Raw genomic sequence first — 115343 nt, 5'->3', positions numbered from 1 at the left:
TTCCTTGGTCCCCCCAGCTTCGTATTCCTTGGACAGGATCCGGTCACACTTTTCCCAGATTACGAGGGTTCCCGTTTCTCCGCAGAGCTCTTCGAACATTTCTTCTTCGTCGGTCGATACCGGCTCGCGCAGCATTTCCCACCTGCCGCGCTCCTTCACATGGTCGAGATCCCACGCAAGTTTTGCCAGGGGCTGCTCCGTGGCAGCCCGCGAAACGATGGTGAATTTTAGGCAGACTGAACTTGAAGCCGTCTTGAGCCCGAGCCCGAATTTCCCCAGGCTTTCAGGGTTTTCGCGTACAGGCGCGCCATAACGCATAGCGCGATGGATGGTTTCTTCATCCATCCCGATACCGTTGTCGCCAAAATAGACCAGTTTTCTACCGTCTTCGTGAAGGACAATCTCGACATTGATATGGTCGGCTTTGGCAGCAATCGAATTGTCAATAATGTCGGCAGCGGCGGTCTTTACATTGTAACCAGTGTCGCGCAGCCCGAATATCAGGCGCGGGGCATCCGGTTCATTTATCAGATCATCCATCCCGCTCTTCCTCTCTCTAGCGTGGTTCCCGCAATCCGGGTTTATCAATCAAACAATTTCTCGCCTATTTGGCATCTCGCCGGAAATCTCTTGTCCGCGCAACCATCCGGCGATCTCGCTTAAGAGATCTTCCAGGGAAAAGCGCTTTGTCGCACATTCCCAAACTGTCAGTACTCGCCACTCTGATGCGATGAGCGCCTGTGCAGTCTTCTGGTCGCGTTCGACGTTTTTTGCCAACTTCTCCCGCCAGAATTCAGTCCGAGTTTTTGGCAATCTGAAATAGGAACAACCTTTGTGGGCGTGCCAGAAGCAACCGTTAACGAAAATTGCTGCCCGGTATTTCGGCAACACGAGATCGGGCTTGCCTACAAGTTGGCCGCTGTGGAGACGGAACCTGAACCCGAGACTATGCAATCCCTTGCGGACAATCATCTCGGGTTTTGTATCTTTTGGTCCAATCCCAGCCATCATTTCCGATCGGGACATCGGTGATCGTTTCTCAGGCACTCTGGTTTCTCCGCGGCCTCAGTGCGACAGTATTCTCAATCCACGGGGCCATGGCTTCGGCGATCGCTATCGCGACCGGCGCTGCAACTGCATTGCCGAATTGACGGTAAGCCTGTGCGTCGGAAACCGGGATGATCCATGGACGGTTGGAGCCGGGACGGTCGAAACCCATGAGACGGGCGCATTCGCGTGGCGTCAGTCGCCGAGGGTTCTTTCCTGGTTGCGCGATCAGAATTTCTGACCCGTCCTTGTAATACCTTGCGCTGAGTGTCCGGGCGACGCTCTCGGGAGTGCATAGGCCGAAGCCGAAACCGTTACCGGCTGCTTTATGTTTTGCGGCGTAATTCTGGAGGTAGGCCCAAAGCTTGTCAGACAGTGTGTACTTGTCTGCAACCCGCGCTAGCTGACCTTCCGTATAGGGAGGCTCGGCGATCTCGGACCCGTCCTCGGGATGAAGGATGTCCGAAAGCCGCGGGTTCGGTCCTGAAGGGATTATCACATCGTCGAGGCAGAAACGCGTGGGAACATCGCGCCGGAAACCCGAGATGAAGATGCGCTCACGGTGTTGTGGCACCCAAGAGCGTGCGTCGATCACCTTGTGATCGACATCGTAACCGAGTTCGTCAAGCGCATGCAGGATGACCCTCATGGTGTTGCCCTTGTCGTGGGACAGGAGGTTCTTGACATTTTCGAGGAGGAAGGCGCGCGGGCGATGGTGGGCGATGATTCTCACCACATCAAAAAACAGCGTTCCTTGGGTCTCATCCAGAAAGCCGTGTGCACGGCCCAGTGAGTTCTTCTTGCTCACCCCAGCGATGCTGAAAGGCTGACATGGGAAGCCAGCAAGCAGGACATCGTGAGCTGGAATATTTGTTTCCCGAATCTCCGTGATGTCGCCAGTGAGTGGATGGTGGTCGCCGAAATTCGCGGAGTAGGTTTCTTGCGAAAAGCGGTTCCACTCGCTGGTGAACACACAGGTTCCACCAGCCGCTTCAAAACCAACGCGTAAACCTCCGATACCGGCGAAAAGATCGATGAAGCTGAAACTTCTTGGTGTTTTATGCATGTGTGAACCCCTTATTATGGCACCATATCTAGCTTTCGATCTAGATGGAATAACAAGAATCTCGGAATAAAGCATGAACATCTGAGGTGAGCCAAGAGTCCGTTGCGCCACCGATAGGTTCGAAGGTCGGGCTGTCTTGGCAGCTGCCTTGCGGATGACGGTGAACGGGCGGATTGTCTTGGAGTTGTGCTGAAATGCAGCTGCACTTGCGCTTGGAATAACTCAGCGCGGCACGAACTCAACCGTGGCCGTCAGATTGGGCTGCTAGCTCAAGTGTTCCGACTGTTTTTGCCAGTCCACCGGAAATGGCTCAAGCAGCCGACTCAACGCCAATTCGGGCACCTGCGCCCCATCCAGAATCGCCTCGACGACGTCCGGAGCCAGCAGGGTCAGGCGCAGAACACGGGTCATGTAGGATGGCGCGATCCCCTCGCGCTCGGCCAGTTCAGCGATGGTTGTGAACTCGGCCGATTCCAGCATTCGCTTCCAACGGAACGCGCGGGCCAGAGCCTTCACCAGCGTATTGTCAGTTCGACGCGGTTGCTTGACGCCCTCGGGCAGCTGCATCTCCTTCCGCCCGCCGCGCTTCACGACGCGGAATGGTACGTGCAGCGTCACGGTGTCAGGTACCGGCGCCCCTCGGATCATGCAACTTCCCCGATGCCGCCTGCAAGCATCTCGCGCGCAAGGCCGCGTAGGCCGTCGACGCGTAGGCGCACGTTCAGACCCTCCGCGCCGATGTCCACGCGCTCGATCAGAAGCGCCACGATGCGTGCCTGCTCGGCGGGGAAGAGTTCATCCCACAGCGGGTCGAGCTGCTGCAGAGCCGCGCGGGCATCGGCCTCGGTGATATCGTCGGCATTGGCGCGTGCCGCCTTCCATGTCCCGGCCACGATCTCGGGTTGGCGGAACACTGCGCGAAGCTGAGCAATGACGGCGGTTTCGATCTCACCAGCCGAGACACGGCCCACGGGACACGATCCGGCGCCGTGCTTCAAAACCGTCTGGCTGACATAGTAGCGGTAGAGCTTTCCGCCTTTCCGGGTGTGCGTAGGCGAAAACGCGGCACCATCCGGGCCGTAGAGCAAGCCTTTGAGCAGCGCGGGCGTATCGGCGCGGGTGCGGGCAGCGCGCTTGCGGGGGCTCTCCTTCAGGATCGCGTGGACTTTGTCCCAAATGGCGCGGTCGATGATGGCATCATGCTCGCCGGGATAGCTATCGCCCTTGTGGACCGCCTCGCCAATATAGGCGCGGTTGTTGAGCATGCGGTAGATAAACTTCTTGTCCATCGGGTTGCCCTTGGGGGTCAGTATGCCCTTGGCAGCGGTTTCGCGGGCCAGTTCGGTGCCAGATCCGATTTTGATAAACCGCTCGAATGCCCAACGGACATGGGCTGCGCGCTCCTCGTCGATGATCAGTTTACGACTTTCAACGCGATAACCGTAGGGCGGAACCCCGCCCATCCACATGCCCTTCTTACGGCTGGCGGCGACCTTGTCGCGAATGCGCTCGGCCGTCACCTCGCGTTCGAATTGGGCGAAGCTGAGCAGGATGTTCAGCGTCAGCCGCCCCATTGATGTGGTGGTATTGAACGACTGCGTGACCGAAACAAAGGTCACGTCATTGCGGTCGAACACCTCCACTAGCTTGGCGAAATCGGCCAGCGAGCGGCTAAGGCGGTCGATTTTGTAAACGACCACCACGTCGACGAGGCCGTCCTCGATGTCCGTCGTTAGTCGCTGCAGTCCGGGGCGGTCCAGAGTGCCGCCGGAAACACCACCGTCGTCAAATTGATCGCGGACCGGTACCCAGCCCTCGGAGCGCTGGCTGGCGATATAGGCTTCGCAGGCCTCGCGTTGCGCATGCAGGCTGTTGAATTCCTGCTCGAGCCCTTCCTCGGAGGATTTACGCGTGTAGATCGCGCAGCGGAGCTTCCGGACAATCGGCTTGGTCATGCGCCCCTCCGGTGGTTTTTCAGGCCAAAGAAGACCCAGCCGTTCCAGCGTGTGCCGGTGATGGCGCGGGCAATGGCAGAGAGTGATTTGTAGGGGCGGCCCTGCCATTCAAAACCGTCGGTAGTGACGGTGACAACATGCTCAACGCCCTTCCATTCACGGATCAGCCGCGTACCGACAATGGGCGTCAAGTCAGCGCGGATGCGGCTCTTCTTGCGGTCACCCCCATCGAGTTGCTCGCCAAGGGCTTCTAGCCGCTTTACCGTTTCCGGCTTCAGGCCGCCATAAGCCAGCTCCTGGATGCGGTACGCGAGGCGACTTTCGAGGTAACGGCGATTGAACGGCGGCGGTTCGCTGTCGAACAACTCCCGCCATTGCGCCTTTAGGTCCGGCGTCGATGTGGTCTTGAGCGCGGCCAGGCGCGCGGGGATCGGATCGTGGGTCGTCATACATTTCTCCGATGAGTTGGAGTTGCATGACGCCATTCGTCGGCCGGATAGTGTAGGCTACTTTTTCCAATTTTGTCAGATACTTCCGCCCGATCACGCATCCGTAAACGAACCAGCCCGAGAGCCAGCAGGGCGCATAGCTCGGCGCGGCGCTCGGTGGGCGTCATCTGGTCGGGCGGGAACGGGTTAGGTCGCTTCATTTCGGGTAGCCGTGATTGGTGGTGTCGTTACCAATCAAAAGCCACCGCGAAGGCCTGGGCGGGACATGCGCTCTCGCCAAGCGCTGATGAGAAAGCGAACAGGTGACGAACATCTGCTCTTGTGGACCTGACTTTCGTCAACGATTATCGGAGGTTGAATCAAATTGAGAGACAACATGCATTGAGGTGATTTCATGGCGCGAAAAGCAAGTCCGATTGGCCCGAATATCCTTGCGTTGATCGAGGACGCGCGGATCGACCTTGCACGCGCGGTGCTTGCTATTCGGGAAGGCGAGAACGAACCAGAATTCAATTTGCCCAAGGATGCTCCAAATCCTTCAGATGAAGAGTCGGTCAGCGAATTTCGGCAGGAAATCATTGGAGTTTTGTCAGATTTTGATCTGGACGAATTGCGGCCAGCCGAGCAGCGCTGTCGCAGGATCCGTGCACTCGCAGAAAGCAAGGGCATTTCATCCCTCACGACAATTGTCGACAAGCAGTTCACGGAAGAGCAGGCGCGGGAAATCGAGGCGCAGCCTGATCCGCTCTGCAGGAGCATCTGGGCGTTTCTCAACACACGCCAGACTTTCGAGGATGCGGAGAGTTTTCATTTCGCACGCCAATTCCGCGACCACGGTAAGATGTACGATGCGTTCGAGGTCGAATTGGAAAAGGCGATCAACCTTGACGCAAACGCAATCGATGAAACCGCGCTGGCGTCGAAGATCACGGAGGTCCTCGAACTCAAGACAATCTGTACGGTGAAGGCGCTCGACCTGCCTTCTACTGAAGCGCATCCGACATCAATCATGCTGATTGTCCGTCACGGCGGCCCATTGTCGAGCGTGCACGACCATCGCGACGACGGGCGGCGGGGAACGATCTATTTCCGACCGCCAAACGAAGCGACCTTGATCTACACCCCATCAAAAAGGCAGATCGAAATTTGCGCCGAGAGTCCGGTCGTTCGGCAGAAGGTGGGCGATGCCTTCGCCGAGGTTACGCTGGAACACGACATTTCTCAAAAACCGCTGACCTGGAAGCGTTACAACCTCAGCCGTTTCCGCACATCTCTGGCACTTTCAATCCCGAAGATCGAAGGTGTGGAAATCCAGGTGGCACGGGTGCTGGAAGTGGAAATCCGTCTGGGCCATTGGAGCCGGAAACTGGCTCTCAAGGTCGCCATTGATGATGACATCCAGGAAATCGCGACGAGATATCTCGGCCGGGGCAACATTTTCCGGCGGGCTGCCAGCTTCAGCCGTATTGGCATTGCAGTGAAGTACAATCGTGCAGGCGACGCCAAGGAACGCTCCCTCAATATCACTGTGTCAGGCGCCAAGAGCTGCAATCTGCAGAGCAACAAGGACCCCGACGAACGCAGTCTCGGATTTGCGTTGCTGCACGAATGGGGGATCCTGAGCGCCTTCCGTCAGATCGACAACGGCGATTTGCGTGCCATGTTCGCCCAACTGGTGGACCTCTACGATCTCGAGGAAGACGAGGTCACGGGTGGATACTTGCGTGAGATCGGGCTTGATCCTGATCGTCTGATTGAGGGTGGGCTGCTCGAGCGGCGTGACCGGCAGGATGTCGTGCTGATTGACGAGGACGACATCAACGGTGAGGTCGAGATCAAGCCCTCATCGACCCCAGGAATGGTCTCGGCGACAGGTCCGTTCGGAGAAAACGCGGGCGAACATCCTACGGTCGATCTGGAACGCTATCAACTCAATCGCGAATGGCTTCAGGAAACTGTCCTGAAATTCATCCGCCCATTGCTGACAAGCAAGGGAGCGCAGGTCGTTGATCAGGATCTGGTCCTGATCGGTGACATGGGGACGGATGGCGATCGCAAACCGGTCTATTTTGCACGGCGATTGTGTGATCCTCAGGTCATCAACAAGCTCGATCAGCTCCTGCGGGCGCGGAATCCGTCTGGGATCGGGATAGTCCTGACATCCAGCACCAATACACTCACCTGCCTCGGGCCGAATGTCGTCATTCCGGTGCTCACGCATCTGTCCGATGAGGGCGAAGACTTGGTGTTGTCGCGCGATGCGTTGGCGCAGACCTTCAGTTCTGGACGGAATGTTGCCGCGGGGGGCAGTTCAGTCGCAGTGCTCAAGTCAGGCAACCAATCCGCTTCATTGTGCATCCCCGGAAAAGCACCGCTTGCCATTCTTGGTGCAAATCAGATCCGGATCTTCGAAAAGCTTGTCGCGGCGCATCTTGCCGGCAGTCCAGATGTCAAGACGGCTGACCTCATCGAGGATACTGGCGTCAAGAGCCCACAGCAGGCGTTCAAAAAACCGATGTGGGAGAGCATTCTTGACGTCTACATCGCCAAGGGTTCGACCCGTGGATATTGGCGACTTGTCGTCTGATCTGGCCGATCTCGGCGGGCCGGTCTGACGACGGTCTAAAATATTGCGGGCGACGGTCTAAAAAACCGCTGTCTATTGGAAAGGCTCACTCAGTCAGAGGAGCACTTCCATGCCGACTCCCGATACTTCCCCCCGGGCAACCCAGATCAGCTGGACCGGTGGCGCAAAATCAAAACCCACCCCTTTGAATTATGAATGGCGCTGCACGCGCTGTGACAAGCTGCTCGGCGTTTGCCGGGACGGCCGAATGCACCTGCGTTTCGCGCGGGGCCACGAGTATTTCGTGGGCTTTCCGGTTCAGGCTACATGCCGCGGCTGCGGCACGCTGAACCAGGCGCAATCACCCGCGCGCTGAGGCGCGCATCTCACCAATTCCCTGAAATCGCAGAGACGCACGACGTCCTGACCTGGCCACGACAAGGCGCTGGACGCCTGGCCGCAAGGCAGGCGTCCAATGTCCATCGCGTGGCACGAGATCCGTGATCACCTCATGTTGTCTTCTTCAACTCTTAATTTTCAAAGGAACTTCGAAGCCCTTCGGCGCAACAGCGAAGCGCTCGCGCGTTTCGCTGATCCGGCTGCATTGCTGGACACGCTGCACGTTGGTAGCTGCGGCCCGAATGAGAAAAACCGGTTTCTGGTAGCACTGGTCGGGGCCGCACAGTCTGGCGACGCGACCTCCGATTGTGCCCTGACGCTGATGCTGCTGGCGCTCTGGCCGGGGCTGGATGCCGTTCGGCGCAGATCGATCTGGCGCAGGGTTGGCACTGGCGACGAGGTTGCATCCGAAATCCTTGCACGAGCTTCCGAGGCCATTCGGGGTCTGGATCAGCAGCGGGTCAACTGGATCGCGGCAACCATCCTGCGGAACATCGAGCGAGACCTGATCAGAACGCGTCAACGCGAGGACAGGCACCAGTGCCTGCGCAGCGAGACCGATCCCGACGAAATCCCGACTGACGGTCAGGCGTCAGCCAACGCCAGCAATGCACTGCTTCATGGCGATCTCAACCGCATCATCGGTACGGATGCGGATCTTGTCATCCGCGTGGCCGTGGACGGGTTCTCGCAGGCTGAGGTCGCATTGGAGTTGGGGCTGTCTGAGGCGGCGACGCGCAAACGCTATCAGCGGGCGACCCGGCGTCTGCGCGACGTCCTGCAAGAATTTCGCTGATCGGGTGTCCCGATCCCTGCGGTGCGGTGGCTTTTCCCATTCAGACGCCACCGCGCGCCCCCATTCAAACCGAAAGTCGATCCGCATGATCCGCAAAGCCGACCTCCTGTCCGTAGACCTCAAGCGCATCCCCGGCCTCTACCGCCGCTGGGAGCTGCCGGAAATCCTGAAGAACCAGCGTGCATACCGCCTCGAGAATGCCGGTGCCCACCAGGATGGGACGCCTCTCGTGGCGGTCTATGCCGACGCCGACGCGAGCCTGCCGGACGATCAGCACAACGCCGCAACAAAGGACGTTGAAGCGGCCTCGGTCCCGTCTGGGACGATGCGGCAGCGGCCTGAGTAGATGCGAAAGGAGGAGATCATGTTCATGGAAACCACACCCTTCATCACGGTCCGCGCCAGCCGACCGCTGTCGGAGATCGAGTTCTGTGCCTGGGTGGCGCAGGCCGTTCCCGGCGACCGGTTCGAATACCATCGCGGCTTTCTGGTGCTCGACATCTTCCCTGTGTTTTCAGGGCTGTCGGATGCGGCGCGGGCCGAATTGAGCAGGCTTGGATCGCGGGCCTTCTGGGCCGCCGAGCAAGGCCTCGTGCATCTCGTGCAGGAGCGCGTGGGCCCGGATCAGTTCGCCTACATCGCCGTCGCCCGGCCCAAGCCAAAAGCCGCCGCTGTCTCGCTGTCCGAGCTGTTGCTCGCCGAACAGGAGGCCGCGTGATGCCCGCCTTCCAATCCCTATTCACCGATCATGGAGACCATTTCATGCCATTCCCCGAGAACACCCCCACGCCGGATGATCTGCCGTCCCTCAGCGCGGCCGAGATCGCGGCCTTGCCGGTCGAGTTGCTGGCAATCCTGCAGCGCGAGATCGACGAGCGTATGAAGCGCGACAAGGCGGCCAAGGCCCGCTTCGATGCCGGACTGGCCGTCCGCTATGCCACCCGGGCCGCCGAAGAACGGAAGGTTTCGGGCAAAGACACCGGCACAGTCCGCTTTGATGATGGCGATTTCACCGTGGTCGCTGATCTGCCGAAGCGGGTGGATTGGGATCAGGACCGACTGGCCGACATGGTCGCGCGGATCCGTGATGCCGGCGACGACCCCGCCGAATATGTCGATCTCGCCTACAAGGTGCCCGAGCGCAAATACGCCGCCTGGCCCGAGGCGATCCGGCAAGGCTTCGAACCGGCGCGCACGGTCCGGCCCGGCACGCTGAAGGTCGAGATCCTCGCGCAGGGGGCTGACCAGTGAGCCTCCCCATCATCAGCGCCGACCAGCGGTTGGCCGAGCCGCGCGGAATCAAGGGCTGCATCTTCGGGAAATCCGGAATCGGGAAAACCTCGCTGCTCTGGACCCTCGACGCTGAGCGCACGCTGTTCATGGATCTCGAAGCGGGCGATCTCGCCATCGAGGGCTGGGCAGGTGACAGCATCCGGCCGCGCACCTGGACGGAATGCCGGGATTTCGCGGTGTTCATCGGCGGACCCAACCCGGCGCTGCGCGACGAGCAACCCTACAGCCCGGCGCATTATGACGCCGTGTGCGAGCGCTTTGGCGATCCGGCAGCGCTTGACCGCTACGAAACGATCTTCGTGGATTCGATCACTGTCGCTGGGCGGCTGTGTTTCGGCTGGTGCAAGGGCCAGCCCGAGGCGCTGTCGGAGAAGACCGGCAAGCCGGATGTGCGCGGGGCGTATGGTCTGCACGGCCGCGAGATGATCGGCTGGCTCACCCATCTGCAGCACACGCGCGCAAAGAATGTCTGGTTTGTCGGGATCCTCGACGAGAAGCTCGACGACTTCAATCGCAAGGTGTTCCAGCCGCAGATCGACGGCTCAAAGACAGGCCTCGAACTGCCGGGGATCGTCGATGAGGTGATCACCATGGCGGAACTGAAGGCCGATGGCGGTGATCCGTACCGGGCCTTTGTCTGCCAGACGATCAACCCCTGGGGTTTCCCGGCCAAGGACCGCTCCGGGCGGCTTACCCAAGTCGAAGAGCCACATCTCGGCCGCCTGATGGCGAAAATCCGGACGCCCGCTAGCCCGGCGCCCGACAGGCTGACCTACACCCCGCCACCCGCCGATCCGGCGGCCACCGACGAATCCCAATCGCAATCCTGAACAAAGAAGGAGGTTCCCCATGGGTTCCTGGAACGATTTCAACGACGCACAGAGCAATACCAACCTCATTCCCAAGGGCACGCTGGCCAAGGTGCGGCTGACCATCCGTCCCGGCGGATTCGACGATGCCTCGCAGGGCTGGACTGGCGGCTATGCCACGCGCGGCTCTACAGGCGCGGTGTATCTGAACGGCGAGTTCACCGTCACCGAAGGGCAATATGCCCGCCGCAAGATTTTCACGCTGATCGGGCTCTACAGTCCCAAGGGTCCGGACTGGACCAACATGGGCCGCAGCCTGGTGCGCGGCATGTTGAACTCGGCACGCGGGATTTCCGACAAGGACATGTCGCCCGAGGCGCAGGCAGCACGGCGCATCAGCGGCTTTTCCGATCTCGACGGCATCGAGTTCGTCGCCCGCATCGACATCGGCACAGATGCCAGCGGTGACGACAAGAACGAGATCCGTAGCGCGGTGACGCCAGATCATCGCGACTATGCGCAGATCATGGGCACGGCGCCGCTCCAGTTCAGCGGCAATGCCCCGCAGCAGAATGCTGCCGCCCAGACGTCCTCGTCAAATCCACCAGCAGTCAGCCCCGGTGCCCCCGGGCGGCCGAGCTGGGCGCAGTAAGGGGGATCGGTCATGCGCCTTCGCCCCCGTCAGAAAACCTTCGTCGAGCGCAGTGTTGCTGCGCTCGAACAACACGGCAACACGCTCGGCGTGGCTCCTACCGGCGCGGGCAAGACCATCATGCTTTCGGCGGTTACCGGCGAGATGATCGATGATGGTGCCAAGGCCTGTGTTCTGGCCCACCGCGACGAGCTGACGGCACAGAACCGCGCCAAGTTCCAGCGCGTGGTGCCGGAGGCGTCGACATCCGTGGTCGACGCCGCCGAGAAATCCTGGGGCGGTGACGTCACCTTTGCCATGGTGCCGACGCTGGCGCGGGCATCGAACCTGGCCGACATGCCGCGGCTTGATCTTCTGGTGATCGATGAGGCGCATCACGCGGTGGCGGACAGCTACCGCCGCATCATTGACCGGGTGTGCGATGCAAATCCCGACGCGAGGGTGTTCGGGGTGACGGCAACGCCGGCCCGGGGCGACAAGAAAGGTTTGCGCGAGGTCTTCGACAATGTCGCTGACCAGGTCCGTTTGGGTGAGTTGATCACTTCTGGCCACCTCGTGCCGCCCCGCACCTTTGTCATCGATGTGGGCGTGCAGGAGGAATTGAAGTCGGTCCGCAAGACCAGCGCGGATTTCGACATGACCGAGGTGGCCGACATCATGGACCGCGCGCCTGTCACCGACGAGGTGATCCGCCATTGGCGTGAGAAGGCAGGCGACCGTCAGACGGTCGTCTTCTGTTCAACCGTCGCCCACGCGGACCATGTGACCGAGGCCTTCCGCGCTGCGGGGATCACGGCTGCGCTGATCCATGGCGATCTGGCTTCCGAGACACGCAAGGCCATCCTGGCTGATTACGCGTCGGGCAAGACCCGCGTGGTCGTTAACGTGGCCGTGCTCACTGAAGGCTGGGACCATCCGCCCACCTCCTGTGTGGTGCTGCTGCGGCCCAGTTCCTACAAATCCACCATGATCCAAATGGTCGGGCGCGGGCTGCGCACGGTCGATCCGGAAGAACACCCCGGCATCGTCAAGACCGACTGCGTGGTGCTGGATTTCGGGACGTCGAGCCTGATCCACGGCACGCTGGAGCAGGATGTCGATTTGGATGGCAAGATCGGCACCGGGGAAGCCCCGACCAAATCCTGCCCGGCCTGCGAGGCGGAAATTCCGCTTGCCGCCACCGAATGTCCGCTCTGTGGCGAAGTGTTGCTTCAGGATGAAGGCGAAACCGGCGCGGATGCCGCTCTGCTCTCAGGCTTTGTCATGACCGAGATCGACCTGCTGAAACGCTCCAGTTTCGCATGGGTCGATCTCTTCGGGACGGATGATGCTCTGATGGCCACGGGTTTTTCGGCCTGGGGCGGCATCTTCTGGATGGACGGCGTCTGGTACGCCATCGGCGGGGCCAAGGGCGAGCGGCCACGCTTGTTGGGCGTCGGCGAACGCACCGTCTGCCTCGCACAGGCGGATGACTGGCTGAACACCCACGAGAGCGATGAAAGCGCCTTCAAGACCAGGTCGTGGCTGCGTCAGCCACCGACCGACAAGCAGCTGAAATACCTGCCGCCCGAGTGCCGGCACGACTTCGGCCTGACGCGCTACCGCGCCTCGGCGCTGATGACCTTCAGCTTCAACAAATGCGCCATCCAGGCTGCCGTGAACGCCGTGGCCGGATCCGAACGGAGGGCGGCATGACCCATGACATCTTCAACCCCCATAACGGCCGAGGAGCGGCGGCGTCTCTGGCATCCGCGTGGAACGCTCTGTGCCGTTTGCCGACAACCCACGCGTGGTTTTGGCTGGCGCGATCCGGCCCGGTCGAAACGACCCCGGCCGTCGGTCTGGTTCTGCTCGATGCCCTGCCAAGGCTTCTGGACGCGTTTGGCGCGGGAGCGTTTTGCCATGGTTGATCTGTCCGAAGAAGAACGCGCCGCCGTCACCGCCACAATGAAACGTGTCGCGCTGCTGATGGATGAGATCGGCTGGCAGACCGCATTTGCCGATCTGACGGAGGCACAGGTGCGCGCCCTTATCGAAGAGGCCGTCGAGGGCTTCCGCGAGGCCATGGCCGACATCGCCAAATCAAACACGCCGGAGATCCCGTTTTGACATTGGATTTCAATCACCGCCCTTCCATGGCCGAGCGGATCAACGCGCTGGTCGACGCCGCGCTCATCGCCGAGCGGGAAGCCACGCCGTCCCGGACCTATCTCGGGGCATCCCGTCTCGGGCATGCCTGCGAACGCGCGCTGCAGTTCGAGTTTGCCGGTGCGCCCAAGGATGAGGGTGCCGACTTCGGCGGGCAGACGCTGCGGATCTTCGCGATTGGTCATCAACTCGAGGATCTGGCGATCCGCTGGCTGCGCGCGGCCGGGATCGATCTGGTGACCCAAAAACGCGATGGCGGCCAGTTCGGCTTCTCCGTCGCGGGCGGTCGCATCCGGGGCCATGTCGACGGGATCATCGCCGATGCCCCGACAGCACTTGGTCTGCGCGCCCCGGCGCTCTGGGAGTGCAAGACCATGAACGCGAAGAACTGGCGCGCTTGCATCAAGGAGGGCGTCACGATTTCCAAGCCCGTCTATGCAGCCCAGATCGCCATCTATCAGGCCTATATGGAGCCCTCGGTGCCGGGAATTTCGTCCGTACCGGCGCTGTTCACGGCAATCAACAAGGACACGGCCGAGCTGCATCACGAGCTCGTCCCCTTCGATGCCGATTTGGCGCAGCGCATGTCCGACCGCGCCGTGCGGATTCTGCAGGCGACCGACGCGGGTGAGCTGCTGCCCCGCATCGCCTCCAGTCGCGACTTTTTCGAGTGCCGGTTCTGCGCCCATACCGAGCGGTGCTGGGGGCTGGCCACATGACCGATGAGCCCACCGATCCATCAGATCCCAACCAGGACACCCCCATGCGCGACGACACGGTGCCTGATGAGGTCAAAGAAAACATCCTCCACTTCAATCCATGGCGCGATTTCAACGACGCGGCCCCGCAGACAGACGTGTTTGGCGACGAGCCTGACCCTGCACAGATCGCCCAGTTCATGCAGGTCGTCTTCGGCTATTGCGACGGGCTGATCCCGGTCCGCAGTTTCATCGACAAGGGCCAGGGCATCGATGGCCGCCCGCACAATATCTGGCTGGAGGCGGATCAGGCCGCCCCGGAGAAGATGGCCACCTTCGCGACATGGGCGTCGCGCGAGGGCGCGGCAGTCTATGTGATCCCCGGCACTGTGGCCGCGTCCGGCCAGGCCAAGGCCGCTGAGATCCTGCAGATGCAGACCGTGGTCGTTGATCTGGACACCGGCGATATCGACGCCAAGCGGGCCCATCTGGAGCGCCATCTCGGCGCACCGACCATGGTGGTTGAGAGCGGTGGCGTGACGACCGAGGGCCAACGCAAGTGCCACGTTTGGTGGGCACTGACCGAGCCTGCCGAGGGGGAAGACATAGCGCGCGTCTGCCGTCTGCGCGGCGACATTGCCGCCAAGGTCGGCGGCGACATGCATTTCCGCTCGGCCCACCAGCCGATCCGGGTCGCGGGCAGCGATTATTACAAGAACAGCCTGAAAACGCAGGTGCGTATTGTCGAGTTGAACGCCGCCCACGAGCGCGATCTGGCCGAGTTCATCGAGGCCGTGACCGACATGCCGCCCGCGCCAGGCGTGTCCCTGCAGCCCGAATTCAGCCATCCCGACAAGCCCGCCATGGACGATGTGCTGGTCACCCCGGTGCGCGAGGGCGCGCAAGACGACTGGTCCCGCTTCGAGGGCGCGTCTGCCGCGATCGGCCATTTCATTCGCATGGTCCATGAGGGTCGGATGACCAAAGATGAAGGCTGGGAAGGCATCTGCGGCTACAACGCCGCGATGCTGCGGCCCCAGTGGCCGGTCGAACGGCTCAAGCGCGAGTCCGAGCGGCTCTGGAACCGGCATGTCGAGAAATACGGCCCGCCGCTGATCCGATTGGATTCCGGCGCACCGGGACCGGCCGAGATGCCCGCATTCACGCTCGGTGCGTTGCTGGACGACCAGAGCCCGATGCCTGAGGACATCATCGGGCCGCGCGTGCTGACGCCGGGCGGTCTGCTGGTGCTGGGCGGCGCGCCCAAGGTGGGCAAGAGCGACCTGCTGATTTCATGGCTGGTTCACATGGCCGCTGGCGTGCCGTTCCTCGGCTTCACCCCGCCACGGCCCTTGCGGATCTTCTATCTGCAGGCCGAGATCCAGTATCATTATCTGCGGGAACGGCTGAAGCAGATCGCCCTGCCACCGGAAGTGCTGGCCGCCGCGCGCGACACCTTCGTTGCCACACCGAAGCTGAAAATGCTGCTCGACAACGAAGGCAGCGTGCGGGTGGCCCGCGCCGTGCAAACAGCGTTTCCGGAGGCACCGCCCGACATCCTCTGCGTCGACCCGATCCGGAACCTGTTCGACGGCGGGCCGGATGGCGGCGGCGAGAACGACAACACCGCGATGATGTTCTTCCTCAAGGAACGCATCGAGGTCTTGCGCGACCACATCGACCACGACTGCGGGGTGATCCTGATCCACCACACCAAGAAGCTGAGCAAGCAGCAGGTAAAGGATGATCCCTTCCTCGCGCTCTCCGGCGCCAGCGCGCTACGCGGCTTCTACACCTCTGGTCTGATCCTGCACCGGCCGGACGAGGAGGCATCGGAACGGAAGCTGGAGATCGAGCTTCGGAACGGACCCGCGCTGCCACCCAAATTGATCGATAAGGTCGGCGGTCAATGGGTCGAGATCAACCCGATGAACGAACGGCTGGTGCGCCAGGACGTCGGCGCGAAGCATGATGCCGAACGGGATCGCAAGCGCGATGTGATCTTGTCGATCCTGATCGACGAGGCGGCCGAAGGCAAACTCTACACCTCGACCCAGTTCCGCGAGGCGTTTGAGAACCAGCGTGGCCTTGGCAGCCAGTTCACAATTCGCGACCGCATCAATGTGTTGGCCACCAAAGGCCACATCCGCTTCCTGCGCGACGGCACAAAATTCGGCCACTCCGTCGTTCGGTCCCGCTTCGGTTACCTCTGCACGGAAGGCATGGTGTTCGGCCGTGAGGGTCGCATAGATCCGGAGACCGGGGAGGTCCTGGACAGTGTCATTCCGGTCGTTCCGAGCCACTACAAATCGCCCTCAAACGGGCAGTGCATGGATCTGGAAGACCCTTCCGATTGGTCGATCCGGGAGGATGAAAATGCCTGATTTTGGCTTGTACGTCCTCTGTTCGACCTCAGGACAAACATGTTCGTCCTCCGCCGTTGTTCGTCCTCAATCCAATGAAAACAATCACTTAGGTCCAAAAGAGGTCGAACATGTTCGTCCTCTTGTACGACCTCTGTTCGTCCTCGAAACCCGAATAAATTCAGTGTCTTACGATGATTGGAGGACGAACAATGAAAGCCCCCATACTACGTATGGGGGGCCAACCAGCAGGTTTGGCCCCATCCCATACGTCGTGGGGTATCCGCGCGCGGGCCAGATCGTCGCGCACCCTTCACCTTTCGAGCAGCAATGGAGATGACCATGTCGAACAGGCAAATTGAACCCGTGTGCGAACACCAGACGGTAGCTTTGCCGGGGACTATCCTGGCCCTGGATCTCGGGACCACAACGGGCTGGGCGCTACGGTCCTCGGGCGGCCTCATCACCAGCGGCACGGCATCGTTCCGCAACGGCCGGTTCGATGGTGGTGGGATGCGATACCTGCGCTTCACGAACTGGCTGGGAGAGTTGGAGCGGTTGTCCGGTCCTATCGCCGCCATCTGGTTTGAAGAGGTCCGTCGCCACGCGGGCACGGATGCGGCCCACGTCTATGGCGGTCTGATGGCCACCCTGACCGCATGGGCCGAGCTGCGCGGCGTGCCTTACGAGGGCGTTCCAGTCGGTACAATCAAGCGCCACGCCACCGGCAAGGGCAACGCCAACAAGGACGCCATGATCGCCGCCGCCCGGGCGCGCGGGTTCAGCCCAGTTGATGACAATGAGGCCGATGCCATCGCGATCCTGCTTTGGGCCATGGAAACCCACGGAGGTGCGCAATGACCGGAATGCGCTTCACACCCAAGGGCTATGGCGGCAATCGTCGCCAGCCCGACGAGGTCAAACGGGACGGCTGGAAGGAACAGGGGTTGCTGGCCGTCGCCATCGACGACGAACGCCTGACCTGGCCCGAACGCGAATTGGTGCGGCAGCTTGGCGAGCGTCTCTACGGCAAACTGGAACGGGAAGCACGTCATGGGTGAGTGGACAACCACACGGGTGGAGGACCGGCTGGAGAGCGCCGCCGACGTTTTCCGCACCTTGCCCGGCATCATGCCGCAGGGCTTCTTCAACGCCTGGCCCGAGTATTTCCACAGCTTCGCGGACAAGGTCGGTCAGGAGCCGCGAATGCGACGTCCCCGGCCGGGACCGCGCCAGATCACCGAAGCCGAGGAGGCGTTGCTCTGGCTGCGCTGGCTGGAACGGGATGATGCCCGGATCGTCTGGCTGCGCGCCGAACGCACGCCGTGGAAACCGATATGCTGGGAGATGGGGATCAGCCGGGCGACCGCGAACCGCAGGTGGCAGTACGGAATTGCGGTGATTGTCTGGCGGTTGAACGGAAAAAGCGTTCATGAAAAGCTATCACGCCAACATGTCATTTCTAAAGCTTGAAGTGATGTCAGCTCGCCTCAAAACGGTTTTCTGCGTGCCATCGCAGGAAATCCTTGTCTGGAAAATCGGTGGGATTGTCGGGCAAACGAAGCTTCTGCCCATTCAGGCGGCGATATTCGTTTCCGTTGTTGAAAACCGTTCTAACCCTGTCGCTGACCACAAAGCGGAAGTCGTCATCAATCATTGCGTAACCGGCATCAAACACGCTGTGAATATCTCGCCTTAAAAGAATACCGTTCGATCGAGTGTGCTGCCCTCCTTCGGCATAGGGCTTGATATGCGCGGCCTCCAGAGCAGGTAAAACTCGGCCATCTGTCAGCGCGCACTGGTGCTTGTAGGCTTCTATGACAGAGATTCGGAACGATCCCTGTCCCAGGCGCGGCAAGACTAGATGGGGGCCACCGAAACGTTCGGCTGCCTCAGCCATACCGCTTGCAACCTGATGAGAAGACAAAAGCTGATCCAGTTTGTTCCAGAGGGCCGCGCCCTCTGGCTCCCCTGTCGAGAACGTCTTTCCGCCAACGATGTTTTTCGACCAGGATGAAGGAAGCTCTGACCAGTTCCGTTCGTCGAGGAACACGGGTTGCGTTAGAACCCTGCATCCGATCAGGCTTTGCGGGCTGACGCGTTCATCTTTTCGATAGTTTTGAATGAACGCGACGAAATCGCTCAGGCTTGCAACGCCGTTTGCCTGCCCGAACGCGTCCCAAGCAATCTTGATTGGCAAAATGGTTGCCGTCGATAGGACGCCGAAGCCCCCAATAACATTTCGCGGTGATTTCAATCGAAAAACAAAGAATTCGCCGGGGGTAATTGCTCGAAAATTTGTAGCGCTTGGCTGCCAGAAGTTCACTTCGGAATGTGGAGAGCTTCGATACAGAAAATCGAACCATCGGTTATCTGTGTTGGAAATGAAGAGATTGACCATGTTTCCCGAAATACCTCATGAACCCAAGGCTAAGGCTACGAGCAAGATGCCGATCTGACAAACAGGATTGTTGTCCGTCGGGCCTTGCCACCGCGCATTTGTCAACCCGTTCTGACTCCGTGAGACATTTTTCGGTGAGACATCGCGAGGCGAGACAAATCCGGCGCTGAGCGGTAAAAGTTCGATATACTCGCGAGAGAAGTGGGTGGCAGGGCGATTGTACGGGTCCTTCCTAGCCCCAAATGTATACGGGGGGGCGAAGCGCGCAATATCGCCAGCGACAGGGCCGCTTTTTTGGGAAGCCACCCCTAGCAGGCATCCATCCGAGATCCGCTGAAAACCACAATAAAACAAACCTTTGGCACCGGATACGCCCGATGGCCGCTGGACCCCTCGTGGAGTCCAGGCTGGCTGCTGGTGTCCGGAGTCCACCCGATTGAGGCGAACCGACATCATGACGCTGAGCTTTGCCCCGGACGCGATCGAGATGTGGCCGCTGGCCAGGCTCCAACCCTACGCGAAGAACGCGAAGGCGCATGGCGCGGACCAGGTCGCGAAGATCGCTGCCAGCATGGCGGAGTTCGGCTGGACCGTGCCATGCTTGGTCGCCGACGACGGCGAGTTGATCGCGGGCCACGGCCGGGTGCTGGCCGCCACGCAGCTCGGGCTGACCGAGGCGCCTGTAATCGTTCTGGGCCATCTGACCGAGGCACAACGCCGGGCCTATCGCATCGCTGACAACAAGCTGACGGAACTCGGGACCTGGGATGAGGCGCTGCTGTCGGCCGAGCTGAACGACCTTATGGCCGAGGATTACGATCTGTCGCTGATTGGTTTCGATGACGCGGAGCTTGAGGCGCTGTTGGCTGGTGAGGTCGATCCAGATGCCGCGTCCCGAGAGGGCGAGGACGATGTTCCAGAGGCCCCCGAAACCCCGATCAGCCGTCCCGGCGATCTCTGGGTGCTGGGCAAGCATCGGTTGCTCTGCGGAGACGCGACGGTGGCAACGGACGTCGAGCGTCTACTCGGCGATGTGACACCACTGCTGATGGTGACCGATCCGCCATACGGCGTCGAATACGATCCCGGCTGGCGCAACAAGGCAGGAGCGGCCGCGACCAAACGCACCGGCAAGGTGCTGAATGATGACTGCGCTGATTGGCGCGAGGCCTGGGCGCTGTTCCCGGGCGATGTGGCCTATGTCTGGCACGGCGCGCTGCATGCGACGACGGTTGCGGAGAGCCTCGAGGCCTCCGGCTTCAACATCCGGTCCCAGATCATCTGGGCCAAGGATCGTCTGGTGCTCAGCCGCGGCGATTATCATTGGCAGCACGAGCCGTGCCTCTATGCCGTGAAAAAGACCGGCAAGGGTCACTGGGCTGGCGATCGAAAACAAACGACGCTGTGGCAGATCGCCAACAAGGATCAGGACGCTGAAACCGTCCACGGGACCCAGAAGCCCGTCGAATGCATGCGTCGGCCAATCCTGAACAATTCCAGCCCCGGACAGGCGGTCTATGAGCCCTTCATGGGGTCCGGCACCACGCTGATTGCGGCCGAGACCACGGGCCGCGTCTGCTTCGGGATCGAACTGAACCCGGCCTATGTCGATGTCGCTGTCCAGCGCTGGCAGCAGTTCACCGGCCAAGAGGCCGTGCTGGACGGGCCCGGCCAGACCTTCGCCGATCTGACGGCGAACCCACGCTGAGGCGATGCATGACCTGGCTTTACCTTCCTCCGGAGGCGCTTGCGGAGCCGGAGACCTGTTCGGCCTCTCGCTCTGTTCCGGTGCAGGCGGGCTGGACCTCGGGCTCACCATCGCCTTGCCCGGATATCGAACTGTGGGCCATGTCGAACGGGAAACCTACGCCGCGGCCATTCTCGTGGCGCGGATGGAAGAGGCGGCCCTGGATCCGGCACCTGTCTGGGACGACGTTGGAACCTTCGACGGCCGCCCATGGCGCGGCGCTGTGGACATCGTCACTGCGGGCTATCCGTGCCAGCCGTTCTCCGTCGCGGGTAAACGCCGGGGCGCGGACGACCCGCGCCACCTCTGGCCGCATGTCGAGCGGATCATCGGAGAGGTCGAGCCGCCCTTCGTGTTCCTCGAAAACGTCGCCCATCATCTCCGCCTCGGCTTCCCCGAAGTCGCCGCAGGACTGGTCGGCATGGGCTACCGCCTTGCGGCAGGCCTCTTTACGGCGGCGGAAGTCGGTGCGCCCCACAAGCGCGAGCGGCTCTTCATCCTCGCGCACCGCGAGCACGACCAACTGGCCGACCCCGCGCGCCTGCTCCGGGACTCGCTCGAGCGGTGGGAACCGGACCGAGATGCTGCGGCTCTGGCCGACGCCGAGGGCAAGTGCGAACGAGAACCGGCAGACGAAACCGACACCCTCACAGGAAGCGGGCAAGCACGGGATGAACCTGGCGACCTCGGCTGCGATGTGGCCGACGCCGCAGACCGACAGCTTTCGCAGCCGGGGCGGTGCCCGGAAACACGAGAAAGGCTTGGACGGGATGGCCCGGGACTGGCCGACGCCGATGGCGACCGACGGCAACAAACCGAGCGCGGGCAACCGCAAATCGGCCGACCTGACCAGCGCCAGCCAGATGTGGATGACGCCGACGGCGCGGGATCACAAGGACGGCGCGACGACATTGGCGAACACGCCGGTGAACGGCCTGCTTGGCCGCCAGGTCCTGGTGACGCCGATGGCTGGGAGCGATACCTCCGAGCCACGCCGGACGCTGAACCCAGCATTCGTCGAGGCGCTGATGGGCTGGCCCACCGGGTGGACCGCCTTCGGCTCTGCGGCAACGGCGTGGTCCCACTGGTTGCCGCGCATGCGCTGCGAACTCTCGCAGCTGAACTGCTGGCCGATGGATGAGGTGGTGGCATGAAGCAGTCGCGCCTCATGTCGCTGGTCGAGTCCGTTGCCAACGTATTTGTCGGCTACGGCGTCGCGGTCGTAACCCAGATCCTGATCTTTCCGATCTTCGGGCTGCACACGACGCTGGCGCAGAACCTGAAGATGGGCGCGATCTTCACTGTGGTGAGCATCGCGCGATCCTTCGCCCTGCGGCGGGTGTTCGAAGCGATCCGAATGCGAAGTGCCAAATGACGAACCGCCGCCCAAGAAGGACGGCGGCATGGTTTGATAGGACTGATGCTTCAGGCGGCGGGCAGTTTGTAGACGCGCCCCCGATCCTTGACCTTCTCTGAAGTCACCTCGAGCCCGAGCTTTTTCTTGAGCGCGCCGGACATCGCGCCGCGCACGGTATGTGACTGCCATCCGGTTGCTTCCATGATTTCCGCGATGGTTGTGCCGTCTGGCGCGCGCAACATCGCGATGAGGGTAGCCTGCTTGGTGCCTTCACGCGGCATGCGGACCTTGAGTGCCGCGTCCTTGGTCGGTTTGACCTCCGAGCTGTCAGGCTCAATGCCGATGGCGGCAAGGCCTGCGTCGGTGGCGATCAGCGTGATGCCGTGACCGTCGCCGGTCTCGCGCCAGACGGGCTCGCCGTTGCGCATATCGGCCTCGACCTCTTCGAGGAAGCCCTTCGCGAGCATGGCGCCGACCACCTTGGCGGCGGCCCCGCCGCGCAGGCTGTCGGGTAGCGGCAAAGCGATATGGCCGTCGCGTTGGGCTGCGACGCTGAGAATGATGGCTTGGGTGTCGGTGAGTTTGGTCATGTTTGCCTCCGGGTCTAAGCCGCGCGGGATGCGGGACTCTTCTACCGAGGCGAGCCCGCCGGTTGGCGGGCCGTAGGCGGCGGGTGGCGGCTCAGTCGTTGCGCGTGGTCAGGGCGAGCAGGACGGCCGCCATGCCGCCGAGATATTCGCTGCGGCGGAAGACGATCTCGTCGATCTCGCTCGCGGTGTTGATGGTCGGGTCGACCTGAAGGTCGCCTGCCATGTGCGGCATAAGGCGGTTGGCCTCGCGGTTGTAACGCTCTGCAAGGGTGCTGTTCATCGGGCTCACTCCGCGTGTTCGCCTTCGCCGAAGGCGCTGTCGGTGATGCGCTTCAGGAGGCTCGCGTAGTGCTCGAGGCTGCCAACGGTAGCCCAGCCGATTTCGTCGGGATGGCATTTGAAATGCTCGTCGCTGAGCGCCTGCAGGCGGGTGAGCATCGTGTCGATCTCGGCCTTCTTGCCGATGAAGGCGTTGAGCGCTGCTTCCTTGTTCCGCGCAGCCTTCTCGGCGCGAAGTTGGTGGCGGGGTGTGGTGATCGGGTTCAGGCGGGTCATCGTGGCGGCTCCGTTGTGAGTTGCATCGTTTTCGTGGAACCACGTTCGCTCTGGTACGGAGGCTTATCAACTACATAAGCACATGATTTTGAATGATAATCGGAGGGCGCAATGGAGGGTATGAGCGAGCGCCAATACGCCACTCGCGTCGGTCTGTCGCGCGGGGCAATCCAGAAGGCCAAGGCGACAGGGCGGCTGGTTCTGTACGGCGATGGCAGCATTGACGCGTTGGCCAGCGATGCCCTGCGCGCCGAGGCGACCGATCCGTCGAAGACCCGGAAAGCGCCGCAGCCAAAACTCAAACCTGTCCCGGAGGCGGCAGTGTCCGCAGTCGGCGAGACGCTCCGTGAACAGGGGTTAGCGGCGCCACAAATCGGCAGCGGCACCACGTTCCTGCAGGCCAAGACGGCGAACGAAGTGCTAAAGGCGCAGGAACGCCGCATCCGGCTGCAAAAGCTGAAGGGCGAGCTGATCGACCGCGCCCGCGCGCTGTCGCTGGTCTTTCGGCTGGCGCGGCAGGAGCGCGACGTCTGGGTCAACTGGCCGTCGCGAGCGGCGGCGCTGATGGCGGCCGATCTGGGCGTCGAGCCAGCAGCAATGCAGAAGGTTCTGGAGAAACATGTCCGTGCCCAACTCGACGATCTTGCCGAGGTCAAACCCGATCTCCGGTGACGCCGACGATATGCTGGATTTTGACGGCGCTGCGGAAATCCTGCGCGCCTGGGGTGCTGGCCTCACGCCGGATGCGGACCTGACCGTTTCCGAATGGGCGGACCGGCACCGAATGCTTTCGGGGCGCGCTTCGGCAGAACCCGGGCGGTATCGAACGGCGCGCACGCCCTACATGGGCGAAATCATGGATCGACTTTCACCCGGCGATCCGACGCAGCGGATCGTGTTCATGAAGGCGGCGCAGGTCGGCGCGACCGAGGCTGGCAACAACTGGATCGGCTTTGCGATCCACCAGGCGCCGGGACCGATGCTTGCGGTCCAGCCGACGGTGGAACTGGCGAAAAGGAACTCGCGCCAGCGGATCGATCCGCTGATCGACGAGAGCCCGGAACTGCGAGAACGGGTCAAACCGGCGCGCTCCCGCGACGCCGGGAACACCATGCTGTCGAAGGAATTCGCGGGCGGCATCCTGATCATGACGGGCGCGAACTCGGCGGTAGGCCTGCGCTCGACGCCCGCTCGCTACATCTTCCTCGACGAGGTCGACGCCTATCCGGCCTCGGCCGACGAGGAAGGTGATCCCGTCACGCTGGCCGAAGCCCGGTCGCTGACCTTCGCCCATCGGCGCAAGGTGTTCCTGGTCTCGACACCCACAATCCGGGGGCTGAGCCGGATCGAGCGGGAGTTCGAGGCAAGCGATCAGCGGCGGTTTTTCGTGCCGTGTCCGCATTGCGGCGCGATGCAGTGGCTGAAGTTCGAGCGGTTGCGCTGGCAAAAGGGTCGACCGGAAACGGCCGAATATCATTGCGAGGGCTGCGAACAGCCCATCGCCGAGCATAACAAGACGGCCATGCTGGAAGCGGGTGAATGGCGCGCGACGGCCGTGGCCGCCGACCCTAATACCGTCGGCTATCACCTCTCTGCGCTCTATTCGCCGATCGGCTGGCTCAGCTGGGAGCGGATCGTACGGGCATGGGACGCGGCGCAAGGATCGGATGAGGCGATAAAGGCCTTCCGCAATACGATCCTCGGTGAGACGTGGGTCGAAACTGGCGAAGCGCCGGACTGGCAGCGCTTGGCGGACCGGCGCGAGACTTGGGACGGAGGGACTGTTCCAGAGCGCGGCTTGTTCCTGACAGCCGGGGCCGATGTTCAGAAGGATCGCATCGAGGTTGATGTCTGGGCCTGGGGCCGCGGCCTGGAAAGCTGGCTGATCGATCACTTGGTCATTGAGGGCGGTCCCGGCGATCCGGCGTGCTGGCAGCAACTGGCCAATTTGCTCGGTCAGACATGGGAGCATACTTCCGGTCAGAAGATGACGTTGGCACGTCTGGCGATCGACACGGGCTACGAGACCAGTGCCGTGTATGCTTGGTCGCGACAGGTCGGCTTCGCGCAGGTGGCTCCGGTCAAAGGCGTCGAGGGGTTCAACCGCTCGAGCCCGGTCACTGGCCCGACTTATGTGGACGCGACCATCGCAGGTAAAAGGTTGCGGCGCGGTGCACGGCTTTGGACGGTCGCCACGTCCACCTTCAAGACCGAGACCTACCGGTTCCTGCGGCAGGACCGCCCGACGCGGGAGGAAATCGAGGCTGGGCATCTTTGCCCGCCCGGAACGATCCATCTGCCAAACTGGGCAGACGGCGAGTGGTTGAAGCAATTCACGGCCGAACAACTGATCACGGTGCGCACCAAACGCGGCTTTGCCCGGCTCGAATGGCAGAAGCTGCGCGAACGCAATGAAGCTCTGGATTGTCGGGTCTATGCCCGAGCAGCCGCTTGGATATTGGGCGCAGACCGTTGGTCCGATGCGCGGTGGACTGATCTGGAAGCACAGGTCGGGATCACGGCGGAGGACATGGCTGAGGACGGGGCGGGAAACACCACGCCCGCTTCTCGGCGCGCGGGACCACAGCGGCGAACCGTGCGCTCAAGTTACATGAGGTGAATTGATGCCTACGACTGCCGAGCTCCGTGCCCGCCGCGAGACCCTGGCTGTTCAACGCTCCTCTGGCGTGGCGCGCGTCAGTTACGACGGAAAGACGGTGGACTATCGCAATGTGGTGGAAATCGACCGGGCCATCGAGGCGCTCGACCGCGAGATTGCGACTGCAGAGGGACGACGGATCGTTCGGCAGGTGCGTGCAACGACGACGAAGGGGCTCTGATCCATGGGGCTGTTCGATCACTTTCGCCGCCGGGTCCCCGGCGGTCCCGCCGCCGTGTCCGCGCGTCTGGAAGGCGCTCTGGCCAAGCGACGCTTGCGGGGCTGGCAACCGCCGCTTGAAAACATCAATTCGCTGGTCGCCTCGGGTGGGCCTCGTCTCCTGGCGCGGTCGCGGGAACTGGTCGTCACCAACGGCTATGCCGCCAATGCCTGCGAGGCGTTTGCGTCAAACCTGGTGGGCGATGGGATCAAGCCGTCATCGCTGATCGCAGATGCGGCGTTGCGTGACAGCGTTCAGCAGCTGTGGCTCGCATGGACCGACGAGGCCGACGTGGACGGACTGACCGACTTCTACGGCCTGCAGGCCATGGTCGCGCGTGAGATGTTCGTGGCGGGCGAATGCTTCGTGCGTATGCGGCCACGCCGCGCCGAGGACAGTCTTCTCGTACCGCTGCAACTGCAGCTGCTGCAGTCAGAGATGCTGCCGTTCGAGAAGACCGAGATGGCGGGAAACGGCAATCGCATCCGCTGCGGCATCGAGTTCGACCGCATCGGTCGCCGGGTGGCCTATCACTTCCGTCGTCGCCATCCGGGCGACAGCACCGATCAGGGGGCTGTGATCCCGGAAACGGTCCGCGTGCCAGCCGACGACGTGCTGCACATCTACCGACCCATCGATGCAGGGCAGATCCGGGGCCTGCCGCATGTGGCGCCGGCCATGGTGCGGCTGTTTCTGCTGGACCAGTACGACGACGCCGAACTCGACCGGAAGAAGACCGCGGCGATGTTCGCTGGGTTCATCACGAAGACCGCGCCGGAAGACCCGATGATGGGCGAGGCCGAGGCCGATCTCGATGGCACCGCCATTGCGAGCCTCGAGCCGGGCACGATGCAGGTGCTGCTGCCGGGCGAGGATGTGAAGTTCTCGAGTCCTGCAGATGTTGGGGGCGGCTATGAGGCGTTTCAATACCGGACGCTCTTGTCGGTATCAGCCTCACTGGGGCTGCCGTACCACCTCGTAACAGGGGATGTGCGCCAGGCAAACTATTCGAGCCTGCGGGCAGAGCTGGTCGAGTTCCGGCGACGCATCGGCCAGCTGCAGCATGGGGTGATGGCGCACCAGCTGTGTCGGCCGATCTGGCGGCGCTGGCTTGAGACGGCCGTGTTGTCGGGGGCGCTGGATATCGGCAATCCCGCCGTCGCGCGGCCGGTGCAATGGATCCCGCCACGCTGGGACTGGGTCGATCCGCTGAAGGACATCCAGGCGCAAGTGCTGGCGATGGAAGCGGGCATCACCTCGCGTCGCAAGGTGGTCGAGGCCACCGGCTATGACGTCGAAGAAGTCGACCGAGAGAATGCGGCAGATGCCAAACGCGTTGCTGATCTGGGGCTGAGCTACCGCGCGAGCCCCGGCGAAACGCAGGGCGCACGAGCAACGCCCGCCGCGCGGCCTGACCCCGGAGATGGCACAGGCGAAGACACAGGCGACGGATCCGCGTCCACCGATCCCGCCACCGAACAGGAGTGACAATATGACAAGCTGGTATGCGATCCGCGCCCGGGGAACGGGCGCGGAAGTGGCGATCTATGACGAGATCGGCGCCTATGGGGTCTCGGCGAAAGGGTTCCTTGCCGAACTCGGCGCACTGCCCGAGGGGATGCCGGTCGATCTGCGGCTGAACAGCCCCGGTGGGTCAGTCTTCGATGCGGTGGCCATCTACAATGCGCTGAAGCGGCACGAGGGAACGGTCACGGTCTGGATCGACGGCATTGCCGCCTCGGCCGCGTCCTATGTCGCCATGGCGGGTGACGAGATCGTCATGCCGGAAAACGCGTTCCTGATGATCCACGACCCGTCGGGTCTGGCAATGGGCACGGCGGGCGACATGCGCGCCATGGCCGAGGCGCTGGACAAAATCGCCGGCAGCCTCGTCCGGGGATATGCCGCCAAATCCGGCAAGCCCGACGACGAGATCGCAGCGCTGATGGCGGCTGAGACGTGGTTCGATGCAGCCGATGCGGTGGCGGCGGGCTTTGCTGACCGGCTGGCGGACCCTGTCAGGATGGCCGCGCGGTTCGACATCGGCCGGTTCCGCAATGCGCCGCCGGACCTCGTCGAGGCAGTGGAAGCCACTGGCCAGGAGGGTGTTCCGACCAAAGCGGAGGGCGTTCTTGCCGAAGGCAATCCAGACACTGTTATAAACACGCACCCAGAGATCGACAGTATCGTGGACGGCGATGTCGAACCTGCCGTCAGCACCGGCGAGGGGAACAACGGCAATAGGACCGTTGAGCCCGAGAGACCTGTTGTCGGCGACGAAATGCCCAGCTCTTCGGATCCGGTCCCGGCTCCGGATGGCGCACCGCCCGATCCCGCCGCGATCCGCGCCGAGGCGATCACCCATGCCTGCGCGGTCGTCGATCTCTGCCGCCTTGCAGGCCAGCCACAGATGGCTGGGCGCTTCCTCGAACAGGACGCCAGCCTCGACGACGTCCGCATGGCCCTTCTTGATTTGAGGTCAGAGGCCGAACCCGAGATCGTCGCCCATCACCCGCAACCCGGCCGGACGACGACGGCCCGCCCATGGGGCGAGATCGTCGCCCGTACCTTCAAACTGAAAGGATAACCACGTGACTACGCTCACCGAGAACACGCATCCCGGAGGCTTCCTCGTTTGGGAAGCCTTCCGCGACTTCACCCGCGAAACCATCACCGTCGCCACAGGAACAGCGTTTGCCACGCTCGATCCGGGCACGGTGCTGGGCAAGATCACCGCGTCTGGCAAATACGCCGCCCATGATCCCGCCGCCGTCGATGGCACGGAAACCGCGGTGGCGGTGCTCTGGGGCAAGGCCGATGCCACGGGCGGCGACGTGCCAGCCGTCGCACTCGTTCGCGGTTCCGCCATCGTCAATCGCCACGATCTCGTCTTTGTCGGTACCCCCAGCGAGGGCGAGATTGCCGCCGCCCATGCCGCGCTGCTGGCGGTCGGCATCCTCGTTCGCTGATCAAACTCTCAACGGAGGCATTCCCATGACCACCATGGATATCTTCGAAGGCGATGCCTTCACCATCATCGAACTCACCCGCGCTCTGGAAAACATTCCCTTCAAGCCCGCGATCCTGTCGGGTGCCAGCCTGTTCTCGCCGCGCGGCGTGCGCTCGCGCACCGTCGTGATCGAGAGCCGGGACGGTACGCTGTCGCTGATCCCGTTCTCCGAACGTGGCTCGGCTGCCGAGCAACAGGTCCCCGAGCGTCGCGACATGCGCGCCTTTGTGTGCCGCCAGTTCAAGAAGCAGGACGTGCTCTGGGCCTCGGAAATCCAGGGCATTCGTGACTTCGGCTCGGAAAGCGCCACCCAGCAGGTGCAAAGCGAGGTCGCCCGAAAGCTTGGCCGTCTGCGCCAGGATGCGGAGGCGACGTTCGAATATCACCTGCTGAATGGCATTCAGGGCATCGTGAAGGATCCCAAGGACAGCGCCACGGTGATCAACTACTTCACCGAGTTCGGCATCACTCCCGCCACTGAGATCGATTTCGATCTCGACAATGCGACACCCGGCTCCGGGGTGCTGCGCAAACGCTGCCAGGCGCTGATCGAAAGCGTGGAAGACAGCATGGGCGGGCTCGCCGCCGGGGCCGTGCAGGTCCGCGCTGAATGCGGGTCGGCCTTTTTTGCTGATCTCATCGCCCACAAGGAGGTGCGCGAGACCTATCTCAACACCGCCGCTGCTGCCGATCTGCGCGGCAGGGTCGCCGATGAGGTCAGCTTTGGTGGCATTACTTTCCGCCGTTACCGGGGTGGGGCGGGCTTTGGCGTGCCAACCGACAAGGCCTTCTTCTATCCCGAAGGAGTGGAGGGCCTCTTCGAGATCTACCATGCCCCTGCGGACACCTTCGAGACGGTCAACACCCTCGGCCTGCCGCTCTACGCACGCACGATCCCCGACAGGGACCGTGACGAATGGGTGCGGCTCGAAATCGAGAGCAACCCGCTGCCGATCTGCACCCGTCCGCAGGTTCTGCGGACGGCGAAGCGGACCTGATGACCGCCTTTGCCGCCGCGGTCGGCATGCTGTTTGTCGATCCCAATATATCGGTCGAAATCTGGCATCGGGATATGGAGGGACGGTTTACGCAGGCGCGCGGGATTCTCCGCCGTCCCGACGAGATCACGGAGTTCGGGACGGCGCGGCTCATGTCGGAAACAACGCGGATCGACGTGCTTGCCGGTGACATCCCTGATCCGCGGCCGCAGGAGCAGATACTCATCGGCGAAGAAACCTTCCTGATACAGGGTGAGCCGCGCCGTGACCGGGAGCGGCTCATCTGGACCTTGGACCTGGCTCCCGCATGAAACTCGGCTTCGACATCACACCTGATCTGGTTGCCGTGATGGCGGCCGAGATCAAAGCCGGTGAAAAGGCCGTGACCACGGCGATGCGGGAAGCTGGCACCGGGCTCAAGACGTCTTGGCGCGGGCAGATTGCACAAGCCGGACTCGGTCGGCGGCTCGCCAACTCGATCCGGAGCCAGACTTATCCGAAGACGGGCGAAAGCCTGAACGCTGCGGCACTTGTCTGGTCGAAGGCGCCGGTGATCGTCGGCGCGCATGACACGGGGCCGCTGATCCGGTCGAAAGATGGGTTCTGGCTGGCAATCCCGACGCAGGCCGCTGGACGCGGGTTGCGGGGTGGAAGGATCACGCCTGGCGAATGGGAACGGCGACGGGGCTTGCGGCTGCGCTTTGTTTACCGCCGTCGAGGGCCAAGCCTGCTCGTCGCCGATGGGCGGTTGAACAACCGCGGGCTCGGCGTGGTATCGCGCTCGAAGACCGGGCGCGGACGGGCCACGGTGCCGATCTTCCTTCTGGTGCCGCAGGTGAAGCTGGCGAAACGGCTCGATTTGGCGCGCGACGCAGAGCGCGCGCATGACAGCTTGCCGGGGCTGATCGTGGCGGACTGGCTGGGGGGAAGGTTGTGACATCGGCTATGCGGACAAACCTGCCCTTGGCTCCCAATGGTCCAAGGAGCGCTCTCCCAACACAGCCTCGCAGGACCTTAATGGTGTTGCGAAATTGGTTCTCCTTCCTAAGATACACGAGGGAGGAATACTTATGTTGCCAGAACAGTTCACCGGTGGCTGCGCGTGCGGAGCAATCCGATACAGGTCCGAAGGTATTGCCCGATACATGGGGAATTGCCATTGCCGTGATTGCCAGCAGGCTACTGGAAGTGCATATCTTCCGGCTGTCCTGGTGAAACAGGCAGATTTCAAGCTCGAAAAAGGGGACCCAAAGTGGTTCGAGCGCCGAGCAGATCGCGGCCATGCGATGCTTCGCGGCTTCTGTTCTGACTGTGGGTCACCGCTGTTCCTGATCAACAAGGCAAGTGAGGGGGCTATGATCCTGTTCGCAGGGAGCCTGGATGATCCGAGCTGGTACGCGCCAAGTCGTGACATTTACGTTAACAGCGCACAGCCGTGGGATAAGATGGACCCCAATCTCCCGAAAGCAGATGGAATGCCTGCCTGATTTTGCCAATGTCGCTGTTTTTGTCGACATCAGTCGTCAGCTGACATTCGCGCAGGGCGCAGCATCCAGAGCTTGGTTTCGAAATGGACCTTCTCCGCACCTGCACGATAGCAAACACCCATGCCCACCTTTCGCGAAACCATCCTCATCGCGCTGCATGCGCGGCTTTCGGCACTGCCCGCCACCTCTCTGCGCGGTGAAGTGCTGCCCGAACGCATTCCGGTAGCAGGCCTGCTGATCCTGCGCGACGGTGATCCGGGGGAACCGGAGGTCACGCTGTCGCCGCTCGCCTACCATTACCAGCATCGCGCCGAGATCGAGGCGGTCGTGCAGGGCACCGACCGCGACGCGGCCTTAGACAGGCTGTCCGCCGGTATTGGGACAGCGCTCGCTGACGACCGAACGCTCGGTGGCCTTTGCGATTGGATTGAGGCGGAAGCGCCGCAGCCTGTCGATCTACCGGTCGAAGGCGCGACCAGCCTGAAAGCCGCCGTGATCCCGGTGGTGCTGCACTATTCAACGGCTGACCCGCTCAGCTGACCCCAAACATCTGAGGAGTTGAAACATGGCACGAGCCCAAGGGGCGCGGGCGCAAATGGCGCTTGCGTTCGAGACAACCTATGGCACGCCGCCTGCGAGCGGTTTTTTGAGGCTGCCATTCGCAAGCACGACGTTGGGGGCCGAGCAACCGCTGCAGACATCGGAACTCCTGGGCTACGGCCGGGATCCGCAGGCACCGATCAAGGATGCAGTGACGGCGGATGGTGATGTCGTCGTGCCGATTGATGCCGAGGCCTTCGGCTTTTGGCTAAAGGCGGGTTTTGGAACGCCCATGACCACCGGCGCTGAAGCCCCCTATACCCACGAATTCCGCTCGGGGAACTGGTCGTTGCCGTCCTTCTCGATCGAGACGGGCATGCCCGAGGTACCGCGCTACGCGATGTATTCGGGTTGCATGGTCGACAGTCTGAGCTGGCAGGTGGCGCGGTCGGGGCTTCTGACCGCCACAGCCAACATCGTGGCGCAGGGCGAGAACATTGGTACGACCACGGCAGCGGGAACGCTTGCTAACATCACGCTGAATCGCTTCGGCCACTTCAACGGGGCGGTAACACGCAACGGCGCCAATATCGGGAACGTCGTCTCAGCCGACATCACCTACGCCAACAATCTCGACCGTATCGAGACCATCCGCGCTGATGGCAAGATCGACGGGGCAGACCCGTCCATTGCTGCGCTCACTGGCAATGTCGTCGTGCGCTTTGCCGACCAGACGCTCGTGCAACAGGCGATCAACGGCGAGGCCTGCGAGCTGGAGTTTTCCTACACGCTGGCAAGTGGTGAGAGCCTGACGCTCACGGCACATGCAGTTTACCTGCCGCGGCCCCGGATCGAGATCTCGGGCCCCCAAGGCGTGCAGGCGACCTTTGACTGGCAGGCGGCGAGCGATCCGAGTGTCGGCCGCATGTGTACCGTCACTCTCATCAATGACCGGGAAACATACTAATGTTGCGATTGAACCTTTCCAATGAGCCGCACTGGCTTGATCTCGGCCACGGCGTGCGCCTGCTTGTCGAGCCCCTGACCACCGCTGTCATGCTTGCCGCACGCAGCGATCCCGCGATCCTGGCCGCCACACAGGTGGCCGAGGGCGAAGATGCCGCCTCGAACGACGACCTTGCGCGCATCGTGGCGAAAGCGGTGGCGCGCATCGTCGTGAAGGACTGGGAGGGCGTCGGAGACACGGAGGACAAACCACTGCCTGTCACGCCCTCCGGCATCGACGCCCTTCTGGAAATCTGGCCGATCTTCGAGGCGTTCCAGACCAAATACATCGCCGGCGCTTTGATCTTGGAGCAGGAAAAAAACGCCTGACCGCTCTCGCCGACTGGGAGTTCGGCGGGGGCGGCGACTATTGCGCGGCCTGCCCATGTGATGGGGGCATATCGGCCTGCCCGGAATGCCCTCGGACAATTAACGCGCCGCTCACTTTGGAAGGCTGGCAGATCTGGGATCTGGTCCAGCGCCTCGGAGGACAGATGCGAGTCATAGGCGGCATGGGTGGAGGAGTGGCCATCGGCTGGGACATGGGTGCGGCCCTGCAACTTGGCGCGGCCCTCGGGCTTTCGCCACTCACCATCGCGGAACTATTACCGCCCATCGAGGCGGTGATGGTGCGCAAAACCAACGAAGAAATCGAGCAAAGCAATGGCTGAGAAAAAGGTATCCGTGCGCCTCTCGGCCACCGGCGGCCGCCAGGTGCGCGCCGAGCTCGAAGGGGTCGGCAAAGCCGGCTCAAGCGGCTTCGGGCGTCTGTCGCGGGAAATGGAACAGGCCAACGCCCGTATGGCGGCTTTCGGACGCCGGGCGCGGATTGCGGCAACGGCCGCAGCTGCCGCGCTCAGCGCCGCTGTGGTGTCCATGACCCGATCCACGGTGGCGACCGCCAACGAGATCGGGCAACTGTCGCAGGTTGCCAACGCCAACCCGGAGGTCTTCCAGCGCTGGTCGGCGGCTTCGGCCACAGTGGGCATCGAGCAAGAAAAACTCGCTGATATCCTGAAGGACGTGAACGACCGGGTGGGGGATTTCCTGCAGACCGGCGGCGGGCCGATGGCCGACTTCTTCGAAAACATCGCACCACGTGTGGGCGTGACGGCGGACCAGTTTGCCCGGCTCTCGGGGCCGGAGGCGCTTCAGCTCTATGTCGACAGCCTCGAGCGGGCGGGCGTCAGCCAACAGGAAATGACCTTCTATCTCGAGGCCATGGCGTCGGATGCGACCCGGCTCATCCCGCTTCTTCAAAACGGCGGGTCCGAGATGACCCGGCTTGGGGCGCAGGCCGAGCGCCTTGGGACCGTACTCGATGCCGATGCGATCGCCGCGATGCGCCGGTCAGAACTGGCATTGGTCAGTATCGGCCAAGTGTTCACCGGTGTGCGCAACCGGATCGCTGTGGCACTGGCACCCTCGCTGGAGGCAGTGGCCAACGCCTTTGTGGCGCTCGCGTCAAGCACGAGCCCGATCAGCCGAGCGTTTGATGCGGTGCTCACCAATCTCGATCGGCTGGCGATTTATGCCGGAACCTTCGCAACATTCCTGGCGGGTCGTTGGATGGCCGCCATGGCTGCGGCCGCGCTCTCGGTGCGCGGTCTGGCCACGACTCTCGTTATCCTGAAAGGCGCTCTCATTCGCACCGGCATTGGCGCGCTCATCGTCGGGGCGGGCGAGCTGGTCTACTGGTTCACCCGTCTGGCGTCCGGGGCCGGCGGCTTCGGAGAGGCCATGCGGCTCTTGAAGGAGGTCACCGTCGAGGTTTGGGAGCGGATCAAGATGGGGGCGTCGGCTGCAGGTGCCCGGGCCACGGCGATGTTCTACGATCTGAAGGCCGATGCCGCGACGGGTATGGCGGGTGCGATTGAGAGTGTGGTCGGCTTCGGCAATGCCACCGCCAACACGTTTGAGGGTGCGCTTCTCGCTGTGCGCGAGATCTGGTCGCGCTTGCCAGACGTGATCGGGGATCTTGTCTTCTCGGCTGCCAATCGCATGCTCGACGGGATCGAGGCGATGCTGAACGGGGCGATCCGACGGATCGACGCCTTCACCGGCCGTATCCGCGATGCGCTGGCCGCCGTTGGCATCGAGACCACCTTCGGCGAGATTGGCGAGATCAGTCTCGGCGACATTGAAAACCCCTTTACAGGGGCTTCGGCCGATGCCGGTACAGCCGCTGCGGAGGCTTTTCGGCGAGCCTTCGAGGACAATCCTCTGGCCGCCTCGGACCTTGGCCTTGATGGCATCGCCGCTGAGGCGCTGGCGACCGCCAACACATATCGTCAGGCAGCAACCGATCTGGCCACGGGGGCCACGGCGCCGCTGACCTCTTGGGGTGCGCTGCGGGATGCCGTCGCAGACGCAGGCGGCGATGGGGCAGCGGCGCTGGACGAGGCCACCACCTCTGCGGACCGCTTTGCGGATGCGGTGAGCAGGGCGGGTGGTGCGTCGAGCAAGGCCAAGGACGCTATCGTCACAGGCTTTGGTGCCGTCTCGAAATCACTCTCAGACTACGCAAAGTCGGCGCTTGATTTGGGCAAGGGTCTTGGCGAGAGCCTTATGGGAGCCTTTCGCGGGGCGGAGAGCGCCTTTCGCAGCTTCGTCGAGACCGGCAAGCTCGATTTCAAAAGCCTCGTGCGCTCAATCCTTGCCGATCTTGCGGTTCTCGCTTTCAAACGTGCGGTGTTGGGGCCTCTCGCCAACGCGCTATCCGGCATTTTCGGCGGTGGGTCTGTGACGGCGGCGGTCTCGCATGCAGGCGGCATCGTCGGTTTGTCTGGCCATCAAAGGCAGGTGCCTGCGCTGGCCTTCGCTGGCGCGCCAAGACTACACGCCGGAGGCTGGGCGGGACTTCGGCCCGACGAAGTGCCGACGATCCTGCAACGCGGGGAGCGGGTGCTGAACCGCCGCGAAGCAGCCGAGTATGGCCGTGCGAGCCAGGGGTCCGGCGGCGTCACCGTCAACATTGATGCCCGTGGGGCGCAGATGGGCGTGGCGGAACAAATCGATGCCCGGCTCCGTGCTGCGCTGCCGGAAATCAAACGTGTTGCCATCCAGAGCGTCGCCGAGCGCCGCGCCAGAGGTTACGCCATATGACGGTTCCAATGCTTCCCTTGCATCTCGTGGAAAACCTCGAGCGGCGACTGGTCACGAGTGTGACAGCCGCCACCTCTGGTTTTACCGGCAGCCAGCAGGTTCAGGACTGGGGCGGGGAATGGTGGGAGTTCACCTTCGAGATGGCGCTGACCAAAGGCCGGAATGCGCGACGCCTGTCGGCTTTCTTTGCCGCACTGGGTGGCATGCGGGGGATGTTCCTGTTCCGCGACCCCTCAACCGGTCGCTCAGACATTCAGGCCGATCCCATTGTCAGCAGCGGTGGGCAAACCGGGAATGCGCTTGCCACAAGCGGGTGGGCGCCCTCATTGCCCGCACTCGAGATCGGTGACTTCATCTCGCTTGGCAACGACGCCGATACACGGTTCCACCAGATTACCGCAGATGTGATCGCAGATGCCTCGGGTGCAGCGACCCTGCAGATTACGCCACGCCTGCGGTCGGTGCCTCAGATCGGCGCTGCAATCGACATTATCTCGCCTGCTGTCCTGCTGCGGCTCACCGGCCCGGTGCCAACCCGCATTACCCGAGCGGACAGCCACCGTTTCAGCGTGACCGCCCGAGAGGCGCTCTGATGAGCCGTGATGTCACAGCCGGTTTTGCGACGGCGCTGTCAGAACCGTCGTTGCGCCCCATTCTGCTCTTTGAGGGGGAGTTTGCTTCAGGCTGGGTGCGAGTCTGGTCAGGGCTCGGGGAGCTTTCCTGGGACGGCAAGATCTGGACCGGGATGGGCAGCCTCATCAGCATAGGCACCCTTGAGGAAACCAGCGATGTGGTGGCCAGCGGCACCGTGATCTCGCTCTCGGGCGTGCCGCTGGAGATGGTTGGGATTGCCATCGAGGAAGCGCGGCAGGGCAAGCCGGGGCGGGTCTGGTTGGGGCTTCTGGATGATACCCACAGCGTCATTGCCGATCCGGTGCAGGCCTTCCAGGGGCGGCTCGATGTGCCGGAAATCACGGACAACGCGCAAAGCTGCACCGTGACCATCAGCTATGAAAGCCGGCTCATCGATCTCAATACATCGCGCAGCTGGCGCTACACCCATGAAAGCCAGCAGGCGCTTCACCCCGGCGACCGTGGCTTTGAACATGTCACGACCATTCAGGACAAGGAAATCACCTGGGGGCGCGGGTGAGACGGTCGGATTGGCAAAGCCGACTGGCTGATGCCATCAAGGCGGCGCGGGAGATACCTTTTTGCTGGGGCGCTCACGATTGCGCAACCTGGGCCTTCGATGTTCGGCGTGACCTGACCGGTGGTGAAGACATCGCTGCCAGTTGGCGAGGACGCTATCGCACCGCACTGGGCGCGCATCGCGTCATGAAACGCCTTGGCTGGGACAGTCTCGAGGCGGCGGGGCGGGATCTGCTCGGGATGCCATTGCCCTCTGTTCTGCAAGCCAAGCGCGGCGATCTGGTCCTTGGCGGAACAGATCCGGCATTCGGGGTTTGCGTTGGCGCCAAAGTTGCGTTCGTTGCCCCGGATGGTCTCGTTTTTATTTCGCTCTCTGACTGCTCGCTCGCCTGGAGGGTCTGAGCCTCATGCCACCAGTTGTTCTTGGGGTTGCCGCACTTGGCGGCGCGGCCCTTGCCGCGGGCGGGATCGGGGCTGCGCTGGCGGCCGGCGGTCTCATCGGGATCGCGGCAAACTTCGGTGCCTCGATGCTGCTGTCGGCGGCCGCGCAAGCGCTGATGCCACAGCCCACGGTGGCGATGCAGGCACGAACCGTGACCGTGCGCGAGCCGGTGATGCCCAGGGAGATGGTCTATGGCCGCGCGCGCAAGGGCGGGGTGATCGTCTTTCTCCATGCCAATGGCGACAAGGATCAGTACTTGCATCTGGTCATCGTGCTGGCGGCCCATCGCGTCAAATCGATCGGGGCAATCTACTTCGAGGGCGAAGAGGCCATCGATTCCGACAGCACGGCGCAGGGGCGTTGGTCCGGCAAGGTCACAGTGGAGAAGCGCCTCGGAGCTGAAGGCCAGTCAGCCTTTGCAGGGCTTGTCGAAGAGGTCTCCGAGCACTGGACGGAGGAGCACCGCTTGGCAGGCTGCGCCGCGATCTATCTGCGCCTCACCTACGATGCGGACGCCTTTCCGGGCGGCATTCCCAACATCACGGTGGATCTTGAAGGCAAGGATGACATTCTGGACCCGCGTTCTGGAGAACAGGTCTACACAGAAAACGCCGCCCTCTGCGTGGCCGATTACATGGCGCACGCGACCTACGGGATTGGGGCTGGCATCGGCGCTGAGGACGGCATCGATGTCGATACGCTGGTTGAGGCCGCGAATATCTGCGACGAGGTGGTGCCGCTTGCAGCTGGCGGAACGGAACCGCGATACAGCTGCAATGGTGTTGTGACGCTGTCTGAAAGCCCGAAGACCATCATCGAGGCAATGCTGACTGCCATGGCCGGGCGCTGCATCTGGCAGGGCGGGCGATGGCGTCTGCAGGCCGGGGCCTATCGCATCCCGGAGATCACTCTCGGCGTGGACGATCTGCGCGAGGGCGGTCTGCAGCTCACCACGCGTCTCAGCCGGGCCTCGAACTTCAATGCGGTGCGGGGACAGTTTGTCAGCCCCGAGAATGACTGGCAGCCGGATGACTTCCCGGCTTATGCCTCGGACGTCTACCTTTCTGAAGATGGCGGCGAACAGATTTGGCGCGATATTGCGCTGCCGTTCACAATATCGGCTGCGGCAGCCCAGAGGCTGGCAAAGATCGAGCTTGAGCGTGCCCGGCGCCAGATGAGCGTGAAACTTGATGGCAAGTTAAGCGCCTGGTCCGTGGCCGTGGGGGAGGCCGTTCAGCTTGATTATGCCCGCTGGGGCTTTGCCACAAAGCCCTTTGATGTGCAGTCGATGCGGCTGGATCTCGTGCAGATGGGCGATGCGCCGCTTTTGGTGCCGGAACTGGTTCTGCGCGAGACCTCACCGCTGATCTACGATTGGGCCGCCTCCGAAGAGCAAATCTACGCAGCCGCGCCACGCACGAACCTGCCATCGGCTTTTGCCGCGGCGGCTCCGGGGCGGCCGGAGATCTCCGAGGAGCTTTATGTTACCCGCGACGGCGGGGGCGCAAAGGTTTTGATCCGGGTGACCTGGGCGGCGGCTGCCTCCAGCTTTGTCGGCCAGTATCAGCTGGAGGGGCAGTGTGACGGGGGAGCCTGGCTCGATTATGGTCGCACCTCTGGCACCACGTTGGAATTACGCGATGCGAGCCCGGGGCACTGGAAGTTCCGCGTGAAGGCGATCTCGGTATTGGGTGTGTCCTCCGACTGGCGCACGCGTGAGGCAGAAATCCTCGGGCTGACCGCTCCGCCAGAGGCGCTTCGAAACTTGACGCTGCAGACCGCGGGCGGTCTTGCCATCCTGAAATGGACCAGGGCGGCCGATCCGGATGTGCGCGTGGCGGGCAATATCGTCATTCGCCACAGCACCGAAAGCATCCCGACCTGGGCCAACAGCTATTCCATGGATCGGGTGGCGGGATCGGAGGCCATTGCCGTGGTGCCGCTCAAACCCGGCATTTATTTGCTCCGGGCCGAGGACAGCGGCGGTCGGCTTGGGCCGGTGACGACGGTGAGCACCAAAGGGGCACAGGCGCTGAGCTTTGCGCCCATCGACAGTCTGCAGGCTGACCCGGGCTTTCCGGGCGGGACGACGGATCTAGCCGTGGTTGGCAGCACGCTGCGGCTGGCCACGAGCACGGACGAGGCTGGCGTGCCCGGCACCACCAAGCTGGAAGGCCTCTACAGCTTTGGGGCGGGGCTAGATTTCGGTGCGGTCCGCCGCCTGCGACTGCGCAGCCAGATCAGCGTGGCGGCGCTGGCGCTTCTGGATCAGATCGATGCACGGGCGGAGTTGATCGATACCTGGGCGGATTTTGACGGCACGGAAGGGGCGGAGATCGACGTGGTCGTGGAAGTGCGGGAAACTGACGACGATCCCCTCGGGACGCCCAGTTGGGGCCCCTGGGGCCGTGTCGACAACCATGAAATCGAAGCCCGGGCAATCGAGGCACGGGCCTGGCTCAGGACGGGCGACCCTGCGTTTACGCCGGTGGTCAGTGCCCTGCGGCTTCATGCGGACGAGGTGGCGTGACGTTCATTCCGTTAAGAATGAATGGTCGTTCCCTGCCTCTCGGCTACGCCACGAACGGGAACGCCCATGCAGGGTTTCTTCGGAAAACGGAATGAACGGATATGGCTCAAACCCAAAGCTATGTGATCGAAAACGACAGCGGTCTGGCGGTGCGCACCAGGATCAATGAGGTGCTGGCCGCGATCCAATCGGCGAATGCCGGACCGACCGAGCCGACCGATACACGCCCGGGCATGCTGTGGTTCGACACCAGTACTTCTCCGCCCGTTCTGAAGATCCGCGATGCGCAGGACAGCGTGTGGCAGGAGTTCCTCGATGGCGGCACCTACTGACAAAACCGAATCATCTGGAAGACCATCATGACCGAAGGCAGTTTCATCGAAACCATCAACAGCTTCTTTGGCGGCGCGCTGACCACGCTGATCGGCGCTTTTACAGGGCGGCTGATGTACCACTCCGGCGAGGTCAAGCTTGGTCGGCGTCATTTCGTTGGCAAGGAGCTCTTGTGGGAGGTCCCTGTTGCGGTCGGCATGGCGATCATTGGTGAAGCGGTGGCAACCTACCTCGGACTGACACAGCCGGTCAGTACCGGGTTGGTGGCCATGCTGGCCTATCTTGGACCCCGTGGCACGGAAGCGCTGCTCTGCGCCTGGCTCGGGCGCAAGAAGTAGAGGGCTTCAGCCCAACACGACAAACAGAAAACCACCATTCAACTCACCCGCCGTTCCGCGCGCGGGGCAAGGAGGCTATTGCCATGACCCCTTATGACATCGCCAAATCCTACATCGGCACCACTGAAGGGCCCGGGCCGGAAAACAATCCAGTCATTCTCGAGATGTACGCTACGGTCGGCCACGATTGGGTGGAGCATGACAGCGTGGCCTGGTGCGCAGCCTTTGTGGGCCACTGTCTGGAACAGGCTGGGATCCGCTCGACCCGCAAACTGACCGCGCGCTCCTATCTCACCTGGGGCGTGCAGGTCGACATCGCAGAGGCGCAACCCGGCGACATTGGCATCATCCCGCGTGGATCTTCCGGTTGGCAGGGCCATGTCTTCTTTGTCGATCGGATCGAAGGCGGCTGGGTCTGGGGGCTGGGCGGCAACCAGGGGCATGCGGTCAATGTCAGGCGCTATCCGAGTTCGAAACTGCTCGGTATTCGTCGAGCCGGACACGTATCGCCGGCTACGCGCCTGTCCGTGCGCCAAGTTCAGAAACGTCTGAAGGACCTCGGCTATCATGAGGTTGGAGTTGCCGACGGTCTGCTTGGACCACGAACGCGGGGCGCTATCCTTGCTTTTTGTGATGATCATGCATTGCCGTTGGTCCCGATCATCGATGTGGCTTTGGAGGAGGCCCTGGTGGCAGCAAGTCTGCGACCCGTCGCGCCGGAGCGTGCAGCCGGCATGCCGAAGCGTAGTCGCATTGTTGCTGCCAGTGACGCCCAGATCGGTGTCGGACTTTTTGGAGTAGTTGGAACCGTGTCAGCCCAGGCCGCACCGATCCTGTCAGACGCCGAGGCCGCGCAGGACGGGTTGGCGCGGCTGTTCGATCTGCTCAGCTTGAACGATCGGCTGTCAGGACTGGCGCCATGGATTGGCGTACTCTGCTTTGTCGTTGTGATCGCCAGCGCGGTGCATGCCCGCCATGCCCGGATCGAGGATCACCGTAGCGGAAGGACGATGTGAACGTGGTGGGGGTGATCACCAGCATGCTGGCGGGGCTGTGGCGACGGATGGCTCTTTGGCTCAGCCTCGGTCTGGCGCTGATCATGGCGCTGGCAATCACCTGGCGTCGGGGCAGGGCGGCCGGCAAGGCGGCCTATGCGACCCGCCGTGCCGAGGCCCGTATTCGCGCGCTCACAACCTCGAGGGATATCCGTCATGATGTTGAAACCTCTGATCCTGCTGACCGCGATCGCCGCCTTGACCGCTGGATGCGCGACTGACCGGCGTTTCCTGCGTGAGGATTGTGATTGGGCCCAGCCAATCCGTCCAGCGCGCGCCGATGTGCTTTCGGAGAACACCAAAACCCAGATCCTCGCCCACAATGAAATCGGCGCGCGTCTTTGTGGATGGCGCCCGTGACGTTGACCCGTGGCTTTCAGTTGCGGCCGCAACACTGCTTGTATTTGCGGCCCGAACCGCAGGAACATGGATCGTTCCGGCCGGGTCGCGGACCAGCTTTGAACGGTTGGTCCGGGAGGTTGGCCGGAACCTGCCCGGCGAGTTCGGGGCGAGATTGGTGGAGGATCGTCGCCACGCAGTTCGGGATCAGATCGGGAGCCTCACGGTCGATCTCATCGATCTCGTCATCCGTGAAATTGCTTTTTCCGATGTTGATGTCCTGCAGCGCCATGATGAAGATCATCGTCGCCTGCGTTTCTTCATCTGCTGCATCCAGCAGGTGTGACCAGGTATCCGGTCTGAGGCCCATCGCGCGGGTAAACCCATCGACCCAGGGTTCCCAGAGGGTGTCATCGCTGTTGGGATCGACCTCATAGATAGGCTCAATCCAGAGCGAATGCGTGATCGCGTCGGCCACGGAATTGTAATGGGCCATGACGGCACCGATTGTCTCTTCGGCCGTCTTCTGGTCAGGAAACTCGGCTTCGCCTGTTTCCCCCCAAACGTGCGGCAACCATTCGGATGGTGGAATCATATCCGGACAGGCCAGAACGCCGGTCACATACCCATCCAGCTCGCTGAGCGTCATGGGCATGTTGTCCGTGGGCAGCGCATGCAGCAACACGCTGAGGCGATCGAGGTTTTGTTCGGATTGTCCCATGCAGTTTCTCCCGGCATTTCCGGGGTTTCTTAGCCGTGAGTTTGCCAAGTCGCAATCCGGCGCAATACCGGCTTTTGGAGCTAAACATGACGACTGCCACTTTGACCGAAGGTCCGGCCGTGCTCGTTGGCTATGAATACCGTCTGCAGCTCGAGGCAGAGGGTGCGCTGTTTCCAGATGAGGCGCGTTTTGCCGGGCAGCTGCGGGGCAAGGTCAACGACGAAACCGTGCTGGCCACACTGAGCAGCGAAAGTGGCACGATCCTGGGCTGCGGCGAGAGCCGGCTCGAGCTGATCATGCCTGAGACTGTGACGGCCGAACTCACGCCTGGGTCGGTCGTTCTGGATCTGGTGCGAACCGATCTCGTCCCACCGCAGCACCTGAATGTCTTTCTGGAAATCCCCGTTCTGCTGCCGGTGACACGAGGGCTTTAGTCATGTCCGGGATCGTCAATCTCAGCGCCGCAATGGGTCCCATCCGGCTGCGGGTCGCTTCACATGAACCGATCACGCTACGGCTTGCCGCTGGTCCAATCAGACTGCGTCTGCTCGGCACGCCAGGACCGCAAGGTATCCCGGGCCCACCCGGGGACAAGGGCGATCAGGGCGCGCCCGGGATCACCATTCTACCCACCGATACTCCCATCAATGGAGGGCATTTTTGATGGCCAATACCATCCAGCTCAAACGTCGCGTCTCGGGCAATTCTGGTGCGCCGGCCGCGCTCAAATCCGGCGAACTGGCCCACAACGAGGTCAACGATACGCTTTATGTCGGCAAGGGGGATGACGGATCAGGCAACGCCACCACGATCCTGCCGCTCGGCGGGCGCGGGGCGTTCATGGATCTTGGTAATTCCCAGACTATCGCAGGTGCCAAGACTTTTTCCGTGGTCCCCAAATCCTCGCAAGACGCGTCCGCAGGAGCCGACCTTGTGCGCAAGTCGCAGTTCGATGCGGGACTTGGGGGAAAGGCAGCGGCCGGCCACGGGCACGCAATCGGGGATGTGAGTGGGCTGCAGACGGCGCTCGATGGAAAATCAGACGATGCGCATGGCCATGTGATCGCCGATGTGACGGGACTGCAGACGGCGCTCAATGGAAAGGCCCCCCTGGCTTCACCCGCGCTGAGCGGCGCACCAACCGCGCCAACACCCATATCCGGCACGAACACGACCCAGATCGCGACCACGGCCTTCGTGCAGTCAGCCCTTGCGGGCTTTGGGGCGGGCGACATGCTCAAGGCCGCCTATGACAGCGATGCCGACGGCAAGGTCGATGCGGCTGAGGCGGCCGACAGCGTGCCCTGGACTGGCATCACCGGCAAACCGTCCAGCTTCACGCCATCTGCGCACAGCCATGCCATCTCCCAGGTGACAGGGCTGCAAGGCGCCTTGGACGCCAAAGCGCCTTTGGCATCGCCCGCATTGACCGGCACGCCGACTGCGCCCACGGCGACCAATGGCACCAGCACAACGCAAGTTGCCACGACCGCTTTTGTTTCGGCCGCCATCGGCGCGCTGATCGATGCTGCTCCCGGTGCCATGGACACGCTGAATGAGTTGGCTGCCGCCCTCGGAGATGACCCGAACTTCGCTACGACGGTAACAAATGCGCTCGCAGACAAACTGGCCAAGGCGTCGAACCTGGCGGATGTGCCGAACAAGGCAACAGCGCGTTCGAACCTCGGGCTTGGATCCATTGCCACCCAGGCGGCCAGCAACGTGACCATCACCGGTGGCAGTATCTCCGGGGTCGCGCTCGATGGCGGGACCTTCTGATCCCCGACAGCTTCGACTTCATAGTCAGAAAAGGAGGCAGGCCATATGGCCCTCAAGATGAAACGCTCCGCCGTGGCGGGAAAAGTGCCCACGACAGGGCAACTGGATCTCGGCGAGCTTGCGGTCAACACCCATGACGGCAAGCTCTATCTGAAACGCGACGATGGGAGCCAGAGCATCCAGCGGCTTGCAAACGCAGGGCAGGATGAGGACTTCGAAAACCTCAGTGCCCGCAAGCTAACCTTCGACAATCTGGAGAAATCGGGTCTCACCGGCGATGGCGATCTGGGCTTTGATGCCTCGCAGGGATTGATCCTCTACCGCACGCAACAAGGCGTAGATGGCGCGGTCACGGTTCTTGACGGGGCGAACATTGAAGCGGGTGACGGTATTGCCATCACCAATACGGGGCTGGGAGGAACCGGCACTCAGAAGTTCGTCTTCAGCGCAACATCTGGTTTGCCGTCGCTTTCGGCGGGCGCGAACATTCGAAGTCGAGTTGATGGGCAAACCAACACCACCAGTACCAGTTGGATCACGCGCCATACCTTCGAGTTTTTGCAAGGCGGCACGATCCGCGTTGTGCATGATCTGATGCATACAGGTAGCTCAGGCCCTCAAACCCGTATTCGGCGCTTGCGCAATGGTTCCTGGACCACAATCGCGACCTATACGGCGACGACCAGTTGGGTCACGAAAACCGCCGATGTCGCCGTGAAAATGGGAGATCAGGTGACGGTTCAGTACAAAGGTGCGACCACCGGGTCCGGAAAAGATATCCAATATCACAATATCTACATCCGCAACGTCCGCTTCCAGACAGGGGGGGAGGATCTCTATCCCGGCATCTTGAAAGCAGTGGAGGGCAACAGTGTATAATCCGCGGTTCTTGACGGAAGATGGCGACTTGATCGCTATCGATATCGATCCCGACACGATTGCAACATTCGAAAAAGGCGTGAATCCGGAATACGACATCGCCCGTGGAGGTGGTTACGGATCCGTCACGCCATATGCACCGGTAGCGGATGATGGTCCCGCCACGCCAGACCCGGTCGTTTCCCGATTCCAGGCGAAGGCAGCGCTCCTGCAGATGGGTCTTCTTGACCAGGTTGAGAGCTTGATGGCGGGCATGGATGCCATGACCCGGCTTGCCTGGACAGAGGCGGTCGAGTTCCGTCGCTCAAGTCCGCTCCTCAATAGCCTTGCGCCTTATCTGACATGGCCGGATGGGGCGGCGCTCACCGAGTCCGATTTAGACGACCTGTTCAATCTTGCCCAAACCATCGAGGTGTAATTCTGATGCGATACGAACAGATCCAGCTTGCCGACGCCGCGTCGCAGTTTGAAACGATTGCAGAGATCGTGACCGCAGTGCGTGAGACCAAGGGCCTTCCGCCCACAGACGCGATGGCGGCGCTGGAGAGTTTTGCCAAACGTGGCGATACCGCCGCGCTGGCCTGGGAAGGGGACCGCCTTATCGGGTGCGTCTGTCTTGGGGCTTGCCATCACTTCATTACAGATCCCGACTGGGTGCCGCTCAAGGTTCGCATGATCCGTGACGGAATTGATCTCGCAAAGGTAGGCTGCACGCATTTTGTCTACTTGCATCCGGATTATTGGGGGCAAGGCCTGACGCTGGCGCTCACGGATCAGGTGCGGCGATCAAACCCTAAATTTACCCATACGTTGCTGCATGGGTTTGCGACGAAGGAACTTGAGGATTGGGCTGCTGGCCTGGATGGAGCGGTCGAGGTCGGCTCGAGACGGAGGCAAGCAGTTTTTTTGCGGAGTATTTCCCGGGCATCATAGAAACAGTTTCCTAGCGGCTGGTTTCTACCCGCGCTCAGGCTTTAACGGACCAGCACGCCGCCATTGTGATCGCGATGAGCTGGTTAACCGGCTGCGCAACGGCGGGATTTGAAGCGGACGGCGTGGTGGCTTGTCCGCCGGTCGTGGAATGCAGCACGGAGTTTAAAATGCGGGCGGTCGAGGAATTGGCGATGCTGCCGGACGGATCGGTCATTGTTGAGATGATGGGCGATTACGCCGTGATGCGGGATCAGGTGCGCAGCTGCAGATAGAGTCAGTTCCACTTGGTTTTCAGTGCAGTCTGCAGAGTATCGATCACTCGGAATGCTTGATGTCCTTTTCGCCAACTTCAAGCTGCCTGCCGTTCGAAGAGAGCCATGCTGCAAGAAGCTCGACCGTTGCTGCCAATTGGTCAGTCTTGCGCAGTGAACACTCCCACACCGTTGCGACCCGCCATCCTGCCTCTAACAACTGGCCCTGTATAGCGCCGTCCCGGGTCACATTCGCGTCGAACTTCGCCTGCCAGAACTCTGGACGCGTCGATGGAGTGGTTGTGTAGCGACAGCCCTTATGGCGGTGCCAAAAACAGCCATGCACGAAGACGATTGCGTGATGCTTCGGAAACACGAGATCAGGTCGCCCGGGGACATTCTTCGAATGCAGCCGGTAACGGAAGCCGCGTGCATGAAGTGCCCGCCGAAGCACCAGTTCGGGCTTCGTATCCTTCCCCTTGATCCCTGCCATCATCCGGGATCGGGTCTGTCTGTCTACGATATCGGTCACGTGCACCCTGGTCTTCGATCTGGAACCTAGTATACAACGACTGAATGAGTTTCGTCAGGAGCCTGATTTGTCAGCCACTTTCGGCATTGTTGATCTGTTCGCCGGTCCGGGCGGACTTGGCGAGGGCTTTGCCTCCCTCGTCGAGGGCGAACATGCGCCGTTCCAGATCGGCATCTCGGTCGAGAAGGAGGCATCGGCCCATCGCACTCTGACGCTGCGCGCGTTCCTGCGAGAATACCAGGCGCTCCACGGAGCCTTGCCCGATCAATTCATCGATTTCCATGCGGGGCTTATCCCCGAGCCGGATTGGTCAGCAGTCGACGCCGAAGCATGGCAGCTTGCCATCGATGAGGCTCGTGCACTCGAACTCGGCACCGAGGCTGCTGCGACGGCGATAGACGGTGCCATCGCGAAGCTGCGCAAGAAATATGACGATACGATTCTGATCGGCGGACCGCCCTGTCAGGCTTATTCCCTGGTCGGGCGCGCCCGGGCCAAGGGCAAGATCGGCTATGTGCCTGAAGAGGATGAGCGGCATTACCTGTTCCGAGAATACATCCGCGTGCTCGACAGGCTGCGTCCCGCCGCTTTCGTGATGGAAAACGTCAAGGGCATGCTGTCCTCGACTGTCGAAAGCCGACTTGTCTTCGAGATGCTGATGGAGGACCTGTCCTCGCTTGGTACGGGCCAAGGTCATCACTACGATCTGCTGGCAGTCCGCGTGGAAGATGGAAAAGCCAGCCTGCAAGAGGCAGCGCGACCGTCTGATTTCATTGTGCGGGCCGAGGAGTTCGGTGTACCGCAACGACGCCACAGGGTGATTATCGTCGGAATTCGGTCCGACCTTGCGGGCAAGGCTGTGCTTGCCGAGATTGCGGTCTCGGGTCTGACCCGAACGGTCAGCGACGTGATCGGGACGATGCCCGACCTGCGTAGCGGCATCAGTCGTGGTCGAGACGATTCATCGGCGTGGCGAGACGAGGTGGTCGAAGCGGCGAAACTTCTGGCCAAAATCCATAAGGGGAGAGAGAACGCTCCGCTTCGGGAGGCATTCTCATCCGTTGCCAAGCGAATGAAATCGGGAGCGCCGAGCCGTCGGACGGCATCATGCCTGCCGGATGGCTATGGCACCTCGAACGATGAACTGCTGCGCTGGCTTGAGCGGCCAGAACTGCGCGCCATTGCCCAGCACGAAACACGCGGGCACATGCCCTCGGATCTTGGACGGTATCTGTTCGCCGCTGTGTTCGGGGCAGTGCGTGGCTACAGCCCGAAGGCTGCCGATTTTCCCCTCGCGCTCAGCCCGGATCATCGGAACTGGCACAGCGGCGTCTTCAATGACCGATTTCGTGTCCAACTGGCCGACGCGGCCGCGACTACGGTAACGAGCCACATCTCCAAGGATGGACATTACTTCATCCATCCTGATCCGATGCAGTGTCGGAGCCTGACAGTGCGCGAGGCTGCTCGGCTGCAGACCTTCCCCGACGACTATCTGTTCCTAGGCAATAGGACCCAGCAATATGTCCAGGTCGGAAACGCAGTTCCGCCGTTCCTTGCAAGGCAGATCTCTCAACTTCTTCTGACTGCGCTTTCCGATAAAAGCGCGTCAAGAGCCAAGGACAACAGGGTGTCGGATCGGATTCGAAACGATCTTTTTGACTGATTTCGGAAATGGTTTTCCGAATAACTTTGACCAAGCACGGTCGGAAATGTCGTCGATTTCAGTGAGTGTCCACTGTATTCTGCATCATCCGAGCGATGTCCTCAGGCGTTCCCGCCATTTCTAGCAAGACGTTGGCCCGGCTGGTGGCAACATAGATCAGTTCGGAGTCGGTCAGCTCCTCAATCCCAACGAGAAAGACGCATGGGCGAGACAATCCCTTGAAGCGACGCACAGTATCAAAAACAATGTGGTCGGGGTGTATTTCGTCGGATTGGCATGTTGGAATCCCCGCGATCTTTTCTGGCGCGGCCATCGATGTTGAGCCGGAGCCAGTAAGCACGGCAATTTGTCCAGGTTTGGCTTGTCCTGAGCGCAATAGTTGCGCAATGCGCTCGTTTACGCGCTCCATCGCCATTTCGCTTCTTCGGCACTCGAGCAAGCCTATGACTTCCCCTTCGGGCCCTGCCGCAGTGCTACGCCGACCTTCATACCATTTAGACATGAGCTCGTGAATCCGTTTTGTGTTTCGAAGATTTCGAGTGAGCGCGATCGACGACGTCGGCAGGGCGGAAATGAACCCATCCTCTGGAGAGAACAGGCGCTGATTGTCGTCGTAAAATACGTAGAAACGTCCCTCATCTATGTCCCTCAGGGCAAGCCGGAGTGCATTCAACCAAGAGTCACGGAAATCCTGTCCTTCGTCCACCACAATAGTATCAAAGCCGAGACTAGGATTGTTACCTATCGCTTCGACCAGTGCTTCCGGAAGATGGGTGTCAAACAGCGCTTGACTAGCATTCGAGGGCAACACGACTCCCCCTTTTATTGCAAGCGAACGGCAAAGCGAGTGAAAGCTGGCAACAACAAGGAATTCATTGTCTTGGCAGACGTCGCGTAGGTGATTGGCCAACGGTGCATTGAAGCAGGTCAAGAGGGTGCGGCGGCCCTCGGCCGCGCACCTGATAGCCTTCTCGATCGCTAGCACTGTCTTCCCGCTACCTGCACCGCCGGATATGGCCATCTCCCTGTTGTCCTCCAGGGAGTCAAGAATCCATGCCTGTTCCCCCGTGAGCCGATCTATAGTCATCGCGTCATCGGCAAGGCTGGAGCCAACATGTGCCCGCAACTCGAAGTGGCTTGCGAGCAGCTCCTCCAGCGCCCTCAATCCATCGAGGCCGAGAGGCTTTTCCCTCGGATCGCCGCCTTCGGTCATGCGGCGCAATATCCACTTGTCGAGATTTTCCATATCGTCGCCAAACGCAACGATCTCAAGCGGCGCATCCGGCGCAAGTGGACGTTTCGGCCGTGCACTTCCGGGAAGAATTGCACCGTGCCGAACACGAAGGAAGCGTCGTCCGAGCCTCTTGTTTTCATTCAGACGCTTGAGGAAGTGGTGTTTGCTGCTGCGCGCCTGTGCTATCGGGCTTTTGATCTTGAATTTGAAGCCATCCCGGTCCTCGGTCAGCCACTGGCCGTCTGACTCACGACAACTGACACGCCCTCCCTTCACTTCGAGAAACAGCAGGCCGTACTCTGCGTGTGCAACTATGAAGTCTGCCTCACCATCAAACTCGGCACCATGATCATCGGCTTCATGCCATGACCGCGAGTAATAGCAGGTAAAGTCGCCTGGTACCTTGTCACGGATACGCTCATAGACGCGGACCTCTGATGACAACTTTGGGTTTTCAAGAACATGCTTGGGCAGCTGCTTCGGATAGACCCGCGCCATCGTCAAATCTTCCCTTCAAGCAGAGCCCGAAAAAAACCAATTTCTGGCTGATCCGGCTTACCGACAAGCATTCCGCGGTCCAAGTGCCTGTTGAAATGCTCGCAGGAAGTTTCGGGGATAAACGTGCAGCAATGGCAAGCGGCAGAACCGGAGCCCTCGGAAAGGGAGAGAATACCACTACTGCAGAGCGGATCAGACGAACACCATTCGAGGTCCCGCAATGCGGCAAGGAGTATTGGGCCTAGCTCGCTCGTTCGTCCCTTGCGGGACAGTCCCCCTAGTGTTCCATCAGAGTCTGGGGCCGACGTGTACAGAAGAAAGCCGCACATCCCACCCGGGCCCGGCGAAACGTATAGCCTTTCGCGGATAGAAGCTGTGGAGTATCCACTGTCTAGCGACAGGCGCTCTGCGAGAGCATGCGCGGTTGTGTGTACCAATAAGAAGCGCGCTGAGATCGTAAGTGGAAAAGGGCGCTCTTCGCTGTTGTGCTCTTTCCAAGAGCGCTCTGCTGCTGAATGCGCGTCAGCGGCTCGCGCTATGACTTCGGGTCTGTTCTCCCACTCGACGACCTGAGGCTCATCGAAGCTGATGAAGATTCCCTCGCCTCGAACTTCTATCGCGGGCAACCAGTTCAACTTCCTTTCCGAAAGTGGAGCGATGAATGAACTGCTATCTCCTGCCTCAACGGGGCTTAATCGCGTGAAACCCTGCAGAGCCCGAACCTCGCGAAGACGCTCTACCGACACGACATGGTCCAGCAAGCCCTTCATTTCGTGAGGAAGAAGTTGAGGTCTGACTTGAAACTCGGCAAACGCCTCGTTGTCTGGTCCGCCCGAGCACAACATGAGATGCTCGTTTGGCCGTAGGTCGCCAGTCTTCTCGTCCAGCATCTTCAGAAGCGTCATGATCCGAGATGTCAATTCTTCTGACGTGACATCAGGGTCTGGCCAATTTGGGTGAATTCGCTTCCGAACATAGTCGGGAAGCTGAGATCGGTCGTCCAATGCAACCAGATCTGGCCAGAAATCTTCCAGCATATCTCTGAATGAGCCGCCGAATGGTGGAACATCCAGCGCCGATGCGATCACTGGGAAATAAGCGTTTGACGCGCCGCGCTGGATTGCAACAGGCTGATGGTTGCAACCAGTCGCTGGTAGTTTCAGCCATGGTGACTTTCCGTCGCATCTCAGGTTGGCGTGCGCGGAAGGTGACAGGGCGCCGTCAAGGTCGCGCTCGGACTTGCATTCAGTGCAATGGACCCTGAGCCCCTTGAGGCCAGCACCATCACCGATCAGCTTCAGGGCTTTCTTCCGCGAGCAAGACTCTGAATGCCTGGGCCATGACATCCATGGAAAGTCCTGTAAGTGACCAGCGGGACAGGTGACGACAAATCGTACAGGAACTGCGTAAACTTTCTTTATGCGCCGACCGCGCCCGCTGCTGCAGGTCGGGCACCAAAGTTCAGGCTTCCCAATCTCGGCACCCCAAAACCTGCTGCGCTGCAGAAGATTGCACTTTGGACAGACATGCCAATCCGGAAAACGATAGGAAGGCACCAAACGGGGCCTTTTGTCCTTACCGACCTTTTCCTCTCCCACAGGAGGCAGTCTGAAGCCATTGACCTGCAGCCGCGCCTGCAAGGGCTCGTGATGAATGCGCTGGTCGTTCAACAGGCCTTTCTTGATGGAAAGTTGGTCCCATGCCTCGAGTCCAGCCGCGACTACGGAAATTGGTGCGCCATCTTCTCCACGAAAATCGATAATCGCGCCCGGGCCGTTGCCCGTAAGGACCTGACTGCGGCGGATCTTGCCAATGGGTTTCATTGCCTCGGACCCCTTTCTTGTCCACCTTCAAGCAGAACATACGACGTTGACGCCTCGACCGAGCGCAAGGAGTTTGGCGTAGGTTTCTGCTTTTCGAAACGGGCCTTGTTCCCACGGACCGCGGCCGCCTCTGCTGACGTGAGAAGTGCGTCTCCGTAGTCGCTCCAATAATCCTTCAGGCCGCGATGATCGAACCAGTCATCTAGAAACTTGTTGAGTTGTTTGCGCGCATCAACTGCTTCGGCGGGATCGATTCTTTCGACTCGCTCTATGACCTTGTCTAGAAGGGCCTCGGCCTCGCGCTGATGTTGCTCGATTACCCCGGGGTCCGCCATCCCATCGACGAGGTGGCGTATCATTGCAACGAATGGCGCATGCAATGCTCGATCTCGAGCCCGTGGAGCGAAAGGAGTCACGCTCGTTGCTTCGACATCACGATATAGACTGCGATGCCAGCTGGCAAAGGTCTCATAGCGACTGCGGTCGCGGGATTTAGCGGCGTTGAAGAGCGTTATGATCAGTCCGGGAGCCTTTTGACTGCGGCCGACTCGGCTCGTTGCCTGAATGTACTCAGCAATTGTTTTCGGTTGACCATTTACCACCATCAGACCCAGACGCGAGACGTCCATTCCTACTGAGATCATATTGCTCGCCAAGACAATGTCGATGTGATCCGGATCACTCCAGTGCCGCTCGAGGTCCTTGAGAAATCGCGGGATATCGCTTGAACGGACCCGGCTAGTCAGCTCGATTTGGGTTGCGGCTTCGCGCGCTGTTTCATTTCCCCTGCGCGAGGCATAGTCCTTCACGCTTCGTGCGACGTCGTCTCGCATCAGAACCAGCGCTCCACCCAGTTCACGCAGCGAATTGAAGTAATTTACCAAAGTCCAGTAGCCATCGCGTTTGTCGTCGCCGAGCGCGGGATCAGTCGCGGCCTGCAAGAGCGAGGCTGCGACCGCCTGCTGGGTGAACTTTGCCGACCTTCCTACAGTTGTTACGCCAACATATCGGCGGCCTGGAACTTTTCGGTTCTCAATGGCAAATCCGGAGTTCGCATGGTCGAGACCTGGTGGTGGGAACTGAAACGAGCCTCGGTCGAACAGGGCACTGATCTGTGTCTCCGCCCTGCGGATTGTGGCAGTCGACCCGATCACCTTGGCCCTGTGCCCAATTCGGGCGCGACACATTTCATCAACCGCAGTTTCGTAAAGACCGGCAAGGCTTCCAAGCGGCCCTGAAATCAGATGCAACTCATCCTGAATGATCAGATCGGGTGGTGCCGCAGGAGTCCCTAAGCCGAACAGGCGGCCAGAGGTCTGATTGCGTGTGATCTGCGCGTACTTATCGACCGTGCCGATCACCAAGGTGGGTTGCTCGCGATAGACATCCTCGTCAACCGTCCATATCGGCAACTGACCGAGGGCGCGTCCAACAGCACATGTTCCTGAACGGCATCTTACCTCCACGCGGGTTTTGTCGACCGCAATGGTCCAATCAAGAACACCATGACAGCATGGACAATTCCGCAACTGGGCGGGAGAGCTTTCACCTTCTGTATCCAGTGCCTTTTCGGCATCTGCCAAGCTATTCGGAGTCGCACCCTCACCGACCCAAAGCCCAAGCGAAATCGGAACGTCAGTCAAGAAATGATCAGGCAGCTGGACCGCACCTTTCTCCACCTTGCCAAGCCGGACCATCTCACAAGCGCAGATCAGGGCGGCAGCGCGCTCGAATTGCTGAAACGTCAGCAGGCGGAGGGTATAGCGCATGAAGGTGGTCACCCCTGCACCAAGAGGTTCGCCAGTCGCACGAAGTCGTCGCAAGAAGATCGCGAAAGCGGTCAACAGCAGGTAGGCCTCGGTCTTGCCGCCGCCGGTCGGGAACCATAACAGATCCATTGTCTCTCGATCTGGCGATTCCGGATTGGCAATGGATTCCAAGCTTAGCAGCGCGAACCCTAGCTGAAACGGCCGCCAGACAAGTTCGGGCGGATCGGGATCTATCCGCCACGAATATTGCAACGCAAGGGCGGTATTTGCGAGGCGGAACGCCGCCAAGACCTCGGGCGAACTTTCCAGGAGAGCGATGCCAGCACGCATTCGAGTCTCGGCCGCACGGCAACGTTGCATATGCAGATTGCCTTGGTCGGAGTGCTGCTCCGGGAGGAATAGCACCTGTTCTTCCATTCTCGAAATCCATGATCCATAGGCATCGACGAATGCTGTCAGGCCACTGCAAAGTCCGTCTTTTTCTTGCGAGGCAAGAAACGCAGCGCCCATCTGCGCCTTTACATGTTCGTCCTGGAATTCGCTATCGCCCGCAGCGCTGATCACATGAACCATCGCTTCCGGAAACCAGCTGGTAATGACGCTCTGGACAGTGCCATCATCCGGCTCGTCCCACATGGCTGAACAGGTATGCCCCACGGCCCATTGCTGCACATTACGATAGAGCAGAGATGAAGATCGACCGTCATCGTCCATGGTGGTGGCTCCCGCCTGATCAGGCTTCGGGACGAACTGACAATCCTCTGCACATTCGACGGAAAGCGAAACCTGAAACAGTGTAGCTTCCTCATTTGCTGCACGGCTTTTCTTCGCGGCAGGCTTCAAGTCATTGGTAATTGCTAGCGTGATCAGGAGAATTTCTCCCCAGGGAGCCACGCGACAGTGAAGCGTGACACCCGGCAGGCCGCTGCCGTCGAGACTTACCGTGGGAGCGGCCTGCGCCTTCATAGTTTCGAGGTCGAGATCAATCTCCGCCATTTTGGGTTCACGGCGCCAGTGCGCAGCACGCCCTGTCCGCGAAGCTCCCTCGTCACCCTCGGCACCCTCTGGCCGATAACGCGCACCTTCAACCTTGACCCGCAATTTGGGGGCCGCGCCAATTGACCCGACTGCAAAGGACAGCCCTGCTGAACTAGGGCGAAATGTTGAAGCTGCCTTTACACCATCCAGCGCAGTGCCGGTGCCCTCTGCATCGTCGGCATCACTCGCCTCATCGTCGTCTTCAGCTGATATGCTGGTGCGCGGTGGAAAAAGAATCCCCGTAAGATACCGATCTGTCGGCCGATCCGAAATCAGCTCATTAGGGGCCTCCGGGCCAATCAGATCGACTTTCATCCGGTCAAGCAGGGTATCGCGCACATCAATCATCTTTGTACTCCGTAATTCCAAGGGATCAGCGAGGGATCCGGGCAAAGCCACCCAGTAGGGGCGTGAGCGCAAGCCCCGGCAATTCACCAGCATTTCCCGGAACAACAACGGTGGTTGCCCCCACAACCGAAATACCCGAAATCAATTCTGGAGGAGTGGCATCCGGTGCGACCTGCCTGATCGACTGCACCATTTCGGCAAAATCCGATGAAAGGGCGCCAATTGCAAATCCATCTTCGTCCTCGAACCGAAGGATCAACCGGCCTTCGGAGTCTGGAATTGCCACAACCTTGGGTTCCTCGATCGAAGCCTGCCAGATTCTGGCAATTGTTTCGGCTTCATTGATGACATGCCCCGAATGAAGGAACTCCCGCCAGTCGAGAAGGTCGGACTCAAGGCCGATCTCGATCAACCGATGATCAGAACGGGCCGCCCAATACCGTTCAGGCTTTCCCGTTGTGTAAAACTTCACCGGACTGATCCAGCCAGTGCGCAACTCCGTGCTCGCGCGGGTCGCACCGACATACAATGCACGCGCTTCCTCGCCCCAGTCTACAGTTTCGCCGTGCGGCGCGCGGGTTAGGAGCAACATCACCCGCTGATCCTCGCGACCTTTGATGGCGTGTATCGTTGAAAGCAAAGGTCCTGCATTGCCCTCATGATCACTGAGTAGTTCTAGCGGCGGCTCAGTTAATCCGTCGGCCACGCGCCCCACCACTATGCTATCGCGACCAGATCCATCGAGATCGAGCAGGATCTCCCATGATTCATCGACATCGCGTACAGCCGCCGGAAAAAGCATCTCATGCATGCCACCGAATGCATCGCGCGAAATGCTCTCCGATGCCTGATGCGCGCCGAGAATGGCACCAATCCAAGGCTCGATCCGCAGCGGGCGGTCAGGCAGGCGGAGACGGAATCGGCGGCCCGTGGACCTCATGGCTTCAGCCGCCGTGAAAAGCCCTCGGCGGCTTCGTGTCAGTATCAGCCCTCTTGTCGTTGAAGAATGCGCCGCGAACCTGGTGATTTCGTTTTCGAGTGCGGCAGCCTTGATCTGCTCTCGGACGTTGAAGTAGCCCTCGCGAGATCCCCTTTGATCATCCCGCAAGGTCCCTCGAACAGCGCGGAACATCTCCCGCAAAGCCACTGTTTTAGTCCTGTGGTCCGTCTCGAGCCTGTCAGAGATAAAATCATCGCGCTGCGCGATTTCGGTCAGAAATGTCGAGCTAGACTTGTCACGCTGCTGATATCCGTAGATCGATTGCGCGAAATCCCCAAAAACCGTGATGCCGCAGCTGGTATCCAGCAACGACACCAGTGCTTCGCAAAGTTCTTTTCGGTCGCCGACGAGGTCTTGGGCTTCGTCGATTATGACGTGTTCCAGCTGTCCAATCGCATCTGCCACAAGCGGATCGTCTGACCTCAGAAGTCGAGCCGCAGCCTGGATGGCGGCATCATAACCACCCGGAAAGGTAGAATTCGAGGCCGTAAGCATTCGCGCGGCGAAGGAGTCGAACGTACGGATCTGCAGTGCCGCCACATTTGGCACATCCTGCAATCGCTGAGCAATGCGAGCTCTCAGCTCGGCAACAGCAACGCGAGTGAAACTGAGAAGCAATATGCGTGACGGTGCAAGGTCCTCGTCCTGTACAAGCGCAATGACCCGCTCGCAGGCAGCATGAGTCTTGCCTGCACCAGGTCCGGCTTCAACAACCATGCGAGAACCAGCGGCCGCTTTTGCCACACGCAGTTGGCTTGTATCGGGGCCCGAAGTGGATTCCGTGCTTGATGCATTATCCGCGAGTCCGAACCAATCATTGATGAAAGCGACATTCACTTCGCTCGTTGACCACTCCAGGGTCACAGGATCGAACACGCCGCTCAATGTAAGCGCTCTGCGAAGCGCTGAAGCCATTGCTCCATCGCCGATCCATCGTCCCTTCGGAGAAAGAGCGGGTGCCCCGGTCAGGACAGCCGGGCCTTCGAAGGAGTCGAGAAAATCGATCAGAGTCTCGGTCGCGGTCTCATCAACTTCTGGTACCAGATGTTCAGAACCCGCGCCGCTCTCGATACGATGATCTCCTATCGCAACGACCTTGCCGTCAGGCAGCGCTACACGACGTACGGGCAAAGCCACGAGGACTGGCTCGCCTAGTGTTGTTCCGAAACCGACGTCCTTGATCTCACACAGCGCATCGATCACGCTTTCCACCAGTGCCGAGGCTTCCGAACGGTCTGGTCCCTCAATAAACTGCTGAACCCATTCCACCACAGCAATCCGACTAACGCCACGGCGGGCGCTTACGACACGGCGCACCAGATCCGCAATCGCTCTTCTAGTGCGAGGTCCGGACCCCGATGGTATACGAAGGCCGGTGATCAAAGTAGGTTCAATGTTCACAGAATGCCTCGCAAAGTACCACAGGAAGATGATTGACGTTCAATTGCTTAGCAGTCAACCTTGTCACGGATATATCGCGCCGTGAAATTCTTTTTGGAGCTAAGACTCGGCAGCAGAGTTGCGAGTTCGGGAAATACAAATGCATATCGGCAATTCGCTAAAAGACAGACATGAGTCACTTGCCAATCATTTCGCAGACCTTGCCGGTGCACGAAACCAGCTTCCTCTTTTTGCAATTGAGCATGGCCTTGACGAAGCCGCACTGGAAGAGCTGAGAACGGCAGTCTCTGGTCAGCTTGAAGCCGATCCCCAGCTACAAGGAGCTGCGTGGTCCTGGAGCTATCTGCCACTTCTCGTCATGGCCACTGAGGTGGGTTACCGGTACCGTGGAACGGGTACCGATTTCTGGCCGGTCTTGGCTCATGATCTCGGCGTGGAAGCCGGGTCGGCGTTCCGTATAGGATTGTCCCGCTTGTTTGATCTGGGACATCGGAGTTTTCGACTGGCAAGGCCGGGTGACAGTCCTTGGGAGCGTCATTTCCCACATATCGCTTGGCCGATTGGCAACGCTCTAGTTCCGCTGGAGATACAGCCGCAGTTGACGGATGCCCTGAGACGATCCGTTAGAGCGGGGATCTCGGCGGAAAACATGGATGGCCTGCTTGAGTATCTCAAGATGCTGGCTGCCGGGCATGCCAGTCGTCGCTTCGAGAACTGGTTGCAGCAGGAAGATATTGCTGCAGAGGTCATGCGGCGTCTTCTTGCGCCAGATGCAGAAGGCTGGCTTTCTCAGGGTATCCTGCAGCGGATTGACAATGACATAAGGAAAGACCTCAGCTCACATCGCGCAATTTCGGAAGCGCGCAAGGCTGCAGCAAGAAGATCAGCTCGTGTTACCGCGATTGTGCCGTCTCAATTCGTAATGACGCTTGTTGACAGCGTGCCGAAGCAGCTTCTGGTCAGAGGGCCTGCGCTGCCGTCCCAATCGCGTGATGAGGTGATCGCCGCGTTGCGTATTCAGGGAGACCGGATAAGGGCTGCAGGAAGCGATCAGACCATCGCGCTTCGTTCATTTCTCGCCGGTGGGGAAATCGGGCTTGGCAAGTTCACCGGAATGCCTACCGACCCTCTATCCCGTGGCGATGCAGCACATGTCGAGCAAGGTCCCGCTTATGAGGCGCTTGAGAGTTTGCAGCCTCTGCAATCGGCTTTCTTCCTCATCGAGCGGGGCGAACGGACTGCCCGCACCATCTTTCCGGACGAAGCCCTTGCTCCAAATGCCTCAATGATCCAATTGCTGCGGATCGACCACGATGGCACGCCAGAGTTTCGTTGGCTCGAGACATCTTCGGGAGCTGATGTCGAACTGCTGCGACGAAATGGATTCAAGGTTTCCGATAAGGCACCGTCGCTACGACTTCTCGGTCTGCTAATGTCGGGCGCTCAAAACAGTTTTCTGCGTGGCGTTCCAGTACTTGCCGCGCAAAGCTTGACACATCGAACATTGCTGCTCGACGGGGTTCAGCCTGCCAGCGAAACGCTCCGACTCCAAGAGGATGACTGGTCCGTTTTTGAGCCTGGTGTAGGCAGGCACTGGGTTGGACCTGCAGACGGCGATGACCATGATCGAGTTGAGTTCGAAGTTGTCGAGCCCCCCGACCTGGAGCCCGCGTCGATCAGTATTTTTCCCGCCAACGCCAACATCTCCGATCTGGAGGCTGGGCGGTTGGAAATCAGGGTTACGGCACCGTTCAATCTTGAGGAAGTCCCGGTAAGGCTACGGCTCCGATCGGCCGAGGATCCCGAGGTAATTTCCGAGGGTGTCATTGACCGACTTCCTGCTCGAATAACTGGGCATTCACCTCTAATTCGAGCGCTGCGGGCGCAGCTGGCTGAAGGCTCAGCGGGCCTATCAGACCTGCGCCTGACAGTCGATGTTCATGGTCTTGTGCAACTCAGCATTTCGCTTCCTTCAATGCGCCGCGAATTTCACCATGATACAGACTCGGATCAGTGGATCAGTACAAATGAAGATGGCAGGGTTTTGCCTTCCATGGTTGCAACCCTGCAGTCTCCGATCCCGCGTACGTCAGAAATCGTCCCTGCAGGCACTCGGCTAATTCTCCCCGATGCCACAGATTACGGGGCGCTAGCGTCAGGCCTGATCATCTCAGAGAGGTCAGAGTTTCACATTGGTATGCACGAAGCCGATTCCACCTCAATTCCTGCGCTTTTGCGAGAGGCAAGTTCGCGGAATAACGGTGTTGGCCTGATTGATCTCGCGCGTGCCAATGTTGCATGGCAACTCGCCCAAGCGAGCGATCAATTCGGTAACTGGCGACGCTGGTCGGTTGTTGAATCTCTGGAAGAAACACTGATCGAGTTGCTCTGTGGCGTGGCATGGCGCAAGCTCGAATCCGGCATCGATCTTTCGATCCTGTCTCAACACGGCGCACTTTTGAGAAGTGCTGAGGCACTCGGTCTCGTTTCAGGCGAGGATCTGCCAGAGATCGAATCCAATTCGGACCAGCTTTTTCTTCGGGACCGGCTGATCGCACGTCTGAGGGAAACGGTACCCGATATAACAGACGCGCTGGCCCGATTGGACGACGAACTTGCTGGCGACCTCGATCTCGCGGTTATCGATGCATATGAGGATCTGCGTAGACACGTACAAGCTGGCGGCCGCGAAGCGTTCGAAGAAGTCGACATGGCCCGTTCCTCGACGACATGGCGCAAGGCGTTGGAACGCGCTCGGGACATCCCGCTTCTACCAATGTTCCGGCACATTATCCTGCCAGAAGCGCGGTGGAAGGCACTGATGAACACCTGGTATGCTGAACTTACCGAGGATGATCTTGTGGATCTGCTCGACTCCTGCCACGTCGATGCCTTCCGACGGCCGGGGCTTAGATGGCTTGGGAGGGCCGAATTGCGGACAATGCTGCAATTGTGGCTTTCGCCGCGGGCGATGATCGAAGCTGATGAGTGGCCACGATTTCTGGCAAAGGGCCTTTCAGACATACAAACCAGCCGCGCTGTCCGCTACGTTGCACTCCGGCGCAAACTGGCTCTGTTGGACATGTCCGACGGGAGCCCAATGTAATGGATCAATATCTGCGGTTCATAAACGGGCTACAGGCTCTACGTCGCAAAACATCCGCGCTTGGCATTGGCTTGGGAGGCGCTCTAGGTGCCGCCGCCGATCCGTTACCTCATCAGCTTGCGACTGTACGCCGGGTGCTGGGCGACAGCCATATTCGGCATTTGCTGTCTGACGAGGTCGGCCTCGGGAAGACAGTCCAGGCACTGATGATAATCAATGCCTTGCGATGGCAAGATCCGTCGCACAGAACTCTCGTGATCGCACCGGACAATCTCTTGTCGCAATGGCAAGAGGAGGCTTGGATTCGCGGTCATGTAATGCCCGCGATAGCCGGGACCATTGACGCGAGCGATGACGAGACTTCGCCAATCACGCTGGCCAGACCGCGTGATCTTATGACTCGAAGTGGACAGGAAGCACGTACTATTAGCGCTGACCCTACTGTCTTCGATTTGCTGATCGTGGACGAGCCGCAAACCATGCCACGCGATGCGATCCAGTTCGTGTCTCAAGTTGCGGACGAGTTTCGACAGGTGCTGGTACTGTCGGCCACACCCCGACTAGGCGATCCCTCGTGGCGCGATCCCATTCTGCGGATGATCGAACCTGAAGCTGCCTTTCGCGCCAGAATCGAGGGCCGACCGCTTGACGAGATTCTGGAAGATCGCGAGGCGCAGGCCATTTCAGCGATACGCAACCCAGAGGATTTGCTCGAAAGAACCAATGGCTTCGTTCGAGCAGGGGCGGGACGGCGGGTAATACGAAACGGACGCGCTGATTGGGGCGAGTACCTTCCCCAACGAAGGAACCACGAAATCCGAATTCAGCCTTTGGCGCCGGAGCGGTTGCGATTTGAAATTGCCGATATGCTTCTCCAGGACGCCGATCCCGAGCAGGGACTTCAAGGTTCGGCATGGACGTCAGCCAAAGCTCTCCAGCGAAGCGCAAGGGCTGCGCGTACGGTCTTGGCTGAAGTGACCACGCGCGGCGGCACTCTCGGCAAAATGGCGGAAGAGGCGCGTATTGCTTCGCTCGAGAACCCTGGAGACAGCCGCCTGGACGCGCTCCTCGACATTCTCTCCGCTCAGTGGGGCGAGAATCCGGACAAGGCGTTCATCATTGTATGTGGCGACAACCCGACCATCGACATGCTGAGGACGGCGTTGCCTCGCTACTTTCCAGATCTTGCGGATGCGATCTCGATCTTGCGCCGCCCCGCTTCGACTGACGTCGAAGGCGTGACCAACCTGAGAGAAATTCAAGAGACACTTGCTCCTATGCTGTCCGGGGACAGCCGCCTGTTACTTGTGGGGGATTGGGTGCAAGCAGGGCTCAATCTTCATCACGTCGCACAAGGCATCATCTTTTTCTCTCTGCCTTGGGAGGTTGACAGTATTGATCAGTTGATCGGTCGAGTCGACCGGCTCCGTTCCACAGGTGATAGAAAGGGGGCCAAGCGTACAATTGAGATTTGGCGGATCCTGCTTGAAGGTTCGCAAGAAGCAGCAATTGCCGACTTGGTTTCGTCCCTTGGAGTTTTCGATTCACCTCTTCCTCCACTATCTCCGTCCGAGTTGACTGAGGTTCAAGCTTCACTAGGCCAAGCTGCAATCAAACGCCAAATAACTCGTGGCGTATCACCGCTCGCTGGTAAGGGGACAGGTCTGCAATCTCGCTTTGCGTCAGCTGATCCCTTCACACTGAGGCGGGCGTCGGCAGAATACGAAAGTTGGCATGAGCAGCCCTGCCCAGCTCCCGCAATGATGAATGATCGAGCGCGTCCAAATGATACGCCGATACGCAAGGAAGAGCGCGCGATAGGCGCATGGCTCAGGGCAATCTCGAGTTCGACCGATTTCGATGTGGGAGGTCGTGTCGACAAAGAGGACGGATACGGCTTCCAGACAATCTGGTACCACGGAGTTGGCGAGAGAGGGCGTGCAGGTGACAGCCCATTCTTGCTGCCGGGAGCGTCTCGGGACAACTGGATGACGGGGCATGTACCTTTCATTTACCGGCGTTCAGCAATTACCGCTCCTCCGCGCAAGGGCGTTTTCACTGATGATGGCGAGCGATCCGCCGAGGGTTCGAAATCCGCTCGCCCTCTGCATTTTCTCGATCATGGGGGCGATTTGCATGATGCTTTGGTTCACGGCTACTCGACCGCAGTCATGGAACAATTTGGACCCACAAAGCCAGTTGTCCAGACGAGCGTGCGGCTTCCAGAAGGGCATCCAGCACGGGATATCGGGCCGATCGTAATAGCGACTGTCGTTAGTCTGGATCCCTTTCCCGACGAGCTTCTGCCACCACTTTGGTCGCCCGCTGCAAATGAGATTCTGGCGTCGGCACCGACTGAAGCTCAAAGGAAGTCGCTGACCGCCGACCGTCGGCATTTGCAGGTCCTGTTGCGTGCAATTCAGCGCAGGGTGCGGCTTGAAGTGCCAGCGCAAATGTTGCGCATCGGCTCCGTCAAAGGGAAGGATGGTTGGACCGGATTATCGACTGAGCAACTCGATCTTTGCCTGCAGCCGTTAACGTCGTCTACCAACAATGCAGTGGCTCGTGGAAAAACGCCGCTATCTGCGCTTGAGAAGCCAGAGGTTGCGCGCACAGTGAGGTCTAGCCATCTCAGTCAACTCAATACAGAGGCGAAAAGTTATCAATCTGCGACCTTGGAGCGTTCCCGTCCTGCTCTTGAGTACCTTGCCATGCAAATCTTCGGACACTTCCAGGCCGAGATTCTAAACAGGGAACTGGCACTTGAACGTCGTAGAAGCTCTCCGCCCGAAAGTGGACCAGTAGAGCTTTGGCAGGGTCAGGTAGCAGCGTTGGAGCGCTCATTGTCAATGGCACGGCTCATGAGTTCCGAGGCTTCAGTTTATATACAAGAATATGGTTCCGGAAGAATTCGTCCCAAGTCCTCTGAGCCAATTAGCATCCTTCTTGCACTCGTCTCGGAAACCTAATCTGCTAGGGAAAAAACTACTCTAGCGCTTCCGTTTCATGGCACTAATCTTCGGGGAACCGCTCCTGCATGAGGCCAAATGCAAGACGGTCGAACAGATACGGCAGGACCCGTTTTAGCGAGAACGAACGATAAACCAAGCAGGCGTGCCGATCCGCGCCAACCCTCGGCACGCCTGCAAATGTCGCAACCACATGCGTGGTCGCGCGGTCGGCGAAACCTCGGCCGACCTGGTGGGCTCCGAGCGGGTTCGCCGCCATCCCCACCACCGCGATCGATCCGCCCCACAGTGCGGCGTCTCCTGCGGTCCCCGCGCTTGTCGGGTCCGGGTCCCCATCAGTTCTGGCAGCTTTGGCTATTCCAACTCGGTTGGTGGAGCGGAGGTCATCTCGGTGATCGCTTGAAATTCTGTCAGAAACTCCGGCCGATGCTGCATCAGATACCGGACGATCCTGGCGTTCCCGAGTAGCTTTCCCAGATACCCTTTGATGACGGTCAGCTGCAGGTGGTCCTGGCCGTAGGAGTCTTGGATCGATGTGATCCCTTCCTGCAGCCGGGCCAGCTCGCGCTCCATGCGGGCCATGGCCTCCGGGGTGATGCCTCTCATCTTCTTCGGTTTCTTGGTGTCCACCAGCTGTGCCTGGGGCGTTCCCGCCAGAATTGCAGAGATATATGCCGGAGAATAATTGTTCGCGTTCATCATCAGCTCGGCCGCCTCGATCTGGCGCATGGCTTTCATCTTGCGCAGGACTTCGAACACGGCGGTCGCGCAGTGTTTGTCCTTCAGGATACCCACGGCCTCTTCGCAGATCCCGTCGAGGAGCTTGGCCTTTCGCACAATGCTGCGCGGATTGAGGTCGAGAGCCAGAGCGATCTTTTCCTCGGAGACACCGCGCTCAATGGCCTTGCGGATCATCTTGTGTTCCTGGATGGGCGCAAGACGACTGATCCGCTTGTTGTAGGTGAAGGCCTCGTCGTCCGTTGAAATCAGGCATTCGACCCGTTCGATGCCGAGATCCTTCAGCACCTCGATCCGGATGTGCCCATCCAGCAGCATATAGGTGTCTTTCTCACCCGTGGATCGCGTGACGACCGGCGGTTCGACCAGGCCAACCTCTTTGATCGACGCGGTGATCTGGCGATACTTGCGGCTGGATTTGACCGATGCGCTTAACGCCTTCACGGGCAAGACAGCCTCTACCGGTACGGTGACGCAACCACTCTCAAAGCCGAGCATCACTGCGTCCGGGGTTTTGCGCTTGCCCCGGCTCATTCGGCCGCTCCTGCGTCCAGCGATTGACCGAGATATGTGGGTAGGGTGTCCAGCCCTTCCGCGCGCAGGAGCGTCAGGAAGTGGTCATCATCGCGCAGCGCGCGAAACGCTTCCACGACAAACATCAGGCGGCCCTGTGTCAGTTCGGCCTTCTTGATCAGCACCTTCTGTCGCTCCGCTTCCTGTTGATAGGCACGTACAAGCGCGTCGCTGGTCAGGGGCCGCTTGGCGCCGTCGCTTCTGCCATATCGGTTTCGATGAAGGTGCGGACCCTGTGCGTCGCGCTGCTGGATGAGACGGCGCACGGCGGCCAGTTTCTTGCCGCGCAGCTTCTTCTGGGTGTAGGCGTCCATCAGAGCGCGCTGGCCGCCCTCGGCGTCTGTCTTTGAAATGTCGATGGCGAGGTTCAGCGGCAGAAGGCCGGTTTCCACGGCCGAGACCAGCCGTTCTTCCCCGCGCTCCAGAAGCCCCGCGATCATGCCGACATAGTCTGGCGTCACCCCGATCTTGTTTGCGATCTGGCGATCATTGTAGCCGCGTTTGCGCAGATTGCCGATTTCACGCATGAGGTCGATCGGGTTGTGCTGGCGGCGCGCGCAGTTCTCCACGAGGCTCATGACCAGGCAATCGCTCTCGTCGGCGTCGATGATGATGGCCGGTATGGCATCCTGCTGAAGCTCCATAAACGCCTCGAGCCGACCCTGACCGCAGACGAGATCATATTCCGCGGGATCTGTCCCGGCGCGCTGTGCCACGGTGATTGGTCGCTTCAGACCAATCTTGGCGATGTTCTCGACCATTTCCTCAAAAGTTCGCCGGTTGCGCACGCGGGGGTTGAGGATGCGAACTCGGTCGGTGGGGATGAGCTTGACCTGTTTCTGGGCAATGTCTTGGGCGTCGTCTGGCATCAGGCGGCCTCCGTGATCAGGGCCCGGCCAGCGAGCGCATAAAAATAGTCGAGCGTGTCAAAGCGGTAGGCGTCCAGCGACAGCCCGTTCTGCTCGGCCAACCTCAACTTGGCCATGGTCATGTCGATGCTCGGCAGCAGGTAGTAATCCCGCGGGACTTCGTTCAATTCGTCCATTCGCACGGCAATCGTGATGTCGGGCACCAGGCCAGTATCGAGACGGATGCGCCATCGCAGGGAACCGCCCTGCGTCTCAAAACATCGTGCCAACACCACCGACGCCGTGAACTCGTCGTTGATGCGGATCAGGTCGGTGTCCGGATCTTGGACAGCTTGGCCGCCGCGTTCGCCGATACCGTCGAGGATCTTGGCCACGATGCAGGGGTGGGCCTGCCGTAAGGCCCGGTTGATCTCGACGTAGCGATAATCGCGCTCCGGCTCGTAGCCGATCATCTGGTAGGCGCGCAGCAAGCTGCCGAAGCGGTTCCGGAAGGCGCTGGAGGATGGCACGTTGTCCTGCTCGTCAATGATCAGCCCCGACAGCATGCCTTTCTGTTTCAACACGCCGCGAAGGGCTTCGAGCAGTTCGGCGTCCGTGAAATGCTGACTGCGCGCGTCGACGATTTCGCGTGCGCGCAGAAACAGCACCTCGTCCACAATGGCGGGGTAGGCGCCCTCGGCCCGGATCCACATCTCGCGAGGGTTCACCACTCGCTTGTGCTTCAGCTTGAAGGACACCTTGTTGTAAACGTTGTTGCCGATGTATTTTTCGTTGGTCAGGACCTGGTGCACCGATGCCCGGGACCATTGCCGCTCAAGATCCGTCAGATGCCCCTCGGCATTCAGGGTTTCCGCAATCTCACGCTCCGAGCGGCCATCTTCGACGAACATTCGGTACATGCGGCGCACGACATCCTGTTCCTGCTCAGGGCCTGGAACGAGAACGACACGGTCGGTCTGAAAACTCTTCTGTTGGCCGCGGGACAAGGCACCCTTCGGGTTGCCGTGTTCGTCGATCAGTACCCGGCGCAACCCATATCCAGCCGCACCGCCTTGGCGGTATCCAAGCTCAACCAAGCGGCATTGTCCGGCGAAGACCTTTACCGAAAGCTCGCGGCTGTATTCGCCCGCCATCACCCGCTTGACGGTTTTCAGAAGGTTGGAGCCGATGCTGCCGTCGTTTTCGAACTGCTCTCCGCAATAGTGGACCCGGATCCCGGCACGAGAGCAGACATGCTCGTGGTAGGCCCCTTCATCAGCATCCTGAAACCGGCCCCAGCGGCTGACGTCATAGACCAGAATGGCCTTGAAATCCGCTTGGCCGGTTCTGACCTCTGCCATCAGGGTCTGCAGCGCCTCGCGACCGTCCAGCCGCAACCCGGACCGACCGGAGTCCTCGAAGACGCGCAGGATCTGCAAACCCCGGGCGGTGGCGTAATTCCGAATGATGTCGAGCTGGTTCTCGGTCGAGTACTTCTGATGATCGGTCGACATCCGCACATAAGCGACGGCTGGGATATCCTGTCCGGCCTCGTCACCTTTGTCCTCGCTGTTGTATCGACCGTTATTCAAATCGAGTTTTCCTTTTCAGCCTTTTTTGGGTTCAATTTTTCCATCTGGCACAAACTCGTCTGGAAAGTCGTTTCCTGAAACGGGCAAGGTCTTTCCGTTTGCCCGGCGGTCATTTTTCAAACTCCAATTCATTACTGCGCTCCCAAAATCAGTAGTGTCCGTCAAGCGCGGTCCAATGACCCGCAACGGACAAAATCGACTCCCGCCGTTTTCATGGTTCTTCAATTGTTTAACGAAGAAGGACGTGAAAATGCGCGTGAAGATGGGCACAGTTGTGCCGAAAATGGGCACATTTGTGCACCTGGTCGACGAACCAACCGATTATCGAACCGCCATAGCGATGGCTCTGCACGAAGAGTTGGACGACACACACAGGGCAATCAAAATGGCCATGCGCTGGACGGGTGCCAGCGAACGCACCGTGAAGTACTGGTTCTCGGGCGAGCGGGGGCCGAGCGGCGACCATCTGATCGCCCTCGCGCGGCATTCTGATGCTGTGCTCTATGTTGTTCTTGCACTTGCGGGCCGCCACATTGTCGAGGAGGCCGACGATTGAGGGACGAACGATGATCGGCAGGAGCAGGGTGCAGCTCACTCTTGTTTTGTGTGCGTTTTTGGTTATATTGAATACAGGCGAGATGAGAGGTGCCGTGCCATGTCCCGAACGACCACGATGACCGTCCGCCTTGGTGGGGCACTGAGTGACTTCGTGTCGGCCAACGTAGGCGATGACGGGTCCTATGAGAACGTCAGCGAGTACATCCGTGACCTGATCCGGCGTGACAAGGAGAGGGCGGAGCAGGAAGCCTTCAACCGGCTGAAGGGCGAGCTTACCCATGCCTTCGCAGCCCCGGAGGAGACATACCAGTCATTGACGGCGGCCGAGGTGATCGCGCGGAACCGGGCCTGATCCAGTGCCCGCCATTCGTATCCAGGAAGGGGCGTCGCACCGCCTCGATGACATCTACCGCTACACCCGTGACAGGTGGGGAGATGATCAGGCCGAGAAATACATCACCGGCCTGTTCGCCGCCTTCGACAAGATCGCAGCACACGGTGTCGCGTCGAAACCGATCCCAGCCGAGTTTGGTGTTGAAGGGTTCTTCTTTCGATACGAGCGTCATTTCGTCTACTGGCGTCATCTATCGAATGGCGACATCGGGATCGTGACCATCCTGCATGAGCGCATGCATCAGATCGACCGCTTCCGGGATGACTTTGGGCTCGGCTGATCGGACGCCTTTTCAAGGCGCGTCAGATTTGCGCAGCTTGGAATCTTCAATGTTTGCACGGTCCAGCGGTAACAGTAGCCACCTACTTTCTGTCGGTGAGGAGGATGCCGCTCTCACCAGACGTCATCACCACGTGAGACGCTTGCAGTGCTGGAAGCGCTCGTGGGGTGCATTGCGCGAAAAATAATAACTTAAAATCAACGACTTGATGTGGAGAAGGTTCGACGGCAGTCGCGTTCCCTCCGCCACTAAATCCAGCACTTCAGCGGTTTTTAACCAGCTACGCACAGCTGGATAATTGCGGGTTTGCCATTTTTATTTCCCCCTGTTCTGGAACAGCTGTTTTGTGGCCGTATCTTAGATTCTGGGCGGTCTTTGCTAAGCTTTTTGGGCGCTGGCTTGAATGGTCTTGCGCCATTGCGAAATTTTTATCCATTGGTAGGTTTGCGCAGAAAACGGTTGAGCTGCGCGGATGCTGTGCCGCAGGAGCCGCTTTCTTCTCGCCATTTCTGCCCAATTTGGTCACAGGCAAGCAATTGGATTCGGCGGAACGTCGGCCTGGGCACCGGTGCGTATCAGGTCAATGTATCTGGCGACGCTGGTAGGGCGGCTTGTCTGTGTATCACATTTTAAAATTTGAAATATCTGGCCCTGGGCCAGAGAGAGCAGTTTTTAGCAAAGCCGCAAGCGGGAATTCACAGAAAAAGGGCAGCTGAGTTTTTTCCCGTCTCTTTCCCCTTTGATTGTGGAGTGCCAAGTAGGACAATGCCCTGGCAGTTCGGCTGTTTGTGGCGGTCGGTTGTGGGGGGCGGAAAAAATATGTTTAATATTAAACTTTGTGCATCTATGCTGTGTGTATGAGGGCGAAATAGCCAAGGCTTTGAAAACCAAAAAGAAAGTGTGGTTTGCTGTCGCACCGAGAGTCAACAGAGCCAATGAAAAAAGAAAAAGTGGAGTTGGTTTTCGGAAATGCCTGAGCGAAAACTCTATATCGCGGATGATAATTTTGAGTTCGCAGAATACCTTATGACGGTCGCCAGGCGTCTGGGATGGACCGTCCAAACCTGTTCAAATGGCAATGAACTGCTTGCCTTGTTACGCTCTGGCAAGGGGGCGGCGGTGGTCCTGGTGGATATAAATATGCCGGAAAAAGATGGCATAGAAGTAATCGAAGGGTTGTCTGAAGTTTCCCGCCCACTGCGGTTTCGATTTATGACCGGCGGCGCCGATGCCCCGATGTTGGCGGCAAAGCTGATGGCGCGGGCGCGAAACCTTTCGGTTGGACGCAATCTCTACAAACCGATTCCAATGGACACTTTGAAACTGGTGTTGGTTGATGAATGGGACGCGCTGATGAAATTAGAAAAGGCGCCTGATCTCCCTGTGGAATGAGCCGCCTGTAAATGAGCAAGCTGTCTGTTTTTTACACGCAAAAGAGTGCAGCGTGGCCAGGGGTAGGTTTAGTTGCCTGTTCTGCGTCTCACTGCTGGCGACCATCCTGCATTCTGAAACTACGATGATTGTAGGACTGCGATCCTGGCGGCGGTCCTGACTGCGGCGCCGAAAGCGGTACAGGAGAAGCCCGTAGGCCATCGTTATCTGTCACATCCCGGACGGTAGTATGGCAGTTTGTTGAACAGTTCTGGTTTGAGTTTGTGCCAGTGCTTCATCGCTTGCAAGGGCGTCTTGCTGCCCAAGGCTGATTGCGGAAGCTGTTGGTTGTAGAGCCAAACATAGCGGTGCAGCGTGGTCTCCAGTTCTTCGCCTGATCGGAAGTGGTGGCTTTGCAGCACGTCTTCGATGCGACCGTTGAAGCGCTCGACCATGCCGTTTGTTTGGGGCGATCTTGGCGGCGTCAGACGGTGTTCGATATCCAGTTCGGCGCAGAGCTTGTCGAAATCATTTTTTCCGCTTTGTTCGCGCTTGCGCAGGCCAAAGAGACGGTCGGAGAACTCCTTTCCATTGCCTGTGAGTATGGTTCGGATGCGAAGTGGGCAAGCCCGCTCTAGATCACGCAAAAAGCGGCGCGCCTTGGCCGCTGTCTTGCTGCTGTAGATACGGATAAAAACCCAGCGTGTAGCCCGATCAATGGCAACAAACAGATACCGGCGGGAAGTTTGATCAGCCATCTGTGGCAGGTACTTCACGTCGATATGCAGATATCCCGGTTCGTATGCCTTGAAGGCGCTGTGCTTTGGGCGGGCGGCCTTTGGCTTAAGATCGCGCAGGTTGCCGACCCCATGCCGCCGCAGACACCGATCCAGTCCAGAGCGCGAGACGTCCGGGTTCAGAAACTCCCGCACCACGGCCAGCAGGTCATCCAGCGACACTAGCAGCATCTTGCGGAGCGCAACCACAACGGCCTCCTGAGCAGGCGTCAACGTCGTTTGCAGCCGATGAGCGGTATGGCTACGGTCATGGACACTGTCGCGCTTGCGCCATTTCCAAACTGTCTGTTCGGTTGCGCCAAAACGCTCAGCCAGAACCCATGCAGGCTCGTCGCTCGCCTGGATGGCAGCCCGTATCTTAGGCGTTGTTGTCGCTTGGTTATGAAGATGGATCAGCATTAAGCGCCCTCCCGAATGTCACCGAAAACCGATCTTGCCATGAAAAATGCGGACCGGCGAGGATCTATGTGATCGTCCGGGATGGAACAGTTATCCGCAAAGGTCGACTTGAAAGAACACTCTGATAAAGGGCATGTTTACAAGTTCAGTTTACGCTAAATTTGCCCACGAAGGGATGGGCGCATAGAGTAAAATCTGAATTGAGCATTAAGTCGATTAGCAAGGTGTTTTAGAGTGTTTTCCAGTTTCAGCTTTGGCGAGCTCGGCACGCGTGGACTGCCAATTGATGTTGCAAACCGTCTGCGCCGTGGTCAGATACGCGGCACGATCGAACAGATGCGTGTTATGCTGTTGGGCAATACTCTTTTTGCGCCGGCCCTGTCCATGAACGCTTGGGGGCAGGGGCGTGATGGCCTGGTCGTGCTGTGGACCGTTGCTATTGTCCTGTTTTCATGGTGGATTTTTTACTCTTGGACCACCTACTATCAGACCACGGGGTCCGAAAAGGACATGCGAGGGTTTGTTATTCAGACCTTCTTTAACTCGTTGTTCTGGACCACCGGCATGGCCTTGTTCTACCCAGTTGCCAGCGGCGATCAGAAGGCCATTATTACTGCGATCATGGCGGGGTCTTTGGCCTTGGGGACGACAGGGTTTTCGCACGCGCCCTGGGCCAGCATGACCTATCTGGCTGTTCAGACCGTTGGGAACGGACTGGTGGCGCTCATCTGTGGGCTGACACTCGGGTCCTCGACGGATTTTCTGATTTTTGTTTTGATGATTGCGGCTGGTGTCAGCCTGTTTAATGCCACCCTAGAAGGAGCAAAGGCGGCCAGGGTTGCGTTCAACAATCACGAAAGACTGAGCGAGAAAAGCGAGGTCGTTGAACTTTTGCTCAAGGACTATGAAGAACAAGCCACAGAATGGCTTTGGCAGACGGACAAAAACGGCCACCTTCTGAGCGCTCCGGCTCAGGTGTTGGAGATGTGCGCGTCACAGTGGGGACAGACGGACAGCATTGATCTGGTTGAGCTTTTGGCTGCGAACTGCACCAAGGCTGCAGAGGAGGATATCAGACAGCTACAACAGGCGTTTGCTGACAAAGCCGAATTTCACGATGTGCGCCTGTCGATTCAGAGCCCGGTGGATGGTGAGCTGCGCTGGATCCTGATGAAAGGTCGGCCGCAATTCGAACGGGGCGCGTTCCAGGGGTTTCGCGGCATTTTTGCGGATGCGACCGCAGCAGTGGTTGCGGAGCGAAAGGTGCAGTTCCTGGCCTCCTTTGATGGGCTGACAGCGCTGTTGAACCGAAACTCGATCCAAAAGAAACTCTCTGAATTGCAGGCAGACGATCACTATGCGGTGGCGCTATTGGTCGATCTGGACGGGTTCAAACAGGTCAACGACAGTTACGGTCATCATATCGGGGATCTTCTGCTCAAGAAGGTGGCGGAACGCCTGCAGGAAAACACCAGTAAGAATACCTGGGTCGCGCGGCTTGGCGGCGATGAGTTTCTTGTCATGATGAACCGCGATGAGCCCATCAGCGCCGCCGAGATCTCCTGGATTGGGCAGTCCATTTGCGAGCGGGTATCTCAACTTGCAAAAGTCGAGGACTTTGTCGTTCAAGTCTCGGCCTCCATTGGGGTGTCCAGATTTCCAGAAGATACCCGCCAGGGGCTCGAGCTGCTGTCCATGTCGGATATGGCGCTCTATGAGGCCAAGAATGCTGGCCGTGACCGGATCACCTACTTTAACGCCGAGATACAAAACAGGCTTTCCGAGCGAAACACTGTTATTGATCGTCTGAAACGGGCGGTGCGCAATGGAGAAATTGAGCCCCACTATCAGTCCCAGCATGTTCTGAGCGATGGCCGTTTGACCGGCTTTGAAGCGCTGGCGCGGTGGGACGATGAGGTCCTTGGTGCTGTGAGGCCGGATGTCTTTATTTCAATCGCTGAACAGACGGGTCTGATTGTTGAGCTGGGCGAGCATTTGCTGCGCCGGGCCTGCGAAGACGCCACCCAATGGGCTGCGCTGATGCCAAAGGCGCCGCCTGTTGTTTCCGTGAATATTTCGCCGGTTCAGTTTGCCCGAACCGATGTCACCGGTCTGGTCTCCAGGGTTTTGCATGAAACCGGCCTGCCACCAGAGCTGCTGGAGGTTGAGGTCACCGAGGGCGTTTTGATTGCATCCAGGGAAAAAATCGCCGCAACATTACAAGAGCTGTCGGAGCTTGGCGTCTCCATTGCACTTGATGATTTTGGCACCGGCTATTCGTCGTTGAGCTATTTGAAAGATCTCCCCCTCAACAGGCTGAAAATTGATCAGTCCTTTGTAAAGGATCTGTCCCGCACAGCCTCCAACCCTATCGTCAGCACGATTGTGCAATTGGGGCACAATCTTGGACTTAATGTTATTGCTGAAGGGGTTGAGAATCAAACTGATGTGGACCTTCTGGCTGAGCTGGAATGCGATGATGGGCAGGGGTATCTCTATAGCCGCGCAATGACCAAAGAGGCCACAAGCCGCTATATTGCTGAAATCGCCTCGCAGGCCTCGCAGCAATAGGGGCGATAGCTGGACCCGGTCTGGAAGGTTGCCGCGGCTGTGCTGGCCGCTCTCTGAGGCAGGCCTTATGGCGGTTTTGCATTTTCCTTCCCGACCCTCAGGGCCAGATTCCGCGCAATTTTAAGAGCAATTTTGTGCGCGTTTTGACCAAAAGTAATCCCGAGTTAAGAATACCCTGCCTAATTTCGGGGGGACTGTTTTTTAGGAGTAAAACATGAAGTTCGGAATTTCGGCAGCTGTGTCTGCCTCATTGGCTTTCTTTTCTGGTGCAGCCACCGCTGCGGAAATCGAAGTCATGGCGGGTGATCTGCCACCTATGATTCAAAAGGATGGATCGGGCCGCGAGGCGGAGATCATTTCGGCCGTATTGGGTCACTGCGGCCATACTGTTGTCTTCACTGTCCAGCCCTTCACACGTCATTGGCAGTCTTTTGAAAAAGGCTCTGGAGATGCAGTGGCAACTGTCCCAGTGGGTATGCCAACCGCAGGCACACAGACGCAGGCCTATGTCTCCTATCAAAATGGTGTGTCTTACCTGAGCTCTTCCAACCACGAGGCCGCGGCGCTCGCTGATCTGGATGGCTGGAATATTGTTGCCTTTGAAGGCGCCAGCAATATTATTCCGGGCCTTGGCGGCAGCACCTCTGCCTTCAAATCCTACCGGGAAATGGCAGACCAGAAGACCCAGAGCAAACTACTGTATGGTAAGCGTGTAGACGGGATCCTTGGTGACGGTATGCTGTTTGCAGAATTTGCACGCCAATTGCAAGAAGCGGGCGCATCTTCCGGTGTGGATGCCAGCCAGTCGATTGAATTCCGCGCAATTTTTGACCCTAGCCCCTACGCGATGAGCTTTAGAGATCCGGCCCTGGCGGCGGACTTTGATCGCTGTTTTGCTGAATTGGATGCGGCAGGGACCATTGCTGAAATCAACGTCAAATGGACCGACAAGTATCGCGATGCCCTCGAAGGGGCTCTGTTGCACAAATCCTGTGAGGGATTCATCTCGCGAATCCAGCGTGGTAGCTGGGTTGCATGAGCAGACCGACACCACCGACCTACAAGACCAGGAACTGGCCAGCCTATAACGAAGCGCTCAAGCGCCGCGGCTCGCTGACGATCTGGTTCGATCCCGAGATGAGCTGGGATGCCGCGCCGTCAGGCAGGCGTGGCCGCCAGCAGACCTACAGTGACACCGCCATCCAGACGTGTCTGACGATGAAGGTTCTGTTCGGCATGGCGCTGCGGCAGACGACCGGCTTCGTCGAAAGCCTGTTGCGGCTTGTTGGCCTCGACTGGACGGTGCCCGACTTCAGCACGTTGAGCCGCCGCCAGAAGACCCTCGCCGTACGCATTCCATATCGTGGCTCCAAGGGTCCGTTGCACCTTCTGATCGACAGCACCGGGATCAAGGTCGAGGGCGAAGGCGAATGGCACGCCCGCAAGCATGGCGGCCCCAAACGGCGTGTGTGGCGCAAGATCCACCTCGGGATCGACGAGGAAACGCTGGAGATCCGAGCCGTCGAGATTACCGGGAGCCACATCGGAGATGCGCCAGTGCTGCCCGACCTGCTGGACCAGATCCCGCCGGAGGTTGAGATCGGCAGTGTCACCGCAGACGGCGCCTACGATACCCGCAAATGCCACGACGCCATTGCCGACCGCAGCGCACATGCCGTCATCCCGCCCCGCAAGAATGCCAAGCCATGGAAGACCGTCACAGCCGGTGCCGCAGCCCGGAACGAGGCCGTGCGAGCATCAAAATATCTGGGCCGCGCCCTCTGGCGACGATGGAGCGGATACCACCGCCGGAGCCGTGTCGAGACGAAGATGCATTGCGTGAAACTGCTGGGCCAGAGGCTCATGGCACGGGACTTCGACCGTCAGGTCGCGGAACTCCAAATCCGGATCGCCGTGCTGAACGGCTACACCGCGCTTGGCATACCCGTCACAGAGCCCGTGGGGTGAGTCCGTCTGGGGAAGGGGCAACCTCGGCATTCAGCCGATTTGTGCAACAGAGCCCCTCGAAGGCAACTACATGTCCTATTAAGTGATCGCCGCCGTTTGGGCGCAGCCTGCACCGGCTATTTCCCAAACGGCGGCACCGCCAAATGCAAAACCCGTGGACGATTACTAATGGCATGGAAACGATCCTATCGACCTTTTCAGAACCGTTCTGTTGACCCGCAATAACAGTCCTTCAGGACTGAAACTCCTCGAAACAAGACAAGTAGACTTAAGCAAACGGAGCGTGAAAAAATGGGATTCCTGAAACGGATGTTGGGCATGTCCATAAAGAAGAAATTGCTTCTGCCCATTCTGGCTTGCATCGTTCTGTCAAATTTTGCCTATACGGTCTTTTGGGCCTCAAAGCATAGTACAGCCTTGATTTCCGCCTTTGATGCAGAGGTAAAACTGGCCCAGCGGTTTGTCGTTCCGCCAGTGGCTGCGGCCGTTTGGGATTTCAACAGTGATGCCGCCAGGGGCGCGATCCAGGGCATTGCCGATATGGAAAACGCTCTCTTTGTGCAGGTCATTGTCGATGGGGAGATTTTCTCTGAAATCTTTGTCGGCGAAGAACAGCGGGAAGAGCTGACCGAGCAGGTCGCCGCCCTTTTGCAGGACGAAGCCGCTGAAAAATCAGTCGAGGCGAATGAAGTTGTCTATGTGAAGTTTCCTTTGACACTGTCTGATGGCACCGATGTGGGCCAGATGGTCATGGGCTTTAGCAATGGCGCCATTCATGCCACCGTTTCTTCGCTTTATCTGCAGTCGGCTATCATTGGCCTGGCCATTTGTTTGCTGATTGGTGTGATCGTGTATTTTTCCGCGGCGTCGGTAACTCGACCGCTGGACCGGATTGTTGACCGGATTGATGCCCTGCGGAGCGGCGATACCCATAGCCCGGTTCCAGAAAAACGCCGGGGTGATGAGCTAGGCCGTCTCGCCGCTGCGGTTGTGGAATTTGTCGATGCCATGCGGGCCAATGCCGAGCTGGAAGAAAAATCCAAAGCTGCTGCTGAAGAGCAGGCCGGGGTTGTGCGAGAGCTGGCAAACGGGTTGAACCAACTGTCCAAAGGCGATCTGTCTTACCGGATCAAAAAAGAAATGAGCCCGGAATACACCGCCCTGCGGTCGGACTTTAACCAGACGGCTGAAACCCTGGATGATCTGATTGGGCGCGTTTTGGTGACCATTGCGCAGATGGACCAGCAGATTGGCGAAATGGCCACCGGGACGGATGATCTGTCGCAGCGGACAGAAAACCAGGCCGCAACCCTGGAACAGACCGCAGCTGCGCTGGATAGCATCACCTCGAACGTGCGCTCTGCCACTACGCAGACGCAAGAGGTCGAAGGCACCATTTCTGAGACCAGCAAAGTTGCCTTGCGCAGTGGCGACATCGTCCAGCGGACAGTGCAGGCGATGAAGGAGATTGATGAATCCTCCGAGAAGATCTCTGAGATCAACAGTGTGATTGATGACATTTCCTTCCAGACCAGCCTATTGGCCCTGAACGCCGGGGTCGAGGCTGCCCGCGCTGGCGAAGTTGGACGCGGTTTTGCGGTGGTTGCCTCCGAGGTGCGCTCCTTGGCGCTGAAATCTGCGACCTCCGCCAATGAAATTCGCGAACTGATCCGAACCAGCTCTGAAAAGGTCAAGGTTGGCGTGGAATTGGTAGATGAAGCGGGGCGCTCCTTGGATGAAATCATTGAAAAAATTCAGGCGGTCTCCGCTCTTACCACTCAGATTGCCGCCTCTTCTGGGGAACAGTCTTCGACCATTTCGGAAATCAATGCCGGTATGATCGAGTTGGACCGGGTGACCCAGCAAAACGCCAGCATGGTTCTGAAGTCCAGTGATCAGGGCAAAAGCCTTCAGCGGGCGGCGTCGGAACTGGCGGAGTTGGTCGCCGGGCTCAAGCCGACCTCGCAAAGCCAGGGCGGAACCCCAGCTGCGCAGGGCATGGTCCATGGCGATGACTTTGGCTCGGATGATTTTGGTGGCACGGGTTTTGGCGACGAAGGCTTTGACATCGATGACTTTGACACTGACCGGCTGGCGGGGTGATCCTTCGCCAAACCTTGCTAAGGTTTGACCGCCGCTGTCAGCAACAACAGCCCCCCGTTCACCTGAGTGTGGACGGGGGGCAACTTTTTTGTCGCTTGACCTGCGCCTTGCTGAGGCTAGCTTTGGGAAAAAACCAAAGGAAATCTAATGATTGGATATGTAACTGTTGGCGTCTCGGATATGGAGAAAGCCAAGGCCTTTTACTGCGATCTTTTTGCGGATCGCGGCGCAAAGGTGATTATTGATGGCGGGCGCATCGCGATGATTGGGGCAACGCCAAAAGAGCCGATGATTTCGGTCTGTGTGCCCTATGACAAAAAGGATCCGCAGCCGGGAAACGGCAATATGGTGGCCTTTGCTGCACAAAGCAAAGACGATGTTTCCGAGCTCTATAACAAGGCTATTTCGCTTGGCGCGACCTGCGACGGTGAGCCGGGCCAGCGTATTCCTGATCGGTTCTACGGGGCCTATGTGCGCGACCCCGATGGCAACAAGATGACCTTTTATGTCTTTGGCTAGCGCCGGGAGCCCCTCAATTCTATCTGAGCATGTGGGATGACTGGGTCCTGACCCCAAAAACCTGCGACGGCCTGACAGGGTGCCCCGTCAGGCCGTTTTCTACCTGCTGTTGGATACAGCAGCTGATCCGGGGACGGCTGCTTACGCGGGTTTTCTTGCGCCACGACGGCTCGGGGCACCGCGCCGCAAAGCCGGATCTATATACCGTGCTTGGCCAAAGTGGCCCATGAAACAGAGAGCTGCCGACCGTCCTAAGCTGTGATTTCTGCTGAAACCGGCCGCGACCACGGTCCTAGCCTGCGCGCCCATTTGCTTGCCAGCAGCGGGGAACTTGCATAGCCTTGTCGGCAACTTTGTCTCTTTGAAATGATCTCTTTATGTTAGATTTTAGTCTGGGTTTGATTGGGCTTCTTGGCCTGGTTTTTCTGCTTGGTGTTCCCTATCTCCTCGTGTCGCATACACGCCTGAAATCGCAGGTGCGCGATTTGGACGCAAAAGTGCGCGCGCTGCAAAACAGCGCCTCAGGCAAACAGGTCTCCGCAGATCTGCAAACCCCTGATCAACAGCCCAACGCGGTAGCCAAACCTGCTGTCCCTTGGGGCAAGGCGCCCGATGATGCAACAGACGCCACCCCGATCGAGGACCAAGCGAAAGACGTCCGTGCCGCAGAAGACAGCTCAGTATCTGGGCCTTTTGTGGCCCCGGCGGAGACAGAGCAAAACGCCGAAGACTTTGCCAGCGTCACACCGCGAGGGCCATCTGCACCAGCGCCGCTTTCTGAAACGCGCGCCGATCCGTCCAGTGACCCGGCTCAGACCCCGCGGGCTTTTGTGTTGCGCAGAGATCTTGTGGAGGCCCTCAGCGGTTGGCTGCGGGAGAACTGGGTTTTGGTGGCAGGGGCTGCATCTCTGGCCTTGGCAGGGCTCTTTATGGTGCAATACGGCGTTGAAAACGGCCTTTTGACGCCGTTCTGGCGGGTCATGGCCTCTTTGGGCTTTGGCGTGGCGCTTATTCTTGGGGCTGAAATGATCCGGCGTCGTATGGGGGATGTCACGGACGGAGCAGCGCAGCATCTGCCCTCTGCCTTGGCAGGAGCGGGGGTCGTCACACTTTTTGCCGGGCTGCTGTCGGCGCGGGTGATGTACCAGCTGATTGACCCAGGCCCCAGCTTTGTGGCGCTTTGCCTGGTGTCGCTGCTGGCCCTGGTGCTGGGCTGGTTTTACGGCGCCTTCCTCACCGCTTTGGGGCTGCTGGGCGCCAGCGCGGTTCCCTTTCTGGTGGGGGGGCAATCGCAGGATGCCTGGATGCTCTACTACTATTTTGCCTTGATTGCGACGGTGGGGCTGGGGGTGGACACGGTCAAGCGCTGGGCCTGGATCTCGGGGCTTGCCTTGGCCGCGCCGCTCACGGCCTGTCTGTTGCTTTACCTGTCCGAAGGGGGGGAGCCGCATTTTCTGACCGCGCTGTTGGCGATTACCGCAGCAGCAGTGATCCTGCCTGGGCGCAGCCTTTGGCCTTGCCATGGCGGACCGGCGGTGGTGGAGGTCTTTTTACCCCATCAGGGGCGGCGGACCTATCCTGAATTCCCCACCCGTATTTCTGCGGTCGCAATCTGTGCTGCGGGGGCTGCGGCGCTGCTGGTGGCTGTGCAGGCGGATCAGGCGGCGGTGGTTGTCTTTGCCCTGCTGACATTGGTGACGCTGTTGCTTGCTAGCGTGCTTTGGATGCGCCATGCCCCAGCTTTGTTTGACCATGCACTGGTGCCGGGACTGGCGATCCTAGCGGTTGTCCTGCTGGAGGGGCTCAACTTTGGCCCTCTGTTTCGCGAGTTTACCGCCGCCATCACCCGCCCGCCGGAAACCCCGGCCCCCCAAATCCTGTGGCTTCTGGTGGCAATTGCTGCGCTGGGCTCGGGGCTGGCCTATCTGCGCATGCAGTGGAGCCTGACTGGGCCTGATGGGGAGAGCCAAGAGCCTGAGGCATATTCCTCGGCAAACCTCCCGGTATTCTGGGCGCTCTGTGCGGCGAGTTTTGCCCCAGCCTTGCTTTTGATCCTCGAGTTCACCTGGAGACCCGCAGCTGTGCATGGTCTCTACACCTGGGCCTTGGTGGTGCTGACCATGGCGGCGGGCATGACCTTTCTGACAGAGCGCGCGGCCCGTGGCCCGCGCGGCGGGCAGCGAGAGATGCGGGTGGCGTTGCTTGCCATTTCAGCGCTGACTCTCATTGCCTTTGCGCTCTTTCTGGTACTGGCGCAGACTGCGTTGACTCTTGCCCTGGCTGTCATGGTGCTGTTGGTGGTCCTGATTGACCGGAAATACGATCTGCCCGGCCTGGCGCTGTTTGTGCAGATCGCAGTGGCGGTCATTGTTTACCGGCTGGTACTGGATCCCGGCGTGACCTGGGCGCTGGACCGCGACTATATCGACGAGGGTTGGCAGTATGTGACACCGTTATCCCAGATCGCTCTTGGCTATCTGGGCAGCCTGGCGCTGCTGGGAGCTGGCTGGTTCGTGACACGACAACAGCTGCGTGAGAAAACCACGTTGGTGCTGGAAAGCGCCGCAACATTGATAGGCGCAGTGTTCTTTGCTGTGTTGATCCTGCGGCTGCTGCCAGAACAGATGCGCTATAGTCATGCGGGTATAGGGCTGATGGCCACAGTGTGGGTGGCCTCCCTGGTGAACCAGCTGCACCGGCTCCGTCTGAGCGGTCGCTTTTCAGCTCTGCTGCGCGGCATCCTGATCCTGGGCTATGGTGTCGCTGCCTTGGGCTGTATTGGCGGGTTACTTGTGTTTGCCAATCCGCTGTTGGCCAGTGGCGAAATCGTGCGTGGCCCGTTGATCCTGGACAGTTTGGCTGCGGCCTATCTGCCGCTGGCGGCAGTCTGTGCTGCGGCAGCGCTGCGGCTGGACCACCTGAACCGCTGGGTTCGGACCGGGTTTGGTCTCGCCGCGTCTGTGCTGGCGGTGATCTATATCACCTTGGAGATCCGCAGGTTCTGGCGCGGCAATAACCTTAGCCTTCCGGGGGTGATCGACGCTGAGCTCTATTCCTACACCGTGGCTTTGCTGGTTGCCTCGGGTGGGGTGCTGATGCTGGCCTTCTGGCGTCGTTCAGACCTGCTGCGCAGGCTGGCCATGGCCGGGGTGGTGCTGACAATTGCCAAGGTATTCCTGGTGGATATGAGTGGTTTGTCCGGCCTGACGCGGGTATTTTCCTTCATGGGGCTTGGGCTGGCGCTGGTCGGGCTTGCCTGGCTGAACCGCATCATGAACGCCCAATGGGACAAAGGGAAAATACAGCCCGAAAGGCAAGAGACCTGACCAAACTGCATCAGGGGAAGATCTGCAAAAAAGGCGGGCCAGAGCGGCCCGCCTTTTTTATTTGCAATGACCTGACCCACCACGGCCGGAGCCATCGTATCGGAACGATGCAGTGGATGCCTCGCGCTACCTCGGTCGAACCATTTGGAAGCGATGGAGCGGGTATCTCCGCAGGAGCCGCGTCGAGACCAAGATGGACAGTGTGAAGCAATTGGGCCAATCCTTGATGGCCCGAGACTTCGAGCGACAGATCGCTGAGATCCAAATCCGGATCGCGGTATTGAACCGCTACACCGCTCTTGGCATACCTGTCACAGAGCCCGCAGGATAACTCCGTCCGGGGAAAGGGGGAGGCTGTCCTTCGGACGATTTGCGCAACAAAGCCGCGCAAAAGAGTAAAGTAATTGTTTAAAAGCTGAGCCGAGGCAAGTTCCGCTCGCTTGTGCAAGAGTGCCTCTCCCCAACAGATCGGCCCGGCTGGGAGGATCTATTGGGGAAAGTGCCTGTTGAATAGCTTGCGGCTACTTGGCTGTAAGGGTCTCGAAACGCAGACCAACGGCGGTGCGCGGTGCAAAGCCTTTCCAATAGGTGTGATCCGGCAGTTCCTTGCCTGCATCGTCTTTTGAGACAACACCGTCGATGGCCTGTGGTATCAGCTCCAAGTAGGGTGTGTTGTCGGCCTCAGACTTGAGGTGCAGTCCCATAAAGGCAGTGGCAAAGTGCTGGGTGATATTGTTCATCCGGTTGGTGTCCCAAACCGCATCGGCGTAGTGCTCAAACGGGATGAAGTCGAGATTGTCGACCGGTTCCCAGCTCTCAATTGGGGCAGGCATTGGCGCGGCGGCGTTGTGATTGGCGCCTTCAAAGGTCAGCAGGTGACGGTTGGTATTCACTGCGCCCTCAAAGATTTTCCGAATTGCCGAATAGACAGAGACATCATCGGCGCTGCCCGCCATAACCATCAGCGGTTTGTTGATGCCAGCCAGGCCGGTCGCATCCCAAAAGCCGGTGTTCATCCCCCAGGGACCAATGGCAATCACCGCTTTGACGCGGTCATCACTCTGCGCGGCGTGGCTTTCTGACCCTGCCTGATGGCGGGCCAGCAGACCAGCGGGCGTGCCCCAGCTATACTGGGTCGAGGCCTCGGTCACGCCGGCACCGGCAAAGATCACAGCGCCGTAGCCGCCCATGGAGTAGCCGATAACCCCGGTTTGATCAGTATCGATGATCTCGCCCAGGGGGCCTTCCAGAGCCTCCATCTGATCAATGACAAACCGCTGATCAATCGGGCGGTTCAGCAGGGTTGAACCAAAGGCGGCCTTGTCGGAATAGGTGCTGTCACGGTGGTCAATCGAGACGGTGACATAGCCCTTGGTTGCGAGGTTTTCCCCCAGGTGGGACATCAGATAGCGGTTGCCGGGGTAGCCATGTGAGATCACCACCAGAGGATAAGTCTCGCCACTGGCCGGCGTTGCATCACGGGCGGCACGGCCCTGTAGGGTGACTTCGGTCTTGCCGTCCCGCAGGATGGCGCGATAGCTGCCGCCCTGTTCGGTTCCCTCCGCCGCCGGATACCAGACCTCTACCGTCAGATCACGATCATACAGTGGCTGGTCGGTGTCAGTGGTGTTTAGAATGTCATTTTGACCGGGATTGGTAAACTCCAGCGTCTGCACCCCGATTGGATGGGCGCCAAAGGCGGCAAGCTCAGGCGCATCTGGCCGAATGCGATCGATGCGGTTCTCTGCCGAGCTCGCCAGAGGCAGGCTGGTTGCCGCGAGGGCTAGCCCGATGCCGGCCGCCAAATTTTTCTTAGACATATCCGTCTCCCAGTTTCGTATCCATTTGAAATGCCCCGTAGCTTTTGTTTGGGGCCCGCGCGTGTCTTAGGGGCGCAATGTAACAAACTGTCCTGCAGGCTGCGGGTGGCAGCCAAAGCATCCCCGCTGGCGCCTCTGGCCACAAAGACCCGATCTGCTGCTGTGGGACGGACCTCTTTGAACAGCGGTCGCGATAGTTTCTGGGCGATTGCGCGTCACCTTTTCTCAGATGACTAAAGAGTCGCGCTCTGGGTCAAGTCTCCGCATGGGGCTGGCTGCAATAACGCAGCGTTTCTTTCACAGGGGCCGAGGGTTAGCAAAAGCCCGCAAAAGCAGTCTCCAACGGGACAGGACATGTGCAGTGGCCCTACAGCGCAGATTGTCCTTATTTTGGATGCTCTATACTGTTAAGATATTCACATTTTCAGCAGGCCAATTTTGCGAGAGCACCGATGAAACAGACACCTTGGTTGGGCTTTTCCATTGATCGTGATGCCAGCACTCCGGTGTTTGAACAAATCTGTGCCGCCATTCGCCTGCGCGCCGCTTCGGGGGATATGGCGCCGGGCAGCAAACTGCCGCCAACCCGGGTGTTTGCCACCGAACTGGGGGTGTCGCGTTCCACCATCGTCACCGCTTACGAACAACTGGTTGCCGAGGGATACCTCAGCAGCCAGCAGGGCTCTGGCTATCGGCTTTGTGCCTCTGGCGAAGTTGAGCTCACCCAGGTGCCGGCTATCACGGCCCCGCAGAACTCTGGTGCCAGCAAGCGGCGAGGGCATGAGCCAAGTGCTGCCTCAGCCCCCGCGTCAGACACGGCCTGGGTGCTTCCCTTTCGGGCCGGCAGCCCGGATATGCGGCTGTTTCCCTATCGGCAATGGGCCAAGACAGTAGCACGGATCTGTCGCTCCGACCCGCAGGCCATGTTTTTGGGCAGTGGCGGCTTTGGCTCTTTGGCGCTGCGCCAGTCTATCTGCGATCACGTGGCGGAATGGCGCGGCATTTCAGCGAGCCCCGAGCAGGTGATTGTCACCGCCGGTGCCACGGATGCCCTGGAGATCTGCCTGCATGCGCTGGCACAATCCGGCGATAGCGTCGCGTTGGAGGATCCGGGGTATCGGCCCTTGCAGTATTTCATCACGTCCCAGGGCCTGACGCCAGATTACCTGCACGTTGATGACAATGGCGCGGTTCTCCCCTCTGGCCCGGTGGCCCCCCGGCTGGCCATTCTGACGCCCTCGCATCAGTTTCCACTGGGCGGCGCCATGTCTCCGGCGCGACGGATGGAGTTCATTCGATGGGCAACCGAGACGCAGGCCTGGATCATCGAGGATGATTACGACAGCGAGTTCCGCTACGCCGGGCGGCCCATCCCAGCGATGGCTGGTTTTGATCATTTGCACCGCACTCTCTATATTGGCAGTTTCTCCAAAATCTTTTCCAACGCCCTGCGCCTGGGCTACCTGATCCTGCCCAAACCGCTTGTCGCACGCTTTACCAACAGCATTGAACGCTTTGGCCCAAGAGCGAGCAGCATGCCACAACAGCCACTGGCGGATTTTATCGACAGCGGTGAGTTCTATCGCCATCTGCGCCGGGTCAGACGGATCTACGCAGAACGCCGCCGTTTTCTGTTGCATCAATTAACCCAGGATTTCAGCGCCTATGGCTATTGCGTCGATCACCAGGCTGGCATGCAGGTGGTGTTCCATTTGACCTGCGGACTGCAGGACCAGGAAATTTGCACCCAGGCGGCAGAGCAGGGGCTGAGCATTGAGGCGCTTTCGGGATTTGTGCAGACCCCGGCCCCAAGCGCGTGTGGCTACAACGGATTGCTTCTGGGGTTTTGCGGCTACCGCGAAGAAGAACTAAAACAGGGTCTAGGCCTGTTGCAGCAGGTTCTGCAGCAGCTTTCCCGTTAAGTGCCAGAAGCTGCCGGGGGCTGTCTGGGGCTACCTGGGGTTGCCAGGGGCCGAGAGGAGCCTTGCCCAAGCAAAGTTTCATTATCCCACAGGTTGCTTGTGTGATATTTTACTTTCCTTTGAGCATCACCTTTGGGAATTAAGTCGAATATTGGCTAGTTTTTTTGGAGAAGTATTAAGCAATACCGGCGGCCATAACAGAATATTAGGATGCGTCACATAGGCAGGGAATAAGCGTTAGATTTAGAGGACTATTCCAAGATGCCCCAGCTTCTGTTCCGATTGCCCATACGGATATACGCCCTAACCGCGTTGGCGGTGGGATTGGCCGCGGTTTTGACCTTTGTTTTGCTGTCTCGCACGGTGGAAAATGCCTATGAGATGCGAGAGAAGGAGCTCGACAATTTGGTCGGCACCGTTATCAGCGCCCTGGCTGATCTGGACGCAAAAGTTCAGGCTGGGGACCTGACATTGGAAGAGGCGCAGGCGCTAGGGAAAGAGCAGGTCGAACTGCTGCGTTTTGGCACCGCAGGCTACTTCTTTGCCTTTAATCAAAACAACACCATGGTTGCACATCCAGTCGCCCCACAATTGATTGGGGAAGATCAGTCAGACTTTGAAGATGTGAATGGTCTTAGGGTTTTTGAAGAGTTCAACAAGGTCATCGAGACGACAGGCTCCGGCCCGGTGATCTACCACTTCAACAAGCCGGATTCTGAAATTCAGGAAGCAAAAATGGGCTACGTCAAAGCCTTCACCCCTTGGGGCTGGGGCATCGGCACAGGCGCCTATGTGGCTGATATTGATGCAGAGCTAAATATCGTGCGCTGGACTGCCATCGGTGCCTTGGCCATCAGCCTCGCCATTCTTAGCCTTGGGGCCACGGTGATCACCCGTAGTGTTACAGCGCCAGTGAATGCGTTGAAAAACCGGATGCACTCTATGGCTGATGGTGACACTGATACGGATGTCCCTGCCACAAATAACAAAAGCGAAATTGGCGACATGGCGCGCAGCTTGGAAGTTCTCAAGCAGTCCCTGATCCGCCAGAAAGAGCTGGAAAGCAAACAGCAGGAACGCGAAGCTGAACAGGCCGAGGTTGTCTCCATTCTGAGTGGCAGCCTGTCCAAGCTGTCGCAGGGGGACCTCACAGTCAAAATCGGCAGCGATTTCCCGCAGGATTATGGCCAGTTGCGTCGTGACTTTAACCAGACGATTGAAACGCTGAGCGGAACAATGTCGCGCATGGTCGAAGCCACCAGTTCCATTCGCAATGGCGCGGCTGAAATCAGCCAGGCCTCTGATGATCTGTCGCACCGTACCGAGAGCCAGGCGGCAACTCTGGAAGAGACCGCTGCAGCGCTCGACGAGCTGACCGCAAGCGTGAGATCTGCCGCCGAAGGTGCCAGCAGCGTTGAGGCCACCATGGAAGCGGCCAAGAAAGAAGCCGAAATCAGTGGTGAAGTGGTGCAAAGCGCGGTATCGGCGATGACCGAAATCGAACAGAGCTCGAACCACATCGGCCAGATCATCTCGGTGATTGACGACATCGCCTTCCAGACCAACCTGCTTGCCCTTAACGCCGGGGTCGAAGCGGCCCGGGCCGGCGAAGCTGGCAAAGGCTTTGCGGTTGTCGCCTCGGAAGTTCGCGCTCTGGCGCAACGCTCTTCGGATGCTGCAATGGAAATCAAAACCCTGATCGGTGACAGCTCGAAACAGGTCGCCCGTGGGGTGGATCTGGTTGGCAAGGCTGGCGAAGCGCTGGACAGCATCGTGGGTCAGGTTAGCCACATCTCCAAGCTGGTTTCCGGCATTGCCGAAGGTGCTGTGGAGCAATCGACTGGCCTGAACGAGATCAACACCGGGGTGACCCAGCTGGACCAGGTGACCCAGCAAAACGCCGCCATGGTTGAAGAGGCGACTGCTGCCGGGCACATGCTCAATGCAGATTCCTCGAAACTGGCAGAGCTGGTTGCGATCTTTAAATTAGATGGCTGCGCCCCTGTTGTGCAGATGCCAACAGCCGCTGCCCCGATGGCACCAACCGTAGCGCCCTCGGCGCATGGAGAGGACGACTGGGATCTTGAAGCCGCGACCTCGGCTGCTGCACCAATCAGTGTCAGCACTGACGGCAATGCAGCCAAGGATATGTGGCAGGACTTCTGACAAGCTCCAGGGGTTTGGCTTTCATCTTTCCCTAAATACCTCGGGGGAGCGTCCCGCAGGGACGCGGGGGCAGAGCCCCCAGATCAAACCTCGCAAAAACAAAGCGCCCGGCAAATCTGCCGGGCGCTCTTTTGTTTGTCCTAAAGGGGCTGAGCCGTTTAGCCGATAATGGCATTCAGCGTTGCTGAGGGGCGCATGACCTTGGCTTTCAGCTCCGCAGAGGGGTGGAAATAGCCGCCAATATCCGCGGCGGGGCCCTGTGCCGTCGCCAATTCCGCCAGAATGGCCTCTTCGCCATCGGCCAGCGCCTTGGCAATGGGGGCAAATTCTGCGGCCAGGTCTGCGTCGTCACCCTGTGCTGCCAGGGCCTCAGCCCAGTAGCGGGCAAACCAGTAGTGGCTGTCGCGGTTGTCAGGTTCGCCCACCTTGCGCGAAGGCGACTTGTTGTTGTCCAGAATGCCTTGGGTTGCCACCTCAGCGGCAGCCCCCAGCACACCGGCTTTGGCGTTGTCCTTGCTGTCTGCCAGGAACTTCAGGCTTTCACCCAGGGCGCAGAATTCCCCCATCGAGTCCCAGCGCAGGTGGTTTTGCTCAACCAGCTGCTGCACGTGCTTGGGCGCCGAGCCACCGGCACCGGTTTCAAACAAACCGCCACCTTGCATCAGTTTCACGATCGACAACATCTTGGCCGAGGTGCCCAGTTCCAGGATCGGGAACAAATCGGTCAGATAGTCGCGCAGCACGTTGCCGGTGATGGCGATGCTGTCCTTGCCTGCGGTGATGGTCTTCAGCGACTGGGCTGTTGCTTCCCGTGGGGCCATGATCTGGAACAGATCCGCCTTGCCTGCAGCTTCCAGCGCGGGTTTGACATATTTGATCAGTTCGGCGTCATGGGCACGGTTTTCGTCAAGCCAGAATATGGCTTCGGAACCGGTCAGACGCTGGCGATCCAGAGCCAGTTCAATCCAGTTTTCAATCGGTGCCTGTTTGGCGGTGCAGGCACGCCAGATGTCGCCGGCCTCGACGCTATGGGCGTGCAGGGTTTCGCCATTGGCCAGAACCACACGGATGGTGCCCGCAGCAGGGGCTTCAAATGTGGTGGGGTGGCTGCCGTATTCTTCGGCTTTTTGTGCCATCAGACCAACGTTGGCGACGGACCCCGCCGTAGTCACGTCCAGCGCGCCATTGGCTTTGAAAAAGTTGATGGTCTCATCATAGATGGTGGCATAGCAACGATCAGGAATGACGCAGTTGGTGTCGCCCTTGTTGCCTGCTGCATCCCAGCCCTTGCCGCCAGCGCGGATCACCGCAGGCATCGAGGCGTCGATGATCACATCCGAAGGCACGTGCAGGTTGGTGATGCCCTTGTCGCTGTCCACCATATACATGGCGGGGCGCTCAGCGGTGACGGCCTCAATTGCGGCCATGATGTCGGCGTTGCCGGCAACACGGTCCAGCAGATCACCCATGCCAGAGTTGGTATTGACTCCCAAGGCCTCCAGCTCGGCACCGAACTTGTCGAACACCGGCGCCAGCCAGGCTTTGACAGCGTGACCAAAAATGATCGGGTCAGAGACCTTCATCATGGTGGCCTTCAGGTGCAGCGAAAACATGGTGCCGTCTGCCTTGGTGTCGGCAATGGCCTCTGCCAGGAAGCTCGACAGGGCAGCAGCCGACATGAATGTGGCATCTGCAACGGTACCGGCCTCAAGCGACCAGCCGTCTTTCAGCACGGTAACCGCGCCATCGGTGCCGACAAATTCGATCTTGGCGTCACCGGCCTGCGCCGCTGTGATGGTGGCGGCTTTTTCATTGGCGTAGAAATCACCCTCCGCCATGGACGAGACTTTGGTTTTGCTGTCGCCAGTCCACGCGCCCATCGAATGTGGGTTGTTCTGGGCGTAGTTCTTAACGGCGCGGGCCGCGCGGCGGTCCGAGTTGCCTTCCCGCAGAACCGGGTTCACCGCAGAGCCTTTCAGGCCGTCATAGCGCGCGCGGGCGTCTTTTTCGGCATCTGTTGTGGGCTCTTCGGGGTAGGAGGGAATGTCATAGCCCTGGGCCTGCAATTCTTCGATGGCGGCAACCAGCTGCGGCACAGAGGCCGAGATATTTGGCAGTTTGATGACATTTGCGTCTGGCGTTTTGACCAGCTCACCCAGTTCCGCCAGATCGTCGGTCTGACGCTGTTCGGGGCTCAGGTTTTCTGGGAAGGCAGAGAGGATGCGCCCAGCCAGGGAAATGTCTTTGGTGCCAACACTGACATCGGCAGCAGCGGCGAACTTGCGGATGATCGGCAGAAAGGATGCCGAGGCCAGCTCTGGAGCTTCGTCTACGATGGTATACAGAATGTCGGGGTTTGAATTTTCTGTCATGTTTCTCAACCTTTCAGCGATAACGGAAGCTTTGGTGACTATAATGTAGCAGCGCTACATTTCATGTATGCGACTGAACGGACCATATGTCGAAATTGGTTTCCGGCCAGGGCCATTTAGGCCCTCATGTAGAGCAGGAGCGCGGGCGGTGCAATCATTAGGATGCAGATTCTGGCTCGTCAGATTGACGCGGCGCTGCTTTTTCGCGCACTTTTGGCTATCTTTCTTCGCCTTTTGGTGAGTGCGCTGGTTCTTTTGGGCGCGCTGGCTCCGCTTAGGCGCCATGTAAATTTTAGGAAAATTTTAGTTAACCTTGTTGGCAAGGAGCCAGTTTGATCTCCCCTGACAAGGACGACAGCGATGCCCAGAGCCGCGCCACAAACCAGCCTTTTGCTCTATGCCCCAGTGCCGCTGTATCTCTTTGAGGGGTCTCTTTTTATTGAACGGCAGGCGGTCAACGGGCTGCAGCTCTGGGCGCGGCACTTTGATCTGATCACGGTGATGATGCCGGTCAGCGCGGTTGCGCCTCCAGCGGGATGGGTGCCTGTGCACTGCTATCAGCAAGAGCTGTCGCGTGTCAGCATCGAACCTTTCCCCATGGCCTATCGCCCGGACCAGTTTCTACGGGCCCTGCCGCGGGCATTAAAGCGGATACGCAGTTTGATCGCACAAGCAGATTACCTGAGCTTTGCCATCGGCGGGTTGTTTGGCGATTGGGGGGCGGTGTCCTGCCTGGCCGCGCATCAGTTGCAGCGGCCCTATGGGGTCTGGACGGATCGGGTGGAATCCGAAGTCATGCGGCAATCGCTGGAACGTCCAAGCGACAAGGCGCTGGACCAGACAACCTGGCGCAGTCGCTTGCGGGGGCGGTTGTATCACCGGCCCATGGCCTGGCTTGAAAAGGCTGTGATCCAGCGGGCCGATCTGGGCCTGTTCCATGGGGCTGAAACCTTTGAAGCCTATCACGGGCTGTGCCGGAACCCACAGCTGGTCCATGATATCCACATCGCTGAGGAAGATCACATCAGCGACAGTGCCTTGGCGGCAAAGATCGCGGATGTTGGGGGAAAACGTCCGCTACGGCTGATCTACACCGGTCGCGCGGAGGCCATGAAGGGGCCAATCGATTGGACCACGGTACTTGAGCGGCTCAATGTTCTCGGGGTGGATTTCCACGCAACCTGGCTTGGCGATGGCGCGGCGCTACCGCAGATGAAGGGGCGGATCCAGCGGGCGGGATTGACCAACTGTGTTGACTTCCCAGGATTTATCGAGGATCGCAGTGCTGTGTTACAGGCGCTGCGGCAGGCTGATATCTTTGTGTTTTGCCATAAAACACCTGAATCGCCGCGCTGCCTGATCGAGGCCCTGACCTGCGGCACGCCAATTTTGGGCTATGAAGGCGCCTATGCACGGGATCTGATTTCGGGGCAGGGCGGGGGGACGCTGGTCTCCCGTGGCGACACCGAGGCCCTGGCGCTTCGGATCGCCGAGTTGGACGCAGATCGCGACCAGCTGGCGCGGCGCATTGCAGATGCCCGCCTTGATGGGATGCCTTTTAGCGATGTGCAGGTCTTTGCCCACCGCGCCGGGATTCTCAAACAGTATCTGCCAGTTGGTGGAGCCATGCCGCCGCAAAAACGCAGCTCTGGGCCGGGTCTGGGTTGGGACACTGCCAGAAACTAACCAAACACTCAGCCCGCCCTGCAAGCACCCGGCTAGGTTTCCTGGCAAACCACCCGTTCAAGCCCCCTGCCAGCAAAGGGGGGGGCTATTGGCGCCAGCCCAACACCCGGCGTTCAATAAACCCGATGGTGGCGCTCAGCGTGACCCCCAGCAGCGACAGGATGGTGACGCCGGCAAACAGGCGTTCCAGATCATAAAGCGATCCGGCCTCCAGGATATAGGCGCCGATGCCGTATTCCGCGCCCAGCATCTCGGCTGCAACCAGCAGGATGATGGCAATGGCCAGGCTGATGCGGAGCCCGGACAGGATACCGGGCATGGCCCCAGGCAGCACAATCTTGCGCACGATCGAGAACCAGGACAGGTTGAAGCTTTGGCCCATGCGGATCAGGCTGCGATCAACATTGTCCACCGCGCCATAGGTAGCCACCACCGTGGGGGTAAAGGTGCCAAAGGCGATCAGCGCGTATTTTGAGCCCTCATCAATGCCAAACCAGATCACAAACAGCGGTAAAAGCGCGATCTTGGGGATGGGGAACAGCGCAGCCGTCAGCGGCACCAATCCGGCGCGAACATAGGAAAACAGCCCGATCAACACGCCGGTCGCAACGCCCAGGCTGGCGCCAAGCAAGGCGCCGATAAACAGCCGGGTCAAAGACACACTCATATGTGCCCACAACAGCCCCGAGGCATAGAGCTCGCCAAAGGTTTTGAGCACGTCACTGGGCAGCGGCAGGGTCAGTGGTGAAATCCAGCCCTGACGGGTGCCAAGTTCCGCAAGCGCCAGCAGCAAGACAAAGACCAAGACACCGATCCAGCGATGGCTGGCCGGGGCGAAGCCACCACCACGAAAGGTGACCTGGCGGGCTTGGCCCTTAGAAGGTTGAGTCTCGGTGGTATCGGCGGCTGTGTTGGGTTTCAGATCAGACATGAACCAGCTCCGCATCTGCCGCACGGGCCTCTTCGCGCATCAATTGCCAAAGGTATTTTTGTTTTTCTTCCAAAGCGCTGTCCCCATAGTGACGTTGATCCAGCGGGGTATCCAGATGGACCACTTCGCGGATCTCGCCAGGGCGGCGCGACATCACCACGATGGAGTGGCCCAGCCGCACGGCTTCGGCCAGGTTATGGGTGACATAGACTGCCGTAAACGGCGTCCGGGTCCAGAGGCTGACCAGATCATCCATCAGCAATTCGCGGGTCTGACTATCCAGCGCCGAAAGCGGCTCATCCATCAGCATCACTGCGGGGTTTACCGCCAGGGCACGGGCAATCGCCACCCGCTGTTTCATCCCCCCCGACAGCTGCTTGGGCAGGGCCTTGTGAAACTCGCTCAACTTGGTGCGGGCCAGCACATCGGCAATGATCGCCTCGGCGCGGGCGCCGCGAATGCCGTGATCCTCCAGCACCAAAGAGATATTACCCCGCACCGAGCGCCAGGGCAGCAGGGCAAAGTCCTGAAAAATATAGGTGAGCGGGTTGAGGCAATCTTTGGGTGCAGCACCAATTTGCAGCACCTCGCCCCGAGTGGGCTGTTCCAACCCGCCAATAAAGCGCAACAGCGTGGACTTGCCGCAGCCAGAGGGGCCAACGATGCAGACAATCTTGCCCGAGGGGATGTCCAGCGAGATATCGCGCAGCACCTCAAAATCATCATAGGAATGGCTGACGCCAGAGAGGCGAATATCCATGCGGGAGCGCTCCGGAAAAGGGGGAAACAAGAGACGGGGCGAGATCACATCCCGCCCCGAGAAAAAGTGCGCAGCTGGCTTTAGCCGAGTGTCTGCACGTAGCTTGGGTCAATCACGGTATCCAGGCTGATGCTCTGATCCACCAGACCTTCGGATTGGAACCAGCTCAGTTGGTCCTGCAGCGAGGCGGTGTTCATCGCCGCGCCCTCATTCAGGCGCATGGTGCCATTGATGATCGACTTGGCCGCCTTTTCACGGGGGCGATCCGCATAGACATATTTGTGGATCAGGTCGACCAGCTCTTCAACGCCGGCGTCGCCATGGGCCTTGTCGATCATGGTGCTGTTATAGTCGCTCACACCTTTGGAATAGCCGGCCAGGAAATCGCGCGTCATCTGCTGCTCGCCCGAAGCGTTTTTGGCCGAGGTAAAGACCGTGGTCACCTGATAATTTGGCAGGTAGTCCGACACATTGCCAATGATATGCACCTTGCCAGAGCCAGCCAGTGGTTTGGCCAGATGTGGCACGATGGACCAGGCGTCGATCTGGCCGGATTTCAGCGCGCCGATGATGGCTCCGACTTTTTGCAACGGCTTGAACTTCAGCTCGATGCCTTCGGCCTGGGCCATTTTGGAGCCCATGTAGTGGAAAGAGGATCCAGCCGAGGTGATGCCGTAGCTTTTGCCCGCCAGCTGTGCCGGGCTGGTCACACCGGCCTGGTAGGCAGCATCAGAGACCAGGAACTTCTGGCCGTCGATGCCGACCTCTTCGGACAGGGCGCCGCCGATCACCTTGACCGCACCCTTGTCGGCCAGAGACACCAGACCGCCAGACATCGCGGTTACCGCGTAGTCCACATCGCCGGAGGCAATGGCAACAGCCATTGGGGTTGCGGCCTGGAAGAACTTGAACTCCACATCCAGGCCCGCGTCGGCAAAATAGCCGCGCTCAAAGCCGATGAAGCTGCCGGAATGGCTGGTAAAGCGCAGCGCGCCCACGGTGATTTTGCGGTTTGAGGCCAAGGCTGGGCTTGCCAGTCCAGCAGCAGCGGCGCTGCCACCCAGTAGTGCCAATGCCTTGCGGCGGGTAAATGTGGTCATGATCGTTCCTCCCTAGTGAACAGTGTTGGTCTGATCCTTTTATCCCTCAGGCCTGTATTTCTGTGGTGATGAGTCTCTCCAACCGGCTAAGCGCTGTGGCGCTGTCGCGGCTTAATACTGCGGTGAGCAGTGCTTGATGTTGCGTGGCGCGATCTGGAAAATCCAGCCGCCCTTCGCGCAGCAGCGCCAGCCGAAAGCGGCGGGACTGGTCGTAGAATTTTTGCTGCGTGTCTAGCAGCCGGGGAGAGCCCGAGGCCTCGCAGAGGCTGTAGAAAAACGCCCGGCAGGCATTGTCCCACTCCAGGGCAGCCAGATCGCTGAGATCGCTTTGCACAACAGATTCGCAGTGGCGCATGGCGTGATGGGCTGCCAGAACGCGACCCTCCCAGGCGACATTCCCCAGCGCCAGAGATTTCTCCAGTGCCATCTTTTCAACCTGGATGCGCATGAACAGAATGTCCTGCAGATCTGCCTCGGTGGCCGAGGTGACGCGGAACCCGCGCTGGGCGGTGGCTGCCACCAGGCCTTCGGCGCTGAGCAGCCGCAGGGTTTCGCGCATCGAATGATTAGAGCCGCCATAGCGTTGCCGCAGGTCGTTCAGCTTGAGCTTTTCATCCGGTCTGAGCAGGCCAAAGGAGATGTCGCGGCGCAGCACCGACGCCAGAATCGCCACCACTGTTTCATCCTCGTTTTGTCTTGAACCAAATATCATCTGGACCCGATTTTCTAAAATGTTGGACATTTTTGCCGCAGAGGCCGCCGCGTGTCAATCGCCTGAATTTTCCCATATTTTTGTGACCTTTCCCGGATCATTCCGCGCCGTCGCGTTGACCCTTTGCTGTGGCTCTGCCACTCATGGCGGGGCCAAATGACTGACCATCCAAGTATTGACCGCCTGATCCCCTGACCCGGAGCCCGAATGCCCGCCTTTCGCTTTCTACACACCTCAGACCTGCATCTGGGCAAACGGTTTGGCCAAATGCCGGAAGAGGTGCGGGCGGATTTGCAGCAGGCGCGTCAGCAGACACTCGCCACTCTCGCCGCTCTGGCGCAGGAACAGGGGGCACAGCATGTCCTGATCGCGGGGGATATGTTTGACACCGAAACGCCCTCAGAACGTGTGCAGCGCCAGGCCCTGGCGGCAATGGGGGCGGCGCCGGATCTGCACTGGTGGATCATTCCAGGCAACCACGACAGCGCGGCTGCGGAAACGCTGTGGGCCGGGATGGCGCAGCATGCTGCGGAAAACACACATCTTTTGATGCAGCCCGAGCCGGTGCAGATGGCGCCGGGGGTGCATCTGTTGCCTGCGCCCTGTCGTCATCGCTTTGCCGGGCAGGACCTGACCGCCTGGATGGATGGCTGCGACACCCCGGCGGGGGATTTGCGCATTGGTCTGGCCCATGGGGGGGTGCTGGACTTTGGCAGTGATGAGGCCGGCGGTGAAGTGATTTCGCCCAACCGTGCCAGCTCTGCCAGATTGGACTATCTGGCGCTGGGCGATTGGCACGGTGCCTTTATCCTGAATGATCGCAGCCGCTACAGCGGCACGCCAGAGGCCGACCGGTTCAAACACGCCGGGCGGGGCCAGTGCCTGTTGGTTGAGCTGACCGCGGCAGGCCAACCGCCGGATATCACCGCCCTGGAAGTCGGCGCCTATCACTGGCAGGAACAGGCTTTGCCCCTCACCCCGGCGAGCGATGTTGCGGCAGAACTGCAGGCGCTGTTGCCTGCCAGCCGTGCCCATTGGCGCCTACATCTGTTGCGGCTCAAGGCCGAGGGCTGGGTCACTGCACCGCAGCGCCTGGCCCTGGAGCAGGCGGTGGCACAGGTCGCCCCCGAGTTCTGTCATTTCACCTTGGAAACATCAGGGCTGCGCAGCGAATACCAGCTGTCTGATCTGGATCTGATTGCCACCAATGGAGCGCTGCGGGTCGCTGCCGAAGACCTGATGCGCTCGGCCGAGGACACAAGCGAGGCCCAGAACGCGCGTGACATCGCTTCGGCGGCTTTGAACCGTTTGTTTGCCTATGCCCAGGACGGTGACGCGACCGGGGAGCGCAGCGCATGAAGATCCGCGCCATTCGTTTGGAAAATGTTCGCCGCTTTACCGATCCGGTTGAAATCACCGGCATTGGGACGGGGCTCAATGTATTGGCCGCCCCCAATGAGCAGGGGAAATCGACCATCTTTGACGCGCTGCATGCGGTCTTTTTCAAAGATGCCAAATCCTGGGACAAGGACATTCGCGCCTTGGCGCCGCGCGCCGGAGGCGAACCTCGGGTTGAGGTGGAGATTGAACGGGATGGCAGCTGTTATCGCCTAGCCAAGCAGTTTCAAAAGGCCTCGGGCAAGGGCGATCTGCGGATCTGGCAGGGCGATCATCTGTATCTGCAATCGGATGCGGCGGAGGCCTGGCTGCAAAGCCTGATCAAATCCCCCAAAGAGGGCGGTCCCTCCGGGTTGCTTTGGGTGCGTCAGGGGCTGACCAATTTTGCCGACGCAAAGGAAACCCTGGCGGCGCGGCAGGATTTGATGTCGTCGGTCGCGGGGGAGGTGGACAGCATCACTGGCGGTCAGCGCATGGATGCGATCCGGCGCGATGTGCGCCAGTCCCTGGATCGTCTGGTGACCTCGCGCGGGGCCAAAAAGGGCGGCGCGCTGGACCAGGCGATGCATGAGGTGGCGACCTTAGCAGCGCGCGAAGAGGAGCTCGCCGACAAGGTGCGGGAACTGCGCGATCAGCTTGACCAACGTCAGGATCTGCGCCGCGCGCTGACGGATCTGCAAGACCCCGAAACACAGCAATCGTTGGAGGCGCGTCTGCGCCAATCCCAGCAAGAGCTGCAAGCCGCTGAGCAATATCAGGAAAAACTGACCGTCGCGGAGCAGGCGCTGCGCACCGCCACCTTGGTGCTGGACAATCACAACAGCGCCTTGGCCGGGTTTCTGGCGCGCCGCAAAGACCGTGCCGAGGCAGAGCAAGCCCTGAGCGCGGCGGCGCAAACCCTGAAACAGATTTCCGAAGTTCTGGATCCGGCCCATGCCGAGGCAGAGCAGGCGGAGCAGGTTTTGGCGACGGCCAAGGCCAAGACACAGGTGCTGGAATCGCGGTTGGCGCAGATGCAACGGGCCGCGCGTCTGGAGCAGGCCGCAGACCAGCGCCGCGCCTTGCAACAGACGCTGGAGCAGGCCCGCAGTGTCATGCAGCAGGTCGCAGCGCTGAAGGCGCAGATGGAGCATGGTCCCGACAAGGCTGCGATGGAGCGGATCGAGACCGCCCGCGACGCCCTGGCCCTGGCGGCGCAGGCGCAGCAGCTGGGGGCCTTTGCCCTTACCGTCACCTATGAGCCGGGGCAGGAGGGGCGCTTGATGCTGGATGGTGCGCCGCTGGCTGGCGGCAGCCGCCTTCCCCTGCCAGAGGGGGGCAGCCTGGAGGTGCCCGGTCTGGCTCGTATTGAGCTGCATCCTGGCGATGGCGCTGGACGGGATCAACTGGATCAGGCGCAGCGCGCGCTTGCAGCGGCCTTGGAGGCGGTGCAGTGCGACAGCATCACCCAGGCCCGCGCGGCCCATCAGGCCCGTCAAGAAGCCCGCATCCGGCTGGAAGAAGCTGAGGGCCAGCTACAGGTTCTGGCGCCCGAAGGGGTGATGGCGCTGATGCAACGTCTTGATGCTTTGCCGGTGGAGGCATCCCCAGCTGAGGCGGGCGCGCCTGCAAATGAGCCTGAGGAAGAGGATCTGGACCAGCTGGAAGCCAGGCTTGTTGCGCAGCGTGCAGAAATGGACGCGTCGGCTGTCGCGCTTGACCAGGCGCGCCAAAGCGAAGCCCGTCATCGGTTGAATCTGGAAGGCGCCCGTGTCAGCCATCAGGCGGCGCAGCAACGGCTGGAACGCGCCGAGGCCGCGTTGGCGGGACAAAGCGACACTGCGGAGCGGCTGGCTGAGTTGCAGCAGCGTCAGACGGAACTGCAGCAGGATCTGGCGGCACAACAGGCCCAGTATCAGGCCTTGCAGCAGGATGCGCCAGACCTGGCCCCGGCGCGCGCACGCGCCGCGCGGGCAAAATCCGAACAGGCCGCGACCCGCGAGGCCATCCAGGCGCATCTGCGCGATCTTGCGGTCTTGGACAGTCGCATTGCCACAACGGCAGGCATGGCCGTTGAGGAGGAATTGGCCGAGGTGCGCGATCAGCTCAGTGCGGCGCAAAACCGGCTGGCGGCGGTGGAGTTTGAGGTCGCCGTGCTGCGGCGGCTTGATCAGGCGCTGGAACAGGCGCGCAGCGCTGCGCAAGAGGCCTATATCGGGCCGGTGCTGCAACAGCTGCAACCGCTGTTGCGGCTGCTCTGGCCCGAGGCGCGTCTGGGGCTGGATGCCGGGCAGGTCCTGCCGGATCAGCTGATGCGGGCGGGCCAGGAAGAGGCCTTTGACAGCCTGTCCGGCGGCACCCAGGAACAGATCGCCCTTTTGGTGCGCCTGGCCTTTGCCCGGCTTTTGGCGCGCAAAGGCCAACCGGCCCCGATTATTCTGGACGATGCAATTGTCTACACAGATGATGCCCGCATCGAGAAGATCTTTGACGCGCTGACTCTGCAGGCGGATGAGATGCAGATTCTGGTCTTTACCTGTCGGCAAAAAAGCTTTCGGGCTCTGGGTGGCACCCAGCTGAGCATTCGCCCGGTGTCCGACCCCGCCTAAGCCGCCAGTTGGGTGGCCAGTTAGGCGGCCAATCGGGAGGACGGGGACGCTAAGGCTGGCGGGGGAGATTAGCGGCGAACTAGTCGCGGATTTCTTCCGGCATCACGCCCCACAGCTTGCTTTTTGGGGCCCAGCCGTCGAAACCGCCAACCGAGACTTCGCACCAGGCTGGCGCGCATTTGCCCAGCCGTGCCACAACCCCGTATTCCAGTGCTGCAGTGACCGGTGCCTGCTCATTGGCCTTGGCGTGCAGGGTCAGCATGTCTTCCTGGATCAGCACCGTTCGGGCTCCGGACAGCAAGGCGTAATGGACCCAGCCTCCGGCGCCATCCTGATCGCGCACGCGGCGCCAATGGCCAAACTCGGCGGTGATCTCCAGCGGCATGCCGCGGCGTTTGAACACCCAGTCAATGCGGTGGGTCAGGGAGGGGCCGCGGCGCACATTGCCCTCGGAGGCCTTCATCGAGACATAGCGCGGCAGCGGCAGGTTGGTCACTGGGCCGCGTTCAGATGCCGCAGCCATGGAAGCCAATGGGCCACAGCCCAACGCCACACAGAGCGCGGCCAATAGGCTGCGCCGATGCAAAAATGTTTTAATCACTGCCTGCTCACTTCTGCTCGTGGTTAAGCCTGCCATATCGTTGGTCCGAAATCTTGCAGGTTTTCCCGCCTGAAAAAGGCAAAAAGCTGCGTCACTTGTTCCGGTTCTGGCGGATCGGTTCTTGTGCCCGGTTCCGTCCTGCGCCACCATGCCATCAAGGCAGATGAAATGAAAAGCCAGGGGAGAGCAAAAGTGGCAAGAGAACGTCTGAGTGTTGTCGTAACGCGACGGTTGCCAGAGCCGGTGGAGACTCGGCTGAGCGAGCTGTTTGATGTTCAGTTGCGCGGCGATGATACACCGATGAGCCGCCAGGAGCTGGCCGCCGCGATGAAAGCGGCGGATGTGCTGGTGCCAACGGTCACGGATACCATTGATGCCGCCCTGTTGGGGCAGGCCGGTGATAAACTGAAACTGATTGCAAACTACGGTGCCGGGGTGGATCACATTGATGTGGCCACCGCCCGCCAGCGCGGCATTCTGGTGTCCAATACACCGGGTGTCCTGACCGATGACACTGCCGATATGGCAATGGCTTTGATCATGGCAGTGGTGCGCCGTATCCCGGAAGGGCTGGCTGTGATGCAAAAGGGCGACTGGCAGGGCTGGGCGCCAACTGCGATGCTTGGCGGGCGTCTGGCGGGGCGGCGTCTGGGCATTCTGGGGATGGGTCAGATTGGTCAGGCCGTGGCGCGTCGCGCCCGCGCCTTTGGCATGCAGATCCATTATCACAACCGTCGTCGCCTGCGCCCCGAAATCGAGTCCGATCTTGAAGCCACCTATTGGGAAAGCCTCGACCAGATGGTGGCGCGCATGGATGTGATCTCGGTCAATTGTCCTTCGACGCCCTCGACCTTCCATCTGCTGAACGCCCGGCGGCTGAAACTGATGAAACCCTCGGCGGTGGTGGTTAATACCTCACGCGGGGAGGTGATCGACGAACACGCCCTGACCCGGATGCTGCGCAGCAATGAGATTGCCGGTGCCGGTTTGGATGTCTACGAGAAGGGAACCAGTATCAATCCCAGGTTGCGTGAATTGCCAAATGTGGTACTCCTGCCGCATATGGGGTCTGCAACTCTGGAGGGCCGGATTGAGATGGGAGAAAAAGTCCTATTGAATATCAAAACCTTCGAGGATGGGCACCGGCCCCCCGACCAGGTGGTGCCTGCCATGTTGTAAGGCGCACCTGTATCTTTCAGTTGTGAGGGTGTTCCATGAAATCTGTTCTACTGACCTGCCTAGCTTTGTCGGGCCTATCGTTATCGGGCCTAACCCTGTCTTCCGTCGGGGCTGTCGCACAGGAGGCGGCCGATGCGGTCGCCCCTGAAGGGGCCAGTTCTGGCTCAGTCACGGCGATTTCAGACGCGGTTGCCGCCTCGCTTGCCAGCAAGGCAGCCGGGGCACCGGTTGAGGCACAGACCTGGATGATCGCAGCCGCCAATCCCCATGCGGTTGAAGCCGGCGCTGCCATTCTGCGCCAGGGCGGCACCGCTGCGGATGCCATGGTGGCGGTGCAGACCATGCTGGGGCTGGTCGAGCCGCAGTCCTCGGGGCTGGGGGGCGGTGCCTTTCTGGTCTGGTATGACGCCAAGTCGGGTGAGATCACCACGCTGGACGGGCGCGAAACAGCGCCTTTGGCGGCAACGCCTCGGCTGTTCCAGGACGCGGCGGGCGAGCCGCTAAAGTTTTTTGACGCGGTTGTGGGCGGGCGATCTGTGGGCACCCCCGGCACCCCGGCCTTGCTGGAGGCGGCACATCGCAAATGGGGGCGCGCCAACTGGGGCTCGCTGTTTGCGGCGGGTATTTCTTTGGCTGAAGAGGGCTTTGAAGTCTCGCCGCGTATGGCAGGGTCGATCGCGCGTGACGCGGATCGGCTGGGGCGTTTCCCCGCCACGGCTGACTATTTCCTGCCTGGTGGCACGCCTTTGGTAGCAGGGGACATCCTGACCAACACCGCCTATGCGGATGTGCTGCGCCGCCTTGCGGCTGAGGGCGCCGAAGGGTTTTATACCGGACCTATTGCAGCCGATATTGTGCGCACCGTGCAGCAGGCCGAGGGCAATCCCGGTGTTCTGTCGGCAATGGATCTGGCGCTGTATCAGGTGAAGGAGCGCCCGGCGAGCTGCGCCAGCTACCGCGCCTTTGAGGTCTGCGGCATGGGGCCGCCCTCGTCGGGGGCGCTGACCGTGGGGCAAATCCTGGGCATGCTGGGTGGTTATGATCTGGCAGCACTGGGGGCCGAAGACCCACAATCCTGGCGACTAATTGGCGATGCCTCGCGGCTCGCCTTTGCGGATCGTGGCCGTTACATGGCGGATAGCGACTATGTGCCGGTTCCAGCCAAGGGGCTGGTGGATCCGGACTATCTGGCCAGTCGGGGCGAGATGCTGGCGGGCGAGGCGGCCCTTGCGGAGGTGACGCCGGGCAAGCCTGAGTTTGATCATGCGGGGCTGGCACCGCGTTGGGCAGATGATGCCTCGATCGAGTTTCCGTCGACCTCACATCTGGTGATTGTCGATCAATATGGCAACGTACTGTCGATGACCACGACCATTGAAAATGGCTTTGGCTCGCGCTTGATGAGCAATGGGTTTCTGCTCAATAATGAGCTGACCGATTTTTCCTTTCGCAGCCACCGCGACGGCGTTCCCATCGCCAATCGGCTGGAGCCGGGCAAACGGCCACGCTCTTCGATGGCGCCAACCATTGTGATGAAAGAGGGCGCACCGGTGCTGGCGATAGGATCGCCCGGTGGCAGCCGCATCATTGGTTATGTGGCAACGGCCATTGTCGCCTGGGCGGATTGGGGCATGGATGTGCAGCAGGCGCTGAGCCTGCCACATGCGGTGAACCGGTTTGGCACCTATGATCTGGAGGCCGACACCGTTGCCGTGGACCTGGAACCGCGCCTGACCGAGATGGGCTATAAGGTCAATATCCGCGATCTGAACTCAGGCCTGCATGCCATTGAAATCGGCGAGACCCTAAAGGGGGGCGCCGACCCGCGCCGCGAAGGCATCGCGCTGGGCGAGTGACCTGGCGCTGCCTTCTGGGGGTTGCCTCGGAATTCGGGCTCTGGCAGCCTGATGCCGTTGTGACAGCGGGACAGATTGGGGCGCAGGCAATGGTTGCCTGCGCCCTTTTTCTGCGCAATAAGAGGCGCGTGTTGTCATGACAACACGAAACGAGAGAGATGGCGCCCGGCGCTATTGGGGTAAGGAAGAGGAGTGAGACATGGTGCAGGCGACGGCATTGCCACGCAACGAAGCTGGGATTGAGGCTGCGATTGGCGTGCTCAAACAGCAATTTGGTGACCAGATGCAGACCGGGCAGGCGATCCGCGAGCAGCACGGCCATACCACCACCTGGATCACCAATCAGGCCCCTGATGCGGTGATCTTTCCGACCTCCACCGCCGAGGTTGCCGACATTGTCAAAACCTGCGCCGAATATGGCGTTCCGGTCATTCCCTTTGGCACCGGCACCTCGCTTGAGGGGCATGTCAACGCTCCGGCTGGCGGCATCTGTGTCGACATGATGCGAATGGATCAAATCCTGGCGGTCCATGCTGAGGATCTGGATGTGGTGGTGCAGCCCGGTGTCACCCGCGAACAGCTGAACACGTTTTTGCGGGATCAGGGGTTGTTCTTCCCGATTGACCCCGGTGCCAATGCCTCGCTTGGTGGCATGTCCGCGACCCGGGCCTCGGGCACCAATGCGGTGCGCTATGGCACCATGAAGGACAATGTTCTGGCGCTGGAAGTGGTGATGGCGGATGGCGAGGTGATCCGCACGGCTCAAAGGGCCAAAAAATCCTCGGCGGGCTATGATCTGACCCGGCTGATGGTCGGCTCCGAAGGCACCCTGGGCCTGATCACTGAAATCACCCTGCGTCTGCAGGGCATCCCCGAGGCGATCCGCTCGGCCCGCTGTTCGTTCCGCACCGTGGATGACGCCTGCCGCGCGGTGATGATGACCATCCAATACGGCATTCCCATCGCCCGGATGGAGCTGCTCGACGAGATGAGCGTTGCGGCCGCCAACAGCTATTCCAAGCTGTCCTTGCCGGAAACACCACTGCTGCTGCTGGAGTTCCACGGCTCGGATGCTGGCGTTTTGGAGCAGAGCGAGACCTTTGCCGCCATTGCGGATGAGTTTGGCGGCTTTGACATTGAGGCCACCTCTTCCGCAGAGGAGCGCAACAAGCTGTGGCAAGCGCGCCATGACATGTACTGGGCCTGCATGCAGATCCGCCCCGGTGCCAAGGGGATTTCCACCGATGTCTGCGTGCCAATTTCAAAACTGGCCGAATGTGTAGGGGCCACCCAGCAAAAGGCCGAAGACCTGGGGCTGGTTGCGCCAATCGTTGGCCACGTGGGCGATGGCAATTTCCACTCCCTGGTCTTGGTGGACATGGAAAACGCAGAGGAGCGGCAAAAGGCTGACGAATTTATCAGCTGGCTGAATGATCTGGCGATCTCGCTGGATGGCACCTGCACGGGCGAACACGGCATTGGTCAGGGCAAACGCCCCTATCTGCAAAAAGAGCTGGGGGCGGCCACCCGCTATATGGCGGCAATCAAGGCAGCGCTTGACCCGGACGATATCCTCAACCCCGGGAAAATCCTCGCTGATAAGGGCTGAGGTGCAAGACTTCCTCAGGCTATGCTCCCAGGCCGTGCTCTCTGGGGGCATGGCCTGGGAATGCCATAATTTCCACCAACTCCCCCTGTACACTGCTTTTTGTGAGTGAGGTTCAGGTTTGGGAGCGCCGAGATGAGTATTCGAAAAACCTTGGGAATACTTGTATTTAGTATCCAGGCAGTTGTTGCCGTGGACTATAATATGCAAAGCCAGAAAGCTGGGTTGGGGCCGGGTGAGCTGAGTATGAAAGACTACGCGGCCATCGTGCAAAAGCGCTATGAGACCGAGCCGGCTGATCGCATTGCCACGGCAGGTCAGCGGGATCGGCTTTGGCAACAGGCCGCTGGTCTGGGCTCTGCAATCGGCGCGCGCTTTCCCGGCGCTGCGGATGTGGCCGACGCGGATGTTGCGGCGCAGGAGCAGGCGCCTGCCAGTGTCTGCATCCGCCGAGGGACCACCCTGGACTGTCAATAATACAGACGCCTGAGGTCCAGACCTGCATGACAGCAGGGCCGGGCTGGGCTGGGACTATTGCACGGAACCGCGACTGTAGGCGCCAAAAGGTCGGTTTTGGCTATATTTGCGTCGGATGGATTTAGACCGGTTTCACGGGCTTTGGGCATAACCAATGCAGAAACCGAGTCACTTGTTCCGGAGAACGGCCTCATGAAAACCCAAGTCAAAGCATTGGTAGTCGGCGGCGGCGCCGTTGGGACCTCTATTGCCTATCACCTCGCCAAAGCCGGCTGGGACGATGTTATGCTGATCGAACGTGATGAGTTGACCTCGGGCTCGACCTGGCATGCGGCGGGGCTTTTGCCGCTGTTCAACATGTCCTATGCGACAACCCATATCCACAAATACTCGGTTGATTTTTACAAACAGCTTGAGGAAGAGACAGGCCTGAATGCCGGTTTTGCCGTTGTTGGCAACCTGCGCATGGCGCAAACCGAAGAGCGTATGGATGAGTACAAACTCTACGCCTCGACCGCGGAAACCTGCGATGTGGATTATGAGTGGCTCACACCCGACCAGATCAAGGAGCGCTGGCCGCTCATTGAGACCGGCGATCTGAAAGGCGCGATCTATCACACCGAAGATGGCTATATTAACCCGGCCGACGTGACCCAGGCGATGGCCAAGGGCGCGCGTCAGCGCGGTGTTGATATCGTGCGTAAACTGCAAGCCGATGCCTTCCACTGGACCGGCACCCATTGGGAAGTCACCTGCACCAAAATGGTGGAAAAGGGCGGCAACCTGGTCCCCTCCGACGAGCAGGTGGTGATCACCGCCGAACACGTCGTGACCGCATCCGGCAACCACGCACAGCGCACCGCCAAGATGCTGGGCATCAAGATGCCGGCGATCCCGGTTGAGCACACTTTCATTGTCATGGACAAAGACCCCGAGCTGGTCAAATGGCGCGAAGCGGGCAACCCCGAGCACCCGGTTGTGCGCGACGCTGACAACGAATCCTATGCCCGCGAAGAGCGCGGCGGCTGGATCCTCGGCATCTACGAGCACGGCGCCCCCGCCCGTTTTGAACACGGCGTACCCGACAGCTTCCGTGCCGACCTGTTCCCGCTGGATCTGGACCGGATCGCCGAACAGTATATGGCGATGGCAGAGCGCGTTCCCTCCTGCGCCGAATCTGGCCTCAAGGACGACTTCAACGGCCCGATCTGCTACACGCCTGATGGCAACCCGCTGGTGGGTCCGGCACCTGGTCTGCGCAACATGTGGCTGGCTGAAGGCTTCTCCTTTGGCATCACCGCCGCAGGCGGCACCGGCTACTATCTGGCGCAAATGATGGTGGAGGGCGAAGCCGAAATCGACATGGCGTCGCTCGACCCCAAGCGCTATTCCTCCAACTGGCTGACCACCGAGTTTGCCGCCCGCAAGAACGAAGAATGCTACGAGCACGTTTACGTGCTGCACCACCCGGACGAAGAACGCGCTGCCGCCCGTGGCCTGCGCTGCTCGCCAGCCTATGACCGCCAGAAAGAGCGCGGCGCACAGTTTGGTTGGGTCAATGGCTGGGAACGTCCCAACTACTACGCGCCTGCAGGCTTCAACGACGCAGAGGCCCGCAGCTTCCGCCGTGGTGGCTGGTGGCAGTATGCCGTGGAAGAGGCCAAGGCGATCCGCGAAACCGCTGGTCTGGTGGATGCAACCGCCTTTACCAAACATGTGGTCAAGGGCCCCGGTGCCACTCAGTTCCTCGACTGGTTCACCTGTAACAAACTGCCCAAGGTTGGCCGTATCAACCTGACCTATGCGCTGACCTCGGCGGGCACCACCCGCACCGAATACACCATCGTGCGCAACGGCGAGAACAACTACTATCTGGTCTCTGCCGGTGCCTGGACCGAATATGACGCCGACTTCCTGCGCAAGGCGGCTGAGGACAAGATGGAGGAGTTCGGCTATATCGAAATCCAGGATGTCACCACCCAGTGGGGCGTCTTTGCCATCGCCGGACCCAAGTCGCGCGATATCCTGAAAGAGATCATCGTCGACGCCGATCCGGAAACCGCACTCAGCAACAAGCGCTTCCCCTGGCTGTCGGCGCGTCAGATCGAACTGGGCATGTGCCCCGTCAATGCGATCCGTGTGGCCTACACCGGTGAGCTGGGCTGGGAGCTGCACCACCCAATCGAGATGCAGAACTACCTGTTCGACCTGCTGGAAAAAGCAGGCGAGAAACACGGCATGAAGCTGGTTGGCGCCCGGGCGCAAAACTGGCTGCGGATGGAGAAGAGCTATCGCGCCTTTGGCACCGAGCTGGGCCGCGACGCAACCCCAGCCGAGGCCGATCTGCCACGCTTTATCGACCTGGAAAAAGATTTCCACGGCAAAGAGGCGATGATCGAAAAGGGCGTGCGGGTGAAATGCTGCACCTTGCTGATCGACGGGCCTGACGATGCCGATCCATGGGGCCGCGAGGCGCTCTATACCGAAGATGGTGCAACCCGTGTCGGGCGCCTGACATCGGGCGGTTATTCGGTGGCTTTTGAAAAGTCGATTGGCATGGGCTATGTGCCGCCAGAGCTGGCGGTCGAGGGCACCAAACTGAAGGTGAAACTGCAGGACAAACTCTGGGATGCGGTTGTGACATGCGACAGCCCCTATGATCCGACAAACGCCACCATCCGTCAAAACGGCTAAGGCGCAGTAGAAAACGCAAAGCTATTAGCTTTCCGGGTTCTAGAACACAAAAGAAAGGCCCCGGTGATGATGTCACCGGGGCCTTTTACGTTCAAATCTGTCGTGTCGCGCATCTGGCTGGGTTCAGATCAGAGAGGACCACGACAGGGGGCAGATGAATCAGCGGCCAGAGGGGATCTGGTTCTCAAATCGCTTGAAGGCCAGCCCAATCAGCCCGGCAATCACCATATAGACCAAGGCAAGCAGCAACAGCGGCTCGTAGACAATAAAGGTGTCGGAGCGCACCCTGGAAGAAACGGCGTAGATCTCGACCACGGTAATGGTGGCCACCAGCGGGGTGGCTTTCAGCTGCAGGATGGTTTCGCCCACCAGGGTTGGCAGGACATTGCGGATCGCCTGGGGCAGCCAGATACGGCGGAACATGGTGAAACGGGGCATGCCAAAGCTCTTGGCGGCCTCCAGCTGGCCTTTGGCGACGCCAGAAAAGGCACCGCGCATCACTTCGCCCTCATAGCCTGCATAGGACAGGGTGAGCGCCAAAACCGCATAGGGCCAGGCCTGGCGCAGATAGGGCCACAGCTCGCTGGAGCGGATCCAGGGAAACTGCGGAAACAGTGAGCCAAGCCCATAGTAGAGCAACCAGATTTGCAGCAGGAGCGGGGTGCCGCGAATGACGGTGCAAAAGACCCGCGCGGGCAGGGAGAGATACCAAGGCCCAATCGCCTGCGCCAGCCCCAGTGGGATGGCAAGCAAGAACCCCAGAACCGTGGTGACCACCAAAATCCAAAGGGTGGTCCACAACCCCTCCAGGGCCAGGGGGGCGTATTTGGGGATCCAGTCCCAACGCATGGTCAGCGCACACCACAGGACCAACCCGGCAAAAAGGGCCATCAGCACAATGCGATGGGGCTGCATCAGGGATTTTAGACCGTTCATTGGCTGCCCTCCTTCAGCGAGGGCTGGCCCCGGCGGGCCCATTTCTCAATGCGGGCAAAGATCACGCCAGAACAAAGCGTCACCATCAGGTACAGCCCGCCAGCGGCGAGGAAGAAGGTGAAATAGGCCCGTGTGCTGCTTGCCGCCTGTTTTGTTTCCAGCGTCAGCTCATTAAAGCCGACAACGGCCAATAGGGCGGTGTCCTTGGTTGCAATCAGCCACAGGTTGGCCAGCCCCGGCGTGGCAAAGGCCATCATTGCGGGAATGGTCACACGGCGCATGGTCATCAGTGCCGGCATGCCATAGGCACGGGCGGCTTCGATCTGGCCGGTAGGGACGGCCTGAATGGCGCCGCGCAGGATCTCGGTAGCATAGGCGCCCTGGACGATGCCCAGAACCCAGATACCAGCCACAACGCCACTGATTTCGACCCGGCCATAGCCCATCATCAGCGCCAGTTTGTTGATGAGATCGGTACCAAAATAATAGAGGATCAGGATCAGGACCAGCTCAGGAACCGCCCGGATCACGGTGGTATAAATGGCGAGCAGATCCCGCAGGATCGGCCCGCCATAGAGTTTTCCATAGGCCCCGAAAAGCCCGATTATCAGCCCCATGCCAAAGGCACCAAAGGCGATCTGCAGCGAATTTGCCAGACCGCGCAACAGGTTGCTGCCCCAGCCGGGAGCCGAGAGCGACAGCAGTGCTGCGCTCTCAGCCAGACCGAGCCATTCGAGGATCATCGTCACGTCGCTGCTGCCTTAGTAGATGCTGGCAGAGAAATAGCGTGCGGTGATTTTGTCGTGGGTGCCATCTTCCAGGATCTTGGCGATGCCGGCATTGAGGGCCGTACGCAGGGCGTCATCGCCTTTGCGCAGACCTGCGCCAACGCCAAGTCCCAGGATGGCCGGATCATCTGCAACGGCGCCTTTGATCTCGCAGCAAGCGCCGGCGTCAGAACCGACAAAATCTGCCATGGCAATGCTGTCGGCCTGGATGGCGTCGATGCGACCAGCAAACAGATCCTGGTTGGCTTCATCCTGGGTCTGATAGACCCGGATTTCAGCATCCGCAAAGTGCTCCTGCGCATAGGCCTGGTGAATGGTCGAGGCCTGAATGCCCAGGATTTTGCCCTCCAGACCTTCTGGGGTGGGGGCGATATCCATGGATTTATCCGCCACAATCACCGCAGGGGTGTTGTAATAGGCATCCGAGAAGTCGATGGTTTTCAGCCGCTCTTCGGTGATCGACATCGAGGCCATGATAGCGTCGATCTGCTGACCGGTCAAAGAAGGGATGATGCCATCCCAGGCAACGGGTGTCAGCACGCAGTCCAGTTCAGCCGCCGCGCAGACCGCGTCGATCACTTCGACTTCCCAGCCAACCCATGTGCCCGAGGAATCCAGCGAAGCAAAGGGGGGATAGGGCTCAGCGGCGATGCCGATTTTGACTTGCTCGGCCTGGGCTCCGCCTGTGGCCAGGGTGGCGAGGGTCAGGCCTGTGGCCAGAAGTGTTTTGAGTGTCATTTTTGATCTCCCTGTTTTGGATTTTGGTTTTGGTTTTATTATGAAACGGATTTCAGGAACTGTTGCAGGCGTTCCGATTTTGGATTGCCAAAGACCTCGGCAGGTGGACCCTGCTCTTCGATACGTCCCTGATAGAGATAGACAACGTGATCTGCGACTTCGCGGGCAAAGCGCATCTCGTGGGTGACCAGCAACATGGTGCGCCCTTCGGCGGCCAGGTCGCGGATCACGGTCAGGACTTCGCCCACCAATTCCGGGTCCAGTGCGCTGGTTGGTTCGTCAAACAGCATTACAGATGGATCCACAGCCAGGGCACGTGCGATGGCGGCGCGTTGCTGCTGGCCACCAGACAAAAAGGCCGGAAAGGCGTCTTCCTTGTCCGCCAGCCCAACCCGTGCCAGCAGGACGCGCGCCTGGGCAATGGCCTCGGCACGGGGGATTTTCAGCACATGAACCGGCACTTCGATGACATTTTCCAGCAGGGTGCGATGGGTCCAGAGATTGAAGGACTGAAACACCATGGCCAGCCGGGTGCGGATACGTTCGATCTGGCGACGGTCAGCCGGGGTGCCATCGGCGCGCATCTTCACCTCTTCTCCGTCGATGATGATCTTGCCGCCAGAGGGGGATTCCAGGAAATTGATACAGCGCAGCATGGTGGATTTGCCAGAGCCGCTGCCGCCAATGATGGCGACAACATCCCCCTGCCGCGCGGTGAGGGAGACGCCCTTGAGAACCTTTAATGTGCCAAATGATTTGTGTAGATCTTCGATACGCACAGCATCCTTACCCAGGGAGGCGCTCTGGGCAGAGGAGGGGTCGGTTGCTGTGTCTTGTTCAGCGGTGGCAACTGTTGGCATGGTTGGACGTCCTTGGGTATTGCGGTAGTAAGGCGTAATCGCGGTAGTTATGCAAGTGTATAATTAGGCCGAGCGGTTGTGGAGACAGAGATGAGTGACGAACGCCGAAAATTTACGCGTGAAAGTGCGCAGCAGCGCAAGCGTACTCTGATTGAAGCAACGTTGGAACTGGTTGCGGAAAAGGGCGTCCAGGGGGCAACCGTGCGCGGCATCGCGGATCGGGCACAGGTGACGCAGGGGCTGATAAGGCATTACTTTTCTTCCAAGGAAGAGCTGATCACTGCGGCTTTCGAGTACCATATGACGCAGATGACCGACCTGACTTTTGCGCCTGTGGCGGATGTCAAAGGCTCCGCGCGGGATCAGCTGCGGGTGTTTGTGCAGTCCTCCTTGATGCCACCTGTGGTGGATCCGCGCTCGATTGCGCTGTGGGCGGGGTTTCTCAACAAGGTGCAGCATGATGCACAGATGAAAGAGACACACGCAAAAACCTATGTGCAGTTTCGCGACCGGCTGGAAAAGCTCATTCGGGCCGCGCTGGAAGAGGCGGGACGCGAAACCGAGCCCGCGCGGCTGTACCAATTGGCGACCGCCTGCAATGCGCTGATTGATGGGTTGTGGATGGAGGGCGGTGCCTTGCCAGAGGCCTTTGCCCCCGGGGAGTTGTCGCAGATTGGGCTCACCTCGGTTGGGGCCATTATTGGCCTGTCTCTTGAACCCTAGCTAAAGCGAAGGTCAGCTGACAGGCACGTTGCCAGTGCAGTTGCAGGTGCAGTTGAGGTTTTGGAAACACACCCTGTGCCGGGCTGCGCCCAGGGGGATGAGTTTGTTCTTTATCTGAACGGTCCGTTTTGTTAAGTTTCCCTTAATAATATAAAAAAAGAGCAGGCACACAGGCAGATGAAAACGGGCTTTCAGGGCACGTTCGTCATTTCTTGGTCGCAAACAGAAGTCGATGGCCTTTTGGCCGCACCGGTCGAGTCTATCGATGTCGGGGCCACGTGGTCCTGGCAAGGTGAAGCAGTGCGGGTTGATGGCCCGGCTGAACTGTTGCGTTTGGGTATGGCGAATGGAGAAACGGATCTGCGACGTCGGGCGGCGCGCTCGGTGCGCAGACTGGTCGGGGCGGCGGTCCAGAATAAGACAGACCTGCGCGAGGTCGCGGTCGAAGATCCGCTGTTGGATAAGAGTTTTGTGGTGACCAATGGTGTTCAAAGCTACACCGTCACCCTGATTGAGGTGGCAGATAGCGCGCGGCCTCTTTTGATGTTTGTAAATGAAATCCCGCCCAAAGGCGCGGACCTGTGGGTGGTGCATCACTCGCTGGGCAGTATTGGCTGTCCCATCGACACCATGCCGGGGCAGCCGGGCAGTGGGGTGATTTGCTTTACGCCGGGAACCCAGATCGCCACCCCCAGTGGCCCCCGTCGGATCGAGGATCTGCGCGAAGGTGACAAGGTGCAGACCCGCGACAATGGAGCCCAGGAAATCCAGTGGATCGGTGCCCGCCGGATCAGCGGTGCCCGGCTTTTTGTGGTGCCAAAGCTGCGGCCTGTGCGTATCCGCGCCGGCGCTTTGGGCATCGACAGGCCGGAAAAAGAGCTGCTGGTCTCGCCTGAACACCGCATGTTGCTGCGGGGGCGTCAGGTGCAGGCGCTGTTCAACACCAGCGAGGTGCTGGTTGCGGCGCGTGATCTGATCAACGGCCATACGATCGCGACAGATACCGCAGTGCGCGAAGTGACTTATATCCACCTTCTGCTCGGCTCACATCAGGTGCTTTGGGCCAATGGGGTGGAAAGTGAGAGCTTTCACCCCGCCAGTGCCGCGATGTCGGCGCTGGACACGCAGGACCGCATTCGGTTGGGCAGCGTGCTGCCGCAGGTCGAACAGGATCCGATGAGTTATGGCAGCTACGCGCGCCGCAATCTGAGCAGCTCTGAGGCGGCAATCCTGATGTATGAAGCCGCTTAAACTGGACGGCTGTCAAAAAAACCAAAGAAGCAGGAGACGCGCTGTTGACTCTGCTTCCTTTGCGCATATAAGCGCCACTTCATTGGTGTTGGTGGGCCCCGCAAGGGGATTCCTGTCATAGGCGCGGATCGCAAGATTTAACCCTAAGAGGACAACGCCCTTTATAGCCGCCGTTTTCTTGGCTGCGTTCTGGCTGATCATGACTGTAGGCGCCTGCGTCCGCAATCCGAAAAGTGGGAACCGTTCGGGTAGATTGCGGAGCAACTAAAAAGGAGAACAGCCGTGACTAAACGTACGTCTGCCAAGTATAAAATTGACCGCCGCATGGGCGAAAACATCTGGGGTCGTCCTAAGTCCCCAGTTAATCGTCGTGAATATGGCCCCGGCCAGCACGGTCAGCGCCGCAAGGGCAAGCTGTCCGACTTTGGTATTCAGCTGCGCGCCAAGCAGAAGCTGAAAGGCTACTACGGCGACATCACCGAGAAGCAATTCCGCCGCATCTACGCCGAAGCTGAGCGTGTAAAAGGCGACACTGGTGAAAACCTGATCGGCCTGCTCGAGCGCCGCCTGGACGCTGTTGTGTACCGCGCCAAATTTGTGCCTACCGTTTTTGCCGCACGTCAGTTCGTCAACCACGGCCACGTCACTGTAAACGGTCAGCGCGTCAACATCGCCTCCTACCGTGTCAAAGAAGGCGACGTGATCGCTGTGCGTGACAAGTCCAAGCAACTGGCCGTTCTGCTGGAAGCCGTTGCCCTGGCCGAGCGTGACGTTCCTGACTACATCGAAGCCGACCACTCCAAAATGACCGCGACCTTTGTGCGCGCGCCTGGTCTGGCCGATGTGCCTTACCCAGTTGTTATGGAACCAAACCTGGTTGTGGAATTCTACGCCAAAAACTAATCCTGACGCCCTTTGTGGCTGTTGGAGAAAAGGGCTGCCTGCGGGCGGCCCTTTTTGCATTTGACCCTTTGGCATGGCTCCGAAGTCTCCTGGAGCAGCGTCAGATCAGGGTGCGTAGCTTCCGGATCTGCTAGCCTAGTGAAGTATTCAAATCGGAAAAGCGGTTGTCTTTTGTCAGGATTGGTCGCTACCGTAAGGAAAACGAACCGGGGCTTTTAGGTGCCGGGCAAAACGGGAGTATGACATGAAACGCTTTTGGACCGGTACACTTGCCGCCATTGTTGTGACCTGCGCCACGGCGCTCAGCGCGGCGCCGTTGAAACTGCAGCCTGCCAATCCGCAACCGTCGGGGCTAAAGCCAGGGCTTGCAGTGCGCTATGCCTACCCGGTGGATGTCAGAACTCTGGTTGAAGCCTCTTCAGCGTTGAAGATTAAATCGGAACGTGGCCGACCTCTGGCGGGGTTGGATCACCGGGACACCAATGAAGGCGACATTACGCTGACCTCAAAACGATCAGAGCATGTGGTGGCCGGGATCAACGGCTATGTGCATTTTGCTAAACCAGGGATTCACAGCATTGATTTTCTGACAAACGACGGGCTGCGCGCGACAATTGGCGGGCAGGTGGTCGGGAAGTTTGATGGTCGCCAAACCTGTGATTCCACCGTGATGAGCGAGGTCGAAGTGCCCTCGGCCGGTTGGTACAAGGTGGATATCCTTTATTTTCAGCGCCTTGGCACAGCCTGTTTGCACATGCGCATGGGCGCCGCGGGCAAGCGCCCATCCTGGATGCCAGACAAGGCCTTTGGTCATTAGGGGAAGGCCCCGAGGGGCGAGCCCCGCTGGCGGTGTGATCTTTGCTGATCTGAAATCACAGTGGCAGCGGGCGGGCCTCTGCGATGGTTTCCATCGCAAAATATGAGGTGACGCTGTCCAGTTCGACGCCGCTGATCAGCCGTTGATAGACCTGGTCATAGCTGCCCATATCCTGAGTCACCACCTTCAGCTGATAGTCGTAGTCGCCGCCAATCCGGTGGAAATCCACCACTTCGGGAATGGTCAGCACATGGCGGCGAAAGGTGGTGAGCCATTCGGCCGAGTGATGCCGGGTCCGCAGCATCACAAAGACCACCAGATCCAAACCCAGCTGGGCGCGGTCTAGCCGCATGGTGGACCCTTGTAGAATT

General features: G+C 60.0%; 107 protein-coding genes and 2 pseudogenes (2 of these 109 only partly in view). 76 read left to right on the top strand and 33 right to left on the bottom strand.

Annotation, left to right across the window (positions count from 1 at the left end; translation table 11 throughout):
* The 6 genes from JZI28_RS14275 to JZI28_RS14250 form a co-directional block, all read right to left on the bottom strand.
* A protein-coding gene (locus JZI28_RS14275) for an ATP-binding protein (RefSeq protein ID WP_375698036.1) crosses the window boundary here: on the bottom strand, positions 1-540 show its beginning. Its footprint begins 1092 nt before the window's first position; the window shows 540 of its 1632 coding nt (coding positions 1-540); its start codon is at positions 538-540; the stop codon falls past the left edge of the window.
* Positions 541-588: 48 nt separating this feature from the next.
* A complete protein-coding gene (locus JZI28_RS14270; protein ID WP_375698035.1) occupies positions 589-1047 on the bottom strand; it encodes a very short patch repair endonuclease in 459 nt (152 codons plus the stop codon).
* Positions 1040-2113, bottom strand: coding sequence for a DNA (cytosine-5-)-methyltransferase (dcm, locus tag JZI28_RS14265; RefSeq protein ID WP_375698034.1), 1074 nt, complete (start codon positions 2111-2113; stop codon positions 1040-1042). The genes JZI28_RS14270 and dcm overlap by 8 nt, the downstream gene beginning before the upstream one ends.
* A 264-nt stretch (positions 2114-2377) precedes the next feature.
* Positions 2378-2761, bottom strand: a complete 384-nt coding sequence (locus JZI28_RS14260) for a hypothetical protein (protein WP_375698033.1) — start codon at positions 2759-2761, stop codon at positions 2378-2380.
* Positions 2758-4068, bottom strand: coding sequence for a recombinase family protein (locus tag JZI28_RS14255; RefSeq protein WP_375698032.1), 1311 nt, complete (start codon positions 4066-4068; stop codon positions 2758-2760). The genes JZI28_RS14260 and JZI28_RS14255 overlap by 4 nt, the downstream gene beginning before the upstream one ends.
* Complete coding sequence (locus JZI28_RS14250; RefSeq protein ID WP_375698031.1) at positions 4065-4517, bottom strand: DUF2924 domain-containing protein; 453 nt, start codon at positions 4515-4517, stop codon at positions 4065-4067. The genes JZI28_RS14255 and JZI28_RS14250 overlap by 4 nt, the downstream gene beginning before the upstream one ends.
* Positions 4518-4911: 394 nt before the next feature.
* Here JZI28_RS14250 and JZI28_RS14245 point away from each other — a divergent pair, with 394 nt between their 5' ends.
* The 15 genes from JZI28_RS14245 (at position 4912) to JZI28_RS14175 (ending at position 17714) form a co-directional block, all read left to right on the top strand.
* Positions 4912-7104: a hypothetical protein gene (locus JZI28_RS14245; RefSeq protein WP_375698030.1), complete on the top strand. Its 2193-nt coding sequence runs from the start codon at positions 4912-4914 to the stop codon at positions 7102-7104.
* 109 nt (positions 7105-7213) lie between these two features.
* Positions 7214-7459: a hypothetical protein gene (locus tag JZI28_RS14240; protein ID WP_375698029.1), complete on the top strand. Its 246-nt coding sequence runs from the start codon at positions 7214-7216 to the stop codon at positions 7457-7459.
* 99 nt (positions 7460-7558) lie between these two features.
* Positions 7559-8278: an RNA polymerase sigma factor gene (locus tag JZI28_RS14235; protein ID WP_375698028.1), complete on the top strand. Its 720-nt coding sequence runs from the start codon at positions 7559-7561 to the stop codon at positions 8276-8278.
* An 85-nt stretch (positions 8279-8363) separates the two neighbouring features.
* A complete protein-coding gene (locus tag JZI28_RS14230; protein ID WP_375698027.1) occupies positions 8364-8624 on the top strand; it encodes a hypothetical protein in 261 nt (86 codons plus the stop codon).
* 18 nt (positions 8625-8642) lie between these two features.
* The gene (locus JZI28_RS14225; protein WP_375698026.1) at positions 8643-8996 is read left to right on the top strand and encodes a hypothetical protein; all 354 of its coding nucleotides are present in this window, start codon (positions 8643-8645) and stop codon (positions 8994-8996) included.
* The gene (locus JZI28_RS14220; protein WP_212611517.1) at positions 8996-9529 is read left to right on the top strand and encodes a hypothetical protein; all 534 of its coding nucleotides are present in this window, start codon (positions 8996-8998) and stop codon (positions 9527-9529) included. Before JZI28_RS14225 ends, JZI28_RS14220 begins: the two co-directional genes overlap by 1 nt.
* Positions 9526-10401, top strand: coding sequence for an ATP-binding protein (locus JZI28_RS14215; RefSeq protein WP_375698025.1), 876 nt, complete (start codon positions 9526-9528; stop codon positions 10399-10401). The genes JZI28_RS14220 and JZI28_RS14215 overlap by 4 nt, the downstream gene beginning before the upstream one ends.
* Before the next feature lie 19 nt (positions 10402-10420).
* A complete protein-coding gene (locus JZI28_RS14210; protein WP_093321828.1) occupies positions 10421-11032 on the top strand; it encodes a hypothetical protein in 612 nt (203 codons plus the stop codon).
* Between the two features lie 12 nt (positions 11033-11044).
* Positions 11045-12727: a DEAD/DEAH box helicase family protein gene (locus tag JZI28_RS14205; protein WP_375698024.1), complete on the top strand. Its 1683-nt coding sequence runs from the start codon at positions 11045-11047 to the stop codon at positions 12725-12727.
* 3 nt (positions 12728-12730) lie between these two features.
* Complete coding sequence (locus JZI28_RS14200; protein ID WP_375698023.1) at positions 12731-13141, top strand: DUF6511 domain-containing protein; 411 nt, start codon at positions 12731-12733, stop codon at positions 13139-13141.
* On the top strand, positions 13138-13899 hold the full coding sequence (locus JZI28_RS14195; protein WP_375698022.1) for a hypothetical protein: 762 nt from the start codon (positions 13138-13140) through the stop codon (positions 13897-13899). Before JZI28_RS14200 ends, JZI28_RS14195 begins: the two co-directional genes overlap by 4 nt.
* Positions 13896-16262, top strand: coding sequence for an AAA family ATPase (locus JZI28_RS14190; RefSeq protein WP_375698021.1), 2367 nt, complete (start codon positions 13896-13898; stop codon positions 16260-16262). The genes JZI28_RS14195 and JZI28_RS14190 overlap by 4 nt, the downstream gene beginning before the upstream one ends.
* A 369-nt stretch (positions 16263-16631) precedes the next feature.
* Positions 16632-17102, top strand: coding sequence for a crossover junction endodeoxyribonuclease RuvC (locus JZI28_RS14185; protein ID WP_375698020.1), 471 nt, complete (start codon positions 16632-16634; stop codon positions 17100-17102).
* A 5-nt stretch (positions 17103-17107) separates the two neighbouring features.
* Positions 17108-17302 carry a hypothetical protein gene (locus tag JZI28_RS14180; RefSeq protein WP_375700105.1) on the top strand — a complete coding sequence of 65 codons (195 nt, stop codon included), beginning with the start codon at positions 17108-17110 and terminating at the stop codon, positions 17300-17302.
* Complete coding sequence (locus tag JZI28_RS14175; protein WP_375698019.1) at positions 17295-17714, top strand: DUF6362 family protein; 420 nt, start codon at positions 17295-17297, stop codon at positions 17712-17714. Before JZI28_RS14180 ends, JZI28_RS14175 begins: the two co-directional genes overlap by 8 nt.
* 7 nt (positions 17715-17721) lie before the next feature.
* On the opposite strand, the gene JZI28_RS14170 is transcribed toward JZI28_RS14175, so the two are convergent.
* The gene (locus JZI28_RS14170) at positions 17722-18642 is read right to left on the bottom strand and encodes an HNH endonuclease (protein WP_375698018.1); all 921 of its coding nucleotides are present in this window, start codon (positions 18640-18642) and stop codon (positions 17722-17724) included.
* Between the two features lie 454 nt (positions 18643-19096).
* Between JZI28_RS14170 and JZI28_RS14165 the strand changes: the two genes are divergently transcribed.
* The 4 genes and pseudogenes from JZI28_RS14165 (at position 19097) to JZI28_RS14150 (ending at position 21764) form a co-directional block, all read left to right on the top strand.
* A complete protein-coding gene (locus JZI28_RS14165; RefSeq protein ID WP_375698017.1) occupies positions 19097-20350 on the top strand; it encodes a site-specific DNA-methyltransferase in 1254 nt (417 codons plus the stop codon).
* 4 nt (positions 20351-20354) lie between these two features.
* Positions 20355-20858, top strand: a pseudogene (locus tag JZI28_RS14160) (DNA cytosine methyltransferase); the annotation flags it as partial.
* Positions 20859-21060: 202 nt separating this feature from the next.
* Positions 21061-21543, top strand: a complete 483-nt coding sequence (locus JZI28_RS14155) for a hypothetical protein (protein WP_375700137.1) — start codon at positions 21061-21063, stop codon at positions 21541-21543.
* Positions 21540-21764, top strand: a complete 225-nt coding sequence (locus JZI28_RS14150; RefSeq protein WP_037207621.1) for a hypothetical protein — start codon at positions 21540-21542, stop codon at positions 21762-21764. The genes JZI28_RS14155 and JZI28_RS14150 overlap by 4 nt, the downstream gene beginning before the upstream one ends.
* A gap of 50 nt (positions 21765-21814) precedes the next feature.
* On the opposite strand, the gene JZI28_RS14145 is transcribed toward JZI28_RS14150, so the two are convergent.
* From JZI28_RS14145 to JZI28_RS14135, 3 genes are all read right to left on the bottom strand, one after another.
* Entirely contained in the window at positions 21815-22336 is a 522-nt protein-coding gene (locus tag JZI28_RS14145; RefSeq protein WP_375698016.1) for a DUF3489 domain-containing protein, read from the bottom strand.
* A 91-nt stretch (positions 22337-22427) separates the two neighbouring features.
* Positions 22428-22616, bottom strand: coding sequence for a hypothetical protein (locus JZI28_RS14140; protein WP_375698015.1), 189 nt, complete (start codon positions 22614-22616; stop codon positions 22428-22430).
* Between the two features lie 5 nt (positions 22617-22621).
* Positions 22622-22891, bottom strand: coding sequence for a hypothetical protein (locus tag JZI28_RS14135; RefSeq protein ID WP_375698014.1), 270 nt, complete (start codon positions 22889-22891; stop codon positions 22622-22624).
* 111 nt (positions 22892-23002) lie between these two features.
* On the opposite strand from JZI28_RS14135, the gene JZI28_RS14130 reads away from it, so the two are divergent.
* The 23 genes from JZI28_RS14130 (at position 23003) to JZI28_RS14020 (ending at position 41986) form a co-directional block, all read left to right on the top strand.
* Positions 23003-23563, top strand: coding sequence for a hypothetical protein (locus tag JZI28_RS14130; protein WP_375698013.1), 561 nt, complete (start codon positions 23003-23005; stop codon positions 23561-23563).
* A complete protein-coding gene (locus JZI28_RS14125; protein ID WP_093321788.1) occupies positions 23511-25511 on the top strand; it encodes a phage terminase large subunit family protein in 2001 nt (666 codons plus the stop codon). Before JZI28_RS14130 ends, JZI28_RS14125 begins: the two co-directional genes overlap by 53 nt.
* A gap of 4 nt (positions 25512-25515) precedes the next feature.
* Entirely contained in the window at positions 25516-25731 is a 216-nt protein-coding gene (locus JZI28_RS14120) for a phage head-tail joining protein (RefSeq protein WP_375698012.1), read from the top strand.
* A 3-nt stretch (positions 25732-25734) separates the two neighbouring features.
* On the top strand, positions 25735-27258 hold the full coding sequence (locus tag JZI28_RS14115; protein WP_375698011.1) for a phage portal protein: 1524 nt from the start codon (positions 25735-25737) through the stop codon (positions 27256-27258).
* Positions 27259-27262: 4 nt separating this feature from the next.
* Positions 27263-28357, top strand: coding sequence for a head maturation protease, ClpP-related (locus JZI28_RS14110; protein ID WP_170846692.1), 1095 nt, complete (start codon positions 27263-27265; stop codon positions 28355-28357).
* A 4-nt stretch (positions 28358-28361) separates the two neighbouring features.
* Entirely contained in the window at positions 28362-28739 is a 378-nt protein-coding gene (locus tag JZI28_RS14105; RefSeq protein WP_093321781.1) for a head decoration protein, read from the top strand.
* Between the two features lie 25 nt (positions 28740-28764).
* Positions 28765-29778: a major capsid protein gene (locus tag JZI28_RS14100; RefSeq protein WP_170846691.1), complete on the top strand. Its 1014-nt coding sequence runs from the start codon at positions 28765-28767 to the stop codon at positions 29776-29778.
* Entirely contained in the window at positions 29778-30089 is a 312-nt protein-coding gene (locus JZI28_RS14095; protein ID WP_375698010.1) for a hypothetical protein, read from the top strand. The genes JZI28_RS14100 and JZI28_RS14095 overlap by 1 nt, the downstream gene beginning before the upstream one ends.
* Positions 30086-30715 carry a DUF6441 family protein gene (locus tag JZI28_RS14090; RefSeq protein WP_093321773.1) on the top strand — a complete coding sequence of 210 codons (630 nt, stop codon included), beginning with the start codon at positions 30086-30088 and terminating at the stop codon, positions 30713-30715. Before JZI28_RS14095 ends, JZI28_RS14090 begins: the two co-directional genes overlap by 4 nt.
* A gap of 274 nt (positions 30716-30989) precedes the next feature.
* Positions 30990-31265, top strand: coding sequence for a GFA family protein (locus JZI28_RS14085; protein WP_375698009.1), 276 nt, complete (start codon positions 30990-30992; stop codon positions 31263-31265).
* Between the two features lie 120 nt (positions 31266-31385).
* Positions 31386-31805, top strand: coding sequence for an acyl-CoA transferase (locus JZI28_RS14080; RefSeq protein ID WP_093321770.1), 420 nt, complete (start codon positions 31386-31388; stop codon positions 31803-31805).
* A 25-nt stretch (positions 31806-31830) separates the two neighbouring features.
* Positions 31831-32772, top strand: a complete 942-nt coding sequence (locus JZI28_RS14075; RefSeq protein ID WP_375698008.1) for a phage tail tube protein — start codon at positions 31831-31833, stop codon at positions 32770-32772.
* Positions 32772-33140 (top strand): hypothetical protein, encoded by a 369-nt coding sequence (locus JZI28_RS14070; protein WP_375698007.1) that lies wholly within the window; start codon positions 32772-32774, stop codon positions 33138-33140. The genes JZI28_RS14075 and JZI28_RS14070 overlap by 1 nt, the downstream gene beginning before the upstream one ends.
* Before the next feature lie 164 nt (positions 33141-33304).
* On the top strand, positions 33305-33481 hold the full coding sequence (locus JZI28_RS14065) for a hypothetical protein (RefSeq protein ID WP_375698006.1): 177 nt from the start codon (positions 33305-33307) through the stop codon (positions 33479-33481).
* Entirely contained in the window at positions 33474-35915 is a 2442-nt protein-coding gene (locus JZI28_RS14060; protein ID WP_375698005.1) for a phage tail tape measure C-terminal domain-containing protein, read from the top strand. Before JZI28_RS14065 ends, JZI28_RS14060 begins: the two co-directional genes overlap by 8 nt.
* Positions 35912-36508, top strand: a complete 597-nt coding sequence (locus JZI28_RS14055) for a hypothetical protein (RefSeq protein ID WP_375698004.1) — start codon at positions 35912-35914, stop codon at positions 36506-36508. Before JZI28_RS14060 ends, JZI28_RS14055 begins: the two co-directional genes overlap by 4 nt.
* Positions 36508-37068, top strand: coding sequence for a hypothetical protein (locus JZI28_RS14050; RefSeq protein WP_375698003.1), 561 nt, complete (start codon positions 36508-36510; stop codon positions 37066-37068). Before JZI28_RS14055 ends, JZI28_RS14050 begins: the two co-directional genes overlap by 1 nt.
* Positions 37065-37469: a DUF6950 family protein gene (locus JZI28_RS14045; RefSeq protein ID WP_375698002.1), complete on the top strand. Its 405-nt coding sequence runs from the start codon at positions 37065-37067 to the stop codon at positions 37467-37469. Before JZI28_RS14050 ends, JZI28_RS14045 begins: the two co-directional genes overlap by 4 nt.
* Before the next feature lie 5 nt (positions 37470-37474).
* Positions 37475-40039 (top strand): phage tail protein, encoded by a 2565-nt coding sequence (locus JZI28_RS14040; protein ID WP_375698001.1) that lies wholly within the window; start codon positions 37475-37477, stop codon positions 40037-40039.
* 101 nt (positions 40040-40140) lie between these two features.
* Positions 40141-40371: a hypothetical protein gene (locus JZI28_RS14035; RefSeq protein WP_375698000.1), complete on the top strand. Its 231-nt coding sequence runs from the start codon at positions 40141-40143 to the stop codon at positions 40369-40371.
* Between the two features lie 27 nt (positions 40372-40398).
* On the top strand, positions 40399-40710 hold the full coding sequence (locus JZI28_RS14030) for a phage holin family protein (protein WP_375697999.1): 312 nt from the start codon (positions 40399-40401) through the stop codon (positions 40708-40710).
* Positions 40711-40793: 83 nt separating this feature from the next.
* On the top strand, positions 40794-41726 hold the full coding sequence (locus JZI28_RS14025) for a TIGR02594 family protein (protein WP_375697998.1): 933 nt from the start codon (positions 40794-40796) through the stop codon (positions 41724-41726).
* Complete coding sequence (locus JZI28_RS14020) at positions 41723-41986, top strand: hypothetical protein (protein ID WP_375697997.1); 264 nt, start codon at positions 41723-41725, stop codon at positions 41984-41986. The genes JZI28_RS14025 and JZI28_RS14020 overlap by 4 nt, the downstream gene beginning before the upstream one ends.
* A gap of 155 nt (positions 41987-42141) precedes the next feature.
* Here the strand turns inward: JZI28_RS14020 and JZI28_RS14015 are convergent, their stop codons facing one another.
* Positions 42142-42825, bottom strand: a complete 684-nt coding sequence (locus JZI28_RS14015; RefSeq protein WP_375697996.1) for a UPF0149 family protein — start codon at positions 42823-42825, stop codon at positions 42142-42144.
* A gap of 86 nt (positions 42826-42911) precedes the next feature.
* Between JZI28_RS14015 and JZI28_RS14010 the strand changes: the two genes are divergently transcribed.
* From JZI28_RS14010 to JZI28_RS13985, 6 genes are all read left to right on the top strand, one after another.
* Entirely contained in the window at positions 42912-43259 is a 348-nt protein-coding gene (locus JZI28_RS14010; RefSeq protein WP_375697995.1) for a hypothetical protein, read from the top strand.
* A 229-nt stretch (positions 43260-43488) separates the two neighbouring features.
* Positions 43489-44604 (top strand): head decoration protein, encoded by a 1116-nt coding sequence (locus tag JZI28_RS14005; protein ID WP_375697994.1) that lies wholly within the window; start codon positions 43489-43491, stop codon positions 44602-44604.
* A 45-nt stretch (positions 44605-44649) separates the two neighbouring features.
* A complete protein-coding gene (locus JZI28_RS14000; protein ID WP_375697993.1) occupies positions 44650-45483 on the top strand; it encodes a hypothetical protein in 834 nt (277 codons plus the stop codon).
* A gap of 28 nt (positions 45484-45511) precedes the next feature.
* Positions 45512-45901, top strand: a complete 390-nt coding sequence (locus tag JZI28_RS13995; protein WP_375697992.1) for a hypothetical protein — start codon at positions 45512-45514, stop codon at positions 45899-45901.
* Positions 45902-45906: 5 nt separating this feature from the next.
* The gene (locus JZI28_RS13990) at positions 45907-46416 is read left to right on the top strand and encodes a GNAT family N-acetyltransferase (protein ID WP_375697991.1); all 510 of its coding nucleotides are present in this window, start codon (positions 45907-45909) and stop codon (positions 46414-46416) included.
* Between the two features lie 74 nt (positions 46417-46490).
* The gene (locus JZI28_RS13985; RefSeq protein WP_375697990.1) at positions 46491-46688 is read left to right on the top strand and encodes a hypothetical protein; all 198 of its coding nucleotides are present in this window, start codon (positions 46491-46493) and stop codon (positions 46686-46688) included.
* Between the two features lie 43 nt (positions 46689-46731).
* Here JZI28_RS13985 and JZI28_RS13980 read toward each other — a convergent pair whose 3' ends face one another.
* Positions 46732-47199: a very short patch repair endonuclease gene (locus JZI28_RS13980; RefSeq protein WP_375697989.1), complete on the bottom strand. Its 468-nt coding sequence runs from the start codon at positions 47197-47199 to the stop codon at positions 46732-46734.
* Positions 47200-47266: 67 nt separating this feature from the next.
* Here JZI28_RS13980 and JZI28_RS13975 point away from each other — a divergent pair, with 67 nt between their 5' ends.
* Positions 47267-48865: a DNA cytosine methyltransferase gene (locus JZI28_RS13975; protein WP_375697988.1), complete on the top strand. Its 1599-nt coding sequence runs from the start codon at positions 47267-47269 to the stop codon at positions 48863-48865.
* Positions 48866-48923: 58 nt separating this feature from the next.
* Here JZI28_RS13975 and JZI28_RS13970 read toward each other — a convergent pair whose 3' ends face one another.
* The 4 genes from JZI28_RS13970 to JZI28_RS13955 are packed head-to-tail and all read right to left on the bottom strand — an operon-like array spanning position 48924 to position 57844.
* Positions 48924-50597 (bottom strand): NERD domain-containing protein, encoded by a 1674-nt coding sequence (locus JZI28_RS13970; protein ID WP_375697987.1) that lies wholly within the window; start codon positions 50595-50597, stop codon positions 48924-48926.
* 2 nt (positions 50598-50599) lie between these two features.
* Positions 50600-52420, bottom strand: a complete 1821-nt coding sequence (gene drmB / locus JZI28_RS13965; RefSeq protein ID WP_375697986.1) for a DrmB family protein — start codon at positions 52418-52420, stop codon at positions 50600-50602.
* Positions 52417-55575, bottom strand: a complete 3159-nt coding sequence (locus JZI28_RS13960; protein ID WP_375697985.1) for a helicase-related protein — start codon at positions 55573-55575, stop codon at positions 52417-52419. The genes drmB and JZI28_RS13960 overlap by 4 nt, the downstream gene beginning before the upstream one ends.
* A 25-nt stretch (positions 55576-55600) precedes the next feature.
* A complete protein-coding gene (locus JZI28_RS13955) occupies positions 55601-57844 on the bottom strand; it encodes a UvrD-helicase domain-containing protein (protein ID WP_375697984.1) in 2244 nt (747 codons plus the stop codon).
* 271 nt (positions 57845-58115) lie between these two features.
* Here JZI28_RS13955 and JZI28_RS13950 point away from each other — a divergent pair, with 271 nt between their 5' ends.
* A complete protein-coding gene (locus tag JZI28_RS13950) occupies positions 58116-61082 on the top strand; it encodes a hypothetical protein (RefSeq protein WP_375697983.1) in 2967 nt (988 codons plus the stop codon).
* On the top strand, positions 61082-64051 hold the full coding sequence (locus tag JZI28_RS13945; RefSeq protein WP_375697982.1) for an SNF2-related protein: 2970 nt from the start codon (positions 61082-61084) through the stop codon (positions 64049-64051). The genes JZI28_RS13950 and JZI28_RS13945 overlap by 1 nt, the downstream gene beginning before the upstream one ends.
* A 354-nt stretch (positions 64052-64405) precedes the next feature.
* On the opposite strand, the gene JZI28_RS13940 is transcribed toward JZI28_RS13945, so the two are convergent.
* Genes JZI28_RS13940 through JZI28_RS13930 form a run of 3 tightly spaced genes read right to left on the bottom strand, consistent with a single transcriptional unit; the run spans position 64406 to position 67802 of the window.
* The gene (locus tag JZI28_RS13940; protein WP_375697981.1) at positions 64406-65323 is read right to left on the bottom strand and encodes a plasmid partitioning protein RepB C-terminal domain-containing protein; all 918 of its coding nucleotides are present in this window, start codon (positions 65321-65323) and stop codon (positions 64406-64408) included.
* The gene (locus JZI28_RS13935; protein WP_375697980.1) at positions 65320-66231 is read right to left on the bottom strand and encodes a plasmid partitioning protein RepB C-terminal domain-containing protein; all 912 of its coding nucleotides are present in this window, start codon (positions 66229-66231) and stop codon (positions 65320-65322) included. The genes JZI28_RS13940 and JZI28_RS13935 overlap by 4 nt, the downstream gene beginning before the upstream one ends.
* Entirely contained in the window at positions 66231-67802 is a 1572-nt protein-coding gene (locus JZI28_RS13930; protein ID WP_375697979.1) for a recombinase family protein, read from the bottom strand. The genes JZI28_RS13935 and JZI28_RS13930 overlap by 1 nt, the downstream gene beginning before the upstream one ends.
* A gap of 250 nt (positions 67803-68052) precedes the next feature.
* Here JZI28_RS13930 and JZI28_RS13925 point away from each other — a divergent pair, with 250 nt between their 5' ends.
* The 4 genes from JZI28_RS13925 (at position 68053) to JZI28_RS13910 (ending at position 70426) form a co-directional block, all read left to right on the top strand.
* Positions 68053-68358, top strand: coding sequence for an XRE family transcriptional regulator (locus JZI28_RS13925; protein WP_175502282.1), 306 nt, complete (start codon positions 68053-68055; stop codon positions 68356-68358).
* A 99-nt stretch (positions 68359-68457) separates the two neighbouring features.
* Positions 68458-68712, top strand: a complete 255-nt coding sequence (locus JZI28_RS13920) for an addiction module antitoxin (RefSeq protein ID WP_132831509.1) — start codon at positions 68458-68460, stop codon at positions 68710-68712.
* Positions 68713-68716: 4 nt separating this feature from the next.
* A complete protein-coding gene (locus JZI28_RS13915; RefSeq protein ID WP_132831508.1) occupies positions 68717-69034 on the top strand; it encodes a type II toxin-antitoxin system RelE/ParE family toxin in 318 nt (105 codons plus the stop codon).
* A 969-nt stretch (positions 69035-70003) separates the two neighbouring features.
* A complete protein-coding gene (locus tag JZI28_RS13910; protein ID WP_295455850.1) occupies positions 70004-70426 on the top strand; it encodes a response regulator in 423 nt (140 codons plus the stop codon).
* Positions 70427-70629: 203 nt separating this feature from the next.
* Here JZI28_RS13910 and JZI28_RS13905 read toward each other — a convergent pair whose 3' ends face one another.
* A complete protein-coding gene (locus JZI28_RS13905) occupies positions 70630-71601 on the bottom strand; it encodes an IS481 family transposase (protein ID WP_375697978.1) in 972 nt (323 codons plus the stop codon).
* A 234-nt stretch (positions 71602-71835) separates the two neighbouring features.
* Between JZI28_RS13905 and JZI28_RS13900 the strand changes: the two genes are divergently transcribed.
* From JZI28_RS13900 to JZI28_RS13870, 7 genes and pseudogenes are all read left to right on the top strand, one after another.
* A complete protein-coding gene (locus tag JZI28_RS13900; protein ID WP_375697977.1) occupies positions 71836-74172 on the top strand; it encodes a putative bifunctional diguanylate cyclase/phosphodiesterase in 2337 nt (778 codons plus the stop codon).
* A gap of 214 nt (positions 74173-74386) precedes the next feature.
* A complete protein-coding gene (locus JZI28_RS13895; protein WP_375697976.1) occupies positions 74387-75211 on the top strand; it encodes a substrate-binding periplasmic protein in 825 nt (274 codons plus the stop codon).
* The gene (locus JZI28_RS13890; RefSeq protein ID WP_375697975.1) at positions 75208-76140 is read left to right on the top strand and encodes an IS5 family transposase; all 933 of its coding nucleotides are present in this window, start codon (positions 75208-75210) and stop codon (positions 76138-76140) included. Before JZI28_RS13895 ends, JZI28_RS13890 begins: the two co-directional genes overlap by 4 nt.
* A 291-nt stretch (positions 76141-76431) precedes the next feature.
* Complete coding sequence (locus JZI28_RS13885; protein ID WP_375697974.1) at positions 76432-78243, top strand: methyl-accepting chemotaxis protein; 1812 nt, start codon at positions 76432-76434, stop codon at positions 78241-78243.
* Between the two features lie 147 nt (positions 78244-78390).
* Positions 78391-78762 carry a VOC family protein gene (locus tag JZI28_RS13880; RefSeq protein WP_375697973.1) on the top strand — a complete coding sequence of 124 codons (372 nt, stop codon included), beginning with the start codon at positions 78391-78393 and terminating at the stop codon, positions 78760-78762.
* A gap of 377 nt (positions 78763-79139) precedes the next feature.
* A complete protein-coding gene (locus JZI28_RS13875; protein WP_375697972.1) occupies positions 79140-82088 on the top strand; it encodes a DUF2339 domain-containing protein in 2949 nt (982 codons plus the stop codon).
* Positions 82089-82163: 75 nt separating this feature from the next.
* Positions 82164-82419: pseudogene (locus tag JZI28_RS13870) on the top strand (IS5/IS1182 family transposase); the annotation flags it as partial.
* A gap of 190 nt (positions 82420-82609) precedes the next feature.
* On the opposite strand, the gene JZI28_RS13865 reads toward JZI28_RS13870, so the two are convergent.
* A complete protein-coding gene (locus tag JZI28_RS13865; protein ID WP_375697971.1) occupies positions 82610-83908 on the bottom strand; it encodes an alpha/beta hydrolase family protein in 1299 nt (432 codons plus the stop codon).
* Positions 83909-84360: 452 nt separating this feature from the next.
* Here JZI28_RS13865 and JZI28_RS13860 point away from each other — a divergent pair, with 452 nt between their 5' ends.
* Entirely contained in the window at positions 84361-85830 is a 1470-nt protein-coding gene (locus JZI28_RS13860; RefSeq protein WP_375697970.1) for a PLP-dependent aminotransferase family protein, read from the top strand.
* 261 nt (positions 85831-86091) lie between these two features.
* Positions 86092-87996, top strand: coding sequence for a methyl-accepting chemotaxis protein (locus JZI28_RS13855; protein WP_375697969.1), 1905 nt, complete (start codon positions 86092-86094; stop codon positions 87994-87996).
* A 158-nt stretch (positions 87997-88154) separates the two neighbouring features.
* Here JZI28_RS13855 and JZI28_RS13850 read toward each other — a convergent pair whose 3' ends face one another.
* Entirely contained in the window at positions 88155-90368 is a 2214-nt protein-coding gene (locus JZI28_RS13850; protein WP_375697968.1) for an NADP-dependent isocitrate dehydrogenase, read from the bottom strand.
* 360 nt (positions 90369-90728) lie between these two features.
* Here JZI28_RS13850 and JZI28_RS13845 point away from each other — a divergent pair, with 360 nt between their 5' ends.
* A complete protein-coding gene (locus tag JZI28_RS13845) occupies positions 90729-92054 on the top strand; it encodes a glycosyltransferase (protein ID WP_375697967.1) in 1326 nt (441 codons plus the stop codon).
* A gap of 85 nt (positions 92055-92139) precedes the next feature.
* Here the strand turns inward: JZI28_RS13845 and JZI28_RS13840 are convergent, their stop codons facing one another.
* The 4 genes from JZI28_RS13840 to JZI28_RS13825 form a co-directional block, all read right to left on the bottom strand.
* On the bottom strand, positions 92140-92985 hold the full coding sequence (locus tag JZI28_RS13840; protein WP_375697966.1) for an ABC transporter permease: 846 nt from the start codon (positions 92983-92985) through the stop codon (positions 92140-92142).
* Positions 92978-93745 carry an ABC transporter ATP-binding protein gene (locus tag JZI28_RS13835; RefSeq protein ID WP_297341274.1) on the bottom strand — a complete coding sequence of 256 codons (768 nt, stop codon included), beginning with the start codon at positions 93743-93745 and terminating at the stop codon, positions 92978-92980. Before JZI28_RS13835 ends, JZI28_RS13840 begins: the two co-directional genes overlap by 8 nt.
* An 80-nt stretch (positions 93746-93825) precedes the next feature.
* On the bottom strand, positions 93826-94845 hold the full coding sequence (locus tag JZI28_RS13830; RefSeq protein ID WP_295455874.1) for an ABC transporter substrate-binding protein: 1020 nt from the start codon (positions 94843-94845) through the stop codon (positions 93826-93828).
* A 46-nt stretch (positions 94846-94891) separates the two neighbouring features.
* Positions 94892-95518: an FCD domain-containing protein gene (locus JZI28_RS13825; protein ID WP_375697965.1), complete on the bottom strand. Its 627-nt coding sequence runs from the start codon at positions 95516-95518 to the stop codon at positions 94892-94894.
* Between the two features lie 246 nt (positions 95519-95764).
* On the opposite strand from JZI28_RS13825, the gene JZI28_RS13820 reads away from it, so the two are divergent.
* Together JZI28_RS13820 and JZI28_RS13815 are read left to right on the top strand one after the other, a co-directional pair.
* Positions 95765-96916: an exonuclease SbcCD subunit D gene (locus tag JZI28_RS13820; RefSeq protein WP_375697964.1), complete on the top strand. Its 1152-nt coding sequence runs from the start codon at positions 95765-95767 to the stop codon at positions 96914-96916.
* Positions 96913-99543, top strand: coding sequence for an AAA family ATPase (locus JZI28_RS13815; RefSeq protein WP_375697963.1), 2631 nt, complete (start codon positions 96913-96915; stop codon positions 99541-99543). Before JZI28_RS13820 ends, JZI28_RS13815 begins: the two co-directional genes overlap by 4 nt.
* 79 nt (positions 99544-99622) lie before the next feature.
* Here the strand turns inward: JZI28_RS13815 and JZI28_RS13810 are convergent, their stop codons facing one another.
* Complete coding sequence (locus JZI28_RS13810; RefSeq protein WP_295455897.1) at positions 99623-100066, bottom strand: SH3 domain-containing protein; 444 nt, start codon at positions 100064-100066, stop codon at positions 99623-99625.
* A gap of 270 nt (positions 100067-100336) precedes the next feature.
* Here JZI28_RS13810 and JZI28_RS13805 point away from each other — a divergent pair, with 270 nt between their 5' ends.
* The 5 genes from JZI28_RS13805 to JZI28_RS13785 all read left to right on the top strand — a co-directional run bounded on the left by JZI28_RS13805 (position 100337) and on the right by JZI28_RS13785 (position 107956).
* The gene (locus JZI28_RS13805; protein ID WP_295455881.1) at positions 100337-101323 is read left to right on the top strand and encodes a D-glycerate dehydrogenase; all 987 of its coding nucleotides are present in this window, start codon (positions 100337-100339) and stop codon (positions 101321-101323) included.
* A gap of 35 nt (positions 101324-101358) precedes the next feature.
* Entirely contained in the window at positions 101359-103179 is a 1821-nt protein-coding gene (ggt, locus tag JZI28_RS13800; protein WP_375697962.1) for a gamma-glutamyltransferase, read from the top strand.
* Between the two features lie 199 nt (positions 103180-103378).
* Positions 103379-104788 carry an FAD-binding oxidoreductase gene (locus JZI28_RS13795; RefSeq protein WP_375697961.1) on the top strand — a complete coding sequence of 470 codons (1410 nt, stop codon included), beginning with the start codon at positions 103379-103381 and terminating at the stop codon, positions 104786-104788.
* A 132-nt stretch (positions 104789-104920) separates the two neighbouring features.
* Positions 104921-105262: a hypothetical protein gene (locus JZI28_RS13790; RefSeq protein ID WP_375697960.1), complete on the top strand. Its 342-nt coding sequence runs from the start codon at positions 104921-104923 to the stop codon at positions 105260-105262.
* A 192-nt stretch (positions 105263-105454) separates the two neighbouring features.
* Positions 105455-107956, top strand: a complete 2502-nt coding sequence (locus JZI28_RS13785; RefSeq protein ID WP_297341112.1) for an FAD-dependent oxidoreductase — start codon at positions 105455-105457, stop codon at positions 107954-107956.
* A gap of 159 nt (positions 107957-108115) precedes the next feature.
* On the opposite strand, the gene JZI28_RS13780 is transcribed toward JZI28_RS13785, so the two are convergent.
* From JZI28_RS13780 to JZI28_RS13765, 4 genes are read right to left on the bottom strand one after another with little or no spacing between them, the layout of a single operon-like run.
* Entirely contained in the window at positions 108116-108892 is a 777-nt protein-coding gene (locus JZI28_RS13780) for an ABC transporter permease (RefSeq protein WP_375697959.1), read from the bottom strand.
* Complete coding sequence (locus JZI28_RS13775; protein WP_375700104.1) at positions 108889-109635, bottom strand: ABC transporter permease; 747 nt, start codon at positions 109633-109635, stop codon at positions 108889-108891. The genes JZI28_RS13780 and JZI28_RS13775 overlap by 4 nt, the downstream gene beginning before the upstream one ends.
* 18 nt (positions 109636-109653) lie before the next feature.
* Positions 109654-110418: a transporter substrate-binding domain-containing protein gene (locus tag JZI28_RS13770; RefSeq protein ID WP_375697958.1), complete on the bottom strand. Its 765-nt coding sequence runs from the start codon at positions 110416-110418 to the stop codon at positions 109654-109656.
* A gap of 38 nt (positions 110419-110456) precedes the next feature.
* Entirely contained in the window at positions 110457-111278 is an 822-nt protein-coding gene (locus JZI28_RS13765; protein ID WP_375697957.1) for an ABC transporter ATP-binding protein, read from the bottom strand.
* A gap of 90 nt (positions 111279-111368) precedes the next feature.
* On the opposite strand from JZI28_RS13765, the gene JZI28_RS13760 reads away from it, so the two are divergent.
* Together JZI28_RS13760 and JZI28_RS13755 are read left to right on the top strand one after the other, a co-directional pair.
* On the top strand, positions 111369-112001 hold the full coding sequence (locus JZI28_RS13760; protein ID WP_349387665.1) for a TetR family transcriptional regulator C-terminal domain-containing protein: 633 nt from the start codon (positions 111369-111371) through the stop codon (positions 111999-112001).
* 177 nt (positions 112002-112178) lie between these two features.
* The gene (locus JZI28_RS13755) at positions 112179-113252 is read left to right on the top strand and encodes a Hint domain-containing protein (RefSeq protein ID WP_297340930.1); all 1074 of its coding nucleotides are present in this window, start codon (positions 112179-112181) and stop codon (positions 113250-113252) included.
* A 12-nt stretch (positions 113253-113264) separates the two neighbouring features.
* Here the strand turns inward: JZI28_RS13755 and JZI28_RS13750 are convergent, their stop codons facing one another.
* Entirely contained in the window at positions 113265-113453 is a 189-nt protein-coding gene (locus JZI28_RS13750) for a hypothetical protein (protein WP_295447042.1), read from the bottom strand.
* 81 nt (positions 113454-113534) lie between these two features.
* Between JZI28_RS13750 and rpsD the strand changes: the two genes are divergently transcribed.
* Together rpsD and JZI28_RS13740 are read left to right on the top strand one after the other, a co-directional pair.
* Positions 113535-114155: a 30S ribosomal protein S4 gene (rpsD, locus tag JZI28_RS13745; protein WP_027241166.1), complete on the top strand. Its 621-nt coding sequence runs from the start codon at positions 113535-113537 to the stop codon at positions 114153-114155.
* A gap of 244 nt (positions 114156-114399) precedes the next feature.
* Complete coding sequence (locus JZI28_RS13740) at positions 114400-114972, top strand: hypothetical protein (RefSeq protein ID WP_375697956.1); 573 nt, start codon at positions 114400-114402, stop codon at positions 114970-114972.
* 55 nt (positions 114973-115027) lie between these two features.
* Here the strand turns inward: JZI28_RS13740 and JZI28_RS13735 are convergent, their stop codons facing one another.
* Positions 115028-115343 carry the 3' portion of an Lrp/AsnC family transcriptional regulator gene (locus JZI28_RS13735; RefSeq protein ID WP_297340932.1) on the bottom strand. It continues 146 nt past the right edge of the window, so 316 of the gene's 462 nt are visible here — the last part of the coding sequence; its start codon lies beyond the right edge, outside the window — the gene reads right to left on this strand; its stop codon occupies positions 115028-115030.

Source organism: Pseudophaeobacter sp. TrK17, from assembly GCF_042192375.1.
Taxonomy (GTDB): Bacteria; Pseudomonadota; Alphaproteobacteria; order Rhodobacterales; family Rhodobacteraceae; genus Pseudophaeobacter.
This window is presented reverse-complemented; position numbering and strand designations above follow the sequence as displayed.

What these genes read in the sequence shown, in the direction of transcription:
- JZI28_RS13950 (WP_375697983.1), top strand. Translation starts at nt 58,116, where the DNA reads ATGCATATCGGCAATTCGCTAAAAGACAGACATGAGTCACTTGCCAAT.
- JZI28_RS14080 (WP_093321770.1), top strand. Translation starts at nt 31,386, where the DNA reads ATGCCCACCTTTCGCGAAACCATCCTCATCGCGCTGCATGCGCGGCTT.
- JZI28_RS13750 (WP_295447042.1), bottom strand. Translation starts at nt 113,453, where the DNA reads ATGATCAGCCAGAACGCAGCCAAGAAAACGGCGGCTATAAAGGGCGTT.
- JZI28_RS14120 (WP_375698012.1), top strand. Translation starts at nt 25,516, where the DNA reads ATGCCTACGACTGCCGAGCTCCGTGCCCGCCGCGAGACCCTGGCTGTT.
- JZI28_RS13755 (WP_297340930.1), top strand. Translation starts at nt 112,179, where the DNA reads ATGAAAACGGGCTTTCAGGGCACGTTCGTCATTTCTTGGTCGCAAACA.
- JZI28_RS14070 (WP_375698007.1), top strand. Translation starts at nt 32,772, where the DNA reads ATGTTGCGATTGAACCTTTCCAATGAGCCGCACTGGCTTGATCTCGGC.
- JZI28_RS14030 (WP_375697999.1), top strand. Translation starts at nt 40,399, where the DNA reads ATGACCGAAGGCAGTTTCATCGAAACCATCAACAGCTTCTTTGGCGGC.
- JZI28_RS14055 (WP_375698004.1), top strand. Translation starts at nt 35,912, where the DNA reads ATGACGGTTCCAATGCTTCCCTTGCATCTCGTGGAAAACCTCGAGCGG.
- JZI28_RS13815 (WP_375697963.1), top strand. Translation starts at nt 96,913, where the DNA reads ATGAAGATCCGCGCCATTCGTTTGGAAAATGTTCGCCGCTTTACCGAT.
- JZI28_RS14000 (WP_375697993.1), top strand. Translation starts at nt 44,650, where the DNA reads ATGGCCCTCAAGATGAAACGCTCCGCCGTGGCGGGAAAAGTGCCCACG.
- JZI28_RS13850 (WP_375697968.1), bottom strand. Translation starts at nt 90,368, where the DNA reads ATGACAGAAAATTCAAACCCCGACATTCTGTATACCATCGTAGACGAA.
- JZI28_RS14115 (WP_375698011.1), top strand. Translation starts at nt 25,735, where the DNA reads ATGGGGCTGTTCGATCACTTTCGCCGCCGGGTCCCCGGCGGTCCCGCC.
- JZI28_RS13920 (WP_132831509.1), top strand. Translation starts at nt 68,458, where the DNA reads ATGTCCCGAACGACCACGATGACCGTCCGCCTTGGTGGGGCACTGAGT.
- JZI28_RS14170 (WP_375698018.1), bottom strand. Translation starts at nt 18,642, where the DNA reads ATGGTCAATCTCTTCATTTCCAACACAGATAACCGATGGTTCGATTTT.
- JZI28_RS14130 (WP_375698013.1), top strand. Translation starts at nt 23,003, where the DNA reads ATGGAGGGTATGAGCGAGCGCCAATACGCCACTCGCGTCGGTCTGTCG.
- JZI28_RS14060 (WP_375698005.1), top strand. Translation starts at nt 33,474, where the DNA reads ATGGCTGAGAAAAAGGTATCCGTGCGCCTCTCGGCCACCGGCGGCCGC.
- JZI28_RS14190 (WP_375698021.1), top strand. Translation starts at nt 13,896, where the DNA reads ATGACCGATGAGCCCACCGATCCATCAGATCCCAACCAGGACACCCCC.
- JZI28_RS13785 (WP_297341112.1), top strand. Translation starts at nt 105,455, where the DNA reads ATGAAAACCCAAGTCAAAGCATTGGTAGTCGGCGGCGGCGCCGTTGGG.
- JZI28_RS14010 (WP_375697995.1), top strand. Translation starts at nt 42,912, where the DNA reads ATGACGACTGCCACTTTGACCGAAGGTCCGGCCGTGCTCGTTGGCTAT.
- JZI28_RS13945 (WP_375697982.1), top strand. Translation starts at nt 61,082, where the DNA reads ATGGATCAATATCTGCGGTTCATAAACGGGCTACAGGCTCTACGTCGC.
- JZI28_RS13990 (WP_375697991.1), top strand. Translation starts at nt 45,907, where the DNA reads ATGCGATACGAACAGATCCAGCTTGCCGACGCCGCGTCGCAGTTTGAA.
- JZI28_RS13960 (WP_375697985.1), bottom strand. Translation starts at nt 55,575, where the DNA reads ATGATTGATGTGCGCGATACCCTGCTTGACCGGATGAAAGTCGATCTG.
- JZI28_RS14180 (WP_375700105.1), top strand. Translation starts at nt 17,108, where the DNA reads ATGCGCTTCACACCCAAGGGCTATGGCGGCAATCGTCGCCAGCCCGAC.
- JZI28_RS14135 (WP_375698014.1), bottom strand. Translation starts at nt 22,891, where the DNA reads ATGACCCGCCTGAACCCGATCACCACACCCCGCCACCAACTTCGCGCC.
- JZI28_RS13865 (WP_375697971.1), bottom strand. Translation starts at nt 83,908, where the DNA reads ATGTCTAAGAAAAATTTGGCGGCCGGCATCGGGCTAGCCCTCGCGGCA.
- JZI28_RS13770 (WP_375697958.1), bottom strand. Translation starts at nt 110,418, where the DNA reads ATGACACTCAAAACACTTCTGGCCACAGGCCTGACCCTCGCCACCCTG.
- JZI28_RS13830 (WP_295455874.1), bottom strand. Translation starts at nt 94,845, where the DNA reads ATGACCACATTTACCCGCCGCAAGGCATTGGCACTACTGGGTGGCAGC.
- JZI28_RS13910 (WP_295455850.1), top strand. Translation starts at nt 70,004, where the DNA reads ATGCCTGAGCGAAAACTCTATATCGCGGATGATAATTTTGAGTTCGCA.
- JZI28_RS13970 (WP_375697987.1), bottom strand. Translation starts at nt 50,597, where the DNA reads ATGGCGCGGGTCTATCCGAAGCAGCTGCCCAAGCATGTTCTTGAAAAC.
- JZI28_RS13875 (WP_375697972.1), top strand. Translation starts at nt 79,140, where the DNA reads ATGTTAGATTTTAGTCTGGGTTTGATTGGGCTTCTTGGCCTGGTTTTT.
- JZI28_RS14240 (WP_375698029.1), top strand. Translation starts at nt 7,214, where the DNA reads ATGCCGACTCCCGATACTTCCCCCCGGGCAACCCAGATCAGCTGGACC.
- JZI28_RS13775 (WP_375700104.1), bottom strand. Translation starts at nt 109,635, where the DNA reads ATGATCCTCGAATGGCTCGGTCTGGCTGAGAGCGCAGCACTGCTGTCG.
- JZI28_RS13935 (WP_375697980.1), bottom strand. Translation starts at nt 66,231, where the DNA reads ATGCCAGACGACGCCCAAGACATTGCCCAGAAACAGGTCAAGCTCATC.
- JZI28_RS14165 (WP_375698017.1), top strand. Translation starts at nt 19,097, where the DNA reads ATGACGCTGAGCTTTGCCCCGGACGCGATCGAGATGTGGCCGCTGGCC.
- JZI28_RS13740 (WP_375697956.1), top strand. Translation starts at nt 114,400, where the DNA reads ATGAAACGCTTTTGGACCGGTACACTTGCCGCCATTGTTGTGACCTGC.
- JZI28_RS14015 (WP_375697996.1), bottom strand. Translation starts at nt 42,825, where the DNA reads ATGGGACAATCCGAACAAAACCTCGATCGCCTCAGCGTGTTGCTGCAT.
- JZI28_RS13780 (WP_375697959.1), bottom strand. Translation starts at nt 108,892, where the DNA reads ATGAACGGTCTAAAATCCCTGATGCAGCCCCATCGCATTGTGCTGATG.
- JZI28_RS14090 (WP_093321773.1), top strand. Translation starts at nt 30,086, where the DNA reads ATGAAACTCGGCTTCGACATCACACCTGATCTGGTTGCCGTGATGGCG.
- JZI28_RS13795 (WP_375697961.1), top strand. Translation starts at nt 103,379, where the DNA reads ATGGTGCAGGCGACGGCATTGCCACGCAACGAAGCTGGGATTGAGGCT.
- JZI28_RS13940 (WP_375697981.1), bottom strand. Translation starts at nt 65,323, where the DNA reads ATGAGCCGGGGCAAGCGCAAAACCCCGGACGCAGTGATGCTCGGCTTT.
- JZI28_RS13760 (WP_349387665.1), top strand. Translation starts at nt 111,369, where the DNA reads ATGAGTGACGAACGCCGAAAATTTACGCGTGAAAGTGCGCAGCAGCGC.
- JZI28_RS14025 (WP_375697998.1), top strand. Translation starts at nt 40,794, where the DNA reads ATGACCCCTTATGACATCGCCAAATCCTACATCGGCACCACTGAAGGG.
- JZI28_RS14260 (WP_375698033.1), bottom strand. Translation starts at nt 2,761, where the DNA reads ATGATCCGAGGGGCGCCGGTACCTGACACCGTGACGCTGCACGTACCA.
- JZI28_RS13925 (WP_175502282.1), top strand. Translation starts at nt 68,053, where the DNA reads ATGCGCGTGAAGATGGGCACAGTTGTGCCGAAAATGGGCACATTTGTG.
- JZI28_RS13855 (WP_375697969.1), top strand. Translation starts at nt 86,092, where the DNA reads ATGCCCCAGCTTCTGTTCCGATTGCCCATACGGATATACGCCCTAACC.
- JZI28_RS13810 (WP_295455897.1), bottom strand. Translation starts at nt 100,066, where the DNA reads ATGGCTGCGGCATCTGAACGCGGCCCAGTGACCAACCTGCCGCTGCCG.
- JZI28_RS13820 (WP_375697964.1), top strand. Translation starts at nt 95,765, where the DNA reads ATGCCCGCCTTTCGCTTTCTACACACCTCAGACCTGCATCTGGGCAAA.
- JZI28_RS13790 (WP_375697960.1), top strand. Translation starts at nt 104,921, where the DNA reads ATGAGTATTCGAAAAACCTTGGGAATACTTGTATTTAGTATCCAGGCA.
- JZI28_RS14050 (WP_375698003.1), top strand. Translation starts at nt 36,508, where the DNA reads ATGAGCCGTGATGTCACAGCCGGTTTTGCGACGGCGCTGTCAGAACCG.
- JZI28_RS13835 (WP_297341274.1), bottom strand. Translation starts at nt 93,745, where the DNA reads ATGGATATTCGCCTCTCTGGCGTCAGCCATTCCTATGATGATTTTGAG.
- JZI28_RS13860 (WP_375697970.1), top strand. Translation starts at nt 84,361, where the DNA reads ATGAAACAGACACCTTGGTTGGGCTTTTCCATTGATCGTGATGCCAGC.
- JZI28_RS13880 (WP_375697973.1), top strand. Translation starts at nt 78,391, where the DNA reads ATGATTGGATATGTAACTGTTGGCGTCTCGGATATGGAGAAAGCCAAG.
- JZI28_RS14245 (WP_375698030.1), top strand. Translation starts at nt 4,912, where the DNA reads ATGGCGCGAAAAGCAAGTCCGATTGGCCCGAATATCCTTGCGTTGATC.
- JZI28_RS14005 (WP_375697994.1), top strand. Translation starts at nt 43,489, where the DNA reads ATGGCCAATACCATCCAGCTCAAACGTCGCGTCTCGGGCAATTCTGGT.
- JZI28_RS13840 (WP_375697966.1), bottom strand. Translation starts at nt 92,985, where the DNA reads ATGTCTGATCTGAAACCCAACACAGCCGCCGATACCACCGAGACTCAA.
- JZI28_RS14250 (WP_375698031.1), bottom strand. Translation starts at nt 4,517, where the DNA reads ATGACGACCCACGATCCGATCCCCGCGCGCCTGGCCGCGCTCAAGACC.
- JZI28_RS13885 (WP_375697974.1), top strand. Translation starts at nt 76,432, where the DNA reads ATGGGATTCCTGAAACGGATGTTGGGCATGTCCATAAAGAAGAAATTG.
- JZI28_RS14095 (WP_375698010.1), top strand. Translation starts at nt 29,778, where the DNA reads ATGACCGCCTTTGCCGCCGCGGTCGGCATGCTGTTTGTCGATCCCAAT.
- JZI28_RS14175 (WP_375698019.1), top strand. Translation starts at nt 17,295, where the DNA reads ATGGGTGAGTGGACAACCACACGGGTGGAGGACCGGCTGGAGAGCGCC.
- JZI28_RS14210 (WP_093321828.1), top strand. Translation starts at nt 10,421, where the DNA reads ATGGGTTCCTGGAACGATTTCAACGACGCACAGAGCAATACCAACCTC.
- JZI28_RS14220 (WP_212611517.1), top strand. Translation starts at nt 8,996, where the DNA reads ATGCCCGCCTTCCAATCCCTATTCACCGATCATGGAGACCATTTCATG.
- JZI28_RS13985 (WP_375697990.1), top strand. Translation starts at nt 46,491, where the DNA reads ATGAGCTGGTTAACCGGCTGCGCAACGGCGGGATTTGAAGCGGACGGC.
- dcm (WP_375698034.1), bottom strand. Translation starts at nt 2,113, where the DNA reads ATGCATAAAACACCAAGAAGTTTCAGCTTCATCGATCTTTTCGCCGGT.
- JZI28_RS14155 (WP_375700137.1), top strand. Translation starts at nt 21,061, where the DNA reads ATGAACCTGGCGACCTCGGCTGCGATGTGGCCGACGCCGCAGACCGAC.
- JZI28_RS13845 (WP_375697967.1), top strand. Translation starts at nt 90,729, where the DNA reads ATGCCCAGAGCCGCGCCACAAACCAGCCTTTTGCTCTATGCCCCAGTG.
- JZI28_RS14110 (WP_170846692.1), top strand. Translation starts at nt 27,263, where the DNA reads ATGACAAGCTGGTATGCGATCCGCGCCCGGGGAACGGGCGCGGAAGTG.
- JZI28_RS13895 (WP_375697976.1), top strand. Translation starts at nt 74,387, where the DNA reads ATGAAGTTCGGAATTTCGGCAGCTGTGTCTGCCTCATTGGCTTTCTTT.
- JZI28_RS13905 (WP_375697978.1), bottom strand. Translation starts at nt 71,601, where the DNA reads ATGCTGATCCATCTTCATAACCAAGCGACAACAACGCCTAAGATACGG.
- JZI28_RS14125 (WP_093321788.1), top strand. Translation starts at nt 23,511, where the DNA reads ATGTCCGTGCCCAACTCGACGATCTTGCCGAGGTCAAACCCGATCTCC.
- ggt (WP_375697962.1), top strand. Translation starts at nt 101,359, where the DNA reads ATGAAATCTGTTCTACTGACCTGCCTAGCTTTGTCGGGCCTATCGTTA.
- JZI28_RS14075 (WP_375698008.1), top strand. Translation starts at nt 31,831, where the DNA reads ATGGCACGAGCCCAAGGGGCGCGGGCGCAAATGGCGCTTGCGTTCGAG.
- JZI28_RS14145 (WP_375698016.1), bottom strand. Translation starts at nt 22,336, where the DNA reads ATGACCAAACTCACCGACACCCAAGCCATCATTCTCAGCGTCGCAGCC.
- JZI28_RS14255 (WP_375698032.1), bottom strand. Translation starts at nt 4,068, where the DNA reads ATGACCAAGCCGATTGTCCGGAAGCTCCGCTGCGCGATCTACACGCGT.
- JZI28_RS14205 (WP_375698024.1), top strand. Translation starts at nt 11,045, where the DNA reads ATGCGCCTTCGCCCCCGTCAGAAAACCTTCGTCGAGCGCAGTGTTGCT.
- drmB (WP_375697986.1), bottom strand. Translation starts at nt 52,420, where the DNA reads ATGAAACCCATTGGCAAGATCCGCCGCAGTCAGGTCCTTACGGGCAAC.
- JZI28_RS14100 (WP_170846691.1), top strand. Translation starts at nt 28,765, where the DNA reads ATGACCACCATGGATATCTTCGAAGGCGATGCCTTCACCATCATCGAA.
- JZI28_RS14150 (WP_037207621.1), top strand. Translation starts at nt 21,540, where the DNA reads ATGAAGCAGTCGCGCCTCATGTCGCTGGTCGAGTCCGTTGCCAACGTA.
- JZI28_RS14040 (WP_375698001.1), top strand. Translation starts at nt 37,475, where the DNA reads ATGCCACCAGTTGTTCTTGGGGTTGCCGCACTTGGCGGCGCGGCCCTT.
- JZI28_RS13890 (WP_375697975.1), top strand. Translation starts at nt 75,208, where the DNA reads ATGAGCAGACCGACACCACCGACCTACAAGACCAGGAACTGGCCAGCC.
- JZI28_RS14200 (WP_375698023.1), top strand. Translation starts at nt 12,731, where the DNA reads ATGACATCTTCAACCCCCATAACGGCCGAGGAGCGGCGGCGTCTCTGG.
- JZI28_RS14140 (WP_375698015.1), bottom strand. Translation starts at nt 22,616, where the DNA reads ATGAACAGCACCCTTGCAGAGCGTTACAACCGCGAGGCCAACCGCCTT.
- JZI28_RS14235 (WP_375698028.1), top strand. Translation starts at nt 7,559, where the DNA reads ATGTCCATCGCGTGGCACGAGATCCGTGATCACCTCATGTTGTCTTCT.
- JZI28_RS14035 (WP_375698000.1), top strand. Translation starts at nt 40,141, where the DNA reads ATGGCTCAAACCCAAAGCTATGTGATCGAAAACGACAGCGGTCTGGCG.
- JZI28_RS14230 (WP_375698027.1), top strand. Translation starts at nt 8,364, where the DNA reads ATGATCCGCAAAGCCGACCTCCTGTCCGTAGACCTCAAGCGCATCCCC.
- JZI28_RS14225 (WP_375698026.1), top strand. Translation starts at nt 8,643, where the DNA reads ATGTTCATGGAAACCACACCCTTCATCACGGTCCGCGCCAGCCGACCG.
- JZI28_RS13765 (WP_375697957.1), bottom strand. Translation starts at nt 111,278, where the DNA reads ATGCCAACAGTTGCCACCGCTGAACAAGACACAGCAACCGACCCCTCC.
- JZI28_RS14065 (WP_375698006.1), top strand. Translation starts at nt 33,305, where the DNA reads ATGCGAGTCATAGGCGGCATGGGTGGAGGAGTGGCCATCGGCTGGGAC.